Origin of the sequence: Paenibacillus sp. FSL H8-0079 (assembly GCF_037991315.1) — a bacterium.
Taxonomy (GTDB): domain Bacteria; phylum Bacillota; class Bacilli; order Paenibacillales; family Paenibacillaceae; genus Paenibacillus.
On record NZ_CP150300.1, the window covers coordinates 5,131,515 to 5,246,857 of the forward strand.

Below are 115,343 nucleotides of genomic sequence, written 5' to 3' on the forward strand. Positions count from 1 at the left end.
ATGCTTAAGGTATCCCCTCGTATGTTAACTTGCATCAGCCTTCGCTTGGAAAACCACGCATCCGCATATTGCATAACGTGAATCAGTTCATCCACACTCGGAAGAACTATGATATCTCCTGACAACCAATTTAACTGTATATCATGAATGGGTTGATCAATGTCTATGCTCTTGCATATGGCAAGCTCACTACTTTTCAACATCTTCTCCCTCTCCATTTCAAACAATCAGGTGTATGTTTATTCCGCCTCCGCATAGCCTCCTGTGCTGGCATGCCGATTCGTAATTCGCTGAATGAGCTGTTCGCTAACGATATCTGCTCCCAAGAGTTTCATCATGTGTTGCAAAAACTTAAGCCTTTCCAATGTCTGCTCCTGATTTCTGCCAAAAAGAAGAGGGTTGATCCAGATATTAACGAGCAGCATGAAGATTTCAGCGCACTCCAGCGGATATTCGACAGAGATCGATCCATCACTCTTGCCTTGCTCCATGATATTGGCAATAATTCGTGCGTCTTTTAGAACACCCTTCCTGATTCCACCAAGTACAAACTGTGGATTCTTGATCTGAGTGCTTAGAACCTGATCTATTGAGTTGGATTGGATTCCAGGATCAACGATAATATTTTCCAAAATACTGATGAGCTTCTGTCTGGCATTCGGAGCATGCGTGTTCTGGATGAGTTCCATAAACATATCTTCTGCCCGCCCAAGCTCCTTCTCCATCACTGCACTGAGAATATCCTCCTTAGACTTGAAGTGATGATATATTGCACCTTTGGACATACCTAATTCATCTATAATGTCTTGAATACTGGTCTTTTCATATCCCTTTTCGGTAAACATTTGAGTTGAAACTGCCAGAATCAGGTCCAGTGTCTGCTCAGGGTATTTATTTCTAGCCATAAGTCCCTCCTTATACATACCAACGGTCGGTATCTATAATATAGAGTATGTTGGTCTTACTGTAAATATGAGGAATTTAAGAAAAGAAGAAGGATCTCCGTTGAAATACCTCATGGGTATAATAGCGGAGACCCTGCATTAATGGGAATTACTCTTCGTTTTGTACTGTAACTGCATTGCCTTCCTGTGCCACAAACTGCTTCTGCGCTAATTCACGGTATACCGGATGATTGCTAATTAATTCCGTATGAGTTCCTGTTCCGGTAACATGTCCATGCTCCAATACAACAATCTGATCGGAATCCACAACTGTGGACAGTCGGTGTGCGATCACGATCGTGGTTCTGCCTTCCATCAGGTTGGACAAAGCCTGTTGTACTTCATACTCCGAGGTACTGTCCAGACTGGATGTCGCTTCATCCAACATGAGAATATCCGGACTGCGCAGTAAGGCACGAGCAATAGCAATCCGTTGACGTTGGCCCCCGGATAACTTGATTCCTCTCTCGCCCACTTCCGTGTCATATCCCTGTGGCAGCTTGTCGATGAAATCGGCAGAATAGGCCATCTCAGCAGCTCGCCGGATCTCATCCATCGTGACCTCACGGTTCAATCCGTAGGTCATATTATCTCGGATTGAACCCGCCATAAGCGGACTTTCCTGAGATACATACCCGATTTTGCTACGCCAGGAGGCCAAAGAATAATCGGTTATCGCTTGTCCTCCATACGAAATATGGCCTGAATCGGGCATATAGAACTGCTCCATCAAGGAGAACAGTGTTGATTTTCCGCTACCGCTGGGACCGACAATGGCTGTCACTTTTTGTGTAGGTACCGTCAGATTGATTCCGTGCAGCACTTCCTCACCTGTAACATAGGAAAAGTGTACATCATGGAATGCAATCGTCTCATTTCCTTTTGGAGCTATCTTGGTGCTGTCATGTGGCTCTTCCTCATCGGCAAGGATCGCTTGTATGCGCTCCGTTGCACCTACGACTTTTTGCAAACGGGAGTATAGCGTCGTGAATTGTCCCATTGGCATAATGACCTGGAACAACAGCAAAATGAACGCAACCAGTTCACCAGGCGACAACAGTCCAGACGCTACACGCATTCCTCCCACACCCAGAATAACGACCAGTACGGCAGTCATGACAAATGTAAACAAAGGACCGATCAGGGCAAGGATGCGGGCTTCCTGCAAACCAAAAGCGAACATTTTACGAATACGGGAATCCCCTGCTTCCACTTCCTGTTTCTCCGTGCCGTAGGCTTTGACCAAGCGGATCTCGCCAATAACCTGACTGAGCACGGATGTAAGACCTGCCATCTCATCCTGCTGCTTCTTGGAGATCTTGTACATCTTCTTACCGACCGGCAATAGAATCAACAGCGTAAGTGGTACCAAACTCAGAATAATGAGCGACATCACCCAATCCAAGTAAAATAGTAATGCCGCGCCACCCACAACAGCAACGATGTTGGACACAAAGGAAACCAGATAGTCTGCGATCAACGTCATGATCTGGCTTGTATCATTGGTAATCCGACTCATCGTATCGCCTGTCCGATTACGATCAAAATACGGCATTCGTAGCGACAATACCTTGTTCCACAGCTTGGTGCGAAGTGTTGCGACGACGCGTTGTCCGGCGTAATTTAACATATAAATGCTAATACCCGAGGCAATCGCCTGAATTACAAATGCCCCAAGCAATAACAAAATAACAGATTTGTTCAATGCCGAAGTGGTTAATCCATCAATCAGACCTTTGGTCATCAATGGCACGATCAGTCCGGCTGTTGTTTGAATCAGGGTTAAGATGAGGGCAAGAATCAAAATCAGTTTTGGCGGATTTGTGGAAGCGATAAGCTTGACGAAATCCTTAAATCCCTTTTTTCCTACCTTCGGTTCATTCTGCCCTGCTTGTTGTTGCTCTTCCATTCCCGTTCCTCCCGTTCTCCATCTGCTCACCAGAGATCATACGTATGAACTTACATGACGTTGCCTTTTGTTGTTTAATTTAACACAGCTTTACAAAACTCCATGCAACACAAAATTGGCTAAAAAGAGGATGGATATGCCATACATGACCACAGGCACCTGTTTACCTTGACCTGCTGCCAGCTTCGCTAAGGGATAGGCAATAAATCCAAACGCCATACCGTCCACGATGCTATATGTAAATGGAATCATGACCATGATCAGAAATGCTGGGAACGCCTCTGTGAAGTCACCAAAATCCATATCTTTCACACCTTGCACCATCAGGCCACCAATAATGATCAAAATGGGAGCAATCGCACTGTCCGGAATGTAACCGAGTAGCGGGATGAAGAAGAACGTAGCTCCGAATAACACGGCTGTAACGAGCGGAGTCAAACCTGTGCGACCGCCTGCCGCAATTCCGGCTGTAGTCTCTGCTGCAGCAACTGGAGGACTGCTTCCGAATACACCTGCCAGCACGGTGCTAATGGATAGGGCACGCAAACTTCCTTTGAACCGCTCTGGACGACCAATCATCTGTGTCTGAGCGGTAATTAATCCGATATTTTCGAACACTACAATTAGCAGTAGCAAAAATACCGCGATCCAGAACGCGACATCAGCCAACTTCATCAAAGACAATTCGCCAAACAAACCGCCGTATTGACGCAGCGCATCCATCGCTGATACGGATTCACCCGGGTTCACTGCTCCAAGTACATAGGCAAGGCCTGTCCCGACCAGAATACTGATCAGAAGTCCCCCCTGTACATTTCGTATAAATAAAATCAAGGCAAGCACCAGCGTAACGCAGGCTGTAATGACATTCGGATCATTGAAATGCCCAATCGCGACAAACGTGGTCTGATGTGCGATGACGATTCCACTTTTTTGTAAACCGATAAATGTCAGAAACAAACCAATCCCGACCGTAATGCCATGCTGCAGATTTTTCGGGATCGCTTCGCTGATCATTTTGTATAGTGACGTAAACGCAACAATGGCAAACAGTATACCTGTAACGGTAACAACAGCCAGCGCTTCTTGCCAGCTTAATTTCATAGAATGTACGAGTGTATACGTAAAAAATGCATTAATCCCCATTCCGGGTACTACGATAATCGGTGATTTTCCGCCAAATGCCATGAGCAAACAGCCTGCAATGGACGTCAGCAGGGTTCCAACCATGGCCGCCTGTAAGGGCATCCCGGCATCCGAAAGAATTGTAGCATTGACCATAACGATATAGACCACGGCAAAATAGGAAATGGCTCCCGCCACAATTTCCTTCTTCCACTGGTCTCCTGGCTCCATGCCAAGACGTCTGGTCATCCATCCGTGTTTCATTTCGTTCTATTCCCCTCTCTGTAGCCGCAAATTCATTATGTATGTATCATCATTTCGCGCAGCAGTGAATATCATACACGGTTTTGACTTTGAAGTACATGATGTAACTCTGACATTTATCTAGAGATGCAGTTCGGCTATCATAGACGATTGACGTCCCGTTGCTCCGTCTTTCGACGTATGACCTACACAAAAAAGCGCAGATGCCTTATCGGCATCCACGCTTTTTCAGTTGGCAGCATGTTACTGCTGTTTGTTCTCTGCAATTTCTAACAAATCCTTAACGGCAACACTGACCATAATCAGTCCAGCTACCGGAGGCACGAATGAGTTACTCGCAGGTGGCTGTTTAGCCTTACGAATTTCCGGAGCATTCTCGGGAACGATTTTTTGTGTTACGTCCTCACGCGGTTTCATCGGCTTTTCAGTCGAGAAGACCACTTTCACACCTTTTTTAATGCCGTCTTTACGAAGTGTCGTACGCACAACACGAGCAATCGGGTCCATGGTCGTTTTCGAAATATCCGCAACCTGGAATTTCGTCGGGTCCATTTTATTCGCCGCACCCATGCTGGAAATCATCGGAATTTTACGTTTCAGACACTCTTTAATGAGATGGATTTTATAGATAATCGTGTCGGATGCATCCAGCACATAATCCAGTTCATATTTGAACAATTCCTCATACGTTTCTTCCGTGTAAAACATATTCAGGGCAATCGCATCACATTCCGGATTGATCAGTTTCACACGCTCCACCATCAGATCCGCTTTCTTCTGCCCCACTGTCGTAGTCAGCGCATGAATCTGGCGGTTAATGTTGGTGATGTCCACTACGTCTTTATCAATCAGGATGATGCGCCCAACCCCGCTACGGGCAAGAGCTTCTACAGCAATACCACCTACGCCGCCAATACCGAGCACAGCGACTGTACTATTCTTCAACGTATCCAGACCTTCAGGTCCGATCGCAAGTTCTGTTCTTGAAAATTGATGGAGCATTGAGAATCGATGCCTCCTTTATTTCTTTTCCGCTACCTGTTTAAGGGCTACGCGGATGTGAAGTTGTTCCAATTGAGAGTCATCCACTTCGGAAGGTGCATTCATGAGCAGATCCGTTGCACTTGCTGTTTTCGGGAAGGCAATCGTTTCACGCAGATTCGTACGGCCTGCCAGCAACATGACGAGACGGTCCAGACCAAAGGCAATACCACCATGTGGTGGAGTTCCATATTCGAATGCTTCTAACAGATAGCCGAATTTCTCATTCGCTACTTCTGTAGAGAGTCCAAGGGCAGCAAACATTTTCTCTTGAACATCACGTTTGTAGATACGCATCGAACCGCCACCTACTTCATAACCATTGAGAACAAGGTCATAGGCTTGAGCGCGAATTGCACCCGGATCAGTGTCGAACAGATGCACATCTTCGTCTTTTGGACGAGTGAACGGATGGTGTTCTGCCACATAACGTTTTGCATCTTCATCATATCCGAGGAGCGGGAAGTCCACAACCCAAGCAAATTTGAATTTGCTGTCATCAATCAGACCAAGTTGACGGCCGATTTTCAGACGCAATGCGCCCAGAACGTCAGCAACCACTTTTTTGGTGTCTGCGGAGAAGAGCAGCAAGTCGCCATCTTCAGCACCTGTACGTTCTTTGACAGCTTCGATTTCTTCAGGCGTGAAGAACTTCACGATTGGCCCTTTGAACTCGCCGTCTTTCACTTGAATCCAAGCTAGACCTTTCGCACCGTAACGTGCAGCAAATGGTCCAAGATCATCGATCTCTTTACGACTCCATGTGCCACAGCCTTTAGCGTTCAATACTTTGACTTCTCCACCTTTTTCGATGACAGAAGCAAATACTTTCACACCACTGTTTGCTACGATATCGTTCATTTCAACCAGTTCCATACCAAAGCGCAGATCTGGTTTGTCTGAACCATATTTGCCCATTGCATCTGCATACGTAATCCGTTGGAAAGGTAGTTCCAGCTCAATACCTTTGGTTTCACGTAGCAATTTGGCCATCAGTTCTTCCATCATTGGCAGCAGGTCATCCTGTTGCAAGAAAGAAGTCTCGATGTCGACTTGAGTGAATTCTGGTTGACGGTCTGCACGCAGATCCTCATCCCGGAAACAACGAGCGATCTGATAATAACGCTCAACGCCACCCACCATCAGCAACTGTTTGTAGATTTGTGGGGATTGTGGCAAGGCGAAGAATTCACCTTCATGTACACGGCTCGGTACGAGATAATCACGCGCACCTTCCGGGGAGCTCTTGGTTAGGATTGGTGTTTCCACTTCAACGAACTCTTCTCCATCCAGGTAGTCACGGAACACTTTGGATGCTTTGGAACGCAGTTTCAATGTTTCGAACATTTCCGGACGACGCAGGTCCAGGTAACGATATTTCAGACGAAGAGATTCATCAACTTCGACACCATCTTCAATGAAGAATGGAGGTGTTTTTGCCGCGTTCAGCACTTCGATTTCTGTAATTTGAACTTCAATTTCGCCTGTAGGCAGGTTTTTGTTAACTGTTTCTGCATCACGTTTAACGACTTTACCCGTTACAGCGATAACATACTCGCTACGTACGCGATCTGCGATTTGTAGAGCTTCACCGGAATAAGCCGGGTTAAAGACAACTTGTACAATCCCGCTGCGATCACGCAGGTCGATGAAGAGTACGCCCCCCAAGTCACGACGGGTCTGAACCCAACCGTTTAATGTTACTGTTTCACCGATGTGTGCGGGTGTTAATGCGCCGCAATGATGACTTCTTTTCATAACCAAACTCCTCATTATGTGAATTTCCGTTCTGTATGGGCAGTTAGTGCCTGCTCTTCAACAGTCCGGTTACGTGTAGACCATGTATTCGAAAAGGCATGTTACCTCTGGCTCGCCAACTTCCGCTTAATTGGAATCGTCGGTGAACCTCAGTAAATCTTGCCGGATCAATTGTTTTACTTGAATGTTTAAGATTTAATGTAACACTTCGTGCTCATTTACCTTCGCGAATTGCCGCTACCAGATCATCCAGCTTCACGGTTTGTTGCTCACCCGTATCCATCGACTTGAGGGCGATCTCACCACGCTCCAGCTCGTCATCACCAAGGATGGCAGTGTAGCGGGATTTGAAACGGTCAGCTGATTTCATCTGTGCTTTCATCTTGCGGCCCAGATAATCACGTTCACCAGACAGTCCAGACTGACGAAGTTTGAACAACAAACGGTTCACTTCACGATCAGCAGCCTCTCCCAGAGCAACAAAGTACACATCCAGTGGAGCCAGCGTAGTAACCTCAATATTTTGGTGCTCCAGAATCAGTTGAATGCGTTCCAGACCAATACCGAAGCCGATGCCCGGCTGATCAGGTCCACCGATATCTCCAACAAGTCCATTGTATCGGCCACCGCCGCCAACCGTATCAATCGCTCCAATTCCTTGGGCTTTTAATTCAAACGCAGTCAGTGTGTAATAATCCAGGCCCCGTACCAAGCGATTGTTCACAGCATAATCTACTCCGAAATCATCCAGGTATGCCTGCAGCTTGGCGAAGTGATTCAAAGACTCTTCATCCAGGCTATCCAGTATGGACGGTGCCCCTACGAATTTGTCCTGATCGACTTTGCAGTCAAGCACACGCAGCGGATTACGCTCCATACGGGACTGACAGTCCTTGCACAGGCTGTCTTTCATCGGTCTGAGGAACCCAAGTAACGTCTCGCGGTATTCTGCACGGCTGGTCGAGTTACCAACGGAGTTGATCTCCACTTTGACATCCTTCAAGCCGAGTTCTACACACAACTGGTAGCCCAGTGCGATTACTTCCGCATCAATTGCCGGGTCCAGCGCACCGATGGCTTCTACACCAAACTGGTGGAACTGACGCTGACGACCTGCCTGCGGGCGCTCATACCGGAACATCGGACCGATGTAATAGAGCTTGCTCACATCCGGTTCGCCGTAGATTTTGTTCTCTACATACGCACGGACAACACCCGCTGTTCCCTCCGGACGAAGCGTCATGCTGCGATTGCCTTTGTCATCAAAGGTATACATTTCTTTCTCAACGATATCGGTAGTCTCTCCTACACCGCGTACAAATAAAGAAGTCTGTTCGAAGATCGGTGTACGAATCTCGCGATAATTAAACCGTCGACATAGATCTCGTGCTTTTTCTTCTACATACTGCCATTTCTCGACAACTCCAGGCAGTAAATCCTGCGTTCCAGTCGGTTTTTGAAAAGCCATAATGATCCCTCCAGCATTGATTTTCTCTATATAACAAAAAAATCCCTCGCCCTGTCGCTGTGTATACAGCAAACAAAGGGACGAGAGATTGTGTAATATACATTCACCCGTGGTACCACCCACATTCCGGAAAACCTGACACTTTAGCCGTTCAGGTGATATCTGGTGACTCAACATTGCCTAGGGCATTGTGACCAAGCAGATATTCCGCTCTACGTGTAACGCACGTCCTGCGCAGGCCGGCTACTGGTCAACAGATCATGTCTGCTGTGTTCGCCGTCTGTTCTCGGGGAAGTCATTCGTCCGCTCATCAAGAGAATCCTTACAGCCTGGGGATTCCTCTCTGGTCATGTGGGCACGGAGTACTTGGTCCCGTCATCAAATCAATAATATAGTTCAAGAAACGACTTAAATTGACTATAGTCAACGTATTATTTTCTGATTGTAATGAACCGCAGTGCTAAAGTCAAGGGTTAACACGAAAAGATAGCATTAAAAAAATTTTCTCACACGCTGTACGGTATGGGGAGTCCACTGAAATCACGGCTAATAGAAGCTGGATTCCACCAATGAATTCCAACTTCTATTGCTTCATAACGCTATTGTTTTAGCATCCACTTCAACAGATCCGGCGCGCTCGCCCATAAACGGGAATGCATAATGACATATTCAATCGCTTCGTCGGAGTCGCCCATTCCCACAAAATCAGGGAGGTTAAGCGGCAGTCGCTTCAAACCCAGCAGGTAATCAGGCACATGTTTGTTCACACCCCGGGCTACACGGTACAGCATTTTGAGCTGGGAGGTGATTCCATTCTTCTTATACTCCAGAATGATCTGGTCATAGGCAAATGCAGCTGCAGCGTCACCTTTTCCATACTTCTCTAACAATTGCTCCGCCTGATCCAATTGGTTGGTGTACAAATACACAGCAGCGAGCAGGTAACGTGCTCCGGTATTATCTTCCGTATTAAGCTCCAGAATATGCTCCAGGGTTTGTGCCGCTTCTTTGGCATCTCCGCCAAACCAGCAGGATTCGGCATAGCTTTTGCATATCCGGATATAGGGACGCGTCTCATGAAGCCCCCAAAAGTCCCCTTTGTTCTTCTCAAAAAACAGTTCGCCCAGTTCACGTTCGCCAGCAGCGATTCCAGCCTTGAGGTAAGCTCGTGCATCTTGCTCATCGTCCGATTCCTCAGCAAGAATAAGATACGCATCAGAGCTGTCAGGATACATCTCTAGCGCTGTTTCCGCCAGATGTACTCTCCGTTTGGAAGAGCTCGCTTCCATCGCCTTAGACAGCAGAGCCTGTGCTTTGTCTTTCGATGTGCCTGGGCCGTTCAGCATCAATAGCTCGTCCGTTTCACCGCCCATGCCGTATTCTTCGATGTAACTATTCATCTCCTTAACCTTCCGGGAGATCGTGCCTGTCGTTACCTCATATTTATCAGCCAGCTCAGCCTTTGAGACATTGAAGCCGTATTCCTCGGACAGCAAATACTCAATTGCAGCAGAGAACGAGCCTGTCTTCTTCACAGTAGGGCGGGTCTGACGGGAGTAGCCGTTCCATAGCACCAGAGCTTCCAAAATCACCTCTGGCTCGTATTGGTTCCTCATGTTCTCAATAGTCTGCAGGGCCAGCTGTTCGTGAGCCGGATGCTCCCATTTCAATTCGCTTGCCACCATCTTTTTCAGCTTAGTCAAGGTCAGCTTGCTCTCAGGCTGAATGGAGGCTTCCCGAACCGGTTGCTCCGTTGATATTATCCCCAGTATGGATTCTACTGCAGAGGACTCCTTGTTCAGACAACATTTCTTATATTTTTTCCCACTACCACATGGGCATAAATCATTTCTTCCAACCTTACTCAAAACTAATTCCCCCTTAAATCTGTCTCTAGCCATTCGCATGAGAACTCTGTTGCTTTAGCATTGCAGGTGTCATTTCTCAAACGAGGCATTCTATATAACTTTCGAATTCCATCGATCAAGCAGAAACGACTGCCCCGTACTTATATAAAAAAGGTGGGGCCGTTTCAACGATTATATGTTCATCTGGAATATGACGGATCACTCTGGCGATGAATTCCTCATACTCTCTGTCATAGGATTGGATTCGCCTGAACCTAATCGCTTGGGCTAGATTTACCGTCCAATGTAGCCCAACTATGAAAACAATTCGCTGTAGAATATATAAACCCATCTCTCTATTCTAGCAAAAATTGAATAAAGGGGTAAGCTCTGCCCAAAACATACACATTCTTAGCTCAAAAAAAATAGCCTGCACACGGTGTGCAGGCTCAAAGGATATATAAAAAAAGGGGGTCATGTGTGTTATTATAAGCCCACAATGTTAAAGGCTTATGTATCTAATATTACAGTAATATTACAAAAATGATAGCGCTTTATAAATTAGTTTTTTAATATCCTCCTGATTAAAAAGCCCTTGCACATCACTCGACTGTGTGGTCGAGCAGCACAAGGGCCAAGAAGTATCTACACGTTAATTCAAATCTTCCACATAGGCATGGTTGGAACGAAGCTTATGAACAATCTCGTCATAGTCCTCATCTCTTACTTTGGCAGACAGAACATAATGCAGATCATCATAATCGGCCGAAGACACATCCGCTGCATCCAGCAGGTCTCCATCCTCATTCACTCTGTCACGAGAATCCCGTTCTGCATCACGGTCCACATTCGCTACCACAGGAATCACATTTTCGCTGGCTGGAACACCTGGGGCTGCACCTACACCCATGGCTCCGTTGGTGCCTACGCCACCTGCTGTATTATAAGGCACCAGTGGCACCATAACACGCGTGTCTCTACCTACCGCACTGTCCAGTTGACCTACTTCCAAATGCTCTGTACGGAACGTTTGGAGCGAAGTTCTTGCTCCCTCTGCCTCGTCTTCGGTTCGAAAATACGCCTGAATATGTTTTGTCATGTCAAACCCTCCTTTTTCGGAATGAAATGCAACGTGAAGTTTGTAGGCTTCACGATGTAACGTAGTTAAGATACATCCATGTATGTCAGTTGAACTGGGTGAAGTTAAATGACTTTTAGCAGTTCGCGTACAAACGCTGGCTCATCTTCAGGCGTGCGAGATGTAATATAGTTTCCATCCACAACGGCCTCATGATCCTTGAACTCTGCTCCTGCGTTTACCATATCATCCTTAAGTGGTGGATAGGATGTAATCGTGCGGCCTTTCAACAGACCGGCACTTGCCAAAATCTGCGGACCATGACAGATCGCTGCGATCGGTTTCTTTGCACTGTTGATCTCGGTGACGAACTTCAAGATATACGCATCACTTCGCAAATTCTCAGGGGATGATCCACCAGGAATTACGACCGCATCATAATCCGAAGCGGATGCATCGGTAATCGCCTTATCTGCCGAATAGGAGGCCTTTCCTCCCTTACCTTTAAGGGTCTCACCGGCTTTTAATCCGATAATCTCCACTTCATGTCCAGCTTTTTTCACTTCGTCATACGGAACCTGCATCTCCGAATCTTCAAAGTCATTCGCCAATAAAAAAGCAACTTTACTCATAACGTATGTTCTCCTTTCCGTGTTCGAACTTTCTTTAGGAATCGGGACTTGAGTACATTGGCACTTCGTTGTGCCTCGTTTTGTTATTACCCTCACCAGAGCAATTTATAACAACACACAACAAAAAGTCCTGATTCGATAACTACGAACCAGGACTTTTTCAGAATCTGTATAATCCAAATTTCGGATGTTTCTATACCTGTGAAGACAATCAAGATCGCGGAAGATGGCTATGCTTCCCCTTGTCTGAATCCTGAAGTGCCCAGATCGTTGCAACACATTCAGCAGCCGCACGGGCAAGATGCAATGATTCATACAGGTTGCCCGGGAACACCAAAGGTTCCGTACGAGTACGTGTTTCTTTCGCAGATTGGCGCATAATGGGTTGGATACTCCTTTGATCATGAAATAGTCATCAACGAATTATCCCTTATTATGGCCTGAACCCTATGAAATTATGCACGTGGTTCATGACGAACCGGACTTTCAAGCATCAAAGTCACCGGTCCCCAGTTGGTAAACGTCACATCCATCATCGCTCCGAAACGACCCGTTTCAACTTGAATGCCTTTATCACGTAGTAGCTGATTGAACGTTTCATACAACAGTTCTGCAGCTTCAGGTCGGGCCGCAGCCGCAAAGCTCGGGCGTTTTCCTTTGCGACAATCCCCGTACAAGGTGAACTGGGAAACAGACAATACAGCACCACCTACATCCAGTAGACTGAGATTCATCTTCTCCTGATCATCCTCAAAAATCCGTAACCCACTAACTTTATCAGCCAGATACTGGGCATCCTTCTCTGTGTCCTCATGGGTAATGCCTACGAGCAGCATTAGTCCGGATTGGATCTTACCTGTCAGCTCGTCTCCAACGGTCACCTGAGCCTCTTTACAGCGTTGTACAAGCACCCTCATCTTACAGGCTCCTTACTGCATAATCCGATGCACAGAATAAACATCTTTCACCCGTTTGATCCGTTCTACAACGGAATGCAGATGATCCGTGTTGCGAATCAGAATGGTCACGTGCACCAATGCTAATTTATTTTTGTCTGTCCGTCCCGTAACGGCAGATATATTGGTTTTACTTTCGGAAACAGCCTGAAGTACCTCGTTGAGCAAGCCATTCCGATCATGGCCTGTGATCTCAATATCCACACTGTAGCTCGCTTCGATATTCTCTTCCCACTCGACCTCAATAACGCGTGCTGCTTCTTCTCCGTCTGCACTTGTCGGGATATTTGGACAGTCACTACGGTGTACCGAAACGCCGCGGCCCCGTGTAACGTATCCGATAATGTCATCCCCAGGTACAGGATTACAGCATCGTGCGAATCGAACAAGCAGATTATCGATGCCTTTGACACGAATACCGTTAGTTGGTCGATTTCTACGCTCAGGTGCAGGTTTCAGCTCGCGCATCTCGGAATTCAATTCCAGCAAACTGGACTCTTCCTGCTCTTTACGCAGTTTTTCGGTTGCTTTGGTCACGATCTGTGCAGCGGTAATGCCACCGAATCCAACAGCCGCAAGCATATCCTCAATATCGTTAAACGCATATTTTTTGGCAGCTTCCATCAACTTGTCATCCGTCATCCACGCAGAAGGATCAAGCCCCATACGTTTCAGTTCACGCTCACAGCTCTCCCGACCTTTTTCAACGTTTTCTTCACGGCGTTCCTTCTTGAACCATTGCTTGATCTTTGCTCGTGCATGAGAAGATTTAGCAATTTTCATCCAGTCTTGGCTCGGTCCGTAAGAATGTTTGGACGTCAAAATTTCAATGATATCGCCTGTCTTCAGATGGTAATCAAGCGGAACAATTCGACCGTTCACTTTGGCACCAATAGTGCGATTACCAACCTCCGTATGAATACGGTAAGCAAAATCCAAAGGAACAGAGCCGATCGGCAATTCAATGACTTCTCCTTTGGGCGTAAATACAAATACCAGATCCGAGAAGAAATCCATTTTGAGTGATTCTACGAATTCCGAAGCATCCTGTGCTTCGTTTTGAAGTTCAAGAATTTCACGGAAGAACGTAATTTTATCTTCAAAATGATTTCCGTTCGCAGCGCCTTCTTTGTAAGCCCAGTGGGCAGCGATACCAAATTCAGCAGTCCGGTGCATATCCCATGTCCGAATCTGTACTTCCGTTGGTTCACCATTGGGACCGACTACCGTTGTATGGAGCGATTGATACATATTCGCCTTAGGCATTGCAATGTAGTCCTTAAAGCGTCCAGGCATCGGTTTCCATAGCGTGTGTATAATTCCCAGAGTAGCATAACAATCCTTGATATTATCCACAATAATACGGATGGCAAGCAGGTCGTAAATTTCGTTAAACTGCTTGTTTTTGGTGGTCATTTTCTTGAACACGCTGTAGATATGTTTCGGGCGGCCAGAAAGGTCTGCCTGAATTCCCATCTCATCGAGCTTGTTCGTAATTCCATCCATAACTGTATCAATATATTGCTCACGTTCCGCACGCTTTTTGTGCATCAGGTTTGCAATTCGGTAGTATTGCTGCGGATTCAAATAACGGAGGGCGATGTCCTCCATTTCCCATTTGATCGCAGAGATACCCAAACGGTTCGCAATCGGACAGAAAATTTCCAACGTCTCATATGAGATTCGGCGCTGGCTTTCTTCCGACTGAAACTTGAGTGTCCGCATATTATGCAGACGGTCAGCCAATTTAATCACGATGACACGGATGTCCTGCGCCATGGCGATGAACATTTTGCGGTAGTTCTCGTTCTGCTGTTCTTCCTTGGAGCGAAACTGAATACGTTCCAGCTTCGTCAAGCCGTCAACAAGCATGGCACACGTATTGCCGAAATGATTGCGGATCTCTTCAAGTGAGACCGTAGTATCTTCTACTACATCATGAAGAAGCGCTGCTATTATGGAGATGGTGTCCATCTGCATGTTCACAACAATGTCGGCAACCGCAAGCGGATGCAGAATATACGGTTCTCCCGATTTTCGCGTCTGTCCATGGTGGGCCTGATCAGCAAATTCGTAAGCTTCTCGTATGCGCACCAGATCGGGTTCTTTGATATATGCCCCGGCCTTCTCGAGTAATTGCTCTATGCCCATTCTGATCTGTTCCGTGTCCTTTCTATACCAAATGGAACCCGTGACAATGCTGCAACACAGGTTCCCCGTAAAAGTAATTTCCTATAATTATGACGCTTCGCCCGTTTCCCGTCAACTGCTGACGAATAAGAGCGCTTATCCAATTTTTATATTGGTGATCCGCATGACCTCTAAGCTGTTTCTCCATGACGCACAGGTGATTGAATATATTTCTTCATTCTTATGTATTATTACCGTTATTTGCTGAAATAGAAGGAAATTTCATGAAAATATAAATTCCATCGCTCTGCTGCGTCAAAAATGTTATTGCTTAATTAAGAGAAACTCTGTAATCTATTGAAAGTTTGTGTTTCGGAAAAGGAGATGAAATTCATTGCAACGCGAAATTCAGGTTAATCAAAAGATGCCACTTGGCTCGGGTTCACTGCTTAGCCTTCAGCATTTGTTCGCCATGTTTGGCAGCACAGTACTTGTACCGAACCTGTTCGGTGTCGATCCAAGTATGATCCTGCTGATGAACGGAATTGGAACACTGTTGTACATACTGATGTGTAAAGGAAAGATCCCCGCATATCTCGGGTCCAGTTTTGCCTTTATTGCTCCTGTCACTTCAGTATTGAAAACACATCCAGAGAACGGCTACTCCATGGCACTTGGAGCTTTTATCATTACAGGACTTGTGTTCTGCCTCGTGGCTCTTATTATTAAATATGCTGGAACAGGATGGATCAATGTTGTATTCCCACCAGCGGTTATGGGTGCCATTGTTGCCCTGATCGGTCTGGAGCTTGTGCCCGTGGCTGCAGGAATGGCAGGTCTGATTAATCCCGATGTACTTAAATATCCCAACTGGGCACCTCAAGCCAAGCCAATTATTTTGTCCATGGTCACATTGGGAATCACAGTAATTGGTGCCGTAACGTTCCGTGGATTCCCCAAAATTATTCATATTCTAATCGGAATTGTATCCGGATATGTATTAGGCTATTTTATGGGTCTGGTTGAAAAAAAAGCTATTGCAAACGCTGATTTCATCTCACTGCCAACCGTAACAACGCCTACATTTGACTGGTCCGTTATTTTCACCATTCTACCTGTAGCGCTTGTAGTTATCGTTGAACATATTGGACATTTGCTTGTAACGAGCAGCATCGTAGGCAAAGATCTGTCGAAAGACCCTGGCCTCCATCGTTCCCTGCTTGGTAACGGCGTATCCACCATTCTGTCCGGGTTTGTAGGATCAACTCCCAATACAACCTATGGTGAGAACATCGGTGTTATGGCCCTGACTCGCGTATACTCCACATATGTCATTGGTGGCGCAGCAGTCATTGCAATCGTACTTTCCTTCTCAGGAACATTCTCGGCGCTTGTAGCCAACATTCCTGTGCCAGTTATGGGTGGTGTATCCCTGCTTCTGTTCGGGGTTATTGCAGCATCCGGTCTGCGTATTCTGGTTGAACAGAAAGTCGATTTTGCCAAACCGACCAATCTGTTGCTTACTACACTTGTATTGGTCATTGGACTGAGTGGTACAGAAGTTACTTTCTACGGCGTTCATCTGAAAGGGATGGCACTGGCAACCATCGTGGGAATCCTGATGAGCTTGTTGTTCAAACTGTTTGAAGTGCTGGGTTGGTTGAATGATGATTCAAAAAAACAGCCTATCACTGAAAAAACGCCCCATTAATTCCATCGTATATACATCAAAAGCCTGTTCTTTCCAACCCTAACGGATGGAGAGAACAGGCTTTTTCGCAATCATTAATGCTGTATATTATTTCCCGGGAAAAGGGAAAAGCAATTCAGGTTTTAATCAAAACACTCCAAGTGGAGATTTTAAACTTAGTAGTTCATCAATGTGAATACATCGATTTTCTCAGGCAATTTAGCACGACCATTCAGGTCAGACAGCTCGATCAGGAATGCAGCACCGACAACGTTGCCACCCAATTGTTCAATCAAGTTGATGGAAGTTGCAATCGTTCCACCCGTTGCGAGCAGATCATCTGCGATCAAGACATTTTGACCTTTTTCAATCGCATCTGTGTGCATCGCGAGTGTATCTTTGCCATACTCGAGATCATAACCAACTTCAATCGTCTCTCCAGGCAGTTTTCCACTTTTACGAATCGGAGCAAAACCGACACCTAAAGCATATGCCAGAGGGGCGCCCACAACGAAACCACGTGCTTCAGGTCCAGCAATGACGTCAATTTTGAGATCAGAAACCATCACTTTCAGTTCATTGATCGCCTTGCGGTACATTTCTCCATCTTTCAACAATGTTGTAATGTCCTTAAAGCTGATTCCCGGTTGTGGAAAGTCAGGGATGACACGAATATAATCTTTAAAATCCAAAATAATCTCCTCCTAAAATAAATACACAAACTTCCATCTAAGATACGCCCTTCATCCGGGATATCATCCATTGTGTCAGTTGCGGTGTGGCTGCATCCAGCATCACCTGTTCTATCTCGGCCATGTTTTCGATCGCCTGATAGTGACGTGAACCGGTTAGTTCACGCTTAGGTGGGTTATCCACAAACGCAATTTTTCCGTTATCACGGGTAATGAAGGATAACTCTTCGAATACATCCAACATCATCGTAATCATGCGCGGCGAACATCCACACTGACGACTGAGCACAGGAGTAATCTCTTGTTCCTCCACGGGTTCAGCTTTCCATTTCAACACCTGCATATAAATACGCTTAAAGAGATCTCTGGAAGGCATCTGAAGGCGATCTCGGCGGTTGCCTGATCCGTGTAGAAGGATGATATTTTCAGCTCCACTGAACAAAGCCAGCATGGCATCAAGTTGTTCCGGGGTTTCCGGCGTATCAAACACAAATAACGTCCGGACTTGTTCCTGTCCATAATGCTGTGCAGCAGCATTACACGGAAATAACCCGACCTTTCTATCATATACCCAAAGGCAAGGTTCATACAATGAATTTCCCTCGGAAACGTCTGTTTCTTTCCGAACAATAGCGCCAACAGAACCTGATTTGTATCGCAGATGCACCTCAAGTGAGCTCAAGAAATGCTTCATCGCATTCAATGGCTCCGTATTACCGCGCAAATCAAATACTTGGACCTGAGGAACATGAATGTCCTGAAGCATCAATTGAGGTTTTCTCATCCCATTCCATTCATTGATGGACAGTTCTCCCATCACATCAATAACGGAACCTGGGAGAAGGAACTCTGCTAACGCTCCCTTACCAAAAGCCACCGTTTCCAGTTGCTGACCATCTTGCTCCAGAACCAATTTCAGATGACGTTTCTCTCGACCCATCGTTCTGGTTTCCTTCACAGTCACACTTCTAAACACAAACCGTGGCGAAGGATTACTCATCCCGAAAGGCTGAAGTCTGTCAATCTCCTGGATCACTTTCAGCGGAACATCACTGATTCTGCATTCATCATCTGCAAGACGCTGAGGTACAAAGTCCTCTTCGGTCAACACCGTTGCAGCAAACTCATTCAAGCCAGCCTCAAGTTCCTCCAGCTGATCCCGATGCAGGGTCATACCTGCTGCAGCCGGATGTCCCCCGTAATGGTCCATAGTGTGTTTATTGACCGTAAGCGCCTGATAGATATCCAAGCCCTCAATGGAGCGTGCAGAGCCTTTGCAGACACCACTCTCCGGATCGATCCCAAGAATAAGTGTAGGTCGGTAATAGCGGTCCAGCAATTTGGAAGCCACAATACCAACCACTCCAACATTCCAGCCCTCACCAGCCAATACGATTACATCTGGAACGGATCCTGAACGAAGCTGTATCTTTTGTTCCAACTGTGCCGTTGCTTCTTGTAATATGCCCTCAACGACTTGCTGCCGCTCCCGATTCAATAGATCGAGCTGGCCGGCAAGCGTATGAGCTTCATCCAGATTCTCGGTGGTGAGAAGTGACACTGCTCTCCCGGCATGATCCAAACGTCCACTAGCATTAATACGCGGTGCCATAGCAAAGGCAATATTAATCGAAGTCACCTGACTCTGATCCACACCACTAATTTCAAGCAATGCACTTACACCGGGAAGACGTGAACCACGCATGGATTCAATTCCATAACTGACGATAACCCGATTCTCACCTTCCAAAGGCATCAGATCGGCTACAGTGCCAATAGCCGCAATCTCCATCCATTCACCGGGCACTTCCCCGATCAATGCCTGAGCCAGCTTCAAGGCTACCCCCGCTCCTGCCAAACCTTTAAAAGGATACGGACATCCCGGAAGTTTTGGATTGATAAGTGTAAAGGCTTCGGGCAAAACTTCAGGCGGTTCGTGGTGGTCTGTCACAATGACTTCGATACCCAGTGTTGCCGCATAGGCAATCTGTTCAACAGCACTGATTCCGGTGTCCACGGTAATAATCAATGAAACGCCTTGTTGATGGGCCCAATCCAACGCATGGTTGTGTAACCCATACCCTTCATTCGAGCGATGAGGAATGTATATATCGTACGAAGCCCCAAGATGACGCATCAAATGGATCATCAGCGATGTACTGGATACGCCATCAGCGTCATAATCCCCGTAGATTAAAATGTGTTCTTCCCGCTCCAAAGCCAGCTTGATTCGAGGCACTGCTTCATTCATGCCCAGTAGCAGATAGGGATCATGCATCTGATTCAGATCAGGATGCAAAAAACGTTCTGCCTCCTTCTCATTGTGCACTCCTCGACTCACAAGCAAACGTCCAACAAGGGGTGAAACGGAAAGCGCCTGCGAGAGTCCCGCAGCCGCCTCCAAATCGATATTCGGTGTATTCCACCGGTATTGCGAATAAAGCAATGATAACGCTCCTTTCCTGATCTACTGGACCCGCGCTTCACTACTGAATTAATGTCGCTTCGTGATCGGGCAGTTCATGATTGGATTTATAGGGATAACCTGGATCATAAGGTATCGCTTGAATCTGTACTTCTTTCACATGACTGAAACGGGTTAGCAGTAGTGTCTTGGCCCGATTCGCAATCTCCTGTGCTTCCAATATTGAGATCCTTGGATTCACACTAATAACCAGCTCAATCGTAACGTCATGTTCCTGTTCACGTGCAACCAAATGTTCAATGGTAATGATGCCATACACCCGCTGTACAGTCTCTTTGAAATCGGACGCTTCTTCTTGCTCCAGTTCTTGAACAAGTGAACCATATACCGTGTCAACAATCATTCGGTAACCCTTGTGAAGCACAAAACTGGAAGCAATCAACGCAGCCGTGGGGTCCAGGTAGAGCAACATACTCAAGCCCGTCTCTTCACCAGCCATCGAACCGATAATACCGATTAATACGGTGAGCGAGCAATAGAGTGCACGGCGATGTTGCTGTGCATAGGCCAGCGCCTGAGACTGATTTCGTTTACGGAAATATCTGTACTGAAATTGAAAAATTGCTTCCTTCACAGCCAGAGCCGCAACAGCCACCAAAAGTACTGACTTGCCAGGTGCTTCCGGTTCACTTCCGGAGAGACTACCCAATGCAGAGATGGCAAGCTGCAATCCACCCATGAGGATCAGGACAGATAACAATACTGAAATTCCCGGTCTGGCAACACGTGAATGTTCTCTAAACCGTTCCCTGCGAGCCTTGCTCTTATGGCGTACAGACTTGGAGGGAAAAAGACCAGCCAGGGCAGAACCAGCTTCAGAAGCAGAATACAAGCCGTCAGCGAGCAATGATTTGCTGTTTGCCATATAACCGACTCCCGCTTTGATCACCGCAAGTCCCATATTACCAGCAATACCGCTCCATGTGGCAGCATGAGCAGATGGGATATGTTCTCTGGTCATGAATATTCCCCCTTAATTCTGTACATAAAGTTGCAAAACCGCGCCTGGCAGACGCGGCTTCACAATAAGATGTTTAGTTAGATTCTTTAGCTACTGTTTTTGGCTTGTTAACTTGTTTACCTTTGAGCGTCAACCATAATGGTGCTGCAATAAAGATTGAAGAGTAGGCGCCGAACAGTGTTCCGATAACCATCGCAAGCGAGAACATGCGAATGGATTCTCCGCCAAAAATAAACAAACAAAGTGAAGCAACAAAAACTGTAAATGTTGTATTTAGTGAACGAGTCATTGTTTGTGACAAACTGTGATTGACTACCTCACGCAAGTCGGCTTTGGATGTCTTTTTGGCAAATCGCAAATTCTCACGAATCCGGTCAAAGATAACGATCGTATCATTGATCGAGAATCCGACAATGGTCAGTACTGCAGTAATGAAGGTCAGATCCACTTCCAAACGGAAGATGGAGAATACGCTTATTACAACAAATGCATCATGGAACAGTGAAACGACCGCTGCCACAGCAAAGCGCCACTCAAACCGGATCGCAACATAGATCATGATCCCGATACTTGCAATGAGTACCGCGTAGATCGCGTTGCGCTCCAATTCTTTGGCCATCTCCGGATCGACGGTATTTACTTCATAGGAAGCTGATGCATCCAGTTTGGTAAATTCCTGTTTAAATTTGCTCTCTTGGGTCTCATCCAATTCATTGGAGAAACGAACATTTACACGGTCAGCCCCCGATGTAATGGTAACATCACCCTCATCAACACCGATGTCCTTAACGATAGGTTTAATCTGCTCCGCTGTGATTGCTTTGGATACCGAGATATCCACATTCGAGCCAGCACGGAAATCAACGGCGTAATTCAAACCCAAAGCCAGAATGCTGACAATCCCCGTAATCGTCAGAATAATCGAGAAGATATAGGCAATCTTACTACCTTTAACATAATCAAAATTCCAATTAAAGCGCACGAATTTCACTCTCCTTCACTCCGAAGTACTTAGGCTTCTTCAACACGTTACCCCGTACAAGCAGGGTCAACAGGAAGCGGGAGAAGAAAATATTCGTGATAATACTGGTGACAATATCAAAAATCAGCACGAGTGCAAAACCTTTTACCGCACCTGTTCCCAAGAAGAACATAACAGCCGCAGCAATAATGGTTGTGATGTTGGAGTCAATGATTGTTCGGAAGGAATGTTTACCACCCGCTTTAACCGAAGACAAGATCGACTTACCACTGCGCATCTCTTCTTTAATCCGTTCGTACGTGATGATATTGGCATCGACCGCCATCCCTATACCCAGGATAAACGCCGCAATACCTGGAAGGGTAAGTACGAATTCTCCCATATAGAAGATCGCAAGTACAAGCCACGTATGTGTGATCAAGGCAAAACTCGCAATAATACCAGGAATGCGATAAAGCCCAATCATGAACACCAGGATAATAACGGAACCAATTAATCCCGCTTTAATAGTCTGATCCAGAGAAAGCTTACCAAGTGTTGCACCAACACTTTGTGAATACTTCTCTGTAAGTTTCAGTGGCAATGCACCCAGGTTAATGGTGTCACGAAGCTGGTTTGCTTCGTCACGTGTGTAAGCACCCGAAATCTGAGCGGAACCATCTGTCAACTGTTGTCTAACGGTTGGAGCAGAGAGTAGCTCATCGTCCAAATAAATCGCAAGAGGTTGTCCGATCAAACGTTTGGTAATCTCGGAAAATTTGGCTTTGTCTTTCACTTGAATGTCAATCATAGGCTCATTCAATTGAGTGAATACAACTTTGGCTGCATTCTCAACAAATTCATTTCCGCGAAGTTCGATTTTGGTGTATTCGTCTTCCTTGTCATTATCAGCTTTACTACGGAAGGTCAAAACTGCTGGTTCTTTCATTTTGGCTCTAACTTCAGCCTCGTCTGTAACCCCTGCCAACTTCAATCGAATCCGGTTGCTTCCTTCAGTGGTTACCTCCGGTTCGCTTGTTCCGAGCGCATTGGCGCGGCTTTCAAGACTCTTGGCCGTTTGCACCAGTGATGCTTTGGTGACTTGTTGTCCCTCATCGAGCGGCTCTGCTTCATATAAGATCTCGTAGCCTCCCTTTAAATCAAGGCCCAAGCGTATATTTTTGAGCAGCTCCGGGCTTGTTCCCACCATTACCCCTGTGGTGACAAGCACGACCAGAATGAAACTGATAATTCTTTTCATGCCGTTCCTAGATCCCCTTTCGTTCTCAATATTCCTATTATAGCGATGCCGTAAAAAGCAGTCAATTTTCAACAAAAAAGATCCCTTTCGTCTAGAAAGAGGACCCCCGGTATGCAGACACGGTCATAAAGTTCATAAAGCTTGTTGCTTTCAGTGACAAAATGTCGTTCACCAGCTGGTGAAGCGGTGGGATGCCCTGTTTTTCATATTTATGACTGACGCAATTCCAGACATCTTTGCTGGTGACATATTCGTAACCGACAAGCCTTAATTCCTCCGCCTTGCTACGGCAGAGCATCTCTATTGACTGTTCCAACTCCACATCATTCATTTCTTCCAACGGGGAGCCTCCCTTCGTACATCCAAGCCTTTATGCGGCATCAATATTACATCATTCGACTTCGCCTGATCATATTCCTTCTTGCTGGTTATGGTTCTTTTTGTTAATCGTGTCCAAGTTGTCATGAGAAGATGAAGGACTGGCATAGGATGAAGTACAACGGCTTTGTCCCGTTTATGATGATAACCTGTACTTTCAACCGGGAAAGAGGGGTAGTCTTGAAGAAACAGACATTTATCCAGGGGGCCATGATCCTGCTCGCGGCAGGCATAGTTAATCGAATACTTGGTTTCATCCCCCGCATAGCGCTGCCACGAGTCATCGGTGCAGAAGGTGTTGGCATCTACCAATTGAGCTATCCCTTTTTTATCGTACTGGTGACATTAATTACGGGTGGTATTCCGCTAGCAGTAGCCAAGCTCGTAGCCGAAGCTGACACCGGTGCCAATCGTTATTCCCCCCAGCGCATCCTGCAAATAAGCTTAAGCTTCACGCTGACGTTGGGTGTAGTATTCATGTTTTTGTGCATTATATTTGCACCATGGGTTACCAAGTACGTGCTCACAGATGAACGGGTGTACCATACGTTCGTTAGTATGAGCCCCATGATTGCCATTATCGCGGTATCTGCCGTCTACAGAGGGTACTTCCAAGGCAAGCAAAATATGATGCCTACTGCCATTTCATCCATTGTTGAAACCATCATTCGCATCGTCTGTGTCATCTGGTTTGCCTGGCTTCTCCTCCCCCACGGTATTGCACAGGCGGCTGCAGGTGCCATGCTGGGCGCACTCGTTGGAGAATTCGGCGGTATGCTTGTACTCTTGTGGAAGTATAACAGGCAGAAGAATGAGTTGCCGCTAGGTAATCATCAGAATATGTCCAATCTCTCAAGCAAGCCTATAACCACAGGAACCCCAGTTATGAAAGATACAGATACTACGCAGACCGGATTAATTCGGCGTTTGCTTGCGATTTCTGTTCCCGTTACGGCAGGTCGATTAGTTGGCTCTCTCTCCTATCTGGCTGAAACCATTGTCACTGCCCAGAGTCTTGCTCTGGCAGGCATATCCAAAGGACTTGCCACAGCACAGTATGGTGCACTACAAGGTATGATTATCCCTTTACTGCTGCTGCCAGGGGCACTAACCTCATCGCTTGCGACATCACTTGTACCTTCACTGTCCGAAGCTTCTGCTCAGGGAGATCGCGCACTGATTCACAAAAGAATGCATCAAGCATTACGTTTGGCACTCGTGACAGGTGCTCCGTTTTCTGTGTTTATGTATGTGCTTGCCGAACCGATGTGTCTTGTTCTGTATAATGATGCATCGATCGGAAGCATGCTTAAGCTAATGGCTCCTTTTGCTTTGTTCATTTATATTCAAGCCCCTCTTCAAGCTGCATTGCAAGCCCTTGACCGTCCAGGCAAAGCACTGCTAAATACATTTATCGGTGCTGTTATCAAAATCACGTTGATTTTAACGCTCGCTTCCCGGCCCGAGTATGGCATCTTCGGTGCAGTTATCGCGATCTGTGTGAATTCTACTGTGGTTACCCTATTACATGCCCAAAGCGTACGTAAAATGCTACAGTTCCGCTTCAAGATCATGGATTGGGTCAAAACGGGAGCCGGAATGTTTATTATGGGAGCAGCAACCCTGCTTGTATACGAAGAGACTGCCATGATTTTGCCTTTCTGGGTCCGAATGCTTCTCGCTCCTTTCGTTGGCCTCATCGTTTATTTCATCGTTATGGGCTGGACCAAGATGATTGACTTCCATGATCTGTCCCGTGCTCCTTTTATAGGTTCATGGTTCAAACGTCGGTCAAGCAAATGATGTTCACTTTTTATCATCTTTTGGACTTACATACACCTTGCCATTGTGATCGATAGAACATATAAACACATCTTTGAAATCCATAATTCCGTTGTGCTGAATTTGATTTTTTAGCCAAAATCTCGTTTTCTGAATGAGTTCCAGATTCTGATCTTGGACCTTGCCGTCCATAATTAAGGGCAGTGGCAGACCTTCATATTTGATATTGGGGAATCCATCAATCTGATTTTTTCCTGCTTTGGATTTACTGGAAGAAGACCCTTCTGAGTCAGAGTCAGAAGAACTGCTACTGCTGCCATTAGAATCATTCTGATCTTTAGGAAACACGGTCAGCTTACCTGTAGTCTCCAAAATGGCGAAATCAACTTCTCCAATACTATCTACATTCTGTTCACGAAGCTGTAACAACAGATCATCCAGGTTATATCGCTGTTTGCGCATCTCATCCCGATGAAGAACGCCTTTGGATATCAATACGGTAGGTTTGCCATCAATCATTAAGCGCAGTCTCCGACTTTTCAAACCGACAAAGGCCATTCCGATTTGCACGATGATGACCGTCAGCATGGGTGCAATCCCATGAGACAAAGGTTTATCTATATCTTCAATGACAAAGGCAGCCATCTCCGCGAGCATAATCGACACGACCAGATCAAACATGGATAGCTTACCGATCTCACGTTTACCCATAACCCGAATAGCACAGTACACAAGAAAGTACATGAGAATGGTTCGAAAGATATGTGCTCCGACATCTGGGAAGTTCACAATAGGGGTCCTCCTTCGAAACTGAGTTTTTGACAGTTAGCTGTAGTGCAATCCCTATTTTGACCTGAACCTTACATGCTCATGCAGAAATAATCCGTTCATTTAATGGAAATCAGTTCATAAGTCCGAAGGCTTGACCATACACTGTATTAACTTATAACTTGTACAAGGGGGTTGCTTCATGCAATTGATCCGCCGCTTGGTTTCGTTTCGAGTGTCCAATCCGATTCTGTCAGGCCTCTGTCAGGCTTTTGTATGGATGTTTATCGGAGCATTAATTCTCTCCTTGTTTCTCTGGATGAGCGGAATGCGGGAACAGGACCTCTCGTTGTATACCTATGTTGTTCATGGCTTGTCGTTATTGGTTGGTGGTTTCGTGGCAGGCAAACGCTCTGGTGAAAAAGGATGGTACTACGGAGGGATTACCGGAATCGTATATGGACTCCTTGTACTGTTGATCGGATTTCTCGCGTTGGATGCTTCGTTTAATTGGAAAGATAGTTTGCAACTACTCAGTGCTTTCTTCATCTCAGCTCTCGGTGGCATGTTTGGCGTTAACACACATCGTTCCTGATTGACTGGTGAGTACATCGACCTTCCCTCATAAAAAAAAGAGAACCGATCTCCAGGGAGACCGGTTCTCTACTAAGGAATACGCCACAAACGCACCCTCGTTATTCTATGTTACAGTAACTATTCAACAGCCGTATCACGAGCTACAGCCGTGCTGATTGCATTACGGTCAAATGTAAGCTTAGTTACATCGTTTACACGCAATACAACCACATCGTCCGTAATCTCAGCGATCGTACCGTGAAGGCCACCAATCGTTACAATTTTATCGCCTTTTTTCAATTGGCTCAGCATGGAATTCCGTTGCTTTTGCTTTTTGTTCTGTGGACGAATCATTAAGAAGTAGAAAATCGCAACCATGAGTACTAAAGGTACAATCAAAGATACGATCCCACCGCCTTGCGCTCCTGCTAGAGGCATTCCTTGAAACATTCAAAACTCCCCCTTATCGACTATACATACAGATATTGCTTGTTACGCCGGTTTCCTTTAAATCTCAATCAGAAACCTTTGTCATTGTCATGAAGACCATATTGATCGAAAAATTCATCCCGGAAATCAAGCAAACGATCTTCCATAATGGCTTTACGTACATTACGCATCAAATTCTGCAAGAAATGAAGATTATGGATTGTCGTCAAACGCAGGCCAAATGTTTCATCTGCTTTGATCAAATGACGCAGGTAAGCTCTGGAATAGTTGCGACAAGTGTAGCAATCACATTCAGGGTCAAGAGGCCCAAAATCAGTTGCAAACTTGGCATTACGAACTACCAGACGTCCTTGACTGGTCATTGTTGTTCCGTTACGGGCAATCCGAGTAGGCAGAACACAATCGAACATGTCCACTCCACGAATTGATCCCTCAATCAATGCATCGGGCGAACCTACCCCCATCAAATAACGTGGTTTATTGGATGGCAACAAAGGTAACGTGTAATCCAATACACCATACATCAAATGTTTCGGTTCTCCAACACTCAGTCCACCAATAGCATACCCCGGGAAATCCATGGAAGTCAAATCTGCGGCGCTCTGACGGCGAAGATCTTCATGCATGCCTCCCTGTACGATGGCAAACAAACCTTGATCATGCGGACGAGCGTGACTTTCGAGACAACGTTCTGCCCAGCGGCTCGTTCTTTCGAGTGATTTTTTGACATATTCATATTCAGCCGGATACGGTGGGCATTCATCAAACGCCATCATAATATCGGAGCCAAGTGCATTCTGGATTTCCATCGCCACTTCAGGAGAAAGGAACTTCTTGTCTCCGTTCAGATGGGAGCGGAAGTTAACGCCTTCTTCCGTAATTTTGCGCATCTCGCTGAGAGAAAACACTTGGAATCCGCCGCTGTCCGTCAAAATTGGACGATCCCAGTTCATGAACTTGTGCAATCCGCCAGCTTCACGAATAATTTCATGTCCTGGTCTTAGAAACAGATGATACGTATTACTCAAGATAATCTGAGCATCCATTTCTTTCAATTCTTCAGGGCTCATTGTTTTGACAGTCGCCTGTGTACCTACAGGCATAAAGGTCGGTGTCTCAATGATACCGTGAGGTGTATGTACACGTCCCAGACGTGCACCGGACTGTTTACAAGTTTTGATATGTTCATACGTAATTGCTGCCATTGGTTTTAATCATCCTCTAAAAGTTAATCGTTATACTAATGAAGCAATTTCATAATACCTTTATTAGTGAGTTATGAAATTGCTTCTAATATATCAACATGGCATCGCCGAAGCTGAAGAAGCGGTATTGCTCTTGAATGGCTTCCTCATATGCCTGCATAATATGTTCCCTGCCTGCAAGTGCACTAACCAACATCACCAACGTGGATTTCGGAAGATGAAAATTCGTAAGCATCCCATCGATCACTTTAAAGGAGTAGCCTGGATAGATGAAAATGCTGGTCCATCCGCTGCTCGCTTGCAGTAATCCATCCTCGAATTTGCTCCCTACCGTTTCCAAAGTACGGCAGCTCGTTGTCCCAACCGCAAAAACGCGGTGTCCATTCTCTTTTGTCTGGTTAATCAGGTCTGCTGTTTCTTGTGACAAGGAGTAATACTCCTCATGCATGACATGATCTTCTACAACATCTACAGACATCGGTCTGAATGTTCCCAGTCCTACATGAAGCGTGATGAAGGCGACATTAACGCCTTTGGCACGAATCTGATCCAACAATTCATCCGTAAAATGTAGTCCCGCCGTAGGTGCAGCCGCCGATCCTTCATGCTTGGCATACACGGTCTGATACCGTTCGCGGTCATCCAATGTCTCTTTGATATAAGGTGGCAACGGCATCTCGCCCAAACGGTCCAGAATCTCCTGGAAGATTCCATTATACGTGAACGTGAGTGTACGTGCCCCCATCTCGCCTTCTTCTTCAATGATCGCTTTCAGTTCATCACCGAATACGATGACCGAACCGGCTTTCAGTTTTTTACCCGGCTTAACCAGTGCTTCCCACTTGTCGCCTTCCACATTTTTAAGCAATAACACTTCCGCTTTTGCTCCGGTATCTTCTTTTGTACCGAACAGACGGGCTGGAAGAACACGGGTATCATTCAGAATCAATGTATCGCCAGACTCCAGAAAGTCGATGATATCAGGAAATGTTTGATGATTAATCTCACCACTATCTTTGTTCAAGGTAAGCAATCGGGATGCCGTGCGATCAAGCAGCGGCGTCTGTGCAATCAATTGCTCTGGTAATTCAAAATCATATAAGTTCACATTCATTTTAGTTTCATTCCTTAACAATAGTCGCATTTTGATAATAGTGTTTCAATATTGCCTGGTAATCATACCCTTCATCTGCCATACCTTTGGCTCCCCATTGGGACAAGCCCAATCCGTGGCCATTACCATGACCGATGAACATGTAGGTCTGACCCTGCGTTACAGCTCTCGCTTGACCATCACCACTCATAACCACAAGTGCATTACCGGATGACGTTCCTGTACCAGAGGAAGACAATACAGAGGCCCCATTTGAGCCGGTTTTACTGGCTGTTTTGCCGTCAGCGCCTAATACAGTATAACTTCCGGTCCCTGCAATATCAAATAAAGTGCTCGGTAATCCACCCAACGCAGAGCGGTAGGTATCTGCATATTTCACCGTCATAGCCTGTCCGTTGGCAGTGACTTCAAGTGCTCTTCCGGAAGGTCCACGCTTGGTTACTTCCAAGGTTGAGATTGAAGCAGGAACAGATGCTGTTGTTTTACCCTGAAGAGATTTAACCAACTGAGCTGACGTGAAAGGTCCTCTCACCCAGGCATAGTCGTTGGATTGAGCCACTTTTGCCAGTACAACAGCTTCGTTACCTGGATTCATTTTGGCTACAGGTTCAACGGTGGATTGAATTAACGGAATGGCACGCACATTGGTATTCTGAGCCGTTACCGTCACTTTGGCCAGTCCCGCATTGGTCTTTGTCGTTAATTCTTTGATGTTATCCTCACGAATGTACCCGCTAACGCCTGAACTGAGCATCACATGGTACCACGTATGTAATCCTGCCTGGGCCGATGTATCCCCTGAGCTAACCACATTGGTGAACACACCTGCTCCGCCGTTCCATACCTCGGAAGGATGAGCCGTCTGTCCGCCCGCGTTGGAGGAGAACACAGCTTCGATGATTTTACCACCGCTCTTGACCACTTCTCCAGCCGTTGCATCTACTGCGCTGGTTACTTTATCATTCTCCGAACCAATCCCGTTATAGGCTTGGCTGAGCGTCGTATCCACGACATTCGCTATTTTGAAACGTTCACCCTGTTGAAGCGCGTAGGATCGAGCAGCTACGGCTTGGACTTTCAGAGCCTCAGCAGGCCAGGAGGAATACACCTCTGCCCCTACGACAGAGTACAGGTATTGCTCCAGTGGAACGACGTTGACCAACGCCAGATCACCGCTCACGATGCTGATTTCCATATCTCCACGATACGTTCGCTCGGAACGCTCCACCACTTTGATACCATTGCTATTTCCTTGTACCAATGCTTTGGAATCAGTACCTGCAATGGTGTAATGCGGAGCTGTTTTCAGTGCATCCGTACTTAATCCTGCATCCTGACGGATGATGAGCCCTGCGCTATTGTTGACAGGTGAAAGACTTACCCCCGGAGCTTTGGCTTCCACACTTTTCTTCAATGTGGATAATTCCGCATCCGTTGAAGCTTCACCCACCCATACTGCATATGCTTGACTTCCCCCACTTAGTTGAAGGACTGGATAGGCACTAACTCCTGTTGATAAAAGGTTGGCTTGAGCTGCCTCTGCTTCCTGAATCGAACCATAGGTTCCAGCAGACAGGCGTTTACTTCCCGTTACAGCTGGCTTTTGACCAGCCAATTGAGCTGCTGCTACCTTTTGTATCCGTGTAACAGCTTGTCCAGCAAGTGCCTCCGTTGCATAGTTACCAGTGTAGAGCTGGTAGATCGCATTTCCATTCAAAGAGGTTGTGAACAGCAACGGCTTATCCGCGGTTGCCTGCAACAATTTTGCTGCTGCAGATGCTGCCTTAAAGTCCGCTGTTTCCAACACCTTCACTCGGAATCCATCTGCACTGAAACGGACTTGTCCTGCCGGAAGGCTTACATTTGCGCCACTCTCCGATTGAATGCTCCATTGTCCCGTCGATTCAAGCGTAATGAGTGGTGTAGTTGATTTATACGTACTACCCAGATTCGCAAACATGGCTACCCGGATCGTCTGTCCATCATTTCCTGCTGCATACGCAGGCACTTGCAGACAACCCACTGTCAAAAGAGCTGCCGCCAGTACCTTCAATCGACGACTCCACTTCTTCGTTCGTATTGCTTTTCCCACAATCAGACTCCTCTCCATGCATTTCTTTCATTTTATATCGGATTAACACGTAATTATTTCAATGTTTATGGTGAACGTTCAAATGAGCATGTTCAACAGGTTCGATTATTTCCCATCTCTTGGTGGAACAGGAAGACCCAAGTGATGATAGGCGAGATCTGTTACGATCCTGCCCCTTGGTGTACGCTGAATCATACCAATCTGAAGCAGATACGGTTCATAGACATCCTCGATCGTCTGACTTTCTTCACCGATTGTAGCAGCAATTGTATCCAATCCTACGGGCCCCCCCCGGAAGCTGTTGATCATAGATTTGAGCATCTTATGATCAATGTCATCCAAGCCACGTGGATCGATCTGGAGACGTTGCAGCGCTTCTTCTGCCAGTGTCTGCGTTATAATTCCATCACCACGTACCTGTGCAAAGTCACGTACTCGTTTTAACAAACGGTTCGCTATCCTCGGTGTCCCACGTGAGCGCAATGCAATCTCTTCCGCAGCATCTCCCACAATCTCCACACCCAAAATTTCTGTAGAGCGTGAGACGATGTAAGCCAGCTCATCAACCGTATAGAATTCCAAGCGACTGATAACACCAAATCGGTCTCGAAGTGGCGCAGACAGCAAGCCAGCGCGCGTTGTAGCCCCAATCAGAGTGAATGGCGGCAGATCCAACCGAACGGAACGTGCACTTGGACCTTTACCAATCATAATGTCCAATGCGGAATCTTCCATAGCGGGGTACATGACTTCTTCAACCGTACGATGCAAACGATGAATCTCATCAATAAACAGGACATCGCCTTCCTGCAGATTGGTTAACAATGCTGCCAGATCACCCGGGCGTTCAATGGCCGGGCCTGACGTAGTTCGTAAATTAACGCCCAATTCGTTGGCAATGATATTGGCAAGTGTTGTTTTACCAAGTCCAGGTGGTCCATATAACAAAACGTGATCCAATGCCTCATTACGAAATTTGGCAGCTTCAATATATATCTTTAAATTTTCCTTCACCTGATTCTGCCCGATATATTCGTTCAGATACCGGGGACGAAGGCTCAACTCAACATTCTGGTCCTCCATCATCAGGTTCGCGGAAATAATCCGATCATCCATGTTCATCCCTACCTTTTTTTGCAGGCTACAGCTAAATTATAATATGCAAATTGTATTATCCCGTAAACAGCATTTGCAGCGCCTTTTTCATCAACACATCAACGGAATCCGCTGTAGTAACATCCTTTTTCATTTTGAGCCATACTTTATCAAGCTCACTGTCAGTATACCCAAGTGCCTTGAGACCTTCACGTGCCTCATCCCAGGCTGAACCACTTCCTGACTCTTCCGATGGAGGAGCGAACAAACCTGTTGCATAAGCTGCCGTGCCAAAACTATCCAGCTTATCCTTGAGATCCAGGATCATGCGTTGTGCAGTCTTCTTGCCAATGCCTGGCAATTTGGTCAAGAACGTAAGATTCTCCTGGTAAATCGCCGTAACCACATGTTCTGGTGTACCACCAGCGAGTATGCCCAGCGCTACTTTTGGACCGATACCAGATACTTCAATCAGTTTACGGAACAAACGCTGTTCATCTCGTGTAACAAATCCAAACAGCAACATCGCATCCTCACGCACATGATGGTGAGTGTACACCGTAATTTCGCCTTCTTGCTTCGCAAACGCAAATGGGTTCGGACAGAATACGCGATACCCCACACCATGAACATCCAGCACAATATAATCATTCTCTACATGAATGAACTGTCCTCTTAGAAAATCAATCATTTTCGCAATACCTCATTCAACTTGGAATTTAATGTATAAGAGTGTGCGTGGCACACAGCTACAGCCAATGCATCCGCTACGTCATCCGGTTTAGGAACGACCTGAAGACGCAAGAACATTTTGACCATCTCCTGTACTTGCTTCTTCTCTGCTTTACCGTACCCAACAACGGCCTGCTTGATCTGCATTGGCGTATACTCTGCAATAGGTAAACCCTTCTGCGCGGCAGCGAGTACCATAACTCCTCTGGCCTGACTGACAGACATCGCTGTTGTAACGTTCCGATTGAAAAAAAGTTTCTCCAGCGCTACTGCGTCCGGTTTGTATTTATCAATCAATTGCACCATACCTTCATATACGTGAAGCAGCCGTTCCTCTTCAGGGGTATGAGCTTCCGTCTGAATACATCCATATTGTACGGGTACCACCTTACTGCCGATTTTATCCACAAAACCAAAACCAACAATCGCAATCCCCGGGTCAATTCCCAAAAAACGCAAAACCATCTCTCCCTCACAAAAGCGAACATATGTATCGTTCATTTCATTATAACAAAAGATAGACCCTGCGGCAGGAAAAACTTTGTCTAACCGATTACTCGTCTTTATTCGTGTATTTTTTACATATTTATACGTATTTTCATGTATTTCAATTCAAACAACAAAAAGGACATCTCTTCGATGTCCTTCATCACATTCCACATATTTGGGGGTCTATCCCTAGTTTCGTAAACCCCCAATGCTATTGCTATACCCACCATCTTATCAGTACTTCAGCATCTTAATGCTTTAGGTGAGGACTATTGGACTACCCTCCATTGCGGATTAGATGATGGTCTTCATCCACTGCATAGTCACTGAACGTAGAGATTACGCTATCATACTCATCCTTATCCTGAATTCGAATGCCCTGCTGCAATTGCTCCAGTACGCCTTCAGGCAAAGAACTCTCCAACGTCCCAACATCCAATTGAAAGAATGTACGAATGACCTTCTCTTCTGCTGGCTTACCCTCATACAAATTAAGATTACCTACAGCATCTATGCTGATATACGCCTGCTGTTTACAGAGCGGTGAAAGGTCATCTACACGTTGCTTCAGATGCAGCTCATCGGATGTGCCAACGTTAGCATCCCATTCCGGATGTTGAGCCAGCAGCATCTTCAACTGTGGTCTAGCCATCTTGCCTAACTGCTCTGTCTCCACTCCGCAGATGTACTGTGTTTCCAAAACTACACTCGTTAAATGATCCGGATCAGCATCAAGTTGCTCTACTAACGCCTGAATCTCCTGTTCAGATCTTGTTTCCTGCGTAACAGGTCCCATCACACTGGTTGCCTCACTGAAATTAGTCGTGAGCAAACGTTCAATCGTAGATGAGATAGGCAAACCGCTATAAGCCAATATGGTAACTACAAGTAAAGCCGCGGTCATCCATAATGTTCGTTTCCACCGTCGCCAGCGTCTCTTGAATTGTTTCCTGAAGTTAAACGTGTTCACATGAACCCCTTCTATCACTTTTTAAACCTATTGTGACCTAAATAACGGGGCTTTATGCAAAACTAACTCGTCGTCTGAAGAGGGGAACCCGCACGTGTTATGTTAGTGCGCATATTGTGATAGTATCCGACTTGTAATGATCGTAACTTATAAAGATAAACATAAAAAAGTACTATCTATAATTAGATAGTACTTTTTCGAGATCGGGATGACACGATTTGAACATGCGACCCCCTGGTCCCAAACCAGGTGCTCTACCAAGCTGAGCTACATCCCGTTATATATACCGGCGAGAGGACTCGAACCTCCACGGTTTCCCACTCGATTTTGAGTCGAGCGCGTCTGCCATTCCGCCACGCCGGCAAATTTGAAGTTATAATGGCGCGCCCTGAGAGATTCGAACTCCCGGCCTTTTGATTCGTAGTCAAACGCTCTATCCAGCTGAGCTAAGGGCGCAAAAATTGGAGCGGAAGACGGGAATCGAACCCGCGACCCTCGCCTTGGCAAGGCGATGCTCTACCGCTGAGCCACTTCCGCATGCGGTACTAATAAGTATAAAAATGGCGGAACCGACGGGATTCGAACCCGCGATCTCCTGCGTGACAGGCAGGCATGTTAGGCCAACTACACCACGGTTCCAGATCACTTTCTCAAAGGAAAGTATAATTGCGGGGGCAGGATTTGAACCTGCGGCCTTCGGGTTATGAGCCCGACGAGCTACCGGGCTGCTCCACCCCGCGTCGTTATAAAGTTTATATGGTGGAGGCTGAGGGGATCGAACCCCCGACCCTCTGCTTGTAAGGCAGATGCTCTCCCAGCTGAGCTAAGCCTCCATCTATATGACCCGTAGGGGATTCGAACCCCTGTTACCTCCGTGAAAGGGAGGTGTCTTAACCCCTTGACCAACGGGCCTTACTGGCTCCCCGAACAGGGCTCGAACCTGTGACAACTCGATTAACAGTCGAGTGCTCTACCAACTGAGCTATCAGGGAATAATATGCATTTGCATTGCAAATGCAACTCATCGTACAACGTCCACATGCAGAGCTTGTTTTCTATGTATGATGAAAGAGTTCGCTTGGCGGCGTCCTACTCTCCCAGGACCCTGCGGTCCAAGTACCATCGGCGCTAGAGGGCTTAACGGTCGTGTTCGGGATGGGTACGTGTGGAACCCCTCCGCCATCGCCACCAAACGCGTAGCTTACATTTCAGAGTTGTTGTTCTCTGAAAACTAGATTCGAAACGAAACACGCGAATTATCACTTGCTAATTGGATAAGCCCTCGACCGATTAGTACTGGTCAGCTCCATGCATTGCTGCACTTCCACCCCCAGCCTATCTACCTCGTCGTCTTCAAGGGGTCTTACATACTGGGAAATCTCATCTTGAGGGGGGCTTCACGCTTAGATGCTTTCAGCGTTTATCCCGTCCGTACATAGCTACCCAGCGGTGCTCCTGGCGGAACAACTGGTACACCAGCGGTACGTCCATCCCGGTCCTCTCGTACTAAGGACAGCTCCTCTCAAATTTCCTACGCCCACGACAGATAGGGACCGAACTGTCTCACGACGTTCTGAACCCAGCTCGCGTACCGCTTTAATGGGCGAACAGCCCAACCCTTGGGACCTACTTCAGCCCCAGGATGCGATGAGCCGACATCGAGGTGCCAAACCTCCCCGTCGATGTGGACTCTTGGGGGAGATAAGCCTGTTATCCCCAGGGTAGCTTTTATCCGTTGAGCGATGGCCCTTCCATGCGGTACCACCGGATCACTAAGCCCGACTTTCGTCCCTGCTCGACTTGTAGGTCTCGCAGTCAAGCTCCCTTATGCCTTTGCACTCTTCGAATGATTTCCAACCATTCTGAGGGAACCTTTGGGCGCCTCCGTTACTCTTTAGGAGGCGACCGCCCCAGTCAAACTGCCCACCTGACACTGTCCCCGTACCGGATTACGGTACTAGGTTAGAACCTAGATACGATCAGGGTGGTATCCCAACGTTGCCTCCACACAAGCTGGCGCTCATGCTTCAAAGGCTCCCACCTATCCTGTACAGATCGTACCCAAATTCAATATCAAGCTGCAGTAAAGCTCCATGGGGTCTTTCCGTCTTGTCGCGGGTAACCTGCATCTTCACAGGTATTAAAATTTCACCGGATCTCTCGTTGAGACAGCGCCCAAGTCGTTACGCCATTCGTGCGGGTCAGAATTTACCTGACAAGGAATTTCGCTACCTTAGGACCGTTATAGTTACGGCCGCCGTTTACTGGGGCTTCGGTTCACAGCTTCGGATTGCTCCTAACCACTCCCCTTAACCTTCCAGCACCGGGCAGGCGTCAGCCCGTATACTTCGCCTTACGGCTTCGCACAGACCTGTGTTTTTGCTAAACAGTCGCTTGGGCCTTTTCACTGCGGCCCCCTCGTGCTATTCACACTACCGGGGCACCCCTTCTCCCGAAGTTACGGGGTCATTTTGCCGAGTTCCTTAACGAGAGTTCTTCCGCGCGCCTTAGAATACTCTTCTCGCCTACCTGTGTCGGTTTGCGGTACGGGCACCATCACCTGGCTAGAGGCTTTTCTTGGCAGTGTGAGATCATGACCTTCGCTACTACAATTTTCGCTCCCCATCACAGCTCAGCCTTAATGATGTGCGGATTTGCCTACACATCAGCCTTACTGCTTAGACGGACATCCATCAGTCCGCGTCACTACCCTACTGCGTCCCCCCATTGCTCATAACGGCTTACGGTGGTACAGGAATTTCGACCTGTTGTCCTTCGACTACGCCTTTCGGCCTCGCCTTAGGTCCCGACTTACCCTGAGCGGACGAGCCTTCCTCAGGAACCCTTAGGCTTTCGGCGGATCAGATTCTCACTGATCTTTTCGTTACTCATACCGGCATTCTCACTTGTATAATGTCCAGCGCTCCTTACGGTACACCTTCAACCCTTATACAACGCTCCCCTACCCCTGATGCAAAGCATCAAGCCATAGCTTCGGTGGTGTGTTTAGCCCCGTTACATTTTCGGCGCAGAGTCACTCGACCAGTGAGCTATTACGCACTCTTTCAATGGTGGCTGCTTCTAAGCCAACATCCTGGTTGTCTGTGCAACTCCACATCCTTTTCCACTTAACACACACTTGGGGACCTTAGCTGATGGTCTGGGCTGTTTCCCTTTTGACAATGGATCTTAGCACTCACTGTCTGACTCCCGGAAGTAAGTCTATGGCATTCGGAGTTTGACTGAGCTTGGTAACCCTTGCGGGCCCCGCACCCAATCAGTGCTCTACCTCCACGACTCTGTTTTCCGAGGCTAGCCCTAAAGCTATTTCGGGGAGAACCAGCTATCTCCGAGTTCGATTGGAATTTCTCCGCTACCCCCACCTCATCCCCGCATTTTTCAACATGCGTGGGTTCGGGCCTCCAGTGCGTGTTACCGCACCTTCACCCTGGACAGGGGTAGATCACCCGGTTTCGGGTCTACGTCCACGTACTCAGTCGCCCTATTCAGACTCGCTTTCGCTGCGGCTCCGGCTCTTCACCTTAACCTTGCACGGGAACGTAACTCGCCGGTTCATTCTACAAAAGGCACGCCATCACCCCTAAAACGGGCTCTGACTTTTTGTAAGCACACGGTTTCAGGTTCTATTTCACTCCCCTTCCGGGGTGCTTTTCACCTTTCCCTCACGGTACTGCTTCACTATCGGTCGCTAGGAAGTATTTAGCCTTGGCAGATGGTCCTGCCGGATTCATACGGGGTTTCACGTGCCCCGCACTACTCGGGATCCGTCTCGGAGGGAACCAACTTTCAACTACAGGGCTTTTACCTTCTTTGGCGGGCCTTTCCAGACCTCTTCGCTTAACCGGTTCCTTTGTAACTCCATGTGAGACGTCCCACAACCCCAAAGAGCAAGCTCTCTGGTTTGGGCTTCTCCGCGTTCGCTCGCCGCTACTGACGGAATCACTATTGTTTTCTCTTCCTCAGGGTACTTAGATGTTTCAGTTCCCCTGGTATGCCTCTGCATAACCTATGTATTCAGTTATGAGTAACTGGAAATTACCCCAGCTGGGTTTCCCCATTCGGACACCCCCGGATCAAAGCTTGCTTACAGCTCCCCGAGGCAGTTTCGTTGTTCGCCACGTCCTTCATCGGCTCCTAGCGCCTAGGCATCCTCCGTGTGCTCTTAGTAGCTTAACCATATTGCTCCGGTTTTGACTGCTCGCTTCCCTTGTTTTGCTTGCGCAAAGCCAAAAGTCGCTCCCATTCAATACCATCGCAAAAGCAATTTAACTACCGTTTTTATTGAAACTTGTTTACACAAGTTCAGCTAAAAAGGAATGTTCTAATTCGCGTTTGTTTCGTTTCGATATCTAGTTTTCAAAGAACAAGCTCCATGCAAAAGCAAGCTGTTTTGAGAGTTTGAGCTCTCAAAACCGAACAACGAGTGAGTGTTTTGCAGCTAAGCTGCTTATTTGAATGTTTCCGTTGCAGGAAACGATTCTCCATAGAAAGGAGGTGATCCAGCCGCACCTTCCGATACGGCTACCTTGTTACGACTTCACCCCAATCATCTATCCCACCTTCGGCGGCTGGCTCCTTGCGGTTACCCCACCGACTTCGGGTGTTATAAACTCTCGTGGTGTGACGGGCGGTGTGTACAAGACCCGGGAACGTATTCACCGCGGCATGCTGATCCGCGATTACTAGCAATTCCGACTTCATGCAGGCGAGTTGCAGCCTGCAATCCGAACTGAGACCGGCTTTGTTGGGATTGGCTCCATCTCGCGATTTCGCAGCCCGTTGTACCGGCCATTGTAGTACGTGTGTAGCCCAGGTCATAAGGGGCATGATGATTTGACGTCATCCCCACCTTCCTCCGGTTTGTCACCGGCAGTCTATCTAGAGTGCCCACCCGAAGTGCTGGCAACTAAATATAAGGGTTGCGCTCGTTGCGGGACTTAACCCAACATCTCACGACACGAGCTGACGACAACCATGCACCACCTGTCTCCTCTGTCCCGAAGGAAAGATACATCTCTGCATCGATCAGAGGGATGTCAAGACCTGGTAAGGTTCTTCGCGTTGCTTCGAATTAAACCACATACTCCACTGCTTGTGCGGGTCCCCGTCAATTCCTTTGAGTTTCAGTCTTGCGACCGTACTCCCCAGGCGGAGTGCTTAATGTGTTAACTTCGGCACCAAGGGTATCGAAACCCCTAACACCTAGCACTCATCGTTTACGGCGTGGACTACCAGGGTATCTAATCCTGTTTGCTCCCCACGCTTTCGCGCCTCAGCGTCAGTTACAGCCCAGAGAGTCGCCTTCGCCACTGGTGTTCCTCCACATATCTACGCATTTCACCGCTACACGTGGAATTCCACTCTCCTCTTCTGCACTCAAGTCACCCAGTTTCCAGTGCGATCCGGGGTTGAGCCCCGGGATTAAACACCAGACTTAAATGACCGCCTGCGCGCGCTTTACGCCCAATAATTCCGGACAACGCTTGCCCCCTACGTATTACCGCGGCTGCTGGCACGTAGTTAGCCGGGGCTTTCTTCTCAGGTACCGTCACCTTGAGAGCAGTTACTCTCCCAAGCGTTCTTCCCTGGCAACAGAGCTTTACGATCCGAAAACCTTCATCACTCACGCGGCATTGCTCCGTCAGGCTTTCGCCCATTGCGGAAGATTCCCTACTGCTGCCTCCCGTAGGAGTCTGGGCCGTGTCTCAGTCCCAGTGTGGCCGATCACCCTCTCAGGTCGGCTACGCATCGTCGCCTTGGTGAGCCGTTACCTCACCAACTAGCTAATGCGCCGCAGGCCCATCCCCAAGTGACAGATTGCTCCGTCTTTCCAGTTCTCTTCAGGCGAAGAAAACAATTATTCGGTATTAGCTACCGTTTCCGGTAGTTGTCCCAAACTTGAGGGCAGGTTGCCTACGTGTTACTCACCCGTCCGCCGCTAACTATCAGAGAAGCAAGCTTCTCTTCAAGTCCGCTCGACTTGCATGTATTAGGCATGCCGCCAGCGTTCGTCCTGAGCCAGGATCAAACTCTCCAATAAAGTATTGAAAAGAGCGATAAGCTCATTTTGAATCTGACGAGATTAAAAATCTCATTTGTGCTCCAGTCGATCTAAGCCAAGGCTTGTCTCAAACTTTCGCCGTTCATTCTGCAAGCAGAATGTTTACTCACTCGTTGTTCAGTTTTCAAAGATCAAACTTGTTTCATTATTTCTTGTGTTTCCCGTGTCAGCCGTGTGTTTCAGCGGCGACTTAAATAATATATCATACGGCTGAATCTAATGCAACAGTTTTTTTTCATTTCTTTTCTGTTAGTAGTTTTGCACCAGCTAAAGCTATCGTATCCGTTCCCTAATTTGTCCTATCATAATGGTGCGCTCATAGGGTACAAATATTCTAACATACTAATGAAAGGGTTTACAACACTTTCGTAATAAAATGCTCCGCATCAATCCTGAACAGCCACATCTTCGTTATACGTGCGTGAATCAATCTATACTCAAACAAACGATAAGCCAGCTCACAATTACAGAGCTGGCTTATCGCTGATATAACAATCACTTTACTTCTTCAACAATCACAAACTTCTAGATTAGTTTTGTATCCATGGATTACGACGCTTTTTGTTTGATTTCCGTTGGTTGGAGGTAGTCGCTCCTTCTCTGGATGTTTTCCCAGACACGGTCACCTTGGATTTATTCTTCAGAGGAGCCTTGGTTGTTCTGCGTTTCGCAGCTGCCGGCTTATTCCCGGCTTGCTTGGACTTCGCCTCCGAATCCGCTCCAACCTCTTCAAGCGCTACCTGACTTAAGTTAGCGTCGTCACGGCCCCCTTTTTTACCACCCTTACTTTGGCCTTGTGGAGGGTACAATTCACCAAAAGCACCAAGCGGGGACGGCGGAACCATGTTTTGGGTTGGGTACGGATTTTGATAAGCATACTCGATAGGCTGGTTTGGCATCGTTGATGTGGACATTTCAGGCGGCATACCGTACGAAGGACCATACATATTCCAAGCCGGATCCTGATAACCATGTGAAGGATAAGTATACTGAGGCACATGTGTATGTGAACCACATCCGCATGGAGGGTAAGGAAGCATCGAATATGGGGATATAAAAGGCGGCTGATGATTCATATGACTAGGTGCGACATACGATGGGAATGGACTATTCACATGGGCAGCTGGCGATATTGGAAATGAGTTGTTTTGCATTTCTGGGGACAAATTCGGCACAACGTTGTTGTGATTATGGCTCTGCTCCGCCCCAGTCCACGGACTGTTCGGCAGATCACTGCCACTATAAGGACTAATTTCCGGAATCCCTGGAAACGGTGCATTGTTGCTCGCTCCTGCCGTGTACATGTCTTGTTGAACACCATACACCTCTTGTACAGGAACGGGGATTTGAACATAAGGGTGCTCCGCTGGCGCATGATGTAACTTATTACCACAACCACAAGGTTTTTTCGTCGCTGGTGCAACCTCAACTGGAGACTTTGTATTAGGCATTACAGGCAAAGGCATAATTTCAGGCGAAAGATTGGGCATTGTGTATTTCTTGGATTCTGCTACAGGTTTTACATGAACTTCAGGTTTAACCTCTTCTTTTTTGTGCGTTTCCTTTTCAGGCTTCACTTCAGGAAGCTCAGGCAACTGTGGCAGTGCCTCCAGTTCAGGTTTCACATTTGGCTTTACCGGATTGGCTGGTGGTGGAGCAGGCACTGGAACTGGAACTGGAACCTCAGCTACTGGAGCAGGAGGAGTTGGTACAACTGGCGCCGGTGGTTCCGGTTCTTTGACTCCTGTGTATTCCTTACCTTCAGGCGACAATTTTTCATGCGCAGCAATGTTGCTGGCACCCGAATTAGATGTGATGTTTCCTTGTGCGTGCATGGATGGAATATAAACAGTCTCCCCCACCAGCAGAGCGTTCGGATTTTTCAACTGTGGATTGGCATTGATCATATCTTTTAAAGGAACTCCCCAGGCTTGTGACAACTTCCATAACGAATCTCCTTGCTGAACCTTGTGACTGTGCAGCACGCCTTCCGGTTTCGGTGTTACTGGCTCTGCAGGGATTTTGACCTTCATGCCAATATCCAGCTTGTCGGGATTTGTGATTTGCGGATTAGCCGCGATCAATTTGTCCAGCGCTACATTGTATTTTTGGGACAGCAGATATAATGTGTCGCCTTTTTTCACCATGTGTATTTTCACAGGGAACTAACCTCCTAGACGTCATACTTGGGCAGTACATTCGCCCATACCGTTACTACATCCTATGCAGAAACCGGGCTAATGACATCAACTAAACAAAAAAAATCCTCCTGTCTCTAAAATCCCCATACGCCAGGTATGTTGAATTTTATCGGACAAGGAGGATTCCTGTTCCCTATGCTATTCGCTCAAACTTAAGATTCCCACACTTTATAGCCATCTTTGTCAACAATCTGACGGAATGCTTCCAGCAGTCTCAGCGTTACCGGACCTGCTACACCCGTACCAATTGTTCTTCCATCGACTTCATATGCAGCGATAACTTCTGCAGCTGTCCCGGTGAAAAAGACTTCGTCTGCGATATACACATCATGCAGGGTGAATGGCACTTCTTTTAATTCAAGCTCCAGTTCGCCACATAGATCGATAATCGCTTGACGTGTAATTCCTTCAAGTGCTCCGAGATAACAAGGCGGCGTGTACACTACACCATTTTTGATGATGAAGATGTTATCACTTGAACCCTCAGTAACGTAACCTTGGGAGTTCAGCATAATCGCTTCACCAGCACCTGAATAGTTAGACTGGATTTTAACCAGGATGTTATTCAGATAGTTCAATGATTTAATTTTCGGATTCAATGCGTCCGGAATGTTCCGGCGTTGGGATACAGACACTGCTTTCAATCCAGTAAGATACGCTTCCTCCGGATAGATCGCCAATTGTTCCACGATGATGATCACAGATGCCTTAGGGCAACGTAACGGGTCCAAGCCCAGATTACCAGGGCCGCGCGATACAATAAGACGAATGTAACCATTACGCATATCATTGCGGCGTACCGTTTCAGCCATGACTTCCAGCATCTCATCAATGGACAGCGGGATGTTCAAACTGATGGATTTCGCCGAATCATACAAACGATCCAAGTGGGCCTTACATCTGAAAATGTTTCCGTTATAAATCCGAATACCTTCGAAAATCCCGTCTCCATACAAAAATCCATGATCATATACCGAAACGGTTGCGTTCTCCTTGGTCACATACTGACCATCCAAATAGATCCATTGTTCTGCCACCGATGACTGCACCTCCATAAAATATCCATTCCCTAAACTCCGAAACGTTATTAACCCGTCCATTGTACACCAAATGACAAGCGATTACTCGCTCATTCTACCCCGACTTATGACAACCTTCTAACATTCACAACCACCATCAGGTCGATTACCTCGAAGGATATGTATAACAAGGATAGCTACCAAGAACACGCACCTGACAATTCAATGCCTCAATCTCGGCCATGGCTGCGGTCAGCAAAATCGAATCGACCGTTTCCACAACATCAATGTAAAAATAGTAACTGCCCAATCGTTTCTTCGTTGGACGAGACTCGAGACGGGTCAGGTTCAGCTTCCGCCAGGCAAAAGCCGACAATACCTGATGCAACGCACCCGGTGCATCTTCTGGCAACGTCACCAGCAAGCTGGTTTTTACATGATCCGGTTCACGCGGAATGTTCACAGGTTCATGGCCGATGAGCACAAAACGGGTATAGTTGTTGTCATGATCTGTAACTCGTTCAGCCATAATGTCCAGGCCATGCTTCTGAGCAGCAAGCTTTGTACCGATCGCCACCCAGCCCTTACCCGGATTCTTTTTCACAATTTCTACAGCTTCGGCTGTACTGTTCACACCTTCAAGGTCTGCCCCAGGCGAATGCAGCCGAATAAAATTCTGACACTGCGGAATAGCCACAGGATGGGACATGATCTTAGTAATTCTACTGAAATCATACTCGCCACTCTCTGTCTTAAATTCCGAGCCATGTCCAATCACATTCTGGATGGATGGGTATACCCACTCTGCTTGCATCGGAATATCCACTTCATTCACAAGCCAGTCCATATGAAGACTAACGGAGCCTTCAATGGTATTCTCAATCGGAATAACACTGTATTGTGCATTCCCACTATCCGTTGCTCGAAAAACATCCGAAATCAGCTTGAAGTGAAGCAAATCTAACGGTTCACCGTTAAACAAGAAATCAATCGCTTCATGAGAAACGGAGCCTTCAGGTAATACTGCAATTCGTTTCATGCATTAACTTCCCCTTTGATTCTGTCCAAAAAAGGACGTTCGTCTTGATCAGGTAGCAAGGTTACACCGTCCAAATCCGGATCGAGCCACAGTGCAGAAGCAGTTATGCCCTCCCGCTCCATGGTGTTCAGCAAATATTGTTCCAATTCCGCTTTGCGGGTGTCATGACGATCTACCAAAGTCAACACGGTCGGTCCAGCTCCGCTCAGGGCAGCTCCCAACGCTCCATGATCGACGGCATGTTCCAATATCTCAGCCATGCCTGGCACCAATGATGCCCGATATGGTTGGTGAATTCGATCTGACATCGCCTTCTGAATCATGTCCAGTCGTCCACTTGCCAAAGCGGCAACGAGCAGTGAGGATCTGCTAATGTTATGCACCACATCAGACATGCCAAATTGCTCTGGAATCACATTCCTTGCTTTTGAAGTAGACAGCTGGAATTCAGGTACAATAACCAAAGCCTGCAAATCCTGGTGTGGTTCAATACGTATATGATCTACCTGTTGACCATTCCATGCAGCCGTAATAATACCGCCATACAGAGATGCTCCCACATTATCAGGATGCTTCTCAAGGGATGTGGCCATATCCAGGAGCTTGGCATCCGATAAAGGAGCGCCAATTAATGCATTCGCTGCCGCCAGTGCACCAACGATGGCTGATGCACTGCTCCCGAGTCCCCGCGTAAGCGGAATATCGGAATACATGGAAATCTCCAATTCAGGTACAGACACCCCAGCTTCATTGAATACCATCTGTGCAACTTCGTATATCAAATTCGATTTATCTGTTGGCAGGCCTGTCAAATGATTGCCATGAAGATGAAATGTCGTCTGCTCGGCAGGTTTCATTTCCAACCAGGCATACAAAGACAATGCCATGCCCAGGGTATCAAACCCTGGACCGAGATTGGCTGTGCTTGCAGGTATTTTTACGGTTACCTTTTCACGCAAACTCATACAGATTGCTGCTCCAGTTGTGCAATGGCCGCCATTACTGCTTCTTCCGTATCTTCAACAACAAGTGGCTCAGTCGCTACTGTTTTGATCGCAATATTAGGATCTTTCAGGCCATTACCAGTGAGCACACAAACGACAGTCTCTCCGCCTTTAAAGTACCCTTCACTCTTCAGTTTGTATACACCGGCAAGGGAAGCGGCAGAAGCAGGTTCTGCAAAAATCCCTTCACGAGAAGCAAGTGTACGATACGCCGTCAGGATTTGTTCATCAGTTACATAGTTAATCTGTCCGCCAGATTCCTCAGCTGCAGCTACTGCTGTTTTCCAGCTTGCCGGATTACCAATTCGAATCGCTGTTGCCACCGTTTCAGGTTCAAGGATCGGTTCGCCTTTGACAATAGCCATCGCACCTTCAGCTTCGAAACCAACCATGCGTGGCAGCGTGTTGGATTTGCCTGCCTCTTTATATTCTTTGAAACCTTTCCAATAAGCCGAGATATTACCCGCATTACCGACTGGAATAGCCAGAACATCCGGTGCTTCGCCAAGTTGTTCAATCACTTCAAACGCCGCTGTCTTCTGTCCTTCAATCCGGAATGGATTCACGGAGTTTACAAGTGTGATCGGATGTTTGGCTGTAATCTCACGCACAATCTCCAGTGCACGGTCAAAGTTACCATTGATCGCAATCACTTTAGCTCCATAGATCATGGCTTGGGCCAGTTTACCCAGTGCAATGTTGTTATTCGGGATCAGCACGATACAATTGAGACCACCACGTGCGGCATAGGCCGCTGCAGCTGCTGACGTATTACCTGTGGATGCACACATGATCGTGCGACTGCCCTCTTCCAGTGCTTTGGCAACAGCCATAACCATGCCGCGGTCTTTGAAAGAACCCGTAGGGTTCAAGCCTTCGTATTTGAAATAGAGGTTCAAACCGAGTTCCTCAGACAGATTCTCTGCATGAATCAACGGTGTGTTTCCTTCCTGAAGCGTAAGCAGGGGTGTATTTTCATTAACCGGAAGGTGCTCTCTGTACGTTTGCAAAAGTCCTTGATATCTCATTGTGGGTAAACTCCTTTATGTTTTAATAATCTAAAATGATGACCTTTTGTTACGCATATGATTAACTTGTACGTTATAACTGAAATAATTGAGATGCTCTAAGTGATACGGAAACTTATCCTTCCACCCGATACACACTCTTAATGCGGCGAATGACGCTGAGTGATTCAAAATGTTTTAACACTTTATCCATGCTCGCTTTACTTGCATTATGTGTAACGATAATGATCTCGGCATCCGGGTTGTGCTCATTCGGCTGTTGAACAACCGAGGCCAGACTGACATCATATTCTGCGAAAATTTGTGTGATTTGTGCCAATACTCCGGCTTTGTCGTCTACGTGTAGTAAAATAAAATTTTTCGACACGATCTGCTCGTCGCTTTGCAGTCGCTTCGTCTTATAAGACACAATCGCTTTTAGACCGTTTACGCCAAGCTTAAGGTTTTTGGTGACCGCCACAATATCAGCTACAACAGAAGTCGCCGTTGGGAGTTCTCCCGCACCTGCACCGTAGAACATCGTCTCCCCTACAGCTTCGCCGTGTACATATACTGCGTTGAATACACCGTTGACTGAAGCAATCGGATGATTCTGTCTAACCATAGTCGGCTGTACGCTAATCGTGATCTCATCGTCAATACGGTCCGCAATACCAAGTAATTTCATCTCATACCCGAGTCTTCTGGCATACGTAATGTCTTCACGGGTCACGGAGGATATGCCTTTAACGGTTACATCCTTCAACTCCACATTGGTACGGAAACCGAGCGTACTCAAGATCGCCATTTTGCGAGCTGCGTCAAGTCCTTCCACATCGGAGGTTGGATCGGATTCGGCGTATCCCAAAGCCTGTGCTTCAGCCAGCACTTCTTCATAGGATGCACCTTCCTGACTCATTTTGGTCAAAATAAAGTTCGTTGTTCCGTTCACAATCCCCATAATGCGGGTAATCCGGTCGGAAGAGAAACCTTCAATCAGTGTACGAATGATCGGAATACCTCCCGCAACACTCGCCTCATAGAACACGTCACATTGTTTTTCCTGTGCCTTCGCCAAAATCTCCGAACCATGCAGGGCCATGAGATCCTTGTTCGCTGTTACGATGTGTTTCCCACGTTCCAACGCTTCAAGAATATACTCCTTCGTCTGATCAATGCCGCCCATGACTTCAACGATGACATCAATATCCGGATGACGAATGACTTCCCAAGGATCTTCCGTAAGCTTGGCACGGTCTACAGCAATAACACGTTCTTTCTCTGTATTTTTCACTGCGATCTTCTCGATGACAATCGGCGATCCAACCTGACTGCTCAGATCCTCCTGATTCCCTTCCACAATGCGAACGACTCCCGTTCCGACAGTTCCCAGACCCAACAATCCGACTTTTACCGGTTTCACTAACGATCTACCCCCTAATGTCTATTCTTGTCCGTCAGTCCTGTATGATAAAGCCTAATTAACCTTGGCCTACAATACGTGTGCGTCTCACTCCAGGCATATCTTGCATCCGATCCAGCATTTCTCCAATTTCTCCGTGAAGATGTGTCGTCTCCACTGAAATGACGACATTGGCTCTTCCCTGAAGCGGGATACTCTGATTAATTGTAAGTACATTGGCCCCATAACCAGCTACATGTCCAAGCACACGAGACAAGATACCCGACTGATGCTCCAGATCAATGGAGATGGTTACAATTCTCTCCCGCTCAAGCTGGTTAATCAGATGAATTCCATCTTTGTACTTGTAAAAGGCACTCCGGCTTAATCCGACCTGCTCAACCGCCTCATGCACTGTTTTAACATCACCGGAAGCCAGTAGCTCTTTTACCTGCATGGTCTTCACCACAGCCTCTGGTAAAATATCTTCCCGTACTAAGTAATAGCGTTCGTTCACAGAACGTCCTCTCCTCAAAGACTCATGTATTCATATAGTGGACATTATATAGGATCTACGCCAAAAGGGCAATACATGACACGCCTATTTTTTGAAATACGTTCCTCACAGTATACAAGCTTATCCCTCTCCCATGTCAGGAAAAACAAAAAAACGCAGAGTTGTGGGTCAACTTCCCACTTCTCTGCGTTCATATATCTATTGGTCTCTCCACGGAAGACGGCTACTTAGTAGTAACTGCTACCTTCCACGAATTCGAATTCAAAGTCTCCGATGCGCACGATGGTGCCTTCTACAGCTCCGCGCTTACGCAACTCAGCATCTACACCCATATAACGCAGTGTACGTGCGAGTTTCAGTATAGCCTCGTGCGAGTTCAGTTGCATCCGTTTCATCATGCGGTCAATCTTGGCACTTTCGACAACGAACATTTCATTCTCACGCACAATTTTGAAACCATCGTCTTCTTTTTTGTCCAGACTATATACTTTACGTTCAGATACATCTGCTACCTCTTCAACCACTCGCTCGTCTGGAGCCTGATCTAGCAGATCAGCTGCACGATACAGAAGTTCTTGAATCCCTTTACGAGTCAAGGATGAAATTGGCATCACTTCAATATCAGGTTGAACTTCACGAACTTGCTGTAAAAATTGCTCCAGGTTCGCTTCAGAGTCTGGCATATCCATCTTGTTAGCTGCTACAACTTGCGTTCTCTCGGCGAGAAGCGGATTGTACAACTTCAATTCGTCATTGATTTTCTGCCAGTCTTCAAAAGGATCGCGTCCTTCCGAACCCGACATATCTACGACATGAACAATAATACGAGTGCGCTCGACATGACGCAGGAACTCATGTCCCAGTCCGATCCCTTCATGAGCACCTTCAATCAGTCCAGGCAAATCGGCCATCACGAAGCTTCGGCCTTCTCCTACACCGACTACACCCAGATTCGGTGTAATGGTTGTGAAATGGTAAGCACCGATCTTTGGCTTGGCTGACGAAACGACAGAAAGCAATGTGGATTTCCCGACACTCGGGAAACCAACAAGACCAACATCTGCCATAACTTTTAGCTCTAATACGATGTAACGCTCTTGGCCTTCTTCACCATTCTCGGCAAGTTCAGGTGCAGGGTTGTTCGGTGTGGCAAATCGGATGTTACCCCGTCCGCCCCGACCACCACGAGCAATAACAACCTGCTGACCATGACGTGTCATGTCCGCCAGTACTTCTCCACTGTCTTCATCCAAAATGATAGTTCCTGGTGGAATGCGCACAATCATGTTCTCAGCGTTTGCACCGTGCTGACTCTTATTACGTCCCTTCTCACCACGTGGGGCCTTGAAGTGACGCTGGTAACGGAAATCCATCAACGTCCGCAAACCTTCATCCACGCGGAAAATGATGTCAGCTCCTCTGCCTCCATCGCCCCCGGCAGGTCCGCCGTTTGGTACATACTTCTCACGACGGAACGAAATAATTCCGTCCCCTCCGTCTCCGGCTTTCACATAAATCTTCGCTTTATCTACAAACATTGGTTAACCCCTTCTTCCTATATTCCACACGGCATTCTGAATTGTATAAACGTATCCTCAGACGGAAGCTGCTCCGTTCTGACTTTTTTCCCTTTGAGTACGGCACTAAGCTGCCGTAGTGTTTCCGGATCGGGTGTTTGATCCCCATCCAGTCGGACAACCACATCTCCATGATCCTGTCCGAAATTTAAGGTCAGTTTGCGAACCTCTCCCCAAGAAGACCGGCCGCCGCCATATTGATAGGCCCTGATTGCATCCGCAATCGCCCCGGTAAGTGACTCGCCATCCTCGGGAGAGACCAGAGCACTAAGCTGCAACTCATCTTCTATTTCCACATGCAATTCCAGCGCAATTCCACTGGCGCGAAAAGACTGAAGATAAAATACGAGGGAAGGAATACCTAATCTGGAGATTCGGCTTTCTTCTGTAACCCGCTCTTTTATTCTTTCCACACATTGCAAGGATTTATCAAGTTTGCCCAGCCGAAGATATCCATATAACACCTGAAGGTCGTTCATCCAGTCGTGTCGATGATGATTTAATGAAGCAATTGCTGTCTTTTCCATGGATTGTATGATGGCTCTGCGTTCCGCCTCCGCCTGTTTCTTCATCGCATTCACAGAAATGAGCAATACTGCGACGGACCACAATGCGCACAAGACGCTTGAGATCATCGCCGGATACAACATAACGAAAACCAAAGGAATCAGAAGTGAACATGCCGCAATCCACGGCACTCTTTTCCAAGATTTCATGGCTTCTCCCCGTTCTACAAAACTCGGTTGGTCTACACCCACCGTAACCAAGTATAACATGTCTTTTCTGCCAGTTCATTATCGAATAACCGTTGAATACAAAAAACCTCCGGCAAAAATGCCGAAGGCTCCTTAGGCGGAATGCCGATATTACGCTTCTACTGCAGCTGCTACAGGAGCAACGTTAACAGGATAGATGCTTACTTTTTTACGATCGCGTCCCCAACGTTCGAATTTTACAACGCCGTCGATTTTCGCGAACAAAGTGTCATCTTTACCGATACCAACGTTAGTTCCTGGGTGAATTTTCGTTCCGCGTTGGCGAACGAGAATGCTACCACCAGTTACAGTTTGACCATCAGCACGTTTAACACCCAGACGTTGAGCATTACTGTCACGTCCGTTCTTCGTGGAACCTACACCTTTTTTCGATGCGAATAACTGAAGATTTAATTTCAACATGATTGGTTGTCCTCCTTCTTTGCTTATTTGAATTGCTGTATTTTAATATACTTCCCGTATGACTCTGCAATATTAGAGAGCATAACCACCATGGATTCGAGTAACAATTGTACCTGGGACCAGGTTTCCCCTCTCTCTAACAAAGGTAAAGAACCGCTTAAAAAGCCATTCTTCATCTTGGCATCCATTTCGACACCGGTCAATGTTTCAATCGAGTTCACCGTACCCACTGTAACAGCGGATACCCCGGCACATACGATGTCTTCTCCACGCTTGGCAAAATTAGCATGCCCTTCGATGGAAAAGCGTTCGATGTTCCCGTCCTCATCACGAAAGATTTGAACGATAATCACTTATCGCACCTTCTTTACGCTTTGATTGTTTCGATAGTTACTTTAGTGTACGGTTGACGGTGACCTTGCTTCACATGGTAGTTCTTTTTAGGTTTGTATTTGTATACGATAACCTTTTGTCCTTTGCCATGTTTCTCCACTTTAGCCGTTACAGTAGCTCCGGAAATCAATGGTGTACCTGCTGTCAAACCTTGATCGTTAGATACAGCCAGGACACGGTCGAACGTTACGCTTTCGCCATCGTTCGCAGTCAATTTCTCGATGAACAGAACATCGCCCTCTTGGACTTTGTACTGTTTGCCGCCTGTTTCAATAATTGCGTACATTTGCCTTGCACCTCCTCATGTCTCAGACTCGCCCGTTCTCAGGTGACAGTGTCCTTGCGGAACTGTTCTTATACCCGGCCAGTGCGGTTACAGCATGTGCAAGACCATTAGGCTAAACACATACTTGAAGATTATATCACGCAACATTTCAAAAATCAATGCAAAGGTGAAATATATCTTTTTCCCGTACCATGACAGGAAGAACACGGCTCCACATAGGGTAACGTACTCTCTTCCCGCACTTTTTTGCGTGTCAGTTCAAGCAAGCCCAGCTTGGTCCAGCCCATCACGAACGCTTTGGTCCGATCCTTTTTAAGCTCGCCCTCCAAGGTTGCCGCCACTTCATGCCGATTCGAAGCTTCCTCCATATCAATGAAGTCGACAATAATCATGCCACCAATATCCCGCAGGCGCATCAGACGGGCAATCTCCACTGCTGCCTGCATGTTGGTCTCCGTCACGGTCTCTTCCAGACTGTCACCGCCAGCTCCCGTATATTTGCCTGTGTTCACATCCACTACAGTCAGAGCTTCGGTATGATCAATAACGATATATCCGCCTCCAGGCAGCCATACTTTCCGAGCAAAATCCTTGTTCAACTGCTCCTGCACACCATAAGCAGCAAAGATGGACTCTGTTCCCCGATACACCTGTACTTTGGGTTGATGACCGGGACTCATCTCTTCCAGCAATGCTTTTACCTCGCGAGCTTGTCCTTCACTATCGGTGATGACCTCATCACTGCCTGGCGTATACACATCTCTGATAATTCGCTGTACCATGCTATGATCCCGATGCAATAGGCTCGGGGAAGGCAAACTATCCGCTTTTTCACGAATCAGGTACCACTGCGCACGTAATGTTTCCAAGTCTGCTTGAATGGCTTCGTGCTGTTCTTCTGCAGATACGGTTCGGATAATAAGCCCTTCTTCATCCCGTCTCAGTTGTTCTCCAAGTGCCTTGAGGCGGGAACGATCTCCCTCACGGGCAATTTTCTTGGATACCGCCACATAGTCGGCAATAGGCATGTAGACAAGCCAGCGGCCCGGGAGTGAATAATGAGTCGTCACCCGGGCTCCCTTGCCTCCTACCGGTTCCTTCAGAACCTGAACAATGACTTCCTGACCCGGACGAAGCAACTCCGAGATGGAAGGCTTCACCTTGGCCTGCTTCTCCAGATGGGGATGCAACACATCGTCCACATATAGAAACGCATTCTTTTTCTGACCAATATCCACAAAAGCAGCCTGCATACCCGGTAACACATTCACGACCCGTCCCTTGAAAAAGGACCCCAGCAGTCCACGCTCGCGTGTACGTTCTGCCGTGAATTCCACAGCTTTGCCTTCTTCCAGAAGCGCCATTTGCATGAGGTTATGTTCATTATGTACAATCATTTGTTTCATGGCTTCACCTCTAGAAGACAATTCAATTCATCCACATCCATTTCAGTATCTTTACATTTCTCATCGTACATGTATTAACCCATTTCAGAACAGGTCCACCAGAACACTACAATTTATCGGCATTTTGTTGAAAATAGGAACCGATAATGCGTTGTTCAGGCAATACTGCCATAATTCGTCCCTGTCTGTTCATCACGTATACCATATGGTATCTTTCTCTCTTTAATAGACGCAAAATAGTGTCCAAAGGTTTCGCTGGAAATGAGATTATTGGCTGCGCCAAACTGCCAGTAGCCGCATGCCGAGCGAAAGCACCCTCCCGATTCATGAGAAAACGGATAAAGCGATAGGGCACATTTCGGTAATCCGTCAGGTTGGAATAGAACAAAAAAAGACCGATTAACAGAATGTTGAGTGGTAGACCGTAGTCTCCGGTAAGCCACCGGCTGATAGCATATAGAATAACCCCTGCGCTGCACAGGATGCTAATTCTGTAAGTCCACATTAATGTTGTATAGTAGGGTGCCCACAGACTGACAAGCGCTTGAACAATTTTACCTCCGTCCAGGGGCAGTACGGGTAGCAGGTTAAAGAGGGCAATGAGCAGATTCCCCTGAATGATGTAGTTCAGAAAAACCGGATCGCCCAGATTGCCATACTGCAGCAGCCAAACCATGCCAACCATCAGCATGTTTTGCAATGGACCTGCCAGAGCGATCATGATTTCTCTGAAGGCCGTGATGTTGCCTCCATCTTCAATTACCGCTACTCCTCCAAAAGGAAGCATCTGGATCGACAAGACACGATAGCCAAGAAGGGCAGCAGCCGCAGCATGTCCACATTCATGAATGAATACGATGGCAAACAACGTAATGAGTTCAATAAAATGTCCTGTCAGAAGAGACGCCATCATGATAATCACAAAAAACGGATGAAACGTAATACGTACTCCCCACACCCTAATCAAGGGCAACGACTTCCGCTGGGTCTACGTAATCCTCACCCTCTTTGACCGCAAAATAGAGCGTGGCCGGTTGTTCACCACCAGTAGTCTTGAGACTCCCAACCGCATTCCCCGCTTCAACCCAATCGTTCACGATTACTTCACTCTCGTTCAATCGACCATATATTGCCGTGACATTGCCTGTATGCCGGATGACAACCGTGAACCCACTTGCTGCATCGCCAATAACCTCCATGACACGCCCTGCATCAGAACTTGCGACCTGTATACGTTCTGCACCTGCGGCATCAGGAACGATCTCAATTCCCTTCATACTCAGCGCAAATGGCTGAACTACTGTGCCCGAGATGGGTTTGCCCAGTAACTGCCGAATGCCGGAACCATTAACAGCATCTGTCGTATGTCCGAGAACCGGAAGAAACGAAGGTGTTCCTCCAAAGTGCCGTTCATACCAGGCTGCAGCAGAGGCAAAATCCATATCTCGATGGAGTGCATCGGCTATTACTGTTTTGGGTGATGTCGTCCACGATGTATCCAACTGAAACAGACCCCATACTCCGCCAAATATCAAAGCGCTAATGACCGTCCGCCTTAGAAGTGACTTAAACAGGTTGAATCTTGAATGCCCCCCTGGAACGAAATGACCATTCTCTTTTTTCCACAGCCATTCCGGATCTCTTTCCTGTGTCCCCTCACCAGTTGTAAACGGCTTCCGTTGTATAATCTCATTCTTGTCCAATAGCGAACCTACTTTTTGCTCCTGTAAAACTTCAACAGTCGCACCGTCCATCAGTCGCCGAATGCGTTCTTCTCTTCTCTGCTTGATTCTGAGTTTCGTGTTCATGGAATGTCCTCCCGCCGAGGCTTGTTTACTACATCCTATGAAGAGGCGGTTGATAATATGAACAAGCCTGCCCTCAGGTAACAAAAAAAGCCGGGCTATAAGCCACGGCTGTCATGTAGTCAGTTGATGAATAATTTCGTTTAACGAATTAACCCATTCCCAAGAACTTTTTGAAACGAGTAAAAGCGCCCTTTTTCTGCTCCAGCTGCATCAATGGGACCGTATCTCCCAGAATGCGTCGTGCAATGTTGCGATACGCAATCGCCGCAAGTGAATCCGGATTCATGACCGTAGGTTCTCCTGAATTGGCCGCTTTGATGACCAGCTCATCATCAGGTACGATGCCAATCAGGTCAATATTAAGTACTTGTAAAATACCATCGATATCCAGCATATCACCTGATTTAACCATATTATTGCGAATTCGATTCACCACCAGCTTCGGTGATTGTATGTGTGAACTCTCCAACAGGCCGATGACACGATCCGCATCACGTACTGCAGCATTTTCCGGTGTAGTGACCACGATGGCCTGATCTGCTCCTGCTACCGCATTTTTGAAGCCCTGCTCTATGCCGGCTGGGCAATCAATAATGACGTATTCAAAATCTTTTTTCAATTCAAGGATAATATCCTTCACCTGTTCTGGCGACACCGAGTTTTTGTCTCTCGTCTGCGCCGCAGGCAACATATATAATTCTTCGAAACGCTTGTCTTTGACCAAAGCCTGATTCAGACGGCAGCGGCCGTCCGCAACGTCGCACAGATCGTAAATAATACGGTTTTCGAGTCCCATCACGACATCCAAATTACGAAGGCCGATATCGGTATCTACCAGACAAACCTTTTTGCCGAGCAGCGCCAGCGCTGTCCCGATGTTTGCCGAGGTGGTTGTTTTACCCACGCCGCCTTTACCCGAAGTGATCACGATCGCCTCTCCCATGAGCTACACTCCTTTAAACACATTAAAATCTCGGCGCAACCGAACGATATTGCTCATCTTGTCTATCTGCATCTGATTGTCCTGTAAGTAAGCAAATTCCATTCCGGTCTCTCGGCTCTCCCATTCATCGGGAGGACGACTGATGATATCCGCAATCCGCAGCTGCGTCGGTGCAAACACCGAAGCGGCAATAATAGCTTCTTCGTCCCCGCCAATTCCGGCATGAGCCATACCTCTGAGTGAACCCAACACATATATATCTCCGGTACACGTCACCGTGCCCCCCGGATTGATATCCCCAAGAAACAGGAGATTTCCTTCATGATGAAGCACCTGACCTGAACGCACCATACCACACATGGTCACAATCGGCGGCGGTCCTTTAACCTCCGGTTGGAGTGCAGGTGAGTCGATGGATCGAATAAGCAGATTCCCTTTTTGTTTCAATATATCGAGGATTGCTTCTTTCTGGTCCTCTGTCACTTCGCGGGCACCCAACTTGATATCCACATGAACAATCGGTCCGGTCAAAATATTTTGATGGCTGTGTTCCAGCTTATAGCGGAGCTCATAGAGCAATTCCTCGAATTCACATTGATCGTCCAACAGGAAAACCAGGCCGTCTCGGATGCCTTTAATCGTTACGTGATTCGATTTTACCGTCATAAGCCTGTCCCTCCCATCTCATTACATTTCGTGCCCGGGGCCCCAAGTTCCTGCTTTGCGCTCCATAAATGTATTTAAGAAGCTTCTTCTGTCTTGCTCCGTCTCTTGCCGATCCGCTCCAGTTGTTTCCGAAGCGGGACATAAATGATCAAGGCAAACACAAAATGAACGAACAAATTAGGAATCATGTATTCAAGCAACGCCCAGTCAAAGGTCACGTGGTTAAGTTGGAAGAGCTTGTACAGGAAGAATAGCATGGTGTCATTAAGCAGACTTCCCAAAATGACAACTGATACCATAACCGGCAGTGGTGCTCGCGGTGCTTGAAAAATGAGTCCCATCATGTATGCCGATAATCCCATCGAGAATCCGTAAGGTCCAATCATCTCGCCGTAGAATACGACGTCATGCAATAGTCCAAAAAATATACCGAGTACTAGTGCCGTGTGCCGATGATGATACACAGCGATAAACAAAATTACGATATAAACCAGATTGGCAGAAATACGCATCTGCCAGCCAGAAGGAATGAGCAGCGGCAAAATCGTGCCTTCCGCAATGAACAAAACGAATAGCAACAGGAACAAGACTTGCTTGCGCGTCACCATTATTCTTTTACCTCAGGCGGGATAATGACAATCAGCTCTTTCCAGTCAAGGAAGCTAGCGTATGGTTTGATAATCGCAGTCCTTGTTAAACCGTACTCACCAACTTCAACTTTCTCCACTTCACCAATCCGCATATACTTCGGAAAATTATTGATGATTCCGGAGGAGATGATCTCATCGCCCTCTTGGATATCAGAATCCTCTGAAATCTTGGTCATCTTGAGCATGCCTGTCTTCGGATCATAACTCTCAATCATACCAAACACTTTTTCCTTACCTACTGCCGTTGCTGCAATGGCATTGGATGTTGGATCATTGGCGTCCATGGACGTTAACAGATTAACCGTTGATGTATATGAGCTGACATGACTGATCACGCCGACCAGCCCTTCCTGCGAGGTAACGGCCATCCCCGGCTTTATTCCCGCATTCTCACCGATATCAATGTTAATGGTTCTGCTGTTTGGATCCGAATTCGCACTGATAACTTGAGCAATTCGTGAACCGTAATTATACCGATTCTTCTGTTCCTCTGTGAAATTGAGCGCTTTCTGAAGTTGCTCATTCACTTGCTCCATATCATTATACTTCAGCCGATCTCGGGTATAGTGCCCCATAGCGATGCGAAGCTCTTCATTCTCTTCATATACCGTACGCATGTTCGCCACATCTTTGAAAAAGCCCGCTACATAAGAAGCGGGCTTGTAAAATACGTATTGTACAAATCCAACTGAATCCTTCAGGAATTTCTCCGGCCAGGATAGAGTGGTTCGCGGACTGAGCGTAAAGCCCATTAACGCGATAAATGTAACAAGGCCCACCAGCAAAACAAAAAGTCTTTTGTTGCCTAGCAGTTTAAACAGTTCGAACACCCTCTAACATCCATTATTCTCTTCCGAGCCATGCCCGGCGGGGAGACTGTCAGACTTGTAGTCCCTGCGAGAATATCAGCTGATCCTCCCCTGTTAAGCGGGTAATAGCTCATCCCCGGGGTTAACCGGGTACTCTATAACGATACCTTGCCACTTAGTCGCAATGCCAAGTTAGGCAAATACCAATTAACGTTTGGAACGAACTGCCGAACTGCTTCTGCTTTTGAACAAATGAATATTCTCTAGCGCTTTACCTGTTCCGATCGCTACACAATCCAGCGGGTTCTCAGCCACAATGACAGGCATTCCTGTCTCGCCAGCCAGAAGCTTGTCCAGGTTGCGTAGAAGCGCCCCACCACCTGTAAGAACGATACCGCGGTCCATGATATCAGCCGCAAGTTCAGGCGGGCATTTTTCCAGTGTTACTTTTACCGCTTCAACAATCGCATTCACCGTATCAGCCAACGCTTCGCTGATCTCGTCCGAAGTAATCGTAATCGTCTTCGGCAGACCTGTAACGAGGTCACGTCCACGAATTTCCATCGTTTCTACTTGCTCTAGTGGCATTGCTGATCCGATATCCATCTTCAATTGCTCTGATGTACGCTCACCGATCATCAGATTGTATTGGCGTTTGATGTACTGGATAACGGATTCATCCATCTCGTCACCCGCTACACGAACCGAACGGCTCGTAACAATACCGCCAAGTGAGATGACAGCCACTTCTGTTGTACCACCACCAATATCAACAACCATACTACCCGTTGGTTCCCATACAGGCAGATCTGCACCAATGGCAGCTGCAAAAGGCTCTTCAATCGTGTAGGCTTCACGTGCTCCAGCCTGTTTGGTTGCATCTTCAACCGCGCGTTGTTCTACTGCCGTGATCCCGGATGGTACACATACCATCACGTTCGGATGACGCTGGAACATGGAGCGTTGTTTCTGAGCCTCACGAATGAAATATTTGATCATCGTTGCCGTTGTATCGAAATCGGCAATAACGCCATCTTTCATTGGACGAATGGCACGGATGTTACCTGGTGTACGTCCAATCATTTTTTTGGCGGCTTCACCCACTGCCTCGATAGTTTTTGTATCTGTCCGTATAGCGACAACCGAAGGTTCGCGCACCACAATTCCTTTTCCTCGTACATAAACCAACGTATTTGCTGTCCCCAAGTCAATACCCAAATCTTTCGTAAAACCACCAAACATAACATAATCTCCTTTTCTGCCTCATATAGCCGCCCTATTCTGATCCAGAGCGTAACAATTTCATTCCCACGCAACCCGTGGAGCTAATATTCGCATTTGTTTTTTTGCATTTGTAAAGTGAACCTATCTTTTACGGACAACGCCGTTAACATTCATAGGAAAACATCAACGCCAACCATTATATTATACTAAGCCCTTCTCCTTCAAACTTACGTACGTTCCATCTCCGATAATAATATGATCAAGCACGTCAATGCCAACAATAGCACCTGCTTCAATCAATCGCTTGGTTATTTGGATATCCTCCGGACTCGGCGTAGGATCACCACTGGGATGGTTGTGTGCGCACACAATTGATGCGCTGCTGCATTTGATGGCAGCCCTGAACACTTCACGCGGATGTACAATCGAAGCGTTAAGGCTACCCATGGAGAGTGTTTCCTGGGCAATAATATGATTTTTGCTATTTAGAAAGAGACACACAAAATGCTCTTTCTGCAAGTAACGCATTTGTTCCATTAGGATATCGGCTGCATCACGCGGTGTACGAATTGAAGTCGACTGTATGAGTCTGCTCTTGGCAATTCGATGCCCCAGCTCAATGCCGGCTTTCAATTGCACAGCCTTGGCATTACCGATCCCCTTCATTGCAGTCAATTCTTCCAGACTCAGATCCACCAACGAGCGAATGCCACCCGCTTCGGCCAGAATCCGCTGTGCCATATGCACCGCGGATTCCTGTCTTGTGCCTGTTCGAAGTAAAATCGCCAGCAATTCAGCATGGCTTAAGGCGCCCGCCCCGTATTCCATCATGCGTTCTCTCGGGCGTTCTTCCTGGGGGATGTCGCGCATCATATATTGAGGCGACTCCATATGTTCCCTCTTTTCAGTTCAAAACGTCAATTGGCTTCATTCATGTTCGCGGCAACACATGGACGCCAAACCCATCCAACATATCACTCAGCAAGGATAAGGGCAGGCCAACCACATTAAAATAACATCCTTCAATACGGTCGATCAGTGAAGCGCCAATGCCCTGAATCGCATAAGATCCTGCCTTGTCCGAAGGCTCTCCTGTCTGCACATAGGCACGGATGGTCGCATCCGACAGTTCTTTCATCGTTACATCGGTCTGGCGATAATGAACTACAGACTGTCCATTGCCTGCATCAATACAAGCGACACCGGTAAACACCCGATGTTCACGTCCCTGTAGTCGGGATAACATACGTTCAGCATCCGCATCGTCTACGGGTTTGCCTAGAATCTCACCGTCCAGAACGACAACGGTGTCACTACCCACAATGATGGCTTCCTGCTCACGGCCTTCAAGCCCGCGATACACGGCAAGCGCCTTGCGCAAAGCAAGCTCCTGTACCGTCTGTTCAGGTGTCCACTCTGGTGGTGTATCTTCATCGGCATGACTTGGTATTACATCAAACGCTAAGTGGAGTGATGCGATCAGTTCTTTGCGCCGAGGCGATGTGGAAGCCAGAATAATAGGGCGCTGCTGAGTGTTATTCATCATGAACGGCTCCTTATGCTACGGCAACATCCTGTCCTTATCACGATAATAGATGTCACTGGTTTATTTTTTTCGTCATAACTCGTCATTCTCCTACAGTCTGCGATACAGCCACACAGCGGCAATAATACCGATCAGACTCAGGAGGCTCATTTGAAATTGAAGTGAAATATCATAACTGATAATATCCAGATCAGCCTGTGGCGACCAACGTATGGTCGTGGCTTTCGTAAGAAAGGCTACTGCCTTTACAGGCTGCAGTGCCTTGGCGATCCACGCTCCGGCTATCCAGCCGAGCAGTAGAAACAGCAATAACATGCCGAAGTTTTTTTTCATCGGTAATCTTCCCTCGCCATTTTTTGACACCCACATTATTATACGGGGTTTTGTACGTCAATACAAACACAAATCCGGCAAGGGGAACTATTTCCAGTTCCTTGCCGGATAGGTATTTCCAAGCGTTGTTATGGGAAAGAGCATGTTACTGCTTAATCGCTTCGAGCCATTTTTTCTGCTGCAGCACATATTCCATCAGATCAGATTGTACGGACCACATATGCACATCATCCGGGTTTTTGTTATACTCCACAATAGCCGTAATTGCACTGTTCATCGATTTCTCCATTCCGCCAATAATAGGTTGTACCTCTGCGGTCAGGCCGGGTGAAAGACTATTCAAACCGGTCAACCATGACTGGTGCTTATTCTGGATCGCGGTCATCGCTTCTGCGGAGACTGCTGCCGGAGCAGACTGTCCCAGCTGCTGTATGGACAAGGTAGACAATTGTTCGATCAGTGCAGAACTGTTCGTGAAGAAAAGCTGCACATCCTCTTGTTTGCCTCCGAATATAGCTGGATTGATCTCAGGGTTCACGATCTCTTTGACGTACAGTTCGACTCCCTGAGCTTTAAGCCTGGAGCTTAGCAGCTTGGCCTCTTCACGATCAGCCGAAATGCCTGCATATACCCGATTGCCATCTTCAGGATCAGAACCTGCGGCTATACCTGCCTGTGCCAGCTCAAGCTTGGCCTGCTCCGCTCGTTCGGGGGAACTGAACACACCGTATTGAAGTGCATAATACGTGCTGCCAGTTGCAGCTGTCTGGAGCTGCTGCGCTGTGCCTGCAACCCCCTCCTGACCTGTCACGGTGGAAACGGCCTGATTGACGGGAAGAAGCTCGCCTGGCTTCGCAGCTCCTTCTTTATTGAAAAATGAGAGAATAACCATGCCAAAGAGTGCTCCTGTAACGAGTGCCCCGGTAACTGAACCAATCATTTTCCAGCCCCTTGGGGGGCGATTGCGCTTATAGGAATAGTTCTCCGAATCTGCAAGCCAGTCATGGCCTTGATCATCATGCGTATTGGACAGATCGCGACGTTCTTCCTCCGGATCATCTGTGTGATACTGATAACCATGACCAGATCGGTTCCCAAGATAGTGGACTTCATCGAAGCTCGAATTATGGCTCACCCGCTCGTCAGGTTCAGGTACAGTAGAGCTTGTCAGCACCGTCTCTCCCCAGTCTCCGGGGATATCCTCTGGCGTCCAGGACGGGGTTGTATCCATCCGCTTAGGCGTTAGCGGTTGATTGTGCGGCAAATCTTCACTCAACATCACCAATGGACTGGACGTGGATATCCCCTTGTTTTCAGGCTTGTCCGACTCATGATCCCCGAAGCGAAACGTCATTCTAGCATTGCTCACCCGTACCCTCTCCTTTGTCCCATTTATATCAGCTATATGCAAAGAGGGGAGAATACATTCCATGTAACGCAAAAAAACGCCTGCTTCTTATCGAAGACAGGCGGTTTCTCAATTGATTTATTTCAAACCTTTGGCAAGTGTATCGCCGACTTTCCAGATATCACCTGCGCCCATAGTAATCACAAGGTCTCCTGGCTGCAGACGATGCTGCAAATCAGCCACAACTTCCTCTTTCGTTGGGAGGTAACGTGCAGAAGCATTACTGTTTTGAACGATCAGTTCAACCAGTCTGGCTGAGGTTACCCCTTCGATCTGTTTTTCGCCCGCAGGAGAATAGATATCGGTAATAAGCACTTCATCCGCTTCCGCAAAAGCACGACTGAACGCATCCAACAGGAAGAACGTCCGCGTATAACGCTGTGGCTGGAATACAGCAATAATGCGTTTGCCCGTTGCTTTGGCCGCACTAATGGTAGCTTCAATCTCAGTCGGGTGATGAGCATAATCATCGATGATCAGCATATCACGCGCCTCGCCCAATACCTGGAATCTGCGTTTGGCTCCGTGGAACTGGATGATCGCTGCCACGATCTTCTCAAATGGAATGCCTGCTTCCAAACAGGTAATTACAGTAGCCATCGCATTATATACGTTATGCTTACCTGGCACCGATAACTCCACCGTGCCCATAGCAGCACCCTGATGATTCATCGTAAAGGAGATCCGGCGATCGCCCAGTACGATATCTGTTGCCGTATAATCCGCTGCACGATCAATACCATACGTTGTAATCCGTGACTTGAGTTCTGGCAAAATCGCTTGAACATTCTCATCGTCAGAACATACAATCGCTGTTCCTTCTGGACGAATCTGACTCAGGAACTGCACATAAGCCCTTTTGAGCTCCTCAAAATCACTATTGTAATTCTCCAGATGATCTGCCTCAATATTGGTTACAATACCGAGCCATGGATGGTACTGCAAAAACGAACCATCGCTCTCGTCCGCTTCAGCGACTACCCAGTCGCCTTGACCGGCTTTCGCGTTGGTACCCACATTCATGATTTCTCCGCCAATAATGTATGTCGGGTCTGTATCACATTTATCCATAACAAGTGCAATCATGGATGAAGTGGTTGTTTTACCATGAGCCCCAGCTACAGCCACACCTTTACGTTCGTTCAACAAACGTGCAAGCATCTGGGAACGATGCAGAATCGGAATGTTCAGCTCTGCAGCTGCTACCCGTTCCACATTATCCGCAGGCGCTGCCGTAGAGTAAACAACCAGGTCTGCTCCAGTGACGTGCTCTGCCGTATGTCCGATATATATTTTCGCTCCCTTGGCTGCCAACTTCTCGGTCAACTCTTGTGAAGCGACATCCGATCCGGTAACGGTGTATCCCATTTCCAGCATAACTCTTGCGATGGCACTCATGCCATATCCGCCAATACCTATAAAATGAACGTGTTCCGATGTATTTAACAAAACTTTCACCAACCTTTTTCAGAATCGGTTTGATGCAAAAGGGCTGCCCGCACATCCGCAATCAGGTACAGTGTGCCGGAGACCACCCCCAGATCTTCCGCTTCCGTCCGTGACTTCAATAGATCAAGTGCCTTTGCCCATTCGGGCTCGACGATGATTTCCAGCTCCTGCTTCGCAATGGCGGGACGTACCCGTTCGACAATTTGCAGCAATTCGGCTGCATCCATTTTGCGTCGGAAATCTGGCTCGGTCAGGATCAGCGTATCCACTAGTGGCAGTATATGCTGCAAATACGCTTCGTGATGCTTATTCGCCAACATACCCATCATCAAAATTAACTTGTTGTAAGGATATACTTCTCTAATGCTCTTGGCCAGCGACTCAGCACCCTCCGGATTATGTGCTCCATCGAGCACAATTCGGGGTTCATCGACGACTTTTTCGAATCTCCCTGCCCAGAAGGCATTCTCCAGTCCAAGTGCAATATCGTTGTCATCCAGCATAAACGCCATGTATTGTCTGAGCAATTCAAGCACCATCAGTGCGGCCGCTGCATTGTCACATTGGTGTGAGCCCTGCATGCGGATGCGAACGTCCAGGTCACGAAACGGTCCTGAAAAATGAAAAGATTGTCCGCTCTCATTGCTCTCCAGTCTATGATAAGAGAAACGATCTCCTGCCAAATACACGGTTGATTGAAGCTGCTGTGCTTTCTCCTGAATCACCTTCACAGCTTCGGGTTGAGTCGCGCAGGTCACCACGGGTACTCCCGGCTTGATAATCCCTGCCTTTTCGCCAGCAATCAGCTCAATCGTATCTCCAAGCACATCCGTGTGATCCATACCAATGTTGGTGATGACGGACACAACAGGTGCAACAATATTCGTTACGTCCATCCTTCCCCCTAGCCCCGTCTCCCATACCACAACGTCAGGGTAGCATTCTTCTGCATAATACAGAAGCGCGAGAGCCGTGGACACCTCAAACATCGTTGGTGATCCAAGCGGAGTGGAGGCCATTTCGATGACCAGTGGACGTAACCGATTCGAGAGCTTAAGCAGAATCTCTTCGGGAATATCCTCACCATTGTATTGAAAACGGTTCGTAAACTTGGTGATATAAGGCGACGTAAAGGTGCCCACATCATATCCAGCCTGAAGAAGCACTGACGTCAAAAAAGCGCAAGTCGAACCTTTGCCGTTCGTTCCCGCGACGTGAATAAATTTGAGACGTTGGTGTGGATTGCCTAACATGGACATCAGACCCTCGATTCGTTCCAATCCAGGTCGGATGCCAAAAGGAATAAGGCCATTGATCCAGTCCACGGCCTCGTCATACGTAAGTAAAGGAGCTGCTGCATCTGTCCCGTCTAATTCCGTCATCTGATTCACCTTCGGTCCCGAGTTTGATTGAAAAAAGCGGCCGGATGGCATACTAGCTCTCCATCCGACCCAGATATATTAACCTTTCAGTTCCTTGATTCGTGCAATCACTTTATCCCGTTTGTCGGAATAATCTGCTTGCTTGGCGCGCTCTTCCTCAATAACCTTGGCAGGAGCTTTGGCAACAAAGCCTTCATTCGCCAGCTTTTTCTCCACACGGAGTACTTCGCCCTCAAGGTTCTGCAACTCTTTCTCCAGGCGAGCCACTTCCTGTTCGATATCAATAAGACCTGCGAGCGGCAAGTATAGTTCTGCTCCCGTAATGATCGCAGTCATTGCCTTATCCGGTGAGCTTAGATCCAGCCCACTATCGAACTCGGACGTATTACAGAAACGTTTGATGTAATGGCTGTTACGCTGAATGATGCTGGACGTCTCAGCACTGTTAGCTTTGACCATCAACTCGATCTTTTTACTCATAGGCACGTTCACTTCTGCACGAATGTTTCGAACTGCACGGATGGTATCCATGAGCAGGTTCATCTCGGCAACAGCCTCTGGGTTCTCAAGAGCAGGATCGTATACCGGCCAAGATGCCAGCGTAATCGTCTCACCTTCATGCGGCAGATGCTGCCAGATCTCTTCGGAGATGTATGGCATGAACGGATGAATCAGGCGCATGGTCTGATCGAGCACATAAGCCAGCACAGATTGTGTTTTCTTCTTGGCAACCGGATCTTCCCCGTAGAAGGACAGTTTCGCAAACTCAATGTACCAGTCACACAGGTCATCCCAGATAAAGTTATACAGTACACGGCCCGTTTCCCCAAATTCATACGCTTCGATTAGACGCGTAATATCGCGGGAAGTTTCGTTCAGACGGTGCAAAATCCAATAATCGGCTGTACCAAGCTCTCCGCTAATGTCACGTTCCTCATAGGTGAATCCTTCCAGATTCATCAATGCAAAGCGCGAAGCATTCCAGATCTTGTTGGCAAAGTTACGAGCCTGCTCCACCCGTTCCCAACGGAAACGTAGATCCTGACCTGGCGTGCTGCTGGTTGAGATCATGTAACGCATTGCATCTGCGCCGTATTTCTCAATTACATCCAGCGGGTCTACACCGTTACCCAGTGATTTGGACATTTTGCGTCCATCTGCGTCACGAACAAGACCATGCATCAGCACATCCTTGAACGGAATCTCATCGGTGAATTCCAATGCAGTGAAAATCATACGTGCAACCCAGAAATATATGATGTCATACCCTGTCACAAGTACACTTGTCGGATAATAACGTTGCAAATCTTCCGTATTTTCCGGCCAGCCCAATGTGGAGAACGGCCATAATCCGGAGCTGAACCAAGTATCGAGTACGTCTTCGTCCTGTCTCAGCTTGCGGCCAGCATTCTCTGGCAGCGTCGTCGGATCTTCAGCAGATACGATGATTTCACCCGTTTCCTCATCATACCAGGCAGGAATACGATGTCCCCACCACAGTTGACGGGAAATACACCAGTCACGAACGTTCTCAATCCAGTTCAGATACGTTTTCTCAAAACGGTCTGGAACAAAATTAACCCCTTTGCCGCTCTGTTGCTTCTGAATCGCTCTCTCCGCAAGTGGTTTCATCTCAACAAACCACTGTGTAGACAGATACGGCTCAACAACAGCTCCGGTACGTTCACTGTGTCCAACCTGATGCGTGTGATCCTCGATGTTGATCAATACGCCCTGTTCTTTCATGTCAGCAACAATCTGCTTGCGGCAGTCACTGCGATCCAGTCCCTGATACTTGCCAGCCTCTGCATTCATTGTGCCGCTCTCATCCATTACCGTAATTTGAGGCAGATCATGACGAAGACCTACTTCAAAGTCATTCGGATCATGCGCAGGCGTGATTTTAACTGCACCACTCCCGAACTCTTTATCCACATAATCATCAGCGATAATTGGAATTTCACGTCCGATGATAGGCAGTACAAGTACTTTACCAATCATATCTGCATAGCGCTCATCCTTCGGATGAACAGCAACCGCGGTATCACCCAGCATCGTTTCAGGACGCGTCGTTGCCACGGTAACGTAGCCACTTCCGTCTTTGAGCGGGTAACGCAGATGGTACAAGTGACCCTGAACCTCTTTATATTCAACCTCAATGTCGGACAGTGCTGTCCGGTTCACCGGGTCCCAGTTAATGATCCGTTTGCCTCGGTAAATAAGGCCTTTTTCATACAATTGAACAAATACTTTGCGAACCGCTTGGGACAGACCTTCATCCAGCGTAAAACGTTCACGTGAGTAATCAAGCGACAGTCCCATTTTGCCCCATTGTTGACGAATGGTAGTGGCATACTGATCTTTCCAGTCCCATACCTTCTCCAGAAACTTCTCGCGTCCCAGATCATAACGAGTCAGACCTTCTTCACGCAATTTCTGCTCTACCTTGGTTTGGGTAGCAATACCTGCATGGTCGGAACCCGGAAGCCATAGCGCATCATAGCCCTGCATCCGTTTCGTACGGATTAGAATATCCTGTAATGTAAAATCAAGCGCATGCCCGATGTGCAGCATCCCGGTCACATTCGGGGGTGGGATAACAATCGTATACGGCTCGGCATCTTTGCGTTGACCGGCTTTGAAATATCCACGTTCCATCCAGGTGGAGTACCATTTATCTTCTGCCGCCTTTGGATCGTAAGTGGTCGGCATTTCTGTTGCAGCTGATTTTTTTTCCTCAGACATGTGTCATTCCTCCGTTACTTCATCATCTTCGCCAAAAAAAACAAAAAAAACCTTTCATCCATCAAAGGACGAAAGGTTAGCTTTCGCGGTACCACCTTTGTTTCACGCCGACAGCAAGATAGACTTCACCCTCTGTACATGACGTGACACTTCAAGCAGATAACGGCTGCTACCGGCCCATCCTACCTCAGCAATAAATGACGATACATCTCATTCATCCCTTGTATTCAAACAGGCAACTCCCGGGCGACTTCGATCAGTTGGTTCCTGCGGAATCTCACAGCGCTGCAATTCCACTCTCTGAAAGGTCATACTGTCTACTACTCCCGTTCCACGTTGTTCATCAAAAAACCTACACACATCATACCTTGCTCGTGCGCGATAGTCAACCTGACAACAGCGGAAAAAGAGCGCTGGAATGCAGGTTTAGGACGAATCATACAAAAACCCGCAATCCTCAAGGGGATCACGGGTCGTAACGAAGGCTTTATCTACGAATTAAGGGATGTACAATATCTGACCTTCTTCCACAACCTGCTCAGATAATCGGTTATACAACTGAAGTTCCCTCGTGCTCAATTGGTATCGATCTGCAATGGCATCCAGTGTATCTTCTCGCTGAACGATACATAGTTTCACCTTGCGGAATGGGGTCTGATCCACGATCGTTCCCAGGAACAGATTCTTCCATTCTACATCATCAGGAGGATATGCTTCTTCCTGTACTACACCAGCAGGAACCTCGTCGCCTCGCTCCACTTCAGCATCGCGTGTCGCTCTGCCAGAGGATAACAAGGAAGAGATACCTACGCCCTCCTCTTGCCGTGGTGCAGATTCTTTTTTGCTGCCAAAAGCAACCTTCAGCTCCGGCTTGTCTTCCGTCTCAGCTACAGGTTCAGGAACAAATGCTTCGTTCTGCACGAACTCGTCTACCCCAGTCGCTTCAAAAGCCGGCCGCTCTTCCTCGGCGTTGCCTGGTTCGGACGAAGCGAATACACCCTGCCAGTTCTCTGCCTGTGATTCAACCGGAACATCAGCAACTGCCTGATTCTCCTGCTGAGGTACAGATCGGGCTGATTCGAAGTGCCATACGTCCGGTGCGTCCGGTACATCTGGTGCTGCCAACTCATTAGATGATTGCGCAGGCACCTCAGAGGCTTCTTGATCTGAGCTTCTCGGGTTCGCAGGCAATGCATCCACGGAAGGCTCGGACCACGCAGAAGGCTCTTCCTCCAGAGGCAGCAATGGTTCCGACTCAGGGTAAGAAGCTAGCCGATCAGCGGTCTCGGCCATAAATGACGAGATAGGAGAAGGTTCGCTGTATTGCTCATGGGATGCCAATTCATCTCCATTCGCTGCCAGAGATGCAAGATCTTCGTTTGCATCAGGTTGTCTGTTTTCGTTAGCGTACTCCGCACTTTGCTCCTCGGACTGAAGTGGCTCGGCCGAAGACGCATTCGCATATTCCTGCAGATCAGCGAATTCCGGGGCACCATATGCAAGTTCTGCTGCATTCGCAAGTCTCTCTTCCTCACTCCGCTGGAGCAGATACTCTTGTGCAAATGCATTGGGATCGCCGGCTGGCTGGTCTGCTTCATCGGAACGGTTGGATTGCTGAGGGTCAGGTGAGTGAACAACTGTAAACTCATCTGCCGACCATACTTGAGGCTCCTCAACAGGAAAGCCCTCGATGCCTCGCAGTGATAACACGCCTGTAATGTTCAGACTGCGATTGGATAACAGATCCACGTCAAAATTTTCGATCTCGATGGAAATATCCTCAATCGATCTGACCCGGTTCAGCGGCACCGTGATCTCCACAGGAATGAAATGTTTGAGCTCCTCTGAAGCCTCATTTTCTCCTCTGTACGCACCTGTAAGTAAAAGATGTCCTCTTAACGTGGCATGATCATCCTGCCCTATGACTTGAATGCGCGGGTATAGTTCAATTTCCTCCAATTCCTCAATTGCAGGGACTCCCTCAGACAAATGAACGCGCTCATAAATATCGAACCGCAAACCATAAGGTTGATTCAACAAAGGTGGCGTCCTCCTTTCGGCATATGTTCACCATGATCCTTCTCATGGGACTGATCCATGGTCCAAATCCTTCGTTACCCCATCTATATGCCTTGAATGAGATGAGCATGCCACCTTTTGAAAAACCTTGCTATATATGTTCAACTCATGGTTATTTACACTGTCACTCCAATGACAGAACAACCTTCTGATCGCTGTTATCCCCAGATTTTTTTCATTCCTTTTTATAAAGGGAAAATCCGGGGATAGCTTATGCTTCCGAAGTAGCTTTCTTTCAGAAAGCTTTTAGGCGAACGCTTTGCTTCTTCTGGTTGTTTCTGTCCTTTCCGTTTTCGTGTAAATAGTTAGTCGAACTTATATAGTGTATTAGTAAGACCCCTCTAGCTCTGCCAATTGTGTGAAATCGGATGGCCAAGGGTCATTCACTTCAATCATAGCTCCAGTTAACGGGTGGCTAAACCTCAACACTTCTCCGTGAAGCGCCTGCCGCCCAATGACATCCGCTCTCCCACCATACAACTCGTCACCTATAAGCGGATGTCCTACATAACTCAGATGTACGCGAATTTGGTGTGTTCGTCCTGTATCCAGCTTCAATCGTACAAGGGTTGCTCGTTCCCATACTTCGACGATCTCCACATGAGTAACAGCTTCCTGTCCACCTTCCGAGACACGTCTGCGCTGCTTGTGATGTCTATCCTTGCCAATCGGAGCATGAATTTTGTGAAGTTCAAGGGGGATTTGTCCACCTGCAATGGCTACATAATGGCGACCAATCTTTTTGCGACGCATCGCTTCATCCAGTTTGGCGAGGGCAAAAGCATTTTTGGCATACAGGACAGGCCCGGTTGTATCCTCATCCAGTCGATGAACATGGCGTACGCTCGCCTGAATTCCGTTCATTTCATAATAGGAGGCAACCGCGTGATCCAGCGTGATCGCCTGATCAGCACGGCTTCCATCTGGATGCAGTTTCATGCCTGCCGGTTTGTGCATAACCAGACAGAAATCATCCTCATACAGTACATCTACCTCAGCCCAGCGTGGCTCAACATCGATTGGCTGGGACGCAAAAAGGGCCAGCCGAAGCCGGTCCCCTGCGAGTTGTATTCCTCGGTTTGCTTTAAGCTGACGGAGCAGTTTCTCCGGAAACTGAAGCTCAGACAATAGCCACTGCTCTGCGGCCATCTGTTTGTCGGAACTACTTGTTACGGCTTTCCCTGGCATCAGCTCAAGCCATTCCCCGCGGCGTTTCCAACTTTTGATGGTCATAGCGATTGAAGAGCCTTCCGATTCGCCTCGATCGTATCATCAATATCTTGCTCCGTGTGCACACCAGAGACAAACATACCTTCGTATTGCGAAGGCGCAACACTCACACCTTGATCAATCATGGCCGCGAAATAACGACGGAATTGATCCAGATTGCTTTCTTTGGCAATATCATAATTGGTTACGGGAACGGCACTGAAGAATGGACAAACCATGGAACCCACACGGTTAATGGTTATCGCGACACCCGTCTCCGCTGCATTTTTCTCAAAGCCTGCTTGCAGACGTGCGGACAGTGTCTCCAGACGGTCATAGACCTCTGGTGTTAACAATTTGAGCGTCGTATATCCTGCTGCCATAGCCAGCGGGTTCCCGCTCAGTGTACCTGCCTGATAGATTGGTCCTGTTGGAGCAATCTGTTCCATCAGATCCCGACGACCACCATAAGCACCAACCGGGAGTCCGCCACCGATAACTTTACCTAGACAAGTCAGGTCAGGCGTAACACCAAACCGTCCCTGAGCACAGTTCAACCCAACACGGAAACCGGTCATAACTTCGTCAAAAATGAGCAGGCTGCCATATTGCGTCGTCAAACTGCGCAAGCCTTCTAGAAAACCGGATGCCGGAGGTACAACCCCCATGTTGCCCGCCACAGGTTCCACAATAACAGCGGCCAGTTCTTCCCCATAACGTTCAAAAGCAAGTCTCACGGACTCCAGATCGTTATAAGGCACCGTAATGGTATTCACAGCTACGCCTTCAGGCACGCCTGGACTATCTGGCAGACCCAACGTTGCAACACCTGAACCCGCCTTGATTAGCAAGCTGTCCGCATGTCCATGATATGAACCTTCAAACTTCAGAATTTTACTGCGTCCGGTTACCCCGCGTGCCAGTCGAATGGCACTCATCGTTGCTTCTGTACCGGAATTCACCATCCGTACGATATCGATGGAAGGTACACGCTCACAGACCAGTTTGGCCATCTCGGTCTCCAACAAAGTAGGTGCACCAAAGCTTGTTCCTTTAAGAGCTGTTTCACGCAAAGCTTCTACAACATCAGGGTGTGCATGTCCCATGATGAGTGGACCCCACGATCCCACATAGTCAATAAAAACATTGCCATCAATATCGTAGATTTTGGACCCTTCGCCACGCTCTGCATAGATCGGGGTAAGTCCCACCGATTTGAATGCGCGTACAGGGCTGTTCACACCCCCGGGTATGTACTGCTTCGCTTCTTCAAATGCGCTGCGTGAGCGCTCATCATTACGACGATAACCTTGTTGTGCAGTCATGAGTATCCTCCTTAATCTAATTTATTTCTCAGCCAACCAACGGGAGGCGTCTTTTCCGTAATACGTAATAATCATATCTGCACCTGCACGTTTCATGCTGAGCAGAATTTCCATCGCGACTTTCTTCTCATCGATCCAGCCTTGAATCGCCGCTGCCTTTACCATGGCATACTCGCCACTAACGTTATAAGCGACAAGTGGAAGATCAAATTGATCTTTGATGGTACGCATGACATCCAGATACGAAAGGGATGGTTTTACCATCAACATGTCCGCTCCCTCGAGCACATCCGTTTCGGCTTCACGCAAAGCTTCGCGTGCATTGGCCGGGTCCATCTGATACGACTTGCGATCCCCGAATTGTGGCGTTGAGTCTGCTGCCTCGCGGAATGGGCCATAGAATGCGGATGCATATTTTACGGAATAGGACATGATCGGAATGTGACTGAATCCATTCTCATCCAGCCCGGCACGGATCGCTTGTACAAATCCATCCATCATGTTGGATGGTGCAATAATATCCGCTCCTGCTTTGGCTTGGGACACCGCTGTTTGCACGAGCAGATCCAGTGATTCGTCATTCAGCACATCTCCGCAGATGTGACCATCAATCTCCACGGTGTGTACCATACCGCAGTGACCGTGATCCGTGAATTCACACAGACAAGTATCTGCAACAACCAACAGCTCTGGATACCAGGATTTGATCAATCTTGTCGCTTCCTGAACAATGCCATCTTCAGCAAAACCAGATGAACCCACACTGTCCTTGGTCTCCGGAATACCGAACAATAGCACCGCTGGAATTCCAAGCTCGGCAATTTCCGTTACTTCCTCTTGAAGACGATCCAACGAGAAGCGGAACACGCCAGGCATCGATTTGATTTCGGATTTCACATTTTCTCCATACGTCACATAGATCGGTTGAATAAAATCATCTACGGTTAAATGGGTCTCTCTGACCATATTACGAATACCTGTGGATTGGCGTAAACGGCGATGCCGTATAATAGGAAAACTCATATGTGTAAAACCTCCCTGAAAGTTAAATAGAGCAAAAAGGGAAGCGCGCTGGTATCCTGTCGAATTCAGCACGCTTCATATGTTGACATGATTACATGTGTATTAATTTCGAAGTGCGCCTTCTTTGGTGCCTGTCCGTTTCCAGTCGCATAGCACTGTGATCAAGCTATCCATCGTTGCTTCCTCTGCCATCAGTGTAACCTTTAGTCCAGCTGCCTCTGCCGTCTTCGCTGTAACAGGTCCGATACACGCAACCTCCACATCTTTCAATAAAGGCAGTGGATCTTGCAATCCCATACGTTTCAACATGTTCATGAAGTTGGTAACCGTCGATGAACTTGTAAAGGTCACCGCATGAATGCCGCCTTCTTCAAGCAGCTTGAGCAGTTCGTCATCATCCTCACCAGCGAGGATTGTATCATAGATGATAGCTTCGGTGACTTGAAGTCCTCGTTCTCTCAACTGGTCACGTAACCACGTACGTGCCAGATCGCCGTGCGGAAGCAGCACTTTCTGACCTTCCTTCAGCTCACTTTCAAAAGCCTCAAGCATGCCTTCGGCCTGGAAAGGACCTTTGACGACCTCAGCAACGATGCCATGTTTGCGTAAAGCGTCTGCTGTAGAAGGTCCTACGGCAGCAATTCTCGCTTGATGAATCGAGCGAATGTCTTTGCCTTCCTGTTCCAGATGACGGAAGAAAAACTCAACGCCATTCACACTTGTGAAAAACACCCAGTCATACGTACTTAAAGCACTTAAGGCGTCTTTGACACTTTGCTGCGCAGATTCACTGGACGGCATAACCGTCTCAATGACCGGAAACTCATACGGTTCCCCGCCAAGCTCCTCAATGCGATTCACGAGTTCACTCGCCTGACTGCGAGCACGAGTCACCAGAATTCGTTTGCCAAACAGCAGCAGCGCTTCAGCCCATTTCAACTGTTCCCGTTGATTCACGACATCCCCCACCACAATAACAGCAGGCGGTTGGAAATTGGCCGCAATCACTTTCGCTTCTATATCTTCAAGGGTACCTGTAATGGTATCCTGTTCCGCTCGTGTTCCCCAACGAATCAGAGCTACTGGTGTTTGCGCTGGACGACCATGACGAATCAATTGTTCGCTGATATATCCAATTTTGGCAACCCCCATCATAAATACAAGTGTGCCCGTTGCATTCGTCACTTTATCCCAATGGATGCTGCGATCAAGCTTGTCCGGACTCTCATGCCCCGTAATGATAGAGATAGAAGAAGCATAGTCACGGTGAGTCACAGGAATTCCGGCATACGCAGGTACACTTATTGCAGCTGTAACCCCAGGTACAATCTCAAACGGAACTCCGTTTTTGTGCAGCAAATCCGCCTCTTCGCCCACGCGTCCAAAGATCGTCGGATCGCCACCCTTAAGCCGAACTACAACCTTACCTTCCAGAGCCAGATCAACCAACAGTTGATTGATCTCTTCCTGTTTCATCGTATGCCGATCGGGGCGCTTGCCCACATAAATCTTGACCGCACCGGGCTTCATTTGTTTTAACAACCTCGGACTTGCCAAACGATCATAGACTACAGCATCAGCTTTACCGATGGATTCCCATCCTTTTACCGTAATCAGCTTTGCATCCCCAGGACCTGCTCCTACCAAAAAGACCTTTCCCACCATGTCTTCATCCCCTAACTTCTGCCAGTATCTGCTCTGCTCCCCGTTCAATCAATCTCCAAGCCACTTCTTCTCCCAGACGAACCGGATCTTTCCCGGTCAGAGCTTCCTTGAGAATCAGTCCACCATCTGGCGTGCCAACCATACCTGTTAATTGTAACGTGTTTTCTCCATTCAGGGAATCCGTATCTTCCTGAGGCAGCCATACCGCATGAGCACCAATCGGAACCTGACATCCACCATTCAATACACTGAGAAAACGGCGTTCCGCCTGTACAGGAAATGCTGTCTCCGGGTCGTTATACAGCTGCAACAAGTGCAATAGTTCCTCATCGTCTTCACGACATTCGATACCGAGCGCACCCTGACCCACGGCCGGAAGACAAGCTGTTTCGGTCAAGTACTCGGTAATCCGGTCTTCCCAGCCCATTCGGTACAATCCTGCAGCAGCCAAAATAATCGCGTCGAGTCCTTCGGTCTCCAGCTTCCGCAGACGGGAATCGATATTACCGCGAAGTGATTCCAATTGTAAATCTGGACGATAGGCCTTCAACTGACTGGATCGGCGCAGGCTGCTTGTACCAACTCTCGCCCCTTCTGGTAGTTGATCAAGCGTAAGTCCACCATTGGAAATCAGCGCATCCCGTGGATCTGCACGACGGGGAACAGCCCCATTGATTAATCCTTCGGGTAACTCGGAAGGCATATCCTTCATGCTGTGAACGGCCATATCAATGGTATGATCAAGCATCGCCTGTTCAATCTCTTTGACGAACAATCCTTTGCCTCCCACTTTTGACAACGTTACATCCAGAATGAGATCTCCCTTCGTAACAATCTTATGTACTTCAAAGTCAAAAGCTAATCCTTCCCGCTCACAAATGTCGCGTAAATCCTGAATGACATGGCCTGTCTGGGTTAGCGCAAGCGCGCTCTGTCTACTACCAACTTTAATTGTACGCATATCTACACTTCCTCCTGATTACGGGATATCCAGTCCCCGATTTCTTCTTCGGTCCACCACCGGAAATGGCCTGTACGAATATCTTCTAATATGTTCATTTCAGTTAATTGTCGGAGCAGCGTGCTTCTGAGACTCGGAGAGGATACGCGTGACTTCACCTCAGTCCTCATCTGGTGCAAAAACTCCAAGTACGTCTCATACTCATCACCGAACTGTTGTTCAAGTGTAGCACGTATCTCGGCAGCTGCTGCTGGCCCCGCTCCTGCTGTGGATATAGCTATGCTTAATCTCCCACGTCTGACCACGCTTGGCGTAATAAAGTTGCTGTGCTCGGAAGACATCGCGTCATTCACCAGTATGCCCGCGGCCTCAGCATCCCGAACCACACTTGAATTGACCTCTGAACGGTCAGTGGCTGCATATACGAGAAAGGCCCCCCGCAAATCTCCATTGCGGTAGGACCGGTCTATCCATTGAATTCGGGATTCATGATGCAGTTGTTTTAATGAGGGAGTAAGCTCCGGACTAATGACCGTAATCTGTGCCTCGGCATGCAGCAATCCCTTTATTTTACGCTCGGCAACACGTCCACCACCAACCACGCAGCACTTTTTGCCTGAAGTATTTACAAATATCGGCGTGTAACGGTCCATATCTTTCACTCTCCCGTCCAACGATGAAACGCTGAATACGCATTGGATAAAAAACTCATTATGACAAATCCGTATCCGATCAGCGTCCATCTTGCCATAATAATCGTAGAGAACTGTTTTCTTCTCTTGGATATGAAGTAACCCACATAGATGGCTATAGCAAGACCTGTCGCAATAACTTTGAGATCCAAGAGCAGTGTCCAGCGTGTTTCCGCTACAATGGACAATACCGCAAGCATCACAGAAACACCCAGGAGCGGTGTACCTATGAAATTAGCACCATCCATGTATTTGCCGATCACTTCCAGGCTTGGCATTCGCCGCATCGTATCATTCCACTTTTTTTTCTTCAGCTTGTGGTGCAAAAACAGATATAACAAGGCAAATACCGTACCAACTGTTAACGCCGCAAAACCGAGATTCGCCAAGGTAATATGCATAATGAGTAATCCATGTACCGTTTGCCAATTGTGCAGTGATATCTCTCCAGCCGTGAACCACAGTCGGTTCAATACAGTAACGGAAAAACCAACAACATTCAGCAACAGAATCACAAATTCAGAACGTTGGATGCGAGTCATGGCGAGAGACATCAGCACAATGCTGAATGAAAATATAAACAAAAAATCAAAGGTCGTGTAGATGGGGAAATGACCTTCGGTCCACATGCGCAATATGACATGCGTGACCTGTAGCCCCCAAACCACAACAAGAAACCCTGTGCCTGTCCGCTTCGCCCCCGCATTGCGTCGAATGCAGTCCGAGAAATAGAACAGTAGGCTCAGGGCATACATATAGATTAGAGCTTCATAGACTTGTTCAGCAAGGGTCAAGCTGCCCACCCGCCTTATACGCCTGCCGGAGCATAAGCCGGCACGGGGTCTTGCCGGTTTTCGTTAAGGTGAGCGGCTGGTTTGCCCAGAGCCGTGGCATCACTCTGATTTACTTTTTCAGTAGCCATCTCTACTGCATCTTCCAGAGCAAAAATCTGAGTAAACATGCGCAGAGCTTCATCACCTTGTTTCGTACCTGCCATTTCCTTGATCCGGTTAATCGGATCTGTCGTCATTTGATTCACTATACTCTTGGTCAAACGACGAATGACTTTACGTTGGTGTTCATCGAGCTCAGGCAGTTTATTGAACAGGCTATCCATTGTTTCTTCATGAATGGAGACACCTTTTTCCTGTAAAGCGCGAATGACGGGACGAACGCCCAACGTTTTGAGCCAATGGTAATAATCCTCCATCTCAAGCTCAATCATTCTCTCAATCTTGGCAGCTTCCACTTTACGCATCTCCAGATTGCTCTCCACGATTCCTTCCAGATCATCAATATCGTAGAGAAACACGTTGGACAATTCACCAATCGCCGGATCAATATCACGTGGAACCGCAATATCAATCAGAAACAATGGACGAGATTGACGACGCTTCATACTCTCCCGTACCACTGCTGCATCCATGACATAACGTTCAGCTCCAGTGGAACTAATCACAATGTCAACTTCATTCAGTCGCTCTAATGCCTGTTCCATCGTACAAGGTGTTCCCCGGAACTTGGCTGCCAATTCTTCGGCTCTTGCGAGCGTCCGATTCGCCACGATGACTTCGGATGCCCCGTTGGCATAGAGATGTTTCACGGTCAGTTCACTCATTTTTCCGGCACCCAAAATGAGCACCTTCTTGTCTGTGAACATACCAAAGATCCGCTTGCCCAGCTCGACAGCAGCATAACTGACAGATACGGCGCTCTCCCCGATGGAAGTCTCCGAATGTGCCCGTTTGCCCAGCGTAACTGCCTGTTTGAACAGCATATTAAACCAGGTACCTGTTGATTTCTCTTCCTGAGCTTTAAGAAAAGCCTGTTTCACCTGTCCAAGAATCTGAGTCTCACCAATGACCATGGAGTCTAGTCCGCAGATCACACGGAACAGATGGCGCATGGCTTGATCATCTTCATATATATATAAGTGCTGCGTAAATTCTTCCCGTGGTACATTAAACCATTGTTCCATGAAAGTTCGAATAAAATAACCACACATGTGAAGACGGTCTACCACAACGTACAACTCGGTACGGTTACATGTGGCCACGATTACACCTTCCAATACACTCTTGGTCAGCTTGAGCTGCTGCAGCGCTTCAGACAAGTCCTTTTCTGCAAATGTGAATCGTTCCCTAACCTCTACAGGCGCCGTGCGATAATTCAAACCAACGACAACGATGTGCATTGCAAGTTCACCTGCCTAATAAATTTCCAATCAAAGTGCTTACTGCATATGTCTATCCATTTATGATTGACAAGGTTAATTATATCACACATCATAGCCGTCACCGGGTCATTTTTATGAAATGTTTATGAAATCACCATGTTCATCATCATATGCACTGTCATTTATTGTAGTGTCTCACCAAAGTTCACCGTTATGCGTTAAAAAATGCTTATCATGAATATTCATAACGATTGGATAATAAAACAAATAGCCATGGAATCATTCCATGACTATTACGGTTATCCGTTAATTTCGTTGGTTTCTTCCTCTTCAGGAGCACCCTCTACATCCAGAACTTCTGGTGCATACTTATCGATGCGGGCATGGCGGGTGATAATGTCCCATAACTCTTCTTTCCCCAATCCTTCTTCAGATGAAAAAGGTACAAACAGATCCCCTGAACGAAGACCCAGTGATTCCTTAATGACTTTGATATATTTGGCTCTGCGTGTTTTTGGAATCTTGTCCATCTTGGTTGCTACTACAACCAAAGGCAGTCCATTATGACGAAGCCATTCGTTCATCATCTTGTCCTCCTTGGACGGTTCATGTCTCATATCCACCATCTGCATGACCAGTTTCAATTCCTCGCGTCCCAACAAGTATTTCTCCATCATTTTGCCCCAGGCAAAGCGCTGCTCTTTCGAAACTTTGGCATAGCCATACCCCGGGAAATCGACGAAGTAGAGATCCTGATTAATTTTATAATAGTTCAGTTGCTGCGTCTTACCCGGTGTTGAGCTTGTCCGAGCCAGATTTTTACGATTGATCAAACGGTTGATCAGTGAAGATTTCCCGACATTGGAGCGTCCCGCCAAAGCAATCTCTGGCAGACCGTCCTCAGGGTATTGTTCAGGCCGAACGGCACTGATAATAAATTCAGATTGATTTACTTTCATATTGTATCTTTCCTCTCTTGAACGCCTGTGCTAAGCATAACCTGTTGATGGTATTATGCCATGGATTGTTCTATCATACCAAAAAAACCGTTCCAGCGGACGCCGAAGCCTCCGCAGAACGGTCTACTCTTCATACGAACCTTTCGGATATGTGGATTACAGGTGAATTCCTGCCTGTTCAACAAGTGCATGCTGCAGCACCTGATCCATATGGGCTACTGGGACAAATTCCACATCTTCCTTGATGCTGTCTGGAATGTCACGCAGGTCCCGTTCGTTATCCTTGGGCAATAATATTTTTTTATAGCCAGCACGATGCGCTGCCAGTGATTTTTCTTTCAGACCACCAATCGGCAGTACACGCCCACGCAGTGTTATTTCACCAGTCATGGCGATATCCTTCGAAACATGTTTGTTCGTCAAGGCTGAGATTAATGCTGTTGCCATCGTAATTCCAGCAGACGGACCATCCTTAGGAATAGCTCCTTCCGGAACGTGGATGTGGATATCGTTCTTCTCATGGAAGTCAGGTGCAATCCCGAGTTGTGTAGCTTTGGAACGAGTGTAACTGAATGCGGCTTGTGCCGATTCCTTCATGACATCCCCCAGTTTACCTGTGAGAGTCAGTTTACCTGTTCCAGGTACAACCGTCACTTCAATGATAAGGGTATCTCCACCCACTTCAGTCCAAGCAAGACCTGTTACGGTACCAATCTGATCTTCCAGTTCGGCCATACCATAACGGAACTTGCCAGGTCCAAGGTAGTCTTTGATCGCATCTGATGTGATGTTGATCTGACCTTCTACACCTGATACGACGTTCTTGGCAGCTTTCCGGCACAACGAAGCCATCTGCTGTTCCAGATTACGCACACCGGACTCCCGTGTATATTCACGAATTACACGCAACAGCGCGTCATCCGGGATTTCCAGTTGCTCTTCTTCCAGACCATGGTCCTGTTTCTGTTTGGGCAGCAAATAGTTTTTCGCAATTTGCAGCTTCTCCAGCTCCGTGTAACCAGGGATGTTGAGCATTTCCATCCGATCCAGCAAAGGACGCGGAATGTTGTGTACCGTGTTGGCAGTTGTTATAAACATAACGTTGGATAAGTCAAACGGCAATTCTACAAAGTGATCACTAAACGTATTATTTTGTTCCGGATCAAGCACCTCAAGCAGCGCTGCGGAAGGATCTCCGCGGAAGTCTGAAGCCATCTTATCAATCTCGTCCAGCAAGAATACCGGATTGAGTGAACCTGCCGTTTTCATCCCTTGGATGATACGCCCAGGCATAGCCCCTACATAGGTACGTCGGTGACCACGAATCTCGGCTTCATCACGCACGCCGCCAAGAGATATTCTTACAAACTCCCGACCTAGCGATCTCGCGATCGAACGGGCAAGTGATGTTTTACCGACCCCTGGAGGTCCAACCAGACAGAGAATCGGCCCTTTGAGCTTCTTGACGAGCTTCTGGACAGCCAGATATTCAAGCACACGCTCTTTGGGCTTTTCCAATCCGTAATGATCTGCATTGAGCACGTCCTCGGCTTTTTGGATATCCAGATCATCTGCTGTCATCTGACTCCAAGGAAGGCCAAGAAGCCAATCCACGTAGTTTCGAATGACTCCACCCTCGGCTGAACTTGCAGGCATTTTCTCCAGTCGATCAATTTCTTTCTCGACCTTTTCTTTCACCTTGTCCGGCAAGCCGAGTTCTTCCATCTGAGTGCGAAGTTCCTCAACCTCACCCGCACGGCCTTCTTTTTCACCCAGTTCTTTCTGGATCGCTTTCATCTGCTCGCGCAAATAATATTCCTTCTGCGTTTTCTCCATCTGTTTCTTCACACGTTGGCTGATCTTGCGTTCAAGCTCCAGCACTTCGCGTTCGTTGTTCAGGATGTCGAGTAATTTCTCCAAACGTTCCCGAACGTCGATGGTCTCCAGAATTTCCTGCTTATCCTTGATCTTCAAGGACAGGTGACTCGTGATGACATCGGCTAGGCGCCCCGGTTCTTCGATGTCGGACACTGCTGCAAGTGTCTCGGGTGTCACTTTTTTGGACAGATTAATATAATTTTCGAACTGGTTCAGAACGGTACGCATCAAGGCATCCGTCTCCGGATGCGTATTCTCCTCTTCAGGCAGTTCTTGTGCCAGCACTTCGTAATATTCCTCGTTGTCCGTATATTCAATAATTTCAGCCCGTTCCAAGCCTTCCACGAGTACACGAATCGTACCGTTCGGAAGCTTCAGCATCTGTCTGACCTTGGCTACGGTTCCGATTCTGAAAATGTCTTCTTGTGTTGGTTCTTCAATATTTACCTCGGCTTGGGAACATAGGAGAATCAAATGTTCTTCTACCATCGCTTTTTCTAAAGCCTTGACCGATTTCTCCCGGCCCACATCGAGATGCAGTACCATACTCGGGTAGACGAGAAGTCCTCTTAAAGGCAGTAAAGGAAAACGACGACCTTTCGCTTTGCTCGGTCCCATCGCTTTCGCACCTCCAATGGCTCTCAGGTTGTAGTCATTCATTATTCTATCAAATGTTCACATAAAAAACCAATGAAGGGAAGCGCTTAGCAGCTTCCCGAATCTGTAACCTGTCCTGGACGAGGCACGTCAGCACGCAAATAGGAAGCGGATGCCGGTGGAAAAATCTCCGTTGCAGGTGTAATCGCCTCATCTGCAAGCTTCGTTTGTTCCATCTGTTGCGATTCTGGAACCCATGCGAATACCTCACGAAATACGTCCTGCACCGTATCTACCGGAATAACGCGCAAGCCCTCCAGATTCTCAAAAATGGACTGCCAGTTCTCCGCCGGAATAATAACGGTCTTCGCTCCTGCCTGAAAAGCAGCCTCCACCTTGGCCAGTACGCCACCAATCGGCTTGACCCGACCATGGATGCTGATCTCACCAGTCATCGCTGTCTCATGATCCACAGGGCGTCTCTGAATGGCTGATGTAATGGCAGTCGCCATAGCGATCCCGGCTGATGGACCATCAATAGGCGTCCCGCCCGGGAAATTCACGTGTAAATCGTAATCATTCGGACGAATACCCATGGCTTTTAATACGGTTAACACATTTTCAACCGAGCCTTTAGCCATACTTTTTCGCCGGAGTGTCCGTGAACCGCCTCCAATCTCTTCTTCATCCACAACCCCCGTAATGTTGATCCGGCCTTGATCTTTGAGAGCCGGAACAGCAGACACTTCGATTTCCAAAATGGTTCCCATATTCGGTCCGTATACCGCCAAGCCGTTAACAAACCCCACCTGCGGCTGTGAAGGGACCTTACGATCAGGTCGTGGCTGAATCTGGCTGCTACCAGCCACCCACTCCACATCGGACGCCTGAAGCGTCTCACGTTTCTCTGTCAGCGCAAGCCCGGCAGCGAGCTGGATAATATTGACCGCTTCACGTCCATTGGTTGCATATCGCTTGACCACATCAACGGCATCCGGGCATGGGCTGAACCCAATTTTCTGCACAGCGTCTTCTGCAATTCGCCCAATCTCCTCAGGTAATAAAGGACGGAAATAAACTTCCATGCAGCGCGAACGCAAAGCTGGTGGCAGTTCATGAGGCGAACGTGTCGTTGCTCCAACCAGGCGGAAATCGGCCGGCAGGCCATTTTGAAAAATATCGTGGATATAAGCAGGAGTATGCGTGTCTTCCGAGTTATAGTACGCACTCTCCAAAAACACCTTGCGATCCTCCAGCACTTTCAACAGCTTATTCATCTGAATCGAATGCAATTCACCAATCTCATCAATAAAAAGCATTCCCCCATGCGCTTTCGTGACAGCGCCCGGTTTCGGTTGGGGAATACCTGCAACGCCCATGGCTCCTGCTCCCTGATATATCGGATCGTGGACCGAACCAATTAAGGGGTCCGCAATACCACGCTCATCAAAACGGGCTGTTGTTGCATCCAACTCCGTGAATTTCGCGTCTGGCTTGAAAGGAGAAGTTGGATTCTTCTTGGCCTCTTCCAACACGACCCTTGCGGCAGCTGTCTTCCCGACTCCGGGAGGGCCATAAATGATAACATGTTGCGGATTCGCACTGCATAAAGCAGCTTTAAGGGCACGCAGCCCGTCTTTTTGCCCAACTATATCGTTAATAGTAGCTGGACGCGTCTTCTCCGACAACGGCTTGGTGAGTGAGATTGAACGCAGCTTACGCAGCTTCTCCAGTTCCTTGCGAGATTCACGCTCAACAGCACTGCGGTTCGTTTTCTGGCCACGTAGCAGGTTCCAGAAATACAAACCAATCACCACTCCAAAAAATAACTGAATCAACATGATGACCATACCAAATTCCATGTCTTCACATCCTCCTATTTTGTCGCTATTCTCATATGAGATCATGCTAATACTTGGTAGTATAGCCTTTTCAACGCGACGTAAACGGGCGATGCAGAATTTGTATGCGAGAAAATAAAAAGCCCACCATCGCTGGCGGGCTGTTACAAAAACAAGATATGAATCAATCAGTGCGAACGACCAGGAATAACCCCTGTCTCTTCATAGGCTTCGACGATTTTGTCGATCTCTTTTTTCAATTCCTCAACCATGATTTCTTCAGGCACTTTACGAATCATCTTACCATGACGGAACAAGAGACCTTCTCCACGAGCACCAGCAATGCCGATATCCGCTTCTTTGGCTTCACCTGGACCATTAACTGCACAACCCAGCACCGATACTTTAATCGGCACCTTAAGTTTGGAGATATACTCTTCCACTTCGTTGGCAATGGAGAACAGATCGATGTCCAAACGTCCACACGTCGGGCAGGAGATCAATGTAGCTGCATTTGTAATAAGTCCAAAGGTTTTGAGCAAATCACGAGCAACCTTGATTTCTTCCACCGGGTCCGCACTCAGCGAGATCCGCATCGTTGAACCAATACCCATGGACAACAAGGCTCCCATACCTGCAGAGCTTTTAATTGTACCGGAGAACAGTGTACCTGCTTCGGTAATCCCGAGATGCAACGGATACGGAATGATTTGCGCTGCTTTGGTATACGCTTCAATAGCCATAGGCACATCCGATGCTTTGAGAGACACGATGATATCATGGAAATCAAGCTCTTCCAGAATACCAATGTGATACAATGCACTTTCTACCATAGCATCAGCTGTAGGATACCCGTACTTCTCAAGCAGATGGTTTTCAAGTGAACCTGCATTTACCCCGATGCGAATCGGAATGCCGCGGTCTTTACAAGCCTTAACCACTTCTTCCACTTTAGCACGTTTACCGATATTACCAGGATTAATCCGGACTTTATCAATACCATTCTCAATCGCAAGTAAAGCCAGCTTATAGTTGAAATGAATATCTGCTACAAGCGGTATGTTAATGCGTTTCTTGATTTCCTTGATGGCTGCGGCAGCTTCCTCATTATTCACTGTTACACGTACCACTTGACAGCCGGCTTCTTCCAGTCGCAAAATCTCTGCAACCGTCGCCTCAACATCTGCCGTTTTGGTTGTACACATACTCTGGATAATGACTTCGTTACTGCCACCGATCGTTACGTTTCCCACTTTCACGGGACGTGTATCTTGTCTTAAATACATGAGTGATTTCTCTCCCCACAACGTCAAAGCTCCACCCTGACAGAGACACGAATTCGCCTTCTGCCAAAGTGGAGAACTGACAAGTCTATATTTCAGAGTTCAAACAGGATTCAGGCTTTCATTAGGCGCTTTCTTCCTGCTTATCGTCCTTCGATTGGCTTAGTTCAGGCACGACTCTTTTCTCAACGACTTCTTCGGTAATAACACAGTTCGTAACATCTTCACGTGAAGGCACTTCATACATGATTTCAAGCATGATGCCTTCAATGATGGCACGCAAACCACGTGCACCTGTGTTACGTTTGATTGCTTCTTTTGCAATCGCGAGCAATGCAGCTGGTTCAAATACCAGATTCACATTGTCCAGCTCAAGCAGTTTTTGGTACTGTTTGGTAAGCGCGTTTTTCGGTTCGGAAAGAATCCGTACCAACGTATCTTCATCCAGTGGCTCCAAAGTGGAGATGACTGGCAGACGGCCTACAAATTCCGGAATCAGACCGAATTTCAGCAAGTCTTCCGGCAATACCATACCCAGATATTCACCTGGTTTCAGATCTTGTTGCTCAGCAACGGTATTGAAACCAATGACTTTTTTACCGATCCGGCGTTTGATCATTTGCTCCAGACCATCAAAGGCACCGCCGCAAATGAACAGGATATTCGTTGTATCAATCTGAATGAATTCTTGATGAGGGTGTTTACGACCACCTTGTGGTGGTACAGAAGCCACGGTTCCCTCAAGAATTTTCAAGAGTGCCTGTTGAACACCTTCACCCGATACATCACGAGTAATGGATGGGTTTTCGGATTTACGCGCTACTTTATCAATCTCATCGATATAAATAATGCCACGCTCTGCTTTTTCCACATCATAATCAGCAGCTTGGATCAGCTTGAGCAGAATGTTCTCTACATCCTCACCCACATAACCCGCTTCTGTTAATGAAGTAGCATCAGCAATAGCAAAAGGTACATTCAGGATTTTTGCCATCGTTTGCGCAAGCAACGTTTTACCAGAACCCGTAGGTCCTAACAGCAAAATGTTACTCTTCGACAATTCAACATCTTCAATCTTGCTTTGCGTGTTGATCCGTTTGTAGTGATTATACACTGCAACAGACAATGACTTCTTCGCTTGCTCCTGACCAATAACATATTGATCCAGGATATTACGAATTTCTTTCGGTTTTGGAATATCTTTGAGGTCTACTTCTTCATCATGACCGAGTTCTTCCTCAACGATTTCGGTGCAAAGTTCGATACATTCATCACAAATGTACACGCCTGGTCCAGCGACCAGCTTACGTACCTGTTCCTGAGATTTACCGCAAAAAGAGCATTTCAGTTGCCCTTTCTCATCGTTAAATTTAAACATGAAACCACCCCTTTAGGAATTGATCGGTCTACTGAGCACCTGGTCAATAATGCCGTACGTCTTAGCTTCGTCAGCGCTCATGAAGAAGTCACGGTCTGTATCCCGCTCAATTTTATCAAGAGACTGACCCGTACGATCGACGTATATTTGATTCAGTTTCTGACGTGTTTTAATAATCCATTCTGCGTGTATCTTAATATCCGCAGCCTGTCCTTGAATGCCGCCGAGCGGCTGATGAATCATCACTTCGCTGTTCGTCAGCGCATATCTCTTGCCAGGTGCACCGGCTGTCAGCAATAAAGAACCCATGCTTGCTGCCATCCCTACGCAAATGGTAGATACATCCGGCTTGATATATTGCATCGTATCGTATATACCCATCCCTGCAGTGACAGAACCACCAGGTGAGTTAATGTACAAGCTGATATCCTTTTCAGGATCGTCGGCTGCCAAAAACAAAAGCTGTGCTATGACAAGATTGGCTACATCGTCATCAATCGCACTGGTTAGAAAGATAATGCGATCCTTCAGCAAACGCGAATATATATCGTAAGACCGCTCGCCTCGATTGGTTTGTTCTATAACCATTGGCACCAGACTCATGAGACCAACCTCTTTTCTACATGTAATTAGACATAGGCCACCTGTAAAGCAAACCCAAATTCATTCTAACACTTTCCTGTGACAATGTCATTTTTCACAAGAGGTATCAGACATCAGTTCGTTTACTTTTTTGCCTGATCATATTTAACCATGTTTTCTATGTATGTGCAAATTGAAGCCATCCTATGCCGTATTGCGATTTTTTATTTGCACGAAGTGTCATAGGTATGTAAAAACTGTACACGGATCAATAAAATTAGTACTCATCCATATTATTACTTCATTTTCTATAAAATGGATGTCGCAATTTAAAAATAAGGCACGCAATAATTCACGTGCCTTATCGTTTATTCAACTGACAAGTTGATAACAGCTTGTCTTATTTTTCGTCAGCTTCTGCAACAACTTCTTCAGCTGGAGCTTCAACCGGCTCAACAACTGTGCTGTTCTCAAGGAGAACCTCAATCGTTTTACGCAGTTTAACTTCATCACGAAGGCTGTCCAGGGAACCATTACCCTCGAGGATGCCACGGATCTCATCAGCAGGACGCTTGTAAGATTCAGCCATTTTTTCGAGTTCTTGATTCACTTCTTCGTCAGATACTTCAATGTTTTCCGCTTTACCTACAGCTTCAAGCACCAGGTTGTTGCGAACACGTTTGGAAGCATCTTCTTGCATTTGTCCTCTCAGGTCAGCTTGAGTCTGTCCGGAGAAGCTCAGGAACATTTCAAGGTTCATACCTTGGTTGCGCAGACGGTTGTCGAAATCACGCATCATGTTCTGTACTTCGCTCTCTACCATTGCAGAAGGAATGTCCACTTCAGCGTTCTCAGCCACTTTTTCTACAACTGCATTTTCTTGAGCAGCTTTGGCTTCGTCAGCTTTACGGGATTCCAATTGTGTTTTCAAGTCAGCTTTGTACTCTTCCAGTGTGTCGAATTCACTAACATCTTTAGCAAACTCATCATCCAATGCAGGAAGCTGTTTGCGTTTGATTTCGTGAATTTTCACTTTGAATACCGCTTGTTTGCCAGCAAGTTCTGCTGCATGGTAGCTCTCTGGGAAAGTCACTTCTACGTCTTTGAAGTCGCCTGTGGAAAGACCCACAACTTGCTCTTCAAATCCAGGGATAAATGTGTTGGAACCCAGTTCCAGGGAATAACGCTCAGCTTGTCCACCTTCGAAAGGTACACCATCAACGGAACCGTCGAAGTCGATTACTGCAACGTCGCCGTTTGCAGCGGAACCTTCGTCGATTACAACGAGTTCAGCGTGACGTTGTTGAAGACGCTCAAGTTCTTCAGTCACTTCTGCGTCAGTTACTTCACCTTTTGCTACAGCAACTTCGATTCCTTTGTAGTCACCCAGGGTAACTTCTGGTTTCACAGTTACTTTCGCTTTGAACTTGAATGTTTCTCCTTTAGCAAATTGTTCAACATCTACGTCAGGACGATCAACCGGGAAGATATCCGTTTGGTCGATTGCTTCTGTATAGGCTTCAGGAAGCAAAATGTCGATTGCTTCTTGATAAAGGCTCTCTACACCAAAACGTGCTTCGAAGATGGAACGTGGTACTTTACCTTTACGGAATCCAGGTACGTTTGCTTGTTTTACCACTTTATTAAAAGCTTTGTCGAGTGCTGCAGTTACACGATCTGCATCCACTTCAACCTCAAGAACCCCAAGGTTCTTCTCTATCTTTTCCCAAGTTGCTTTCATTGTATACTTTCCCCTCCAAAATTCACATGTTCACGTAGGCAATCACGTACAAAATAACCATTTTAGTATAAACAAGATTAGATTCTTTTTCAAGGGGAATCCCTTGATACAGTTTAAGGAAAACGTTTCCGGCCTCGTTTAACCGTCCAAACCAGCAGATACAAACTGTTTCATCGAACGATAAGCCTGCTCCAGTCGAAAGCGCATCGCGCCTGTCACAGCATACATTGAGCGCGTATTTTCCTCATCATGCGAGCCACCCAGACTGTCTGCAACGGTCATATGTAGAGCTGCTGCCCATATATCTGTCATGGAATCATTTTCTTCCAGCATCGATACATAATCACGGGTTCCATACACCGCCATGACATATTGTATCCACAGTTCCTGGGCAAAATAAAAGAGCGTAGGTTCATGAACCTCCGTCTGATCTGCCACTCGTTCCAGAATCTGAACGATTTGGAGCGGGAATTCCTCTGGTTTAAGAGGCACGGTATCAAGCTCCACCTCTACCTGCTCTTCGCCTCTCGTAAACAGGATCATACCTTGAACACCTCGACGACGCAAGGTTTGCAGCACCCGGAACTGAAGCAAAGGGTGAAGCGACTTATCTTTTAACCAACTCGTAAGTGCCTCGTCAATCTTCGGCAGATCAAGATAGGCCAGTTGCTCCAACGCCAGCATCGTCTGTTCAGACAACGGTTCTTCCATTACTGTACGAAGCATCTTATCAGCATAACCATCATCCTGTTCAAGCTTCAAACGGGCATGCTGCCTCGCCATGTCTTCCTCACTGATCTCTTCCTCTTCCTGTTCCTCATCAACGGCAGGTGAAGTTTCTTCATAATGAGGGAACGCAGCCTGAAGCCATTCGAGCAGGGCCCGCCACTCATCATAGTGGCGCTCTTCCTGTCCCTGACATTGCAGCAAAAAGTGAAGCAATTTCATCGCTTCACCATACCGTTCATTTTCAAGCATCACTGTCAATTGAATCTGGTAATAGTCCAGCGTCTTAGGAAACAGCACAATATTGTTGTTGTGCTCGGTTTCCGGGGTCGTGGATTCCTTAATGGGAGCACCTCCTCTATATCCTGAATCTCCAGTCGGAATCAACATAAATAGATGTATATATTTAAACGATTGTCGATCTATTTTCTGAGTTCTCCTGATATTCTAACATAACCTTAAATATAATGAAAAAAACGTTACTGCCGCCAAATATCATATACGAAAAATAGTTTAAAATAAAACGCTTGATATTCCTGTTTGCATATGATAAAATCAATTTTGCTTGAAAAAATTCATGTCTCAGTAGCTCAGCTGGATAGAGCAACGCCCTTCTAAGGCGTCGGTCGGGGGTTCGAATCCCTCCTGGGACGTATTAAAAGAAAGCTTCCTTCGGGAGGCTTTTTTTTTTTTGCGTTCTGGGGATGAGAACCCCAATGGTTCGTCGGAGCATTCGCTTCGTTAGCACTACTTCGCAGTCTCGACTGCAAGGAGAGTATCCCTCCTGGGACGTATTAAAATAAACTTCCTTCGGGAAGTTTTTTTTGCGTTCTAGGATGAGTTTGACCCATTTCATTGCTCGATATTGACATAGAATGTTATGCTTGCGGAGTGGATAATGTAACAATCCATACATATCAACTCATTAGGAAACAGGAGATTTTATCATGTCATCTTCAATACAGCAACACGCATCTATCCAAGCCGAAGAAGAACATTCTTCCGCATCCAAAAGATTCGGCCTGTTATTAGCAGGCATTATCGTCATCGCTGCTACCATGAGGTCACCGATCACGGCAACCGGTCCCGTTGTGGAGATGATCCGGTCCGACACAGGTATCGGTCATACGATGGCAGGGCTTCTGACCTCGCTTCCTTTACTCGCTTTTGCAGCAGTCTCTCCTTTTGCACCACGTCTTGCGAAACGTTTAGGACTTGAATCAGCCTTGCTGATCGCTATCGTCATCGTAACTCTGGGGGTGGCGTTACGTTTATTGCCCTCTGTCTTAGCCTTATATGCAGGAACCGCAATATTGGGATGTGGCATTGCGTTAAGCAATGTGCTTTTACCCAGTTTGATCAAACGCGATTTCCCATTGCGTGTAGGTATCGTGACCGGACTATACTCTGTATCCATGAATATATTTGGCGCTATCGCCTCAGGCATGAGTGTGCCAGTAGCAGGAGCAACCTCCATCGGTTGGCGCGCTTCTCTGGGCATGTGGGCCTTGTTATCCATATTGGCACTTCTCCTGTGGCTCCCCCAAGTCGCTGCGGGACGCCAGCGAATGTTATATGTGGCCACCCAGAGTGAAGGGACACCTGTGCGTCTACGGACATCATCCCTGGCTTGGTTCATTACATTATTTATGGGTCTGCAATCTCTAATCTTCTATACGACGATTACCTGGCTTCCCGAGATTCTCGCCGAACAAGGCTTCAGCCCCACCTCAGCAGGCTGGATGCTCTCCTTGATGCAGATGGTTAGCGTACCCGTTACCTTTATCGTTCCAATCCTTGCTGGCAGAACACAAGACCAGCGTGTGCTAACCACGGTAACGTGCTCATCTTTAATTGTCGGGTATGCTTTATTGTTAAGCGGCCTCCCTTCACTCGTTACCATCGGCGTCACGTTGGCTGGAATAGGTGCTGGCGCTTCGTTTGGACTGGTGACGATGTTCTTCGTCCTTCGCACAAAAGATGCCAGACAAGCTGCCAGTCTGTCCGGTATGGGCCAATCAATCGGTTATATGCTGGCGGCAGTGGGACCTCTACTGTTCGGCATGCTTCATGACTGGACAAAAGGGTGGACCCTTCCATTGCTGATACAGGTTCTTCTCGCCATCGCTTTACTCATCGCAGGTATCCAGGCCAGCAAGAATCGAATGATCGGGTAGTCATACAATTCATTTAATAGAAAGAACAAAATGAAACGGCCTCCATCCTGCAAAATCAGGATGGAGGCCGTTTGTGCATAGAACAATTCCTTCATTATACTAATCAGCTTGAATGAGGAAGAGCTTACTTCACTTTTACCGTAATCGTGTCTGTGCTGGTAACTCCGGCTGCGTTAATTAACTCAGCTCGATACGTATATGTGCCCGAAGCTTTCCCGGACAGTGTACTCACAGCACTTTGAGCAAGAGGTGTAACCGCACGGAGTTCTTGCGTGTCAATCAACTCATCATTTTCATAGAGACGGTACTCAGAGGCATTAGTCCCCCACCACAGGTTCATGGTCACCTTATAGTTGCCGTCGCCATCCCAGTTATCCTGAGAGAGAACTGCTTTGCCTGGCGTTGCATTGGTAACCTGAACAGTCAACGTCTGACTACGCGTTGTTCCCTTGTCGTTCGTTAGCTCGGCCACGTAAGTATATGTGCCATTGGCTTTGGCCGTAACCTTGGTTTGAGCAGACTGCGCGGAAGGCGCGTTATAAGTCAACTTCTGCGTATCAACCAAAACCCCGTTCTCATATAACTTGTAGCTAGTTGCGTTCTCGCCCCACCACAGGTTCATGGTGACGATATAAGAACCTTCTGGCAGGCCGTTGCCTACCCAGTTATTGTGTGACAATACTGGAGTGCCTGGTGCTTTGGTAGCCGGAGTTTCAGGTTCGGTCTCCACAGCTTCCAATTTCAATGCCGTATTAGCTGTACCCGAAAGCCCCTGTTGGTCTTTCACCGTAAGTTCAACAACATATTCGCCCGCTTCGATCCCTTCCAAAGGAAGGCTGAAGGTGCCATCTGCTTGTACTTCAAAAATACCCTCTTTTTGAATCGAACCATCTTCTTTTTTCACAACATACGTTGCTTCCAAGGAAGCTGCTGGATCAAACGCAATATTCCATCCGCTGGCAAGCGCAGGGGCAACACGGAAGTACAAGTCTTCCACGCTACCATTAAGGACTGCAGATTCATCCACTGTGAACTCCAACGCTTCTGGTGCAGTTACAGCAGGAGCTGTCTTTTTCACCAAGAACGGAGAAGTATCTTCCTTGTATGTTTTGCCGTCCGTACCAATGGTCGTGATATCAACGGTGTATAAACCATCCGGAATCTCAGTTACTTCATCGGTTGTGTAGTCTGCATATGTGCCGTTCCAAGCAAGGTTATATCTTGCATTTGCACTAAAGTTAAAATAGTTACCGAAAATGGAGCCGATATAACCGTCTTGATAATATCCACCTTCTGGGTTAAGACCATCATAAATCTCAATCAGGGCAAAAGTCATCGGATTATAGAATTCCATCGCAACATTCAGCGTATCCAATGTACCATCAGCTTTCAATGGATAGTGGAACGGATTTTTTTCAGTACCTTTTACCGTCTCAATATATTTCACTCCACTCAACGTAACGTTGAAATGAGCAACATATGGCACTGTAAAGGTATTGGTTCCGTTCGACAACTCAATGTATCCTTGGGCTTCTGTGACCCCAGTAACCCCTCGTGGAACGGTGATTGTCACTGCAAGTTCTTCCTCACCATTCAGTGTGAACGAACTCTTGTCTACGGCAACGGATACGCCAGCGACATTACGAGTCGGATTCACATTTACGGTGTAATCTCCACCGCTACCATTCAGCGCTTCAACTTTGATCGTTTTGGTAATCGTCTTTTCGTCTGTACTCAGGAAATTACCGTAGTTGATGCTTCCGGTGATATTTTCCTTTTCAACAACAGAGCCACTCTCTGTGTATTGAGTAACATCAAGCACTTTCACCAAAGCAGCAGGATCAATAGTGTTCACAGCCTGAATACGGCCCGCACCTTGATCAAATACATCAAACTTGGTCGTATCCAGCACTTTACTATTGTTCATGAGCGCTACTTTGATATCAAATGGCGTCCAGTCGGGATGCTTCTCAATCAACAGCGCAATCAAACCTGCTACATGAGGTGTAGCCATACTTGTACCTGTTTTACGATCATAAGCTTGTGCGTAATCTGCGTCTGGCTCATCCTTGCCGTAGGCAGGAATCGTAGACAGAATGCTTGTACCTGGTGCAACAATATCCGGTTTGATGTCCAGCGTGACCTTAGCAGGTCCACGTGAACTGGATGAATTCATTTCATCGCCCGGAGTTTGGGAACGTTCAAAATCACTAAAGCTCACTTCAACGGCTTGTCCTACGTCCAGTTCAGCCTTGATCACATCCCCATCTTCCTTGGACATGCTCAATGTCGGAATGAGTTCAAAGTTATCGCCCAGACTTACACCGATCGGACCCGGAATGTTGTTATATACAATAACAGCCACGGCTCCAGCCGCTTTGGCATTGGCGATTTTCTCTACAAATGCGAGTTCACCCCGCTGAATCAATGTTACTTTACCTGTAAAATCCTTTCCTTCAAAATCAGTTGGTTTACCCAGTGCTGCATATTCAAGTCCAAATTTCCCTGTCAAAACAGTTTCAGGATCTGCTGACAGGCTCCAGCCCATCAGATCCAGACGGTAAACCGACTCTGTGATAGACAGTGGAGCTTCAGTCGGAGCAATCACAGACTCTTCTTCCACAGGAGCAGCTTCAGGAGAAACTTCAACTGGTGCAGATGGTGATGCAGATGGCGTATTTTCTTCTGTTGTAGCTTCTTCCACAGCTTCTTCAGAAACTACGTCTTCCACTGCTGCAGCACTTTCTTCAGTAGCAGTTGCCGGTACGCCTTGTTCTGAAACTTCAGGTGCTTCTGTTCCAGGTGCTGTCCCCAGTTCAGGAGATTGTTCAACCTCTGGCACCGGTTGTTGTTCAGGCAACGTTTCTTCGCCTTCTTCACCAATCCAGAAGTGAGTATCTGCTGTAATAAGCTGGCTAGGACCTGTAGAGTTACCTACGGTAATGGCCATGGCAGATGCACCCGGAGAACCGAGTGTATAACGGTTAGGTCCACTGTTACCACTTGCTACAACTGCTGTCACACCGGACAACATAGCATTGTTAAGGGCAACCGAAGTAACATAACTTGGATCGTTGGCGGAGTTACCCAACGAGAGGTTGATTACGTCCATGCCATCTTCAACAGAACGATCAATCCCGCCGAGTACCCATGACGTTTGACCACTACCGTACGGTCCAAGTACACGGTAAGCATAAATATCTGCTTCAGGAGCAACACCAACAATGCCATAGTCCCCTGCTTCACGAGCAGCAATGGTACCAGCTACGTGCGTACCATGGGATGTATAATAGGCACTTCCATTGGCGTTAAACTCAGGTTCACCTGAACCTTTCCATTCTTGATATGTTGCTTCATACGGATCGCTATCATTATCAACAAAATCCCATCCACCCTTATAGGCTGGCTGTAGATTAGGATGTTCATAGTCAATCCCTGTATCAATGACACCTACTTTGACGCCATTTCCTTTGTAACCCAGATCCCATACTTCAGGTGCACCAATAAAAGGCGCTGTGTCTTTCATATACGGGTTCACTTCATCTGTCTCGGGAGCTATTGTAACTTCAAGGTCAGGATATACGCTGACCACGCCTGGGATCTGAAGCAATTGTCCCACTTGGTTTCCTTTAATCTCAATGGCTACACCATTCAGAGCATATGCATACTCTTCCAATACTTCATGTTTGATTTTCTTCTGAGTGAGGCTATGTACAAATGACTGTTGTTGTTGCTCAACTTGAGTCACAGCCTTTGTTTCCATAGAGGAGGTAAATGATTTTCCTGAGAGGGTTGATTCACCTTGCGCTACTGCAACAGGTTTATTCGAAAGCTCAACGATAACTCGGGTGTTTTCTCCACCCAGGCCTTCCAAGCTCTTATCCAAAAATGGATCTGCGGCAAGTTTTGCTTCCCGTCCTGCAAGAATCTCTCTCCATTGTTTGGCTTCGGCTGTACTTGGTAGGTTCTCAAGCTGAATAACTGAATCTCCGGGAGCGGCTCCAGCCGCTGGAAGAATAATAGAAAAGACCATCAGAACACTTAATAACGTGGATATCAATCGTTTGCTCAAGGCTATGCCCCTCCTTTTAAATGTGAGTACCTCACCAAATGATGGGTTCCTGCTGTTCGCACGTACTGCAATACCTGCTCAATTTCACCACCTATCTGCAAGAAGATTGACCCTTGGTAAATTATTCTATCAAAATACCACACTTTCCTTCTAAATACTTACAAATATGATATAGAAATTACTTATATGGGTCTTGAGTATGATAAAAATATCCATTTGTAATTATTTGTCGTTTTAATATTTTATTTTTAAAATAGTGTATCAAAAAAAGACCCAGATCCTCTTTATCAGAAAGAGTTTCTCGGTCTACATGTGGAGGATTATTTTCATAAAAAAGACTAACATATTTCTTTTAACAACAATAAAAAGATAACAAACTTAACTTTCCGGCTTCACAGCTTCAATACGCAGACGCTTGTAATCGGCATACATCGCATCTTCTTTCCAAAGATGAGGCATCACGATCCGACTCGTTTCATGGCATATTTTTTGTATCTCATCATGGCTGAAACCTGCAAAATAGTCGCCTCCAAAATGAGTCAACCAGCCTACTATACCTTGCTCACCATCTGCCAGTCTGGTAGGACGGTCGTAGTGATAGGCCTGTCGTACCACAAACCCACTTTGTTCCAAAATATAGCTATATTCTCCGATCGAAGGGAAATACCAAGGATTTCGTTCTGGTGCACGAATGCCCGTGTTACGTTCCACGACCTCCTCTAGTGCATCCACAATGATCTGCACGTTCCCTTTACCGCCGAATTCTGCGACAAAACGCCCTCCGGGCTTCAGAGACTTCCAGATGTTATCTACAACAAGCTGCGGATTCCGCATCCAGTGCAGTGCCGCATTGGAAAAGACGGCATCATAGGGTCTAATCGTCTCATACTGATGACCATCTCCTTCCACGAATTCAATATGGGGGAATTTCTCCCTCGCACGGCGAATCATGTCCGGAGATGCATCCATGCCAATAACCTCAGCTTCCGCCAGAGAAATTTCATACGTCAAATCCCCAGTCCCGCAACCCAGATCAAGGATGTATTCCCCTTTCCGGGGTTGAAGCCATGAGATCAGGTTTTTGCCGTATCCGGATACAAAAGCCAGTTTGTTGTCATACTCATCTGCCTGCCATTGATTTAATGATTTCATGGATACCACCGCCGCTTTCTTCGTTGATAACCACATTGTTACACAGATTTGTTTATTGTTTAAATATATATAATCTATTCAATTGATAGGATAATCCTATGAGTTATATGAGTAATCTCCTTTCTTAATCAGATCGAGGTATATAATAGCTAGATAAAAAAGCTCCCCGAGGGGAGCTCTTAATCCTTTCAACCTAAACCTTGTTGATCAAAAGTCGATCCTCCGTTTTATGCAAAACAATCACTCATCCAACGGCTTAGGCAATCACTGTCATCAGGTAATCTTCATTCTTCACTTCTGCTTCAGCGGTTTTCAAAACATCCAGGTATTTGTAGGAATTTGTTAAAATAACTGGAGTTGTTGTAATATAACCCGCAGCCTTAATCTGCTCGATATCAAATAATAACAGAAGTTGTCCTCGTTCTACACGATCTCCCTCCTGAACCTGCTTCTCAAAATGTTTTCCTTTGAGTCGTACAGTATTTACACCGACATGAATCAGAATTTCTGCACCTTCATCCGACGTTATACCAATGGCATGTCCCGTTGGAAAGACTGTCGTAATTGTTCCATTCACCGGTGAAGTCAATCTTCCTTCTGATGGTTCAATTAAGATCCCCTGCCCCATGGCACCTGAGGCAAAGGCTTCATCCGGTAGCGTTTCTAATGCTTGTACTTTACCTTGTAAGGGACTGTACATGATTTCTTTTTTCACTTGGGTAGCTCCTGCTTTTACCGGTGTCGTTTCCGATGCAGTTTGAGTCTCTGGCTCCGGATCTTCAAATCCAAATACATAAACAAGAATAATGGAAAGTACAAGAGAAACCAGTAAACCAATTACTAGAGATAAGAATCCGCTGGTTACAGTAGGTAGCGCCAACAGTCCAGGCAGGACGAATGCAACCGCCTCTGCTCCACCCATACCGATAATAGCTCCGCCAACAGCCCCCGCAATACAAGCATATATGAAAGGTTTTTTCAGTTTTAACGTTACGCCGTAGATCGTAGGCTCTGTAATCCCAAATACAGCAGCCAGTGTGCTGGAACCCGCCACAGCCTTCAATTGAACATTTTTGGTTTTCAAGAATACACCAAAACCTGCGCCTACTTGAGCAATAACTGCAGCACTCAGCATCGGCAACATCGTATCATAACCAATAGTAGCTATGTTACTAAGCATAACGGGGACAAATCCCCAGTGAACACCGAAGATAACAAAAACTTGCCAGAAGGCCCCCGCGATTGATCCTGCTAAGAGAGGACTTAAATTGTAAGTCCAGGTATACACAACTGCCAGTCCCTCACTAATCAGGTTTCCTACAGGTCCGAAGGCAAGAAACGTTAATGGAATAATGATGAGTAGAGACAGCATCGGAACCAAAATGTTTCTAAGCGACTGGTGAATCAATGAGTTGAACCATTTCTCAACATAGGATTGTGCCCATACAGCCAATATTATTGGAATTACACTGGAAGTATAGCTAACCAGAATAATCGGTATCCCCAAAAAATTAAGATTCTCTGTTCCGCTAACAGCGGTAACGATTGTAGGATATACAAGTGCCCCTGCCACCGCCACTGCTACAAAAACATTAGCCTTGAATTTGCGTGCTGCTGTTATTGAAAGGAATACAGGAAGAAAATAGAACACGCTATCAGAAGCAGCATTCAAAATCAGATATGTGCCACCAGCTTGATCGATCCAGTTCAATGACACAATAAGTGTCAGTAAACCTTTTAATACCCCCGCTCCCACCAAGGCCCCAAGAATCGGAGAGAAAATACTTGAGATAATATCCACAGCTTTGCCGAGTGCATTTGTTTTTTCTGACGATTTGTCAGACTTGCTCGAATTCATATCCGTGTTCCCCAAACCCGTTTCCTCCATGATCTGATCATAGACCTTACCGACGTCATTACCAATGACTACTTGAAACTGTCCGCTACTCTCAACAACTGTAATAACGCCTGGAGTGGATTCCAAAGCAGCTTTATCAGCTTTATCACGATCTCTCAACTTAAATCGAAGGCGAGTAGCACAATGGAAAACCGAATTGACGTTGGCTTCCCCGCCAACGAGAGTGATAATTTTTGAAGATAATTTTGGATCGCTCATGCTCAGAACTCCTCTTATAGTTTGTTGTCTTGCATCTTATAGTCTCAGGTTCACAAGTTACTGTAGTTTAGAGAATGAGCCCGTACGCGGCCTTCCCCCTACAGACAAGAAAAACCTAAACTCGTGGTGAAAAGAGCATGAAAAAACACACCCGTTTCACCATCAGTTTAGGTTTTGCCTGCACTACCAGTTACACCCTAACCCCAGATGGAGGTTTGTATTCTATTAATCAAAAGTTGCTTCTCTCCGTCACACGATGAATGTGAATTGTTAAATATACATACTCGTCTTTGCTCAGCGATTGCTGATACGTATTTTCCAAGTAATCATTAATAATCAGCGTACACTCAAACGCTTTGGCATACGTCATTCTCACTTGATTAAATAAAAATTCTTCCCCACTTTGAATGACTTCTTTTCGGAGTACACGCATCGCAAAATGTTGTAGATGCCTAACGAATCTTGAATAATTAACTGAGGACTCGTCAAGTACAATGCGGTAATGGTACGTAACAATATTTAAAATATTCTGGACCATATCCGTCATTTTTAACGTGTATTTCATCTCATCACTATCTATACTTGCATTCACGATATGAAGTGCAATAAATCCAGCCTCATCTTCGCCTAATGAAATACCAAGTGAGTTTTGAATGAGTTTCAGAGCATCCAGTCCAATCTCGAATTCCTTTTTATAAAACCGCTTGATCTCAAACAACATAGCATTCTTCAGTTCAATTCCCTTTTCATACCGCTGAATGGCGAAATGGATATGATCTGTTAAGGTGATATAAATATTGTCCGTTAGTACAGTACCAAGTACCTCGTTGGCGTGAATAATGATTTCATTAACCACTTCCAGATGCGAGACCGGTATATCGTTTAACAGTTCAGTTAATTTGGCGATGAACTCATTTTCATTCAGCATAAAAATTTTATCTATTCTATCCTCATCGACAGTGTCTCCTGCCAATTTATTAAAGGCAATCCCTCTTCCCATTACAATCATTTCTGTATTTTTAAGATTTTTGGTCAGAAGAACATTGTTGTTGAGAATTTTCTCAATAATCATCATTGCTTATGCACCACCTTCATGTTAGTTTCAACAAAAAATGCCTAAAATAGTTAAAATAGCACCATGCATTTAAGCATAATGATATTCTAATTATTTTAGGCATTGCCCGCGTGACCGGTCACAATCCTTTATTACTGCTATTCTAGCATAAATTAAAGCGATTTCAACATATTTTTTTTCGATCCGATCAGGCTTTGAATCTTTTAAACATGATTCTTTTTCCTTTTATATACTTGTTGTACTCCGACGAACCATTGGCGGTTCTCTTCCTCTGAACGCAAAAAGAAAACTTCCCAAAGGAAGTTTTCTTTTTTTTACGTCCCAGGAGGGATTCGAACCCCCGACCGACGCCTTAGAAGGGCGTTGCTCTATCCAGCTGAGCTACTGAGACAAATATGTATAATAAATTTTCGGCGCGGTTCTTATTATACTCTGTTTTCTAGATTTTTCAATAGTTTTATAAAAAAATTAATAATTACACTTCAATGCGGGTTCAAAAATGTACTTTTCGGTATTATCCTCATACTCCATTACCTTCAGGAATATGATAGCTTGAACCAGGCTATATTGAGGAGATTGGAACAATTAGAGCAGGATTAACATAAGACATGTTCAATGTCAGAATTGCTGGGTAATCTTTTGCATACATACATTTCAATGTTCCATTGAAGGAGAGAATCGTCATGAGACAACTTTTATCAGCCCTATCCTATTTTAGTATTTTCTTTGCCCCGTTCCTGTTTCCGATCATTATATGGATTGTTGCCAAGGATGATTACATTGAGGGACACGCGAAACGCGCCTTATTCTCACATGTATTTCCCTTTCTCGCTGCCATTCCGCTATTTTATTTCTTCGTGACTGCGCATAGCCTGGGTTCTGCCGTCGGGTTTGTCATTCTATTCTTTGTGATCTACGGATTAAGCTTTGTATATAACGTGGTCAAAGGCATTCAAGTGTTACGCGAGTATGCTTAATTACATCTCAACCTGATCTGACCTCGCATGACAAACCCCGCCGTTCAATAACGGCGGGGTTTTACAGTTACACATGCAGTTACAGCAACAGATCACTGTGTACATACAGTTCAACGTTGAGCTTCTGTCTCGCAATCATCACATGTGACATGTGATGCTGGAGGGCCCTGTTAAGCCTGTCCAACCAGGTACCGCTGAAGTGTTGGACCCAGCAAACCAAAGGCAAACAGCTCACTCTGAAACCGAGCCTTATCTTCTTCGGCAGTAATGCCTTCGCTGTTCTCAAATGCGGTTTCTGTCGCCTCTTCAAATGCGGTATGCATATTATTGTTATACCAGTCAATCGCCGAATCGGAGTGATTGCGTACAATTCGAACGACTTCCAGCGAATTTCCGGGCTGTGTTGAGGCTACGTATACAAGTAATGACGGGTCTCCGGCATTTCCGGGCTGCACTTCAACCTCTGCACAGGACAATCCATCTACCTCGGTTAATCTGCGTATTTTGGCATCTTGAATGGCATACATTCGTCATCGCGCTCCTTTTCCTATGTGCTTATCATGTACTTTGTTCAATCTGGTATCGTGTCTCTGGTGTGCCCAATCGGTAAATCTCCCGATACACCTGTTGTAATACCGTTTCATACGCCCGGTTTACGGACTCCTCCGGTGTATCTGGCCAAGGAAATACCATGCCAGGAAAGGCCTCTTCCTCCTTTTCCTGCATGAGATTAAGCAGTCCCAGCAATTGCTCCGCTTCCTGTGGCGTTGCCTGAATGATCCATTCATACGATGTTACAGATGGATCCGGAATAACGGAGCGGCCCATGACAGACACATAATAATTAATACTGTCCATTGCATGTTCTCTCCTTCACAGGCATGTTGAGGCCGTTGTCCCTAGAACTAGTTTCCGAAGAGGACAGACATTTTATGCCTGCTTTCGGCATATATTTGTTACGACTTCTGACGAAAAAGACAACATTTGCTGGCTGTCAGTAATTCAGCAGCCATACGGATGAATGACTCGACCAAGAAAGGATGAACAAACCATGTGCGGTATTACCGGCTTCATACAGTGGAATCGGGATCTGACCCAGGAATCAGAGCTGCTGGTCCGTATGACGGACAGCTTGTCGAACCGGGGGCCCGACGCTTCAGGTACATGGATCTCCAATCCTTGTGCCTTTGGACATCGGCGTCTTAGTGTAATGGACCCCGAGAACGGGGCACAGCCCATGCATGCGTTACAGGGAGATACCTCCTATACCGTCGTGTATAACGGAGAACTATACAATGCACCCGAGTTGAAAAAGGAATTGCTCCAGCGGGGGCATCAGTTCCGTACGCAATGTGATACGGAAGTGTTGCTCGCCTCTTATATCGAATGGGGACCGGCATGCGTGGACCGGTTTAACGGTATTTTCGCTTTTGCCATATGGGATGGGGGTCGCGAACAAGTTTTTATCGCACGCGATCGCCTTGGCGTGAAACCTCTGTTCTACAGCAATGCCAAAGACACACTGGTATTTGGCTCAGAACCCAAAGCTCTGCTCATTCACCCGGATGTGGAAGCCGCTGTTGGCCCGGAAGGATTGGCTGAAGTCTTTATCGTAGGGCCTGCACGGACACCAGGACACGGCGTATACTCTTCACTGAACGAACTCAAGCCTGCGCACGCGCTCATCTACAACCGAAACGGGATTCGAACCTATGCCTATTGGAAACTGGAAAGCCAGCAACACGAACATAACCTGGAAGAGACAGCAGCCGAGGTACGCACACTCTTGCAAGATACACTGGAGCGCCAGTTGGCATCGGATGTTCCTGTATGTTCTCTTTTATCAGGAGGACTGGACTCCAGTGCTTTGTCTGCATTAGCCGTAGATTATTACAATCGGACGGGGCAAGGCCAAGTCAGTACGTATTCTGTCGATTATGTGGATAACGCCAAGCATTTTCAGACGCATTCCTTTCAGCCGGGTGCAGATGGGCCGTGGATTAAGCGAATGGTGGATGAACTCAAGACGGACCATCACTGGATAGAAATCGAGAACGGAGAACTGGTTCATGCGTTGACACAGGCCATGCTTGTAAGGGATCTGCCAGGTATGGCGGATGTGGACTCCTCGCTCTATCTGTTCTGTAAAGAAATCAAAAAAGGGGCCACCGTTGCCATTTCAGGTGAAGCGGCGGATGAAGTGTTCGGCGGTTACCCTTGGTTCCATCGCGAAGATATGCTGAACTCCGGTACGTTTCCGTGGTCTGTAGCGCCTGATATGCGAGCAGCGCTGTTATCCCCGGACATTCGGGAATGGATTCGACCACTCGACTATCTGGCAGACCGTTATTCGGATGCAGTGGCTGAAGTGCCTCTTCTGGATGGGGAAACGGGCAAAGCTGCACAAATGCGGGTGATGTCCTACCTGAACATTACACGTTTCATGCCTACACTTTTGGATCGCAAAGACCGGATGAGTATGGGGGCGGGATTGGAAGTACGGGTACCTTACTGTGACCATCGTCTGATCCAATATGTATTTAACGTCCCTTGGGAAATGAAAATAACGGGCGGGCGGGAAAAAGGCATTCTGCGTAAGGCACTCGAAGGTGTCCTGCCTGACGATGTGTTATATCGCAAAAAGAGTCCTTACCCGAAAACACATAATCCACAATACCTGGCCGCGGTCAAACAACAGGTACTTGATATCCTGGATGATCCCACATCGCCTATCTTGCCATTAATCGACAAAGCCCAGATCCGTAATCTTGCGTCTTCACCGGATGCCGCTTCCAATCTTCCCTGGTTCGGACAGTTGATGTCGGGTCCCCAGCTATTTGCATATCTGACTCAGATCAATTCCTGGTTGAAGACATATAAAGTCGCTATTCGTTAGAATGACCTTCTGATCTCTCATTCATCAAAAAAAAAGGGTGTCAAGAGAACAGCATAATCGCTGTTCTCCTGACACCCTCTTGTTATACACATTCATGTATGCTGAATTTCACACTGGAACCATCCATCATCACACTTTAAATTGACTCAGTGACTGCTGTAACTCTTCTGCCATAGACGAGAGATCATTGGCAGCTGAAGCAATCTCCTGCATCGCAGACAGTTGTTCTTCTGATGTTGCACTGACTTCCTCTGTTCCAGCAGCCGCATTCTCTGTTACTTCCATGATTGTCTTCATGGACACATTGATCTGCTCCACACCCGCTGCCATTTGTTCAATGGATGCAGATACCTCCTGAGTCTGACCAGCTACATTGCTAACAGCTTCACGAATTTCTTCGAAAGTACCGCCTGCTCTATGAACAAGCTCTATACCCTCTTGAACCTCCGCGGTTACTTCTCCCATGGATTGCATTGCATCACTCATGCCTTTGTTAATGGCAGCAACAAGTGTACTGATCTGTTCAGCTGATTTAGCCGATTGGTCAGACAGCTTACGTACCTCGGTAGCAACTACCTCGAATCCACGACCATGCTCGCCTGCTCTTGCAGCTTCAATGGCTGCATTCAGAGACAGCAAATTTGTTTGGGCCGATATTTCAGATATACTCTCCACCATGAGTCCAATCTCCTGAGAGTGATTGCCCAGTTCTTCAATAACCGCCGCAAGGGTCTGAACGGTCTGATGAATAGAATTCATCTGTCCAACAGCGGACTGAACTGCCTCGTTACCAGACACGGTTTTGGCTGATGCATTGGTCGCTTCATCCGACATGTTCTGCGTGTTCTCCGTCATTTGTTGAAAACCCGTGGACAATTCATTAATCGTATGGAATCCGTCCCCAACCATTCTCACCTGTGTATCCATACCGGTCGCAATCTCTTCCATCGTAACAGCGACCTGTTCAGTCGCCGAGGCGGTCTGCTCTGTACTTGCCGTTAATTCCTCGGAAGAAGCCGCAACGCGATCCGCATTGTTCCCCACCTGATGGATTAGTTGACGCAAGTTAACCATCATATCGTTAAAGGATTGAGCCAGATCCCCGATCTCATCTCGGTTACGAATCACAATGGCCTCACCTGTCAGATCTCCATCTGCAATCTGCCTAGCAACTTTGGCTACATATGCAACGGGTTTGGAGATGATTCTACCCATGAACAGTGCGATTACTGTTCCCAGAACAATGGATGCTATCCCGATCATCACGATATATAGGAGCACGTTATGAATAAGTTTATTTGCATTGACGATTCCGGTATCCAACGAACTTTGCTGATGCTGCTCCAAGGCACTGATACTCTGCTCAAACCTGGACACAATTTCTGGACCTGTTTCGAGTATTAACCTTGTAATCTCATTGCTTCTTCCTTGTCTTTTTAAGTCCATCACATTTTGAGCATAGGCATAATATTCTTCTGAAATCTCGCTTGAACGATCCAGAAGATCAATCATTACTTCGGTTGTAACTTCCGCTCGTAATCCATCGCTTATTTTTTGATAATCCTCATAAAAAGCCTGAAAATCCTGCGCACTTTTATCATTGTCTTCCACCACGAAATTTCGCAACTCCACCTGCAAGGATTTCACATCAATAACCATATTTTTAATAACAAGTAGTTTAGCTGTACGGTCTTTGATTAAATCTGTATACGTTCTTTCCACTGAACGAAATTGCGTGTACGAGATCACAACCACAGCTACCAATAAAATAAGTACCGACAAAAAACCTAACAGTAATTTACGACTAATGGAAATTCTCTTCATTCTCGTTTCCCCCGTGTGCTTAAAATGACTTGCATTCTATGATTTATGTAGTAAGACTCTTCGAAGATCTTCCCTCCTTTTGCGGAATATAGAAATGGTTAAATTTGAAACTAATTAAAATATGTTAGCACATTCACACACCCGAAAATAGGTCTTTAGTATCTACCAATACTATATTTAACGATTTTTTATATAAAATCGACAATATACTACATTTTCTATATCCAAAATCATGTTTTTTGAATCTTTATACCCAAACAAAAAAAGACCTTACCCAGAAACATCTGCTGGTGTAAAGTCTTTATCCATTTAAAAATAGTCTATCCGTTACATCTAACGGTTGATCAATACAGGATTCCGTTCAAGCAACCCACTGCCAAACGTTTCTCTGAACGGGGAATCTTCCATATGAATATAACCGATGTAACAACCACACTTTTTCATGCGACAAGGTCGATCCGCGGCCAAAGCTTGCAGACCATCGCGATACAGATGCCCAATAATTCGGCGATCCTTGTAACACCGCTTCACATGCCCCGACCCTTGCACATAAAATACTTCCGAACCGGCAGCACAACGTTTGCCCAAGCTCTCATAATCCTGCAGATTGCCTTCAAAAAGTGGATCAATCCCGCGTAAAAACTGAATCTCTTCCGGCGTGTAATACTTGGGCCGATCTTTGAAGGCATTAACCCACATGTATACATCATCCGGTAAAGCCTGTCTCATGGACTCAATTGCGGGGAATGCACTGCGGAGTCCGACAGTACCGACACTGAAAGCAAGCCCCATCTGACGCAACGTTAGACATTGTTTTACAAAAGAAGCTTCTTTCGTCTCACGAGGATGATACGTCGCCCAAAAGGCTGCTTTATTCGCATTCAGCTCCCTTGCCCAATCCAGCTTGACGGACAGGTTCGTTTGAATCGCAACTTTATCCACATGTGGCATATGTGACAACTCAACCATCGCTTCTCGGTACCACCGACGCACCAAAGCTTCACCATAGGGATTGAAGAAAATCGAAAATTGGTGCCCCTCAACTTCCTGTTCCCTCACCCAATTCACAAATTGACGCAATTGTATTTCATCCACTTCCAACGTCTCTTTGGAATCCACTGTCTTGCTAAACGGGCAGTATGGACAGTCGTAGTTACAGGAAGACAACTTCCCCCGATAATACAAAGTCGCTCTCATGAGAAAACAAACCCTTCCATCTGTTCACGAATTTCGGCAGATATAAGCCAATCTCCAATCGCATCGGAGTAACCCAGTCCTTCTTCTGTCAGACGCAGTACCTGATTACTCTCATTGATCTCCAGCTGCGCCATACCTTCTGTCAACAGTTCAGCCAACCAGACATAGTCGGACATCACATCGGTACCGAATCGCTGGTGGTAGTCAGACAACGCCAATCCCTCCCGATGCAGCAAGGCTTTCAAAATAAAGCGCCTTCTCTGTTCCTCACGGCTTAACACGATACCATAATCCGCCACATCGTAGCGCTCAGTCGCCACATAATCGGCTATGATGCTCTGTGTGGCCTTATAACTCACGCCGTACTTGGAAGCATAGTGTACTTCACTCGTATAAGAGCGTGCGCCGCATCCCAGACCAACCATGCCTTCCTCCTGACAGCTGTATGGCAGAAGCACTTTGGAGGATGACTGTTCCTTGGCAAATCTGCGCATCGAATATTGCACATAACCTTTACTTTTCAAAGTCTCACGTGCTGCTTTATACAGCTCCATCCGAATGTCCGGTCCCTGACGGCGAATATCATCAGGCTTCACGATCGTATTTTCCCGTGTATACAAGGGGTAGATAAAGATTTCGCCCGGCTCATAGGCCAACACTCTTTCCAGTGAATAGATCCACGATTCAACCGTTTGTCCAGGCAAACCATAGATCAGATCCAGATTCAACAATGGGAAATCATAACGAGTAAGCTTCTCAAGCGCTCGTTCGACCTCCTGCGGTTTTTGCGGACGATAGATGGCGGATGCTTCAGCTTCAATAAAACTCTGAATACCCATACTGACACGATCTACACTTCGTTCCTTCATAATGGACAGCTTGGCTTCCGTAACCGTATCTGGCGACGTCTCCACTGAGATTGATGCTTGCGAGGGGTCCAGTCCCATCACATGTTCAGCAATATCAAACAGACGGTTCAACTGGACCTCATTCAATAATGTAGGCGTTCCCCCACCAATCGCGAACCGCGAATACGGTCTTCGAGATGTAATAGGTGCCCACTGCTTCGCCTGACGTTCCAGCGCATCCACATAGCGTTCATGGGTATCATCCCGACGATCCGGCAGTGTGAACAGATTACAGAATCCGCAACGGGCAGCGCAAAAGGGAATGTGCATATATAAAAAATACGTATCCGTATTCTCTTTTTCCCAGAGTGCCCCCAGTGGCAGCGGTGGGTCAAGCTCCCGATATGCGGTCTTGTGCGGGTATGAATATAAGTAAGAACGATACGGGAAGGCAAGTACTTCACTGAGACCTGTAGTTATGTTGGATCCAGACGGTGTGGAATGGCCTGTTGTTGTATGTTGTGATTGTTTATCCATCGGTTTCCTCCTGTCTCTATATTAAAAAATCACGATAAGGTACCGTCCAGACGACATCATGTGCGAGCCGGTGTCCTTGATACCCGTCTTCACCGTAAGCTGTACCATGATCGGAAAAAGCCAGGCAATACGCAGGCCGGGCGCGTTTTCGCATCGCCTCGAACAATGGCCCAAGAGCCTCGTCTACATATCGAAGTGCAGCCCGTTGAGTCTCCACCGAGTCTTCCTTGGCTCCTTCTACAAAGTAACGATTCGGACCATGAATGGCAGACACGTTCAAAAACATAAATATCTTTTCATCCGGCGCCGTCTGTTCAAGTAGCTTTAATGCATGCTGTACCTGATGTTCTGTCGATTTGGGGTTGGTTACACCAAAGTTCATTCGCCAGTAGCTCTGTTGGAAATAGCCGGGCAATACTTTCGCAAGCGGGTTTTTTTTCGTAAAAAAAATGACACCGCCAATACAGATTGTACGGTAACCTTCAGCTGCGAACCCGGATACGATATCCGGTGTATCGAATAGCCAGGTGTGCGGATGTGTCTTGAGTCCGGTATTCCGGGAATGAAACAGCCTTACATGAGATGCCTTATCTGTGTTGGCAGGGGTCGGCATAAAACCACCAAAGAAAGCATGGTGCGCCGCGTATGTAAAACTGCCCGGGGTATGACGCTTCTCCCACGGACCCGAACCACACAGATTAGGACAGTTCTCCTCTTCCAGCTTGGCTACGTCATAACGTAACGTATCCAGCGTAATCATTAACAGATCATGGGAGCCCACGATGGTGTTCATATCAGGCATGTTGAATAGGCTCCTTTCGTAAAAGTTCCATTTCCCACTCATAGGTTCCGAGGCCATGGTGCTCAACCCTGTATAACAGGTCTCCAAATGGATTCACATCCAGCACATAGGCACGCGGATTCGAACCACTAGTAAGCATCACATCAATCCCGGCTGACCACGAGTTGGGAAATGCAGACATGGCTGCTTGCGCTGCCGTTCGAACTAGCGACATCCGCTGTTCATCCAGCCCTGCTTCAGCAGGTAGCATACGCTCATTGCGCAAATGCAGATTGGTGATCGACGTACGACTCAGCCGCATAATCGCATGACCCGCCTGTCCACCCGCAACCAGTTGGCGAATATCGTAGGCCCGTTGATCAAGCGTGGCTTTGGGCATCCAGCGTTCAATCTGTGCACCTTCTGCACATAACCAGTTCATCAGCGTAGCAATCTCTTCACTCCAGGTATACTTGCGTAGACGTCCTTCATTGAAAAAAATCGTCTTGCCCTGTGTCTGTTCCATCCCCATCGTCGTTACAGCGATTTCATCACCTGTTCGGGGATTAACTTGATACGCGACAACGCCTGAGGCTCCTGAGCCACTTGCGAGCTTTACAAACACTCGGTTCATACCGGCATACTTCATAACTGTACGCAGATCGGTGTAACTTCGAATCGGCTGTGAAGAGGTTAACACTGGAGGGATTCGAACCCCATGTGAGGATAAATGCTGCTGACACTGTCTTTTATCAAACATCAATTGGATGTCACTGGGATCATTCATAAATCGGACTCCAGGCCACATTTCCCGAGCTTCATGGCCGATTCGATCCAAACATGCTTTCCAGCCACGAAACCACTGAGCAGGAGCGTAGATTCTTCCCCACTCCTGTTTCAATGCAAGTGTCTGTTCTGCGGAGAATGCTTCTGCACCCATTCCATCCGTTAATGTTGGCGTATCGTTCATAGCTCCAAGGAACAGTAGCTCACGTTCCACTTCCCAATCCTCACCAGGAGCATCAATTCGAATCAAGGGTACAGGCATATTGGAATCAACTGTATCAGCGATCGTTCCGCCGTGTCTCCAGTTCTGGAGCAATTCTGCATATGGAAGTACAACCGCAGGTTTCAAACCCAATCTATGCCTGGCCTCTTGCATCCCTTGGGTTCGTCGGTTATTAGGATTTCCAATCAATAATAAGGGCTGATCTTGCGTTAGATCAGGTACATCTACTAGTTGATGCAGGCTTTCCTTCATTTCCTTTACGTCTGACATTGTCTATTCTGTTAACGACGGGTAGCGCCAGTCATCCTCATCACTCTGTTGCTGGTCGCTAACATCTACAGATATACCCGATTGGTTCCAGCGATGGATCATTTCATTGGTCATGTAATGGTAACTTAGATCAAGATGTTTCAGTTTCTTGATCTTGTCACTGGTAAGCAACGCCTCAGCCCCTTCATCGGACAACGTCCCTTGCGATAGATCCAGTATTTCAAGTTGATCCAGAATAGGTGCATCAGCTGCTGCTTTGGCAATCTCATCCTGAATTTCACTGTCTTTCAGACCCAAGTAAACCAGCTTTGGAAATAATCCTTTTTCTAGCAAAGGGAGTACATCTTCAAGTGATCCATTGAAACCATAATTATCCACACCCAAGTAAAGTTCCAGTTTACGCAATTCAGGCAACTCGGCATGGGTGATTGAAGATAACACTTCTTTCGGGAGACCGCCACATATAATAATCAATTCTTCCAGCTTGGCATGCTGGAGCGGTTCTAGACTAAGACCGCTACTGCCCATTACCGAGAAGGATTTTAATTCTGGAAAAGCACCCAACAGCGGGGTAAGATTCGTCTGAATAATCCACGATACTTCACACTCTTCGTATCCCATATCCCCGATGAACAGTTTCTTCAATGAAGGAAAGCTTGGAGCTGACTCGACTAGCGTACCTATGAACTCGTCAGGTGAATTTTCATAAGCCTGTCCCCAATCTCCGATGACCAGACTTTCCAGTGAGCTGGCCTCCGGTTTAGCTGCCAGTTCCTTAATTAATTTTTCCATACGAATGCCGTCCTCATATTCATCGTAGGATACAACAAGCTTCACTTCTTGCATGAGTAGATCCCTCCGTTTAGGTTCATATATGATTCGTTAATTTGAATGTTAACCCATACCACACAAGGCTTGCAACTTCTTCCAACTCCAGTCCCAATGAGATTCCCAATCGTGCAATGTAAACCATTTCTCATATAGGTACAAGAACATATGTTCTGATAAGTGGTCGCAGAAATAGCTATTTTCAATTAGGTATATGGATGGACCTCACCAAACCCGATCAAACACTTCATTTCACACAAAAAGCGTTAATGGCGGATGAACCATCCCATCGGAATGCTTCTGTCCTTCCATTAACGCTTTGATGTTCACATATCATGAAGTTAAATCAAAATGTTTCGTTTAGTCTCAGCCTTCAAGTCTGGATACAAGCGCTCTCAGCGCATGACCACGGTGGCTAATCGCCTGCTTTTGCTCGAGCGTCAGCTCCGCCATCGTCATCTCGTATTCAGGTACATAGAAGAGTGGGTCATATCCAAAACCGCCAGCACCTGCAGCTTGAGCCGTGATCCAGCCTTCCGCAGTGCCTTCCGATTCATACTTATCACCTGTTGTCGGATCGTACAGGACCAGCGCACAGACGAAACGAGCTGGACTCAGTAGCGGTTGCTCGGTGTCCTCACCGGATTTCAACGATTCCAGCGTCTCCAGCAACTTCGCATTATTCTGTGCATCCGTTGCTCCTTCGCCTGCATATCTCGCTGAATATACTCCTGGCTCACCGTCCAACAGATCTACGCAAAGTCCTGAATCGTCTGCCAGAACGGGCAAACCAAGCGCATCACCAACCGCTTTGGCTTTCTTCCAGGCATTCTCCGCAAACGTTACGCCATCTTCCACCACATCCGGCAGCTCCGGATAGTCAAACATGCTCTTGACCTCTTTGCCAAGCGGTGCGAAAGCATGAGCGAATTCACGGACTTTACCCGCATTGCGGGTTGCGACAATGAGGATTGGGCTGTCCAAACTCATCTTACGCTTCCCCTAATCCACGCGCGCCGATCTTAAGCGCAATCGGTCCGAGCACTTCTTTTTGACGCTCGATCATCTCCAAAATTCCCTGCTCGCCAAGTTCCAGCATGGCGTTCAGCTCACGGCGATCAAATGGTGCTTCCTCACCTGTTCCCTGAAGCTCGACGTATTTACCGCCACCTGTCATCACCAGGTTCATGTCTACCTTGGCTTTGGAATCTTCATCATAGTTCAGATCCAGAACAGGCTGTTCTCCCACAACACCCACACTTACCGCTGCAATGAAATCCGTAATCGGGAACACTTGCAGTTTGTGTTGTTGGGAAATTTTGTTCACGGCAAGCGCCAGTGCTACAAACGCACCCGTAATGGACGTTGTGCGTGTGCCTCCGTCTGCTTGAATAACATCACAGTCCAAGGTAATGGTACGCTCACCAAGAGCCTGCAGATTAACTACCGAGCGTAATGCCCGACCAATCAGACGCTGGATCTCCATGGTGCGTCCAGTTAATTTGCCACGATTGGCTTCACGTTGGTTCCGGGTATGTGTTGCACGTGGCAACATGGAATATTCCGCTGTTACCCAGCCTTTACCCTGCCCTTTCATAAAGGGAGGTACACGTTCCTCTACTGTAGCTGTACAGATCACCTTTGTATCTCCAACTTCAATCAGTACAGAGCCCTCGGCGTATTTATTCGTGTTCACTGTTAAATTCAGCGGGCGCAGCTGTTCGCTGGTTCGTCCGTTTGATCTCATTTTTTCTGCCTCCTACGACTTAAGCATCCTGTAATGTTGAACTTATTCACACTTTTAGAGATTGTTCAAAAAGCTCGCTTTTGATTACGAAAAATGCCTTAAGGCATCATCAGCATCGAATATGGAATTCAGCCGAAATGTCCGTTGCTCACGTAGTTTGCCTACGCTCCGCTACTCCATTTCTAGCTTCATCCCATCTTCTCGGTACTGAAAACCGATCTTTTTGAACACGTATTTTTACTAATCCCTTATATTTTACCAAAGAGTTCGCTTAAAAGCATCCTTAAGCATTCCTTGCTCATTAAATCGGAATTTCGTTGATATATTCAGGCTTGGAAACCGGCGCACTGTAATCCCTGTTGTCGTCACCCATGACCGTTTTTTGGCCATTCCATTCGATCTGTACTTTGGCATCCTTGCTGGCTGTGTTCTCCGCAGTGGTTAATACGACAGACTGTAACAGCTCGCTTGGCACGATATCCCCTTCGGCAAACATATCATCTTTCAGGGCAACCGTGACCGTGCCATCCTCTGCCGTTTTGACCGATTGCAGCTCCGTTCCGCCTGTCATAACCTCTTCCAGTTCTCCACCTTTGTCAGGTCCTTTGATCAGTTCGTTCAATGCTGCCTGCACCCGATCTTCACCAGGTGTAACCAGACGTGTCACTGGAACATAATATTGGATGCCCGCTGGCGAAGCAGCGGAGAAATAGACCGTTACCGGACTGCTGTTGGTCACAAACGTATCACCCAGATCCAGATTGATTCCCACAGCCCGATTCAGCGGTTCAGGCA

The 115,343-nt window shown here is 47.0% G+C and carries 93 protein-coding genes, 11 tRNA genes, 3 rRNA genes and 2 other annotated features (2 of these 109 cut by a window edge); of the genes, 7 read left to right on the forward strand and 100 right to left on the reverse strand.

What is annotated here, in order from left to right; all coding sequences use genetic code 11:
* From MHI06_RS22950 to MHI06_RS23010, 13 genes are all read right to left on the reverse strand, one after another.
* Positions 1–203, reverse strand: the beginning of a protein-coding gene (locus MHI06_RS22950; RefSeq protein WP_340399225.1) for a DUF4097 family beta strand repeat-containing protein. Its footprint begins 589 nt before the window's first position; only the first 203 of its 792 coding nucleotides appear in the window; it begins with the start codon at positions 201–203; the stop codon falls past the left edge of the window.
* Between the two features lie 36 nt (positions 204–239).
* A complete protein-coding gene (locus MHI06_RS22955) occupies positions 240–905 on the reverse strand; it encodes a TetR/AcrR family transcriptional regulator (RefSeq protein WP_340399226.1) in 666 nt (221 codons plus the stop codon).
* Between the two features lie 148 nt (positions 906–1,053).
* Positions 1,054–2,853, reverse strand: a complete 1,800-nt coding sequence (locus tag MHI06_RS22960) for an ABC transporter ATP-binding protein (RefSeq protein ID WP_340399227.1) — start codon at positions 2,851–2,853, stop codon at positions 1,054–1,056.
* 90 nt (positions 2,854–2,943) lie between these two features.
* Positions 2,944–4,242, reverse strand: coding sequence for an NCS2 family permease (locus MHI06_RS22965; RefSeq protein ID WP_339789394.1), 1,299 nt, complete (start codon positions 4,240–4,242; stop codon positions 2,944–2,946).
* Positions 4,243–4,485: 243 nt separating this feature from the next.
* Positions 4,486–5,244, reverse strand: coding sequence for a tRNA threonylcarbamoyladenosine dehydratase (locus tag MHI06_RS22970; RefSeq protein ID WP_169481823.1), 759 nt, complete (start codon positions 5,242–5,244; stop codon positions 4,486–4,488).
* 18 nt (positions 5,245–5,262) lie between these two features.
* Entirely contained in the window at positions 5,263–7,041 is a 1,779-nt protein-coding gene (gene aspS, locus MHI06_RS22975) for an aspartate--tRNA ligase (RefSeq protein ID WP_340399228.1), read from the reverse strand.
* Between the two features lie 214 nt (positions 7,042–7,255).
* Entirely contained in the window at positions 7,256–8,509 is a 1,254-nt protein-coding gene (gene hisS / locus MHI06_RS22980) for a histidine--tRNA ligase (RefSeq protein ID WP_017686789.1), read from the reverse strand.
* A gap of 599 nt (positions 8,510–9,108) precedes the next feature.
* Positions 9,109–10,377 carry an SEC-C metal-binding domain-containing protein gene (locus MHI06_RS22985; protein ID WP_169481820.1) on the reverse strand — a complete coding sequence of 423 codons (1,269 nt, stop codon included), beginning with the start codon at positions 10,375–10,377 and terminating at the stop codon, positions 9,109–9,111.
* 631 nt (positions 10,378–11,008) lie between these two features.
* The gene (locus MHI06_RS22990) at positions 11,009–11,455 is read right to left on the reverse strand and encodes a hypothetical protein (protein WP_169481819.1); all 447 of its coding nucleotides are present in this window, start codon (positions 11,453–11,455) and stop codon (positions 11,009–11,011) included.
* Positions 11,456–11,559: 104 nt separating this feature from the next.
* Complete coding sequence (locus MHI06_RS22995) at positions 11,560–12,066, reverse strand: type 1 glutamine amidotransferase domain-containing protein (RefSeq protein WP_340399229.1); 507 nt, start codon at positions 12,064–12,066, stop codon at positions 11,560–11,562.
* A 211-nt stretch (positions 12,067–12,277) separates the two neighbouring features.
* Entirely contained in the window at positions 12,278–12,445 is a 168-nt protein-coding gene (locus MHI06_RS23000; protein WP_340399230.1) for a hypothetical protein, read from the reverse strand.
* A gap of 76 nt (positions 12,446–12,521) precedes the next feature.
* Entirely contained in the window at positions 12,522–12,983 is a 462-nt protein-coding gene (gene dtd / locus MHI06_RS23005; protein ID WP_340399231.1) for a D-aminoacyl-tRNA deacylase, read from the reverse strand.
* A 12-nt stretch (positions 12,984–12,995) separates the two neighbouring features.
* A complete protein-coding gene (locus MHI06_RS23010) occupies positions 12,996–15,173 on the reverse strand; it encodes a bifunctional (p)ppGpp synthetase/guanosine-3',5'-bis(diphosphate) 3'-pyrophosphohydrolase (protein ID WP_264935984.1) in 2,178 nt (725 codons plus the stop codon).
* A 373-nt stretch (positions 15,174–15,546) separates the two neighbouring features.
* Here MHI06_RS23010 and uraA point away from each other — a divergent pair, with 373 nt between their 5' ends.
* Positions 15,547–16,863, forward strand: coding sequence for a uracil permease (uraA, locus tag MHI06_RS23015; protein WP_340399232.1), 1,317 nt, complete (start codon positions 15,547–15,549; stop codon positions 16,861–16,863).
* Positions 16,864–17,018: 155 nt separating this feature from the next.
* Here the strand turns inward: uraA and MHI06_RS23020 are convergent, their stop codons facing one another.
* The 6 genes from MHI06_RS23020 to MHI06_RS23045 all read right to left on the reverse strand — a co-directional run bounded on the left by MHI06_RS23020 (position 17,019) and on the right by MHI06_RS23045 (position 23,533).
* Positions 17,019–17,534, reverse strand: a complete 516-nt coding sequence (locus MHI06_RS23020; protein ID WP_047844084.1) for an adenine phosphoribosyltransferase — start codon at positions 17,532–17,534, stop codon at positions 17,019–17,021.
* Between the two features lie 37 nt (positions 17,535–17,571).
* Positions 17,572–19,980, reverse strand: coding sequence for a single-stranded-DNA-specific exonuclease RecJ (recJ, locus tag MHI06_RS23025; RefSeq protein ID WP_340399233.1), 2,409 nt, complete (start codon positions 19,978–19,980; stop codon positions 17,572–17,574).
* Between the two features lie 40 nt (positions 19,981–20,020).
* Positions 20,021–20,980, reverse strand: a complete 960-nt coding sequence (locus MHI06_RS23030) for a cation diffusion facilitator family transporter (RefSeq protein WP_340399234.1) — start codon at positions 20,978–20,980, stop codon at positions 20,021–20,023.
* Between the two features lie 73 nt (positions 20,981–21,053).
* A complete protein-coding gene (gene secF, locus MHI06_RS23035) occupies positions 21,054–21,962 on the reverse strand; it encodes a protein translocase subunit SecF (RefSeq protein WP_340399235.1) in 909 nt (302 codons plus the stop codon).
* Positions 21,952–23,202 (reverse strand): protein translocase subunit SecD, encoded by a 1,251-nt coding sequence (gene secD / locus MHI06_RS23040; RefSeq protein ID WP_340399236.1) that lies wholly within the window; start codon positions 23,200–23,202, stop codon positions 21,952–21,954. Before secD ends, secF begins: the two co-directional genes overlap by 11 nt.
* Positions 23,203–23,293: 91 nt before the next feature.
* Entirely contained in the window at positions 23,294–23,533 is a 240-nt protein-coding gene (locus MHI06_RS23045; protein WP_036617497.1) for a post-transcriptional regulator, read from the reverse strand.
* A 227-nt stretch (positions 23,534–23,760) separates the two neighbouring features.
* On the opposite strand from MHI06_RS23045, the gene spoVB reads away from it, so the two are divergent.
* Complete coding sequence (gene spoVB, locus MHI06_RS23050) at positions 23,761–25,383, forward strand: stage V sporulation protein B (RefSeq protein WP_340399237.1); 1,623 nt, start codon at positions 23,761–23,763, stop codon at positions 25,381–25,383.
* Between the two features lie 3 nt (positions 25,384–25,386).
* Here spoVB and MHI06_RS23055 read toward each other — a convergent pair whose 3' ends face one another.
* The gene (locus tag MHI06_RS23055) at positions 25,387–26,151 is read right to left on the reverse strand and encodes a DUF421 domain-containing protein (RefSeq protein ID WP_340399238.1); all 765 of its coding nucleotides are present in this window, start codon (positions 26,149–26,151) and stop codon (positions 25,387–25,389) included.
* A gap of 181 nt (positions 26,152–26,332) precedes the next feature.
* Here MHI06_RS23055 and MHI06_RS23060 point away from each other — a divergent pair, with 181 nt between their 5' ends.
* Positions 26,333–26,725: a TIGR04086 family membrane protein gene (locus tag MHI06_RS23060; protein WP_017686772.1), complete on the forward strand. Its 393-nt coding sequence runs from the start codon at positions 26,333–26,335 to the stop codon at positions 26,723–26,725.
* Between the two features lie 119 nt (positions 26,726–26,844).
* Here MHI06_RS23060 and yajC read toward each other — a convergent pair whose 3' ends face one another.
* From yajC to MHI06_RS23380, 64 genes are all read right to left on the reverse strand, one after another.
* Complete coding sequence (gene yajC / locus MHI06_RS23065) at positions 26,845–27,156, reverse strand: preprotein translocase subunit YajC (RefSeq protein WP_036616875.1); 312 nt, start codon at positions 27,154–27,156, stop codon at positions 26,845–26,847.
* A gap of 68 nt (positions 27,157–27,224) precedes the next feature.
* The gene (tgt, locus tag MHI06_RS23070; protein ID WP_036616872.1) at positions 27,225–28,361 is read right to left on the reverse strand and encodes a tRNA guanosine(34) transglycosylase Tgt; all 1,137 of its coding nucleotides are present in this window, start codon (positions 28,359–28,361) and stop codon (positions 27,225–27,227) included.
* Between the two features lie 85 nt (positions 28,362–28,446).
* Positions 28,447–29,475 (reverse strand): tRNA preQ1(34) S-adenosylmethionine ribosyltransferase-isomerase QueA, encoded by a 1,029-nt coding sequence (gene queA / locus MHI06_RS23075; protein ID WP_169481809.1) that lies wholly within the window; start codon positions 29,473–29,475, stop codon positions 28,447–28,449.
* 7 nt (positions 29,476–29,482) lie between these two features.
* Positions 29,483–31,567, reverse strand: a complete 2,085-nt coding sequence (locus MHI06_RS23080; protein WP_340399239.1) for a SpoIID/LytB domain-containing protein — start codon at positions 31,565–31,567, stop codon at positions 29,483–29,485.
* Positions 31,568–31,672: 105 nt separating this feature from the next.
* Positions 31,673–32,683, reverse strand: a complete 1,011-nt coding sequence (gene ruvB, locus MHI06_RS23085; RefSeq protein WP_017686767.1) for a Holliday junction branch migration DNA helicase RuvB — start codon at positions 32,681–32,683, stop codon at positions 31,673–31,675.
* Positions 32,684–32,738: 55 nt separating this feature from the next.
* Positions 32,739–33,353: a Holliday junction branch migration protein RuvA gene (gene ruvA / locus MHI06_RS23090; RefSeq protein WP_169481806.1), complete on the reverse strand. Its 615-nt coding sequence runs from the start codon at positions 33,351–33,353 to the stop codon at positions 32,739–32,741.
* A complete protein-coding gene (gene ruvC, locus MHI06_RS23095) occupies positions 33,350–33,853 on the reverse strand; it encodes a crossover junction endodeoxyribonuclease RuvC (protein WP_017686765.1) in 504 nt (167 codons plus the stop codon). Before ruvC ends, ruvA begins: the two co-directional genes overlap by 4 nt.
* A 307-nt stretch (positions 33,854–34,160) precedes the next feature.
* Positions 34,161–34,853 (reverse strand): BofC C-terminal domain-containing protein, encoded by a 693-nt coding sequence (locus MHI06_RS23100; protein ID WP_340399240.1) that lies wholly within the window; start codon positions 34,851–34,853, stop codon positions 34,161–34,163.
* Positions 34,854–35,056: 203 nt separating this feature from the next.
* Positions 35,057–35,130: transfer RNA gene (locus tag MHI06_RS23105), tRNA-Pro, on the reverse strand.
* Positions 35,131–35,137: 7 nt separating this feature from the next.
* Positions 35,138–35,216: transfer RNA gene (locus tag MHI06_RS23110), tRNA-Leu, on the reverse strand.
* A 16-nt stretch (positions 35,217–35,232) separates the two neighbouring features.
* A tRNA-Arg gene (locus MHI06_RS23115) sits at positions 35,233–35,309 on the reverse strand.
* Positions 35,310–35,315: 6 nt separating this feature from the next.
* A tRNA-Gly gene (locus MHI06_RS23120) sits at positions 35,316–35,390 on the reverse strand.
* Between the two features lie 24 nt (positions 35,391–35,414).
* A tRNA-Asp gene (locus tag MHI06_RS23125) sits at positions 35,415–35,492 on the reverse strand.
* Between the two features lie 27 nt (positions 35,493–35,519).
* Positions 35,520–35,593: transfer RNA gene (locus MHI06_RS23130), tRNA-Met, on the reverse strand.
* A gap of 17 nt (positions 35,594–35,610) precedes the next feature.
* A tRNA-Val gene (locus MHI06_RS23135) sits at positions 35,611–35,686 on the reverse strand.
* A 7-nt stretch (positions 35,687–35,693) separates the two neighbouring features.
* Positions 35,694–35,765 (reverse strand) — tRNA-Glu (locus tag MHI06_RS23140).
* A gap of 4 nt (positions 35,766–35,769) precedes the next feature.
* Positions 35,770–35,845, reverse strand: a tRNA-Asn gene (locus MHI06_RS23145).
* A gap of 84 nt (positions 35,846–35,929) precedes the next feature.
* Positions 35,930–36,046: ribosomal RNA gene (rrf, locus tag MHI06_RS23150) — 5S ribosomal RNA — on the reverse strand.
* Positions 36,047–36,123: 77 nt separating this feature from the next.
* A 23S ribosomal RNA gene (locus MHI06_RS23155) occupies positions 36,124–39,050 on the reverse strand.
* Between the two features lie 311 nt (positions 39,051–39,361).
* Positions 39,362–40,914, reverse strand: a 16S ribosomal RNA gene (locus MHI06_RS23160).
* Together the 16S, 23S and 5S rRNA genes with 9 tRNA genes alongside form the textbook arrangement of a ribosomal RNA operon.
* Before the next feature lie 551 nt (positions 40,915–41,465).
* Positions 41,466–43,094, reverse strand: a complete 1,629-nt coding sequence (locus MHI06_RS23165) for a LysM peptidoglycan-binding domain-containing protein (RefSeq protein WP_340399241.1) — start codon at positions 43,092–43,094, stop codon at positions 41,466–41,468.
* A 194-nt stretch (positions 43,095–43,288) separates the two neighbouring features.
* Positions 43,289–44,173, reverse strand: a complete 885-nt coding sequence (gene ilvE, locus MHI06_RS23170) for a branched-chain-amino-acid transaminase (RefSeq protein WP_017692630.1) — start codon at positions 44,171–44,173, stop codon at positions 43,289–43,291.
* Positions 44,174–44,321: 148 nt separating this feature from the next.
* Positions 44,322–45,194, reverse strand: a complete 873-nt coding sequence (gene pheA / locus MHI06_RS23175) for a prephenate dehydratase (protein ID WP_169480439.1) — start codon at positions 45,192–45,194, stop codon at positions 44,322–44,324.
* Positions 45,191–46,159: a homoserine kinase gene (gene thrB, locus MHI06_RS23180; RefSeq protein WP_169480440.1), complete on the reverse strand. Its 969-nt coding sequence runs from the start codon at positions 46,157–46,159 to the stop codon at positions 45,191–45,193. The genes pheA and thrB overlap by 4 nt, the downstream gene beginning before the upstream one ends.
* Entirely contained in the window at positions 46,156–47,226 is a 1,071-nt protein-coding gene (gene thrC, locus MHI06_RS23185) for a threonine synthase (protein WP_169480441.1), read from the reverse strand. Before thrC ends, thrB begins: the two co-directional genes overlap by 4 nt.
* 115 nt (positions 47,227–47,341) lie before the next feature.
* The gene (locus MHI06_RS23190; RefSeq protein ID WP_340399242.1) at positions 47,342–48,628 is read right to left on the reverse strand and encodes a homoserine dehydrogenase; all 1,287 of its coding nucleotides are present in this window, start codon (positions 48,626–48,628) and stop codon (positions 47,342–47,344) included.
* A gap of 58 nt (positions 48,629–48,686) precedes the next feature.
* The gene (locus tag MHI06_RS23195) at positions 48,687–49,124 is read right to left on the reverse strand and encodes an ACT domain-containing protein (protein WP_017692625.1); all 438 of its coding nucleotides are present in this window, start codon (positions 49,122–49,124) and stop codon (positions 48,687–48,689) included.
* Positions 49,125–49,351: 227 nt separating this feature from the next.
* On the reverse strand, positions 49,352–50,662 hold the full coding sequence (gene obgE, locus MHI06_RS23200; protein WP_169480443.1) for a GTPase ObgE: 1,311 nt from the start codon (positions 50,660–50,662) through the stop codon (positions 49,352–49,354).
* Between the two features lie 17 nt (positions 50,663–50,679).
* Positions 50,680–51,477: a Spo0B domain-containing protein gene (locus MHI06_RS23205; protein ID WP_340399243.1), complete on the reverse strand. Its 798-nt coding sequence runs from the start codon at positions 51,475–51,477 to the stop codon at positions 50,680–50,682.
* A 90-nt stretch (positions 51,478–51,567) separates the two neighbouring features.
* Positions 51,568–51,879, reverse strand: a complete 312-nt coding sequence (gene rpmA, locus MHI06_RS23210; RefSeq protein ID WP_017692622.1) for a 50S ribosomal protein L27 — start codon at positions 51,877–51,879, stop codon at positions 51,568–51,570.
* A 23-nt stretch (positions 51,880–51,902) separates the two neighbouring features.
* Entirely contained in the window at positions 51,903–52,232 is a 330-nt protein-coding gene (locus tag MHI06_RS23215; protein WP_036605912.1) for a ribosomal-processing cysteine protease Prp, read from the reverse strand.
* Between the two features lie 14 nt (positions 52,233–52,246).
* Positions 52,247–52,558, reverse strand: coding sequence for a 50S ribosomal protein L21 (gene rplU / locus MHI06_RS23220; protein WP_017692620.1), 312 nt, complete (start codon positions 52,556–52,558; stop codon positions 52,247–52,249).
* 14 nt (positions 52,559–52,572) lie between these two features.
* Positions 52,573–52,657 (reverse strand) — a sequence feature (ribosomal protein L21 leader region).
* A 56-nt stretch (positions 52,658–52,713) separates the two neighbouring features.
* Complete coding sequence (locus MHI06_RS23225; RefSeq protein ID WP_340399244.1) at positions 52,714–53,964, reverse strand: Rne/Rng family ribonuclease; 1,251 nt, start codon at positions 53,962–53,964, stop codon at positions 52,714–52,716.
* 106 nt (positions 53,965–54,070) lie between these two features.
* Complete coding sequence (locus MHI06_RS23230; protein ID WP_340399245.1) at positions 54,071–54,931, reverse strand: M50 family metallopeptidase; 861 nt, start codon at positions 54,929–54,931, stop codon at positions 54,071–54,073.
* Positions 54,924–55,772 (reverse strand): M23 family metallopeptidase, encoded by an 849-nt coding sequence (locus MHI06_RS23235; protein WP_340399246.1) that lies wholly within the window; start codon positions 55,770–55,772, stop codon positions 54,924–54,926. Before MHI06_RS23235 ends, MHI06_RS23230 begins: the two co-directional genes overlap by 8 nt.
* Positions 55,773–55,920: 148 nt before the next feature.
* Positions 55,921–56,715 (reverse strand): septum site-determining protein MinD, encoded by a 795-nt coding sequence (gene minD, locus MHI06_RS23240; RefSeq protein ID WP_017692616.1) that lies wholly within the window; start codon positions 56,713–56,715, stop codon positions 55,921–55,923.
* 3 nt (positions 56,716–56,718) lie between these two features.
* Positions 56,719–57,381 carry a septum site-determining protein MinC gene (minC, locus tag MHI06_RS23245; RefSeq protein ID WP_017692615.1) on the reverse strand — a complete coding sequence of 221 codons (663 nt, stop codon included), beginning with the start codon at positions 57,379–57,381 and terminating at the stop codon, positions 56,719–56,721.
* A gap of 74 nt (positions 57,382–57,455) precedes the next feature.
* Positions 57,456–57,989 carry a rod shape-determining protein MreD gene (mreD, locus tag MHI06_RS23250; protein WP_062837799.1) on the reverse strand — a complete coding sequence of 178 codons (534 nt, stop codon included), beginning with the start codon at positions 57,987–57,989 and terminating at the stop codon, positions 57,456–57,458.
* A complete protein-coding gene (gene mreC / locus MHI06_RS23255) occupies positions 57,989–58,861 on the reverse strand; it encodes a rod shape-determining protein MreC (protein ID WP_340399247.1) in 873 nt (290 codons plus the stop codon). The genes mreD and mreC overlap by 1 nt, the downstream gene beginning before the upstream one ends.
* A 186-nt stretch (positions 58,862–59,047) precedes the next feature.
* Complete coding sequence (locus tag MHI06_RS23260; protein ID WP_063568116.1) at positions 59,048–60,082, reverse strand: rod shape-determining protein; 1,035 nt, start codon at positions 60,080–60,082, stop codon at positions 59,048–59,050.
* Between the two features lie 183 nt (positions 60,083–60,265).
* On the reverse strand, positions 60,266–60,955 hold the full coding sequence (gene radC, locus MHI06_RS23265; protein WP_169480448.1) for a DNA repair protein RadC: 690 nt from the start codon (positions 60,953–60,955) through the stop codon (positions 60,266–60,268).
* Between the two features lie 40 nt (positions 60,956–60,995).
* Positions 60,996–61,607, reverse strand: coding sequence for a Maf family protein (locus tag MHI06_RS23270; RefSeq protein WP_340402174.1), 612 nt, complete (start codon positions 61,605–61,607; stop codon positions 60,996–60,998).
* Positions 61,608–61,700: 93 nt separating this feature from the next.
* Entirely contained in the window at positions 61,701–61,943 is a 243-nt protein-coding gene (locus tag MHI06_RS23275; protein ID WP_169480449.1) for a DUF4321 domain-containing protein, read from the reverse strand.
* Between the two features lie 145 nt (positions 61,944–62,088).
* The gene (locus tag MHI06_RS23280; protein ID WP_340399248.1) at positions 62,089–63,312 is read right to left on the reverse strand and encodes an SPOR domain-containing protein; all 1,224 of its coding nucleotides are present in this window, start codon (positions 63,310–63,312) and stop codon (positions 62,089–62,091) included.
* Positions 63,313–63,429: 117 nt separating this feature from the next.
* The gene (gene murC, locus MHI06_RS23285) at positions 63,430–64,749 is read right to left on the reverse strand and encodes a UDP-N-acetylmuramate--L-alanine ligase (RefSeq protein WP_047841184.1); all 1,320 of its coding nucleotides are present in this window, start codon (positions 64,747–64,749) and stop codon (positions 63,430–63,432) included.
* A 56-nt stretch (positions 64,750–64,805) separates the two neighbouring features.
* A complete protein-coding gene (locus MHI06_RS23290) occupies positions 64,806–66,182 on the reverse strand; it encodes a folylpolyglutamate synthase/dihydrofolate synthase family protein (protein WP_169480451.1) in 1,377 nt (458 codons plus the stop codon).
* A gap of 78 nt (positions 66,183–66,260) precedes the next feature.
* Positions 66,261–68,927, reverse strand: a complete 2,667-nt coding sequence (locus tag MHI06_RS23295; RefSeq protein WP_340399249.1) for a valine--tRNA ligase — start codon at positions 68,925–68,927, stop codon at positions 66,261–66,263.
* Between the two features lie 61 nt (positions 68,928–68,988).
* Positions 68,989–69,270, reverse strand: a binding site (T-box leader).
* Between the two features lie 155 nt (positions 69,271–69,425).
* Complete coding sequence (locus MHI06_RS23300) at positions 69,426–70,967, reverse strand: LysM peptidoglycan-binding domain-containing protein (protein ID WP_340399250.1); 1,542 nt, start codon at positions 70,965–70,967, stop codon at positions 69,426–69,428.
* Between the two features lie 366 nt (positions 70,968–71,333).
* On the reverse strand, positions 71,334–72,239 hold the full coding sequence (locus tag MHI06_RS23305; RefSeq protein WP_340399251.1) for an RluA family pseudouridine synthase: 906 nt from the start codon (positions 72,237–72,239) through the stop codon (positions 71,334–71,336).
* Complete coding sequence (gene hemL / locus MHI06_RS23310) at positions 72,236–73,540, reverse strand: glutamate-1-semialdehyde 2,1-aminomutase (RefSeq protein WP_340399252.1); 1,305 nt, start codon at positions 73,538–73,540, stop codon at positions 72,236–72,238. The genes MHI06_RS23305 and hemL overlap by 4 nt, the downstream gene beginning before the upstream one ends.
* Positions 73,541–73,561: 21 nt before the next feature.
* Positions 73,562–74,563, reverse strand: coding sequence for a porphobilinogen synthase (hemB, locus tag MHI06_RS23315; RefSeq protein WP_340399253.1), 1,002 nt, complete (start codon positions 74,561–74,563; stop codon positions 73,562–73,564).
* Between the two features lie 102 nt (positions 74,564–74,665).
* Entirely contained in the window at positions 74,666–76,228 is a 1,563-nt protein-coding gene (gene cobA, locus MHI06_RS23320) for a uroporphyrinogen-III C-methyltransferase (protein ID WP_340399254.1), read from the reverse strand.
* Between the two features lie 4 nt (positions 76,229–76,232).
* Positions 76,233–77,189: a hydroxymethylbilane synthase gene (gene hemC / locus MHI06_RS23325; protein ID WP_340399255.1), complete on the reverse strand. Its 957-nt coding sequence runs from the start codon at positions 77,187–77,189 to the stop codon at positions 76,233–76,235.
* 2 nt (positions 77,190–77,191) lie between these two features.
* Positions 77,192–77,842 (reverse strand): bifunctional precorrin-2 dehydrogenase/sirohydrochlorin ferrochelatase, encoded by a 651-nt coding sequence (locus tag MHI06_RS23330; protein WP_169480459.1) that lies wholly within the window; start codon positions 77,840–77,842, stop codon positions 77,192–77,194.
* Positions 77,843–77,847: 5 nt separating this feature from the next.
* Positions 77,848–78,636 (reverse strand): cytochrome c biogenesis protein CcsA, encoded by a 789-nt coding sequence (gene ccsA, locus MHI06_RS23335; protein ID WP_169480688.1) that lies wholly within the window; start codon positions 78,634–78,636, stop codon positions 77,848–77,850.
* A 53-nt stretch (positions 78,637–78,689) separates the two neighbouring features.
* Complete coding sequence (hemA, locus tag MHI06_RS23340; RefSeq protein ID WP_340399256.1) at positions 78,690–80,075, reverse strand: glutamyl-tRNA reductase; 1,386 nt, start codon at positions 80,073–80,075, stop codon at positions 78,690–78,692.
* A gap of 281 nt (positions 80,076–80,356) precedes the next feature.
* The gene (gene yihA, locus MHI06_RS23345; RefSeq protein WP_169480461.1) at positions 80,357–81,016 is read right to left on the reverse strand and encodes a ribosome biogenesis GTP-binding protein YihA/YsxC; all 660 of its coding nucleotides are present in this window, start codon (positions 81,014–81,016) and stop codon (positions 80,357–80,359) included.
* A gap of 156 nt (positions 81,017–81,172) precedes the next feature.
* Positions 81,173–83,512: an endopeptidase La gene (gene lon / locus MHI06_RS23350; RefSeq protein ID WP_340399257.1), complete on the reverse strand. Its 2,340-nt coding sequence runs from the start codon at positions 83,510–83,512 to the stop codon at positions 81,173–81,175.
* Positions 83,513–83,598: 86 nt separating this feature from the next.
* Positions 83,599–85,353 carry an ATP-dependent protease LonB gene (gene lonB, locus MHI06_RS23355; RefSeq protein WP_169480463.1) on the reverse strand — a complete coding sequence of 585 codons (1,755 nt, stop codon included), beginning with the start codon at positions 85,351–85,353 and terminating at the stop codon, positions 83,599–83,601.
* 167 nt (positions 85,354–85,520) lie between these two features.
* Positions 85,521–86,618 carry a flavodoxin-dependent (E)-4-hydroxy-3-methylbut-2-enyl-diphosphate synthase gene (gene ispG, locus MHI06_RS23360; RefSeq protein ID WP_017692591.1) on the reverse strand — a complete coding sequence of 366 codons (1,098 nt, stop codon included), beginning with the start codon at positions 86,616–86,618 and terminating at the stop codon, positions 85,521–85,523.
* A 121-nt stretch (positions 86,619–86,739) separates the two neighbouring features.
* Entirely contained in the window at positions 86,740–87,993 is a 1,254-nt protein-coding gene (clpX, locus tag MHI06_RS23365) for an ATP-dependent protease ATP-binding subunit ClpX (RefSeq protein ID WP_062837817.1), read from the reverse strand.
* Positions 87,994–88,005: 12 nt separating this feature from the next.
* A complete protein-coding gene (gene clpP / locus MHI06_RS23370; protein ID WP_169480464.1) occupies positions 88,006–88,596 on the reverse strand; it encodes an ATP-dependent Clp endopeptidase proteolytic subunit ClpP in 591 nt (196 codons plus the stop codon).
* Positions 88,597–88,975: 379 nt separating this feature from the next.
* Positions 88,976–90,316 carry a trigger factor gene (gene tig, locus MHI06_RS23375; RefSeq protein ID WP_169480465.1) on the reverse strand — a complete coding sequence of 447 codons (1,341 nt, stop codon included), beginning with the start codon at positions 90,314–90,316 and terminating at the stop codon, positions 88,976–88,978.
* A gap of 138 nt (positions 90,317–90,454) precedes the next feature.
* A complete protein-coding gene (locus MHI06_RS23380) occupies positions 90,455–91,294 on the reverse strand; it encodes a hypothetical protein (protein WP_340402175.1) in 840 nt (279 codons plus the stop codon).
* A gap of 327 nt (positions 91,295–91,621) precedes the next feature.
* On the opposite strand from MHI06_RS23380, the gene MHI06_RS23385 reads away from it, so the two are divergent.
* A tRNA-Arg gene (locus tag MHI06_RS23385) sits at positions 91,622–91,695 on the forward strand.
* 294 nt (positions 91,696–91,989) lie between these two features.
* A complete protein-coding gene (locus MHI06_RS23390) occupies positions 91,990–93,219 on the forward strand; it encodes an MFS transporter (RefSeq protein WP_340399258.1) in 1,230 nt (409 codons plus the stop codon).
* 124 nt (positions 93,220–93,343) lie between these two features.
* On the opposite strand, the gene MHI06_RS23395 is transcribed toward MHI06_RS23390, so the two are convergent.
* The 5 genes from MHI06_RS23395 to MHI06_RS23415 all read right to left on the reverse strand — a co-directional run bounded on the left by MHI06_RS23395 (position 93,344) and on the right by MHI06_RS23415 (position 102,025).
* Positions 93,344–97,291 (reverse strand): S8 family serine peptidase, encoded by a 3,948-nt coding sequence (locus tag MHI06_RS23395; protein ID WP_340399259.1) that lies wholly within the window; start codon positions 97,289–97,291, stop codon positions 93,344–93,346.
* Between the two features lie 378 nt (positions 97,292–97,669).
* A complete protein-coding gene (locus tag MHI06_RS23400) occupies positions 97,670–98,443 on the reverse strand; it encodes a class I SAM-dependent methyltransferase (protein WP_169480468.1) in 774 nt (257 codons plus the stop codon).
* A gap of 256 nt (positions 98,444–98,699) precedes the next feature.
* A complete protein-coding gene (locus MHI06_RS23405) occupies positions 98,700–100,559 on the reverse strand; it encodes a beta-glucoside-specific PTS transporter subunit IIABC (RefSeq protein ID WP_340399260.1) in 1,860 nt (619 codons plus the stop codon).
* A 229-nt stretch (positions 100,560–100,788) separates the two neighbouring features.
* Positions 100,789–101,631, reverse strand: a complete 843-nt coding sequence (locus MHI06_RS23410) for a PRD domain-containing protein (RefSeq protein ID WP_340402176.1) — start codon at positions 101,629–101,631, stop codon at positions 100,789–100,791.
* A gap of 320 nt (positions 101,632–101,951) precedes the next feature.
* Positions 101,952–102,025: transfer RNA gene (locus MHI06_RS23415), tRNA-Arg, on the reverse strand.
* Between the two features lie 292 nt (positions 102,026–102,317).
* Between MHI06_RS23415 and MHI06_RS23420 the strand changes: the two genes are divergently transcribed.
* Complete coding sequence (locus MHI06_RS23420) at positions 102,318–102,611, forward strand: DUF4870 domain-containing protein (RefSeq protein WP_017692583.1); 294 nt, start codon at positions 102,318–102,320, stop codon at positions 102,609–102,611.
* 170 nt (positions 102,612–102,781) lie between these two features.
* On the opposite strand, the gene MHI06_RS23425 is transcribed toward MHI06_RS23420, so the two are convergent.
* Positions 102,782–103,138: a hypothetical protein gene (locus MHI06_RS23425; RefSeq protein WP_062837823.1), complete on the reverse strand. Its 357-nt coding sequence runs from the start codon at positions 103,136–103,138 to the stop codon at positions 102,782–102,784.
* A 31-nt stretch (positions 103,139–103,169) separates the two neighbouring features.
* Positions 103,170–103,469 carry a hypothetical protein gene (locus tag MHI06_RS23430; protein ID WP_340399261.1) on the reverse strand — a complete coding sequence of 100 codons (300 nt, stop codon included), beginning with the start codon at positions 103,467–103,469 and terminating at the stop codon, positions 103,170–103,172.
* A 193-nt stretch (positions 103,470–103,662) separates the two neighbouring features.
* Between MHI06_RS23430 and asnB the strand changes: the two genes are divergently transcribed.
* A complete protein-coding gene (gene asnB / locus MHI06_RS23435; protein WP_340399262.1) occupies positions 103,663–105,507 on the forward strand; it encodes an asparagine synthase (glutamine-hydrolyzing) in 1,845 nt (614 codons plus the stop codon).
* Positions 105,508–105,636: 129 nt separating this feature from the next.
* Here asnB and MHI06_RS23440 read toward each other — a convergent pair whose 3' ends face one another.
* The 9 genes from MHI06_RS23440 to MHI06_RS23480 all read right to left on the reverse strand — a co-directional run.
* The gene (locus MHI06_RS23440; protein ID WP_340399263.1) at positions 105,637–107,331 is read right to left on the reverse strand and encodes a methyl-accepting chemotaxis protein; all 1,695 of its coding nucleotides are present in this window, start codon (positions 107,329–107,331) and stop codon (positions 105,637–105,639) included.
* 333 nt (positions 107,332–107,664) lie between these two features.
* Complete coding sequence (locus tag MHI06_RS23445; RefSeq protein ID WP_340399264.1) at positions 107,665–108,528, reverse strand: STM4011 family radical SAM protein; 864 nt, start codon at positions 108,526–108,528, stop codon at positions 107,665–107,667.
* Positions 108,525–109,913, reverse strand: coding sequence for an STM4012 family radical SAM protein (locus tag MHI06_RS23450; RefSeq protein WP_340399265.1), 1,389 nt, complete (start codon positions 109,911–109,913; stop codon positions 108,525–108,527). The genes MHI06_RS23445 and MHI06_RS23450 overlap by 4 nt, the downstream gene beginning before the upstream one ends.
* Before the next feature lie 16 nt (positions 109,914–109,929).
* Positions 109,930–110,715, reverse strand: coding sequence for an STM4013/SEN3800 family hydrolase (locus MHI06_RS23455; protein WP_340399266.1), 786 nt, complete (start codon positions 110,713–110,715; stop codon positions 109,930–109,932).
* Positions 110,708–111,973: an STM4014 family protein gene (locus MHI06_RS23460; protein WP_340399267.1), complete on the reverse strand. Its 1,266-nt coding sequence runs from the start codon at positions 111,971–111,973 to the stop codon at positions 110,708–110,710. Before MHI06_RS23460 ends, MHI06_RS23455 begins: the two co-directional genes overlap by 8 nt.
* Before the next feature lie 3 nt (positions 111,974–111,976).
* Positions 111,977–112,819 (reverse strand): STM4015 family protein, encoded by an 843-nt coding sequence (locus MHI06_RS23465; RefSeq protein ID WP_340399268.1) that lies wholly within the window; start codon positions 112,817–112,819, stop codon positions 111,977–111,979.
* A 348-nt stretch (positions 112,820–113,167) separates the two neighbouring features.
* On the reverse strand, positions 113,168–113,791 hold the full coding sequence (locus tag MHI06_RS23470) for an XTP/dITP diphosphatase (RefSeq protein WP_017692573.1): 624 nt from the start codon (positions 113,789–113,791) through the stop codon (positions 113,168–113,170).
* 1 nt (position 113,792) lies between these two features.
* Positions 113,793–114,548 carry a ribonuclease PH gene (gene rph / locus MHI06_RS23475; RefSeq protein ID WP_017692572.1) on the reverse strand — a complete coding sequence of 252 codons (756 nt, stop codon included), beginning with the start codon at positions 114,546–114,548 and terminating at the stop codon, positions 113,793–113,795.
* 301 nt (positions 114,549–114,849) lie between these two features.
* Positions 114,850–115,343, reverse strand: the end of a protein-coding gene (locus tag MHI06_RS23480; RefSeq protein ID WP_047841205.1) for a GerMN domain-containing protein. The gene runs 562 nt beyond the window's last position; only the last 494 of its 1,056 coding nucleotides appear in the window; its start codon lies off the right edge, out of view; it ends in the stop codon at positions 114,850–114,852.

Coding starts and splice junctions, on each gene's coding strand:
- ccsA (WP_169480688.1), bottom strand. CDS start 78,636: ATGTATGCCCTGAGCCTACTGTTCTATTTCTCGGACTGCATTCGACGC.
- MHI06_RS23235 (WP_340399246.1), bottom strand. CDS start 55,772: ATGAACACGAAACTCAGAATCAAGCAGAGAAGAGAAGAACGCATTCGG.
- hemL (WP_340399252.1), bottom strand. CDS start 73,540: ATGACTGCACAACAAGGTTATCGTCGTAATGATGAGCGCTCACGCAGC.
- MHI06_RS23010 (WP_264935984.1), bottom strand. CDS start 15,173: ATGGGCATAGAGCAATTACTCGAGAAGGCCGGGGCATATATCAAAGAA.
- tgt (WP_036616872.1), bottom strand. CDS start 28,361: ATGGCAGCAATTACGTATGAACATATCAAAACTTGTAAACAGTCCGGT.
- MHI06_RS23205 (WP_340399243.1), bottom strand. CDS start 51,477: ATGTTATACTTGGTTACGGTGGGTGTAGACCAACCGAGTTTTGTAGAA.
- mreD (WP_062837799.1), bottom strand. CDS start 57,989: ATGGTGACGCGCAAGCAAGTCTTGTTCCTGTTGCTATTCGTTTTGTTC.
- MHI06_RS23455 (WP_340399266.1), bottom strand. CDS start 110,715: ATGCCTGATATGAACACCATCGTGGGCTCCCATGATCTGTTAATGATT.
- MHI06_RS23390 (WP_340399258.1), top strand. CDS start 91,990: ATGTCATCTTCAATACAGCAACACGCATCTATCCAAGCCGAAGAAGAA.
- clpP (WP_169480464.1), bottom strand. CDS start 88,596: ATGAGTCTGGTGCCAATGGTTATAGAACAAACCAATCGAGGCGAGCGG.
- dtd (WP_340399231.1), bottom strand. CDS start 12,983: ATGAGGGTGCTTGTACAACGCTGTAAAGAGGCTCAGGTGACCGTTGGA.
- MHI06_RS22965 (WP_339789394.1), bottom strand. CDS start 4,242: ATGAAACACGGATGGATGACCAGACGTCTTGGCATGGAGCCAGGAGAC.
- cobA (WP_340399254.1), bottom strand. CDS start 76,228: ATGGTGGGAAAGGTCTTTTTGGTAGGAGCAGGTCCTGGGGATGCAAAG.
- lonB (WP_169480463.1), bottom strand. CDS start 85,353: ATGGAATTTGGTATGGTCATCATGTTGATTCAGTTATTTTTTGGAGTG.
- aspS (WP_340399228.1), bottom strand. CDS start 7,041: ATGAAAAGAAGTCATCATTGCGGCGCATTAACACCCGCACACATCGGT.
- pheA (WP_169480439.1), bottom strand. CDS start 45,194: ATGAAACGAATTGCAGTATTACCTGAAGGCTCCGTTTCTCATGAAGCG.
- MHI06_RS23225 (WP_340399244.1), bottom strand. CDS start 53,964: ATGAAACAAATGATTGTACATAATGAACATAACCTCATGCAAATGGCG.
- MHI06_RS23400 (WP_169480468.1), bottom strand. CDS start 98,443: ATGAAATCATTAAATCAATGGCAGGCAGATGAGTATGACAACAAACTG.
- obgE (WP_169480443.1), bottom strand. CDS start 50,662: ATGTTTGTAGATAAAGCGAAGATTTATGTGAAAGCCGGAGACGGAGGG.
- yihA (WP_169480461.1), bottom strand. CDS start 81,016: ATGAAAGTAAATCAATCTGAATTTATTATCAGTGCCGTTCGGCCTGAA.
- MHI06_RS23295 (WP_340399249.1), bottom strand. CDS start 68,927: ATGTCTGAGGAAAAAAAATCAGCTGCAACAGAAATGCCGACCACTTAC.
- murC (WP_047841184.1), bottom strand. CDS start 64,749: ATGAGTGCCATCGCAAGAGTTATGCTGGAAATGGGATACACCGTTACC.
- MHI06_RS23000 (WP_340399230.1), bottom strand. CDS start 12,445: ATGCGCCAATCTGCGAAAGAAACACGTACTCGTACGGAACCTTTGGTG.
- ruvB (WP_017686767.1), bottom strand. CDS start 32,683: ATGGATGATCGGATTATTTCCGCGAACCTGATGATGGAGGACCAGAAT.
- MHI06_RS23440 (WP_340399263.1), bottom strand. CDS start 107,331: ATGAAGAGAATTTCCATTAGTCGTAAATTACTGTTAGGTTTTTTGTCG.
- hisS (WP_017686789.1), bottom strand. CDS start 8,509: ATGGCTTTTCAAAAACCGACTGGAACGCAGGATTTACTGCCTGGAGTT.
- MHI06_RS23430 (WP_340399261.1), bottom strand. CDS start 103,469: ATGGACAGTATTAATTATTATGTGTCTGTCATGGGCCGCTCCGTTATT.
- rplU (WP_017692620.1), bottom strand. CDS start 52,558: ATGTACGCAATTATTGAAACAGGCGGCAAACAGTACAAAGTCCAAGAG.
- MHI06_RS22990 (WP_169481819.1), bottom strand. CDS start 11,455: ATGACAAAACATATTCAGGCGTATTTTCGAACCGAAGACGAGGCAGAG.
- radC (WP_169480448.1), bottom strand. CDS start 60,955: ATGGAGTCGCCTCAATATATGATGCGCGACATCCCCCAGGAAGAACGC.
- MHI06_RS23330 (WP_169480459.1), bottom strand. CDS start 77,842: ATGGACCGTTACACGCCGATATTTGTAAATACTTCAGGCAAAAAGTGC.
- MHI06_RS23465 (WP_340399268.1), bottom strand. CDS start 112,819: ATGCAAGAAGTGAAGCTTGTTGTATCCTACGATGAATATGAGGACGGC.
- MHI06_RS23450 (WP_340399265.1), bottom strand. CDS start 109,913: ATGGATAAACAATCACAACATACAACAACAGGCCATTCCACACCGTCT.
- MHI06_RS23425 (WP_062837823.1), bottom strand. CDS start 103,138: ATGTATGCCATTCAAGATGCCAAAATACGCAGATTAACCGAGGTAGAT.
- MHI06_RS23470 (WP_017692573.1), bottom strand. CDS start 113,791: ATGAGTTTGGACAGCCCAATCCTCATTGTCGCAACCCGCAATGCGGGT.
- MHI06_RS22960 (WP_340399227.1), bottom strand. CDS start 2,853: ATGGAAGAGCAACAACAAGCAGGGCAGAATGAACCGAAGGTAGGAAAA.
- MHI06_RS23045 (WP_036617497.1), bottom strand. CDS start 23,533: ATGAATGATGTGGAGTTGGAACAGTCAATAGAGATGCTCTGCCGTAGC.
- hemC (WP_340399255.1), bottom strand. CDS start 77,189: ATGCGTACAATTAAAGTTGGTAGTAGACAGAGCGCGCTTGCGCTAACC.
- MHI06_RS23445 (WP_340399264.1), bottom strand. CDS start 108,528: ATGAGAGCGACTTTGTATTATCGGGGGAAGTTGTCTTCCTGTAACTAC.
- MHI06_RS23410 (WP_340402176.1), bottom strand. CDS start 101,631: ATGATTATTGAGAAAATTCTCAACAACAATGTTCTTCTGACCAAAAAT.
- MHI06_RS23060 (WP_017686772.1), top strand. CDS start 26,333: ATGCAATTGATCCGCCGCTTGGTTTCGTTTCGAGTGTCCAATCCGATT.
- ruvA (WP_169481806.1), bottom strand. CDS start 33,353: ATGATTGATTTTCTAAGAGGACAGTTCATTCATGTAGAGAATGATTAT.
- queA (WP_169481809.1), bottom strand. CDS start 29,475: ATGAATGTGAACTTATATGATTTTGAATTACCAGAGCAATTGATTGCA.
- MHI06_RS23380 (WP_340402175.1), bottom strand. CDS start 91,294: ATGCTTGAAAATGAACGGTATGGTGAAGCGATGAAATTGCTTCACTTT.
- lon (WP_340399257.1), bottom strand. CDS start 83,512: ATGGGACCGAGCAAAGCGAAAGGTCGTCGTTTTCCTTTACTGCCTTTA.
- thrC (WP_169480441.1), bottom strand. CDS start 47,226: ATGAGATATCAAGGACTTTTGCAAACGTACAGAGAGCACCTTCCGGTT.
- MHI06_RS22970 (WP_169481823.1), bottom strand. CDS start 5,244: ATGCTCCATCAATTTTCAAGAACAGAACTTGCGATCGGACCTGAAGGT.
- rph (WP_017692572.1), bottom strand. CDS start 114,548: ATGAGATCAAACGGACGAACCAGCGAACAGCTGCGCCCGCTGAATTTA.
- thrB (WP_169480440.1), bottom strand. CDS start 46,159: ATGAGTTTGCGTGAAAAGGTAACCGTAAAAATACCTGCAAGCACAGCC.
- MHI06_RS23305 (WP_340399251.1), bottom strand. CDS start 72,239: ATGACCATCAAAAGTTGGAAACGCCGCGGGGAATGGCTTGAGCTGATG.
- MHI06_RS23275 (WP_169480449.1), bottom strand. CDS start 61,943: ATGAAAAAAAACTTCGGCATGTTATTGCTGTTTCTACTGCTCGGCTGG.
- MHI06_RS23405 (WP_340399260.1), bottom strand. CDS start 100,559: ATGAGCGATCCAAAATTATCTTCAAAAATTATCACTCTCGTTGGCGGG.
- MHI06_RS22955 (WP_340399226.1), bottom strand. CDS start 905: ATGGCTAGAAATAAATACCCTGAGCAGACACTGGACCTGATTCTGGCA.
- ispG (WP_017692591.1), bottom strand. CDS start 86,618: ATGTATTTAAGACAAGATACACGTCCCGTGAAAGTGGGAAACGTAACG.
- yajC (WP_036616875.1), bottom strand. CDS start 27,156: ATGTTTCAAGGAATGCCTCTAGCAGGAGCGCAAGGCGGTGGGATCGTA.
- minD (WP_017692616.1), bottom strand. CDS start 56,715: ATGGGAGAGGCGATCGTGATCACTTCGGGTAAAGGCGGCGTGGGTAAA.
- MHI06_RS23270 (WP_340402174.1), bottom strand. CDS start 61,607: ATGAATAACACTCAGCAGCGCCCTATTATTCTGGCTTCCACATCGCCT.
- MHI06_RS23460 (WP_340399267.1), bottom strand. CDS start 111,973: ATGTCAGACGTAAAGGAAATGAAGGAAAGCCTGCATCAACTAGTAGAT.
- MHI06_RS23290 (WP_169480451.1), bottom strand. CDS start 66,182: ATGACGGAATTAGACGGGACAGATGCAGCAGCTCCTTTACTTACGTAT.
- MHI06_RS23030 (WP_340399234.1), bottom strand. CDS start 20,980: ATGACCAGAGAACATATCCCATCTGCTCATGCTGCCACATGGAGCGGT.
- hemA (WP_340399256.1), bottom strand. CDS start 80,075: ATGCACATCGTTGTCGTTGGTTTGAATTATCGCACGGCGCCTGTAGAG.
- minC (WP_017692615.1), bottom strand. CDS start 57,381: ATGACGGTAAAATCGAATCACGTAACGATTAAAGGCATCCGAGACGGC.
- MHI06_RS23260 (WP_063568116.1), bottom strand. CDS start 60,082: ATGTTTGGTGGTTTTACGAAAGATTTGGGTATTGACTTGGGGACAGCA.
- rpmA (WP_017692622.1), bottom strand. CDS start 51,879: ATGTTGAAATTAAATCTTCAGTTATTCGCATCGAAAAAAGGTGTAGGT.
- MHI06_RS22995 (WP_340399229.1), bottom strand. CDS start 12,066: ATGAGTAAAGTTGCTTTTTTATTGGCGAATGACTTTGAAGATTCGGAG.
- hemB (WP_340399253.1), bottom strand. CDS start 74,563: ATGAGTTTTCCTATTATACGGCATCGCCGTTTACGCCAATCCACAGGT.
- clpX (WP_062837817.1), bottom strand. CDS start 87,993: ATGTTTAAATTTAACGATGAGAAAGGGCAACTGAAATGCTCTTTTTGC.
- MHI06_RS23420 (WP_017692583.1), top strand. CDS start 102,318: ATGAGACAACTTTTATCAGCCCTATCCTATTTTAGTATTTTCTTTGCC.
- secD (WP_340399236.1), bottom strand. CDS start 23,202: ATGAAAAGAATTATCAGTTTCATTCTGGTCGTGCTTGTCACCACAGGG.
- tig (WP_169480465.1), bottom strand. CDS start 90,316: ATGAAAGCAACTTGGGAAAAGATAGAGAAGAACCTTGGGGTTCTTGAG.
- asnB (WP_340399262.1), top strand. CDS start 103,663: ATGTGCGGTATTACCGGCTTCATACAGTGGAATCGGGATCTGACCCAG.